Here is a 113,898-nt window from a genome sequence, read left to right as displayed (position 1 = left end):
CCCTAATAACCGTTGTGATTCTTCAGGATTGTTATGAATGTACTCAACTATGTTGCTCATAATCTCAGGGTAGGTACACGATTTTATCCTGTTATACCATAATTTGATTCTTTTTCGGATATGTCTAATAATATAAAATATGATTAGTTATGATTGGTTCAATAAGAAAAGGAAGTAAAAAAACGCGAATATGTAAAATAATAAAAATCAAAATAATACAAGCCACACTAGGAGCATGAGCAGATATGAACGCAAAAAAGAAAAATAAGTATATTGGTAAAAATACTATAAAGAGAAATACAGCAAACTCTGCTCCTCCCCTTGCTTGCGATTTTATTGTCTTTTCGCTAGGTATCTCTATTGTTAATTGTTTTGAATCTAGTAGTTTCATAATCCAAATAGTTAGAATTGTTAATTAAAAAAAATGCTGCAAAATGATTGTGGTTTATTAGCGACTTTCTATCTCTAATACCTCAAGATGATTTAATACATCAGAATAGCATATTTTAGTATAAAAATTATTACTTTCTTCTTCCTTTGCTCCTTAGATGTCTTTGCACGAAACTAAATCTTAGAAATCTAAACAAACAAATTCTCACTCTTAACTTATGAATAATAAATAAACATCCTGCAAATCCTTTAATCCTGTAAATCCTGATTCAGACAAAAAGAAAGACTTTATAAATATTACCTATTGACATCTAAAAAAGGATTACGTACAATAATACGTAATATCATTTTTAAATTAAATCAGCGTTTCTGGAAAACGCAGGTATCATGTCAATTGCAATTTTTAGCAATGCGTTCTCAGATGAGCTAATTACAGCCACTGAGTTGAATCGTCAACCCGGACGAATTCTAGATAAAGCTTATGAACATCCAATCACAATTACTCGCAATGACCAATCTTTTGCGCTGTTGCGTCGTGTAGATATGGCTTATCTTGTGAAAGGGGTAACACAAAGTAAAGCTGTTTTTGAGGCGTTATCGGTCGCATTTCGGTTATTATTAGGACAGAAAATAGGTTATGAGCATCCTTATGGATGGTTGAGCATATTTGATGCTGATGAATTGCAAGATTTCATTAAGGAGGTGAGTGAGGCCTTTCGCTTAACTGATACTTCTAATCAGGCTTGGGATTTGATTGATGCTATTATTCATGAATGGCATGAAAGTGCGATCGCAATCACCAGTCCTGATCTAGCAGAAGCCTTTAATGATGAAGCTGAGGAAATATCATTAACATCACCTATTAATAAAAGTGGTGGTTGAATTATTCTATGTCAGATCATGGTGCTGAAAATGAGTTAACAGATAATATTGAGCCGCCAGAAGTAAAACTGACGGCTTCTACATTGTCTAATGCAAATAGCAATTGGCTGGTAGTTGCTAAAAATAAAAAGGTTAATCGAGATTGGGAAGCATTAATACAACGTTATCCAGAAAATTGTATTCGTTGTTATGAAGATTTATGTAATGCACCAACAACTAGACAACCAAAGCGGGTTTTTCCTTTAAAGGGGAAAGGTTATCAAGGTGCTTGGGAGTATGAAGTTACAAGTGGTGATAGGGTATTTTATGTTCCTGATGAAGAGCAATTAAAGGTTGTTGTCTATTATGCGGGGAAACATCCTAAAAAAGCTCCTGTACCATAATTTATATCTCAGACAAAGGCGCAAAATCCATTAATTTATATTCTATCATCTGCGTCTATCTGTGTTCATCTGCGTTCAATAATTATTGATGTATCAAACATCCTGTAAATCCTTTAATCTTGGATATCCTGATTCAGGCAAATAATCTCTGATTAGCACAGATAATGATAAAAAATTAAAAATTGCAATAAAAATCAAAATATCATCTTCAAAAATCTTCTCATCCTGTCAATATCCCTTAATAAATTTGAGAATTGTAAAGAATTTGGACTTTTTGAGAAAATTACCATTTAATAAAAAACAGATAGCATACTAGCTTTTTAAGAGCCAATTGGCAGTTAATTTACCTAGCAGATGCTACCTAGATGAAAAATATCCTCTACCGGGGCATCTGTAAAATGGACACCACAGCAGTTCACCTCATGAGTCTCCTTGGACAATGACTCTACCTCTGTTGGTGTTGGCTATTCCTTCCATGTTGATCGGTTTGGTGGGTACTCCCTACGCTAATTATTTTGAGCAGTTTATCTACTCTCCTAATGAAACTTTAGCTGAAGTAATGGAAAAAGCTGCGGAATTTGACCCCCATGAGTTTTATGTGATGGCGGGTAGTTCTGTGGCTATTTCTGTGGTGGGTATTACTTTAGCCGTGCTGATGTATTTGGCTCGGAAAATTGACCCCAGTGCGATCGCATCTAAGATCAAATCTCTGTATGAGTTATCGTTGAATAAGTGGTATTTTGACGATATTTATCATCAGGTTTTTGTCCTTGGTTTGCGTCGTGTTGCTCGACAAGTGATGGAAGTTGATTTCCGCGTTGTTGATGGTGCGGTTAATTTGACTGGTTTCTTTACTTTGGTTAGTGGTGAGGGTCTGAAATACCTGGAAAGCGGTCGGGTTCAGTTCTATGCCTTAATTGTTTTTGGGGCTGTTCTGGGCTTGGTGATCGTTTTTGGTGTTACCTAATATTAATGGGGGTGGGTGTTCCTGCCCCTGTTTTTTTTTGCACGCAGAGACGCAGAGTAGCAGAGCTGATTTATGAGGCAGAATCAGAGGCTGAAAAAAATATTTCAACAAATGAAAGTGATTGACTTTACTAAATATTAAGAGTCTTTTTCAAAAATAGCAATGGTGCGTTATGCTGTCGCTAACGCACCCTACAAAATTACATCTTTCCTTTTGCCATCACTTGTTGCAGATGTTCACGAATTTCGTGCGCTTCGTCAATTTCTGTCTGACGCAATTTTTGAAATAGTTCTACACAAGGTTGAGAATTTGCTTCTTGTGCATCTTGAATGTAACGTTCGTAAGCTTGCACTGCTGCTGCTTTGTTATGCAGGACGGTGATAAAGTCGTATTCTAAATTACTAATTGGTTCTTGAGTTTTGGTCTGGGTAGCAGTCATTTTTTTGCTCCTTTATTTAACTATTTATTGAATTTATACAGATTATTTAAGTTATATTCATCTATCTCAAAGTGGACAAAATTATTACCCTTAGATAGAAGTATTCAGTTAATAATTGAACAAGGTTTTAAGTAACTTAACTTTAAAAAACGTAATACCCAGATCCCCGACTTCTTCAAGAAGTTGGGGATCTATCCACTGTTATATTTACTTTGACAGAGGTGGGTTTTCATCGTATTCATCGGAATACTGAAATACGAATTTGTTTTGTATTTCTCTATTCTCTTGATGCACGATAGGACAATATTTTGTGTTGGCACTCATGCAGTCCATGTGGGGTGTTTTCGCACATACTAATAATAGTCCCCCCAAAATGAGTAATAAGCTACAAATTGCTGCTGTTTGTGTGCCGGAAATATCTAACGCACCATGAACAACTACTTCCCGCAGTACGGAAACTATTGCCACCTCCACGGCTACACCTACGGAAATACTATGTTCTTGTAAGTAAACTATGAGTAGTCGAAATAATTCCACGAGAATTAACACAAATAGTATTTTGGATGTCAATTCTTTGTAGTCTAATGAATTAATGATGGCAATAATTATCCCCCACAATTGTATCAACATTACCGCAAATAAGGCTAAACATAATACCATCACTATGAGGTCTTGAAAGGCCTCCATGTTACGCACTATTGTATAGCGATCTAACCAGCGATCACAAAATAAAAATCTACTCTTGAAGCGTTTTTGCATGACTACTTCGCCCCTATGACTCCTGACTTCTGACTCCTGACTCCTGACTCCTGACTCCTGACTCCTTACCAATATTCCTATTTTTACGTAACATTAATGTTTTCTGCCTCAGCGTGGTTTGTTATTTAATTTTTGTATTTGTGTTAACAATTTATCGGCATTATTCACCCATTGAATATTACCTTGATTTTTATACAAATCTCTCGCATATTTGATTACTTTTATGGCTTCTGGATATTGTTTTAATTGGACAAATACTAATCCTGCACCATAATAAGCATCGGCATAATTTGCATTGGCTTGGGTGGATTTTCTAAATGCGTCTAATGCTTCTTTAAATTTACCTTGATTAAATAAAATTGAGCCTAAATTATAATGAGCTTCTGCATATTTAGGATTGATGGTAATGGCTGCGGAAAAGGCTGCTTTTGCTAGTTCAATTCTACCTTTTTGTAAATAACAAAGTCCTAAATGATAGGAAGGTTCTGGAGAATTTGGACTATGTATGATCGCTTGTTGAAAAGAGGCGATCGCCCCATCCCAATCTTTTTTAATTTCTCTTATCAATCCTAAGTTATAATGAGCAAAACCCAATTTTGGATCTAGTTGTAAAGCTCGTTGTAAATAATCATTTGCTAACTGTAAATTATTCCCTTCTAACAAAGCACTACCTAAATTGGCAAAGGCTAATGCAAACTGTGGATCGGCTTGGGTAGCTTGATAAAATGCGTCCGCTGCTGGTTGTAACTTTCCAGTTTGTCGCAGTGCTAACCCTAAATTATAATGCGCTGCTGCTAAAGTCGGATCTAATTTTGTTGCTTGACGAAAAGCGTTAATAGCCTCTTCTACTTTTCCCCCTTGAATAGCTTGTAAACCCCTATTTAACCAGTCTAAAGCAATTTGACGGGGATTTTGAGCTAATAGTTGACAGGTGACAGGTGACAGGTGACAGGTGACAGAAGGTGGGGAGACTTGCACTGAGCGACCTGTACTGAGCGAAGCCGAAGTAAGCCGAAGTGTGGGGAGGTGGGGAGAAGTGGAAAATACTGGTTTAATATTGATACTTAGTACCAGTAAAGTAAAAATCCCAATTACAGGATACTTTGTGCAGGAAATATTCATAAATTAGCCGAATAATATTGTCACTAAATATTGAGTATGAACCTATTTTTTAACAAATATTTTAGATTTGGTATATAAGTTAGCATAGCTTAATATTACTTAATCTTAATCTTACGATAAACTACAATTTTTTGAAACCGAGCTTAAAAGATGGATAATAAAAAAGTCAGGAGTCAGGAAACATAAATCAGAAGTCAGAAAGTTTGATTATTAAGTTTAAGATCAGCAAATAAAGATTTTTGGCATAACTGTTAAAAAGCTGAAAGCTGAATGCTAAAAGCTGACTGCTGAGAGCTAAAAAAAATTACTCCTGAAAAAACAGAATGCGGTTGAGGGAATCACCGTAAAGGAGGGTTTATGAGCGAAAAAGTAAAATCCGGTTCGCGTAATGTAGCAATTGTTGGACCCTATTCCAGTGGTAAAACCACATTATTAGAAAGTTTGTTATTTGTCACCGGAGCGATTTCTCGCAAAGGTAACATTAAAGATGGTAACACAGTCGGAGATAGTGCATACGAAGCACGCGATCGCCGTATGAGTGTGGAAGTTTCCCCAGCTTTTACAGAATACGAAAATACACGCTTCACCTTTATAGATTGTCCCGGTTCAGTAGAATTTGTTCAAGAAACATACAATTCTTTAATGGGAATTGATGCAGCAATTGTTGTTTGCGAACCCATCAAAGATCGAGTTTTAACTTTAGCCCCATTATTCAAATTTCTCGATGATTGGGAAATTCCCCACATCGTATTTGTGAATAAAATGGATCGGGCAAATATTCATGTTTTAGAAACATTAAACGCCCTCAAAGCCGTTTCTAGTCGTCCTTTAGTGCTGCATCAATTCCCCATTATGCAAGGGGAAGAACTCACAGGATTTATTGATATGGTAAGTGAAAAAGCTTATCAATATCATCCTGGTGCTGCTGCTGATCCTATCCCATTTCCAGAAGCATTAAAAGCCGAAGAACATCAAGCTAGAGCAGAAATGTTAGAAACTTTGGCTGATTTTGATGATCATTTACTGGAAGAATTATTAGAAGATATCGAACCACCCCAAGAAGAAATTCTCAAAGATTTAAAACTAGAATTAGGTGCTGATTTAGTAGTACCAGTTTTCTTTGGAATTGCGGAACAAGATTATGGTGTTAGACCTTTATTAGAAGCACTATTAAGGGAAGCACCAGCACCAGAAACAACAATGGAACGGCGTTTGGAAAAAATTAGTGATACTCCTTTAGCGCAAGTTCTCAAAACCTTTTATACTCCCCAAGGTGGCAAACTTTCCTTAGTGCGAGTCTGGCAAGGAACATTAACAGATGGTATTGTTTTAAATGGTATTCGTGCTGGTGGTCTTTACCGTTTAATGGGACAACAACAACAGCAAATTAACGAAGCTGTAGCCGGAGAAATTGTTGCTATTTCTAGGTTAGAAGGAATTAAAACCGGAGATACAATTTCTACTAGTTCCCAAATTAAACAATTACCAAAAGCAGCAGAATTAGAACCTGTTTTTGCTTTAGCAATTACTCCAGAAAAACGTAATGATGAAGTAAAACTTAGTGCTGCTATTACTAAGTTATTAGAAGAAGATCCCGCTTTAGCGTGGGAACAACATGGAGACACCCACGAAGTAATTTTGTGGGGACAAGGTGAGATACATTTGCAAGTTGCGTTAGATAGACTCAGACGCAAATATAACTTACCCATGTCTACCCATCTTCCCCAAATTCCTTACAAAGAAACTATCCGCAAACCTGTTTCTTCCGTTCATGGTAGATATAAACATCAAAGTGGTGGACATGGACAATTTGGAGATGTTTATTTAGACATTCAACCTTTAGCAAGAGGTGAAGGTTTCAATTTCAATGAAAAAATAGTTGGTGGTGTTGTTCCTAGACAATACATTCCTGGGGTAGAAATGGGAGTGAAAGAATTTCTTGCACATGGTCCATTAGGTTTTCCGATGGTTGATGTTGCGGTGACATTAACTAATGGTTCTTATCACACTGTTGATAGTTCAGAACAAGCTTTTAAACAAGCTGCACGTCTCGCAATGCAAACAGGAGTTCCCCAAGGACAACCTACTTTGTTAGAACCAATTTTAAAGATAGATGTGAATACTCCCAGTGAGTTTACTTCTAAAGTTTTACAACTTTTAAGTGGTAGACGGGGACAAATTTTGGGGTATGAAGGTAGACAAGATTGGCAAGGATGGGATAAAGTTTCTGCATACTTACCCCAAGCAGAAATGCACGATTTTATCGTAGAATTGCGATCGCTTACCTTGGGTGTTGGTTCTTTCCATTGGGAATATGATCACCTGCAAGAAGTACCGGATAAAATTGCCGAACGGGTTTTAATTAATAACGGTAAATAGTCAATTCTCGTTCCCAGTCTCTTGACTGGGAATGCTGTTAGGAAGGTTCTACCTTCCTTTTTTCTCACGCAGAGACGCAGAGACGCAGAGAGAGAGAAGGAAATATGGGTATTAATTACTCAGTGTAAAAGGATTTGTAAACTTCACACCCTCAATAGTTGCACCTGATGGGAAGTCCTCACTGTAAATTTCTTCAATTTGGTTGAGTCGTGCTGTTGCCCAAATTTGCGCGTCCCAAAAACTAAAGTGATGGGTTTCTACACCACGAATTGCTTCTAGAGAGATTAATTTTGTCATATCAACAACATGACAAATGGCTAAATAATTACGCATTCGTATCAGCGCCTCAGCAGGAGTTAAAAGGGATCTTCTAGTACGGGTTGTGGCCATAAAAAACTCCCCTATCACCTGGGTACTAATTACTGCTTTCCCAGAACGAATTAACCTGTCAACTACTGTTATTGCTTGTTCCTGTTTTGTGGTATCTAGTGGGTCGTAGATGTACACAAGAATATTTGTATCAATAAAAACCCTACCGTTCATAAAGGTCTTCCCGCTTCCAGTCCCTACCTCCAGCTTGAACAGGTCGAGTTTTGATGTGTTCAATAAATTCTCTTTCTGTTTCCCACAGTGAGATATCGGTTTGGGGTACAGTTATTTCACTCAGATGAAGGTCAATAGCTTGACGAATAATCTCAGCTTCACTGATACCTGTTTGTTGTGCGATCGCTTTTAGTAGATGTTCTTGACGTGGTTGGATATAAATTTGTTTGCGAATTTTAGTTGACACAATTGCAAAGTATATTTACTGTATACATCACATTATACATTATTTTTGAGAAAGTTGTGATGCCTTCTTTGCAAAACTTTCTACAAATGGAGATCGCTTACCTTAGGAGTTGGTTCTTTCCATTAGAAAGGTTCTACTTTCCATTTTTTTATCTCACGCAAAGACGCAAAGACGCAAAGGAAGAAGATAAGATCAGAAAAATCAAGTGTTTATTCTGGTAAATAATCTTGATTTAAAATTTCATCTGTAGTAAAAGGACAGTCTACAGGAAAAGTATCAAGTGATAAACCTGTTTCCAAGGATGCTTGTTTTCTCGCATCTTTATAACATTCGCTAAATACTTCAGAAAAATATTTTTTTAAACTTGGACTTTCAGTTAATTCTTCTTTCAATCTGCGTCTATGTTCAAAAATAGTAGATAACCAACTATTACTATGTGTATCTGGTTGATATTTATATTTGAGAAGGTGCATTAATAAAATTAATAAGTTGCTTTTTAATGCTCTTTTTTCACCTCTTCCCGTGCTTTCGATTTCTTCAATTAAATTCTCTAAATCAATTTCTGCAAAGTTACCATTTTTTAATTGTTTTGCTGTAGTTTCTATCCATAAATAAAAATCTTCATCATAAAGATTTGAACTAGCAAGGTTTGTAGGTTGAATTGCTTTCATCTGCTGGAAACCTCCGCAAATAAATTGTGAGATTTTTCGGTAGCTTATTCAGATTATAATACGATAATTCCTAATTTCTTTTCCATACCAGTCTCCTGACTGGGAATGCTATCAGGAAGTTTCTACCTTCCGTTTTTCGTTAATATTCATCATCATTATCAAAAGTCACACAAGGACTATCAACTTCTACTGCTGGAGTAAAAGAATTACAAAAAATGACAGTAGCACAATTAACCCCCAACTCATCAGGGTGAGTGCATTCCTCCTGGACAAAAAAAGCACAGTCTTTACAAATACTCTTACATGACATTGGTTGCGCTTCTTTGGAGTCTGACATAGTTAAAAACCCTGAATATCAGATAAAACCCACTACATTGGGTGTATTGTAGTGGGGAATAGCAGTAACAAACAATGTCATTTTCATCATCTGTTATTTTTGTCACTGGTTTAATTATTTTATGTAAAAATTACATCATTATCTTGCATTTATGGCAAAATACCACATTAAGAAAGTTTATTTTTCTCATCAGTTAAAATTTTATTTTCGTTTTTATATGTTGTAACCTTTAACTATACGTTATTTTGTTGGTGATTATGTTCGGGTGTTTTGCGTCAACCCAACCTACTTTTATTTTTTATAAGTTACGTAAATTTTATGTTGCTTTTTGTGTAGAAATTTTTAGCAATTTATAAGAAATATCGAGAAATTAAACAATTTTTTTGTTGTGGTGACATAAAAATTACAATCATTATTATAATAGTTGCAGTTATTTAACACACATCACCATGAGTTCAAAGACTAAGGGTTTACAGGTAAGTTACGCTAAAACTCGCTTGCTGCTTGCGTTGTGGGATTTGGGAGGAAGTCAGCAGAAGGTAGCTAAGGGTAAGTTAAGCAAGCGGGTAGTGTCTAAAGGTCAGAAGATGGCGGACTATCAAAGTATTTTAGAGGATTTGGCAGCACAGGGAGCGATCGCTGTCTCTAAAAAAGGTTCTGCTATTAGTTATTCTCTCACGTCACCAACTGGTTTAGAGGTGTTAGGTGCGGGTTTGCGTAGTAAAGAGTTTAAGTTTGAGGGAACTATTGTTGGTACTTGGGCTGCTAATGCACTGTTGCGGTGGATCAGTGATCTTGATGTTGCGGTAGGTGCGTCGGTTGCGTCAGGTGATGGGGTTAAGGGTGGGGTTATTGGTTCTTATGAGGAGTTTAAAACTGTAGCTTTAGATGTTTATGATAAGTTAAACTATGAGTATAATTTAGATGATTTAGTACAAATTTATCGTATGAGGAGAGAGATAGGGGAGCGAGTCAGTCGTACAGAATTTAATGATTGGTTATTAGAAATGCAGGCAGAGGATATTTTTCAATTAATGTCAGGAGAAATGCCAGATATTACTCCTGATAGAAGAAATGATTCTTTGACAATACCTGGCGGTGGTTTACGCTACTATGCTAAAAAGTTACAATAACTCAATTTTTTATGATCTTTGATCACTTTTAATTTATTGATTCATTAAATACCTACTCGAAAATTATGAAAAACACTGTATTTTCCTCCATTGAAGACCTAAAAACTGCCATTGAACATCATAATCCATTCATTAATGCAAGTATTGTTAAAGAACAAGATGTTTTTGGCAAAAAATTTCTGGATGTTCCTAGCTTGAATGCTCATGCTTCCAATGCTGTTTTTCAAGCAATAGATTTAGTTAAAAATAATCAACCAAAATTAACTACTATTCTAATTACTGCTCCAATCGGGACAGGTAAAACTCATATTGTTCACCGTATTAGTCATCAAATTCAAGAAAAAGACAACGCTATATTTATTTATGCAAATGGCAATAACTATACAGATTTAGATATTATTACTTACCAATTCCAACAAACTTTAGTAGATAGTCTTTGTCATATTGGTAAACAGAACGTTACAAAGTGGCAAGAAATAGCCACTGCCATGGCCAATCAAGCGTTAAAATCTATTAGACCTGATGCTAAAACTCTCAGTCCAAAAGTTTTAATAGAGAAATTCGACACCATATATATAAATTGGCTTTCTCAAAAGAAAAACCTAATGGATTTATTAGTTCAACAACTGAGAAAGTCTAATCCTACAACAGATCCCGATATTATTCGATCTATTTTGTGGACACTTTCAGAAAATTATGCTCCTTTTGCTACTAAGTGGTTAGCTGGAGATGATATCGCAAAATCTCATATAGATGCTATGGGATTACCAAATACTCTTAAAACAACAAAAGATAAAGAAGCTGAAGCACTGAAAAATATTCAGCAAATGTTAAGTTTAATTAGTTTATATAATACAGTAGTTATTTGTTTTGATGAAGGAGAAAATAAAGACTGTAGTGAAGATGGATTAACTACAGCACAAATTATTGCTGATTTAGTTAAACGTTTGCATGATAAACTGCAATTATCAGATTTAGGGAAAGGAATTGTCATTACTACAGTAATGTTTCCTGATACATGGAAACATGAAATAAAACTTGTAGCATTAGGAGGAGTACCAGATAGAATTTCAACATATACAAATAATAAACCAATAGAGTTAAAATTCCTTGATAGTAATACTATAGTGGATTTGGTTTCTATTCGGATGAGGGACTTTTATGAAAGTCAAAATCTCAATCCTGAAAATCCCCTTTATCCATTTAATGAAGATGAGTTAAGAAATTATGGTAAAAACAGACCTACACCACGAGAAGCATTAAGATGGTGTGCAGAGAAAATAAATGACCCAATTAAACCTCCATTGGAACGTTTTCAAATAGCTCTAGCAAATCAAAATAAGATAGAGTATGAGAATTATCTTGATGATAATGAACTCATTAGTAAGGCTTTGTGTTTTGGTTTTGAAACTTTAGTCGGGGAAATATTAGAGGGAGAAACAGGAAGCGGGGAAAAACTGAATAAGTTAAAAATTAATAGTATAGAAGTGGATATTAAACCTAAAGCCACAAATAGCAACTGGATAAAATTTAAAATTCTGGGAGAAGAACAAGGTAAATCATTTAGTATTGGAGTTGCTGTTTTACAACATACTCACATGATATCTGTGAATGGTGGTTTACAAAGATTGATAGACTATAAAACATTTGGTTTAACTAGAGGTTGTTTAGTTCGTTCTCAAAACAGAAAAATTCATAAAACTTGTCTGGCTTATAGCAAACTAAAAACTTTAGTAGAAAATCAAAATGGAGAACAGGTAGATTTAAAGGAGGAAGAAATTAAACCACTGATAGATTTATATTATGTTTATCAAGACTGCGAATTACATAAATTAACTGAACAACAAGTTAAAGAATTTGCAAAAGAGATCACAATTACAAATCCTTTATTACTGGAAATATTGAGTGATCCTTCCGGTGTAATTAATGCAGATAGCATTGAAGAAGATGCAGGAGATTTATTTGCTATGTTCAAAGATAAACCAGTTGATACTAAAATTTCATCTGTAGATGATCCCATAGTCAAAGAAATAGATATAGACGAGTTTTTCAGGATTCACAAATTGTAATTAGTAATTTCATAAATCATGATTGAGCAAATTCCTATTTATCGCGCTATGGTTTTACCTAGCTTAGATGTTGAAGCCTTAATACAAGGTAGAATGATTGTAGCTATACCGTCTATGTTTTTAAATATAGGTGAAAGTTTCAGTTTGTATTCTGTAGGAATATCTAGCAATAATACTGTAATTAAAACATGGGCTAGATGTGAGTTTTGTGAACGTATATATAAGAGGGAAGAATTAGATATTTTATCTCAATTAACCATCTGGAAACCAGAAAGATTTGATGAAATATTACAAAACCGTCCCCATTTTTTCCTAGCATATTTAAGAGTTTATCATTTAGATAAACCTTGGGAAATTCCAGCTATTCCCAACATTCAAGAAAAACTAGGAAAATTTGCACCCTTACCTAATAATATCTCTGTATCTGAAGCCAAACCCGTATTAAGTGATCATATATTTAACCAACGGAAACAACAACTAGAAAACCGCCAACCTCCCCTACATCCTGAACTAGAAGAATTACAAAGTTTATTATTACCCATAGCTAATAATAACCCAGTAGCACAACAATTAGAACAGGAAATTAGAGTATGTTTAGGATGGAGTAACGAACAAACGACAAATACCCTAAAATCTGATTTAGATTGGATTCAAATCATAGCATCTTTAGGAGATAGAAGTATAGAAAAAGATGAAGGTAAAAACAACTATCAAGCGGGTACAGACTTTGAAAATATCTCCCGTAAAAGCCTGGATTTTTTAGGTTTTAAATTAGAAAATGCTTATAAAGGAGGTGCGGGAGGTTTAGATTTATATTGTTCTCAACCTTATCCTTTAGTGTGCGAATGTAAAGCAGGTAAAAGCATTCCAGATCGTGCAGTAGAAGAATTAGATAGAATTGGTAAAAGACATCTGGAAGAAAATTATCTGCAAGCATTACGTTTAATTATTGGACCAGGTGAACCTACCAAACAACTGAAAGCATCTTTAATTAAATCTGCCAAAATCTCAAAAACCAGTGTTATTAAAGCTATGACATTACAAAAATTAGTGGAACTAAAAGCAAAATATCCAGGTGCAATAAACCTGATAGAATTAAAAGAATATTTAGAACCTGGTCAAATAGATGATAAAATTAACGAATATATAGAAAAAGTAGAACAAGAAATAAAATTGCGATCGCATATTATCCAAGTATTAAAAAACTACTTACAACTTTCCCAAAATGAAAGTGCAAAAGTAGAATCACTTCATGCAATATATGTCACTTCTAACCCACCACAAAACCTGGATGATCGGGAATTATATAATATTCTCATCGAACTATCATCACCATTAACAGGTTATTTAGGAAGAATTAAAGAAGATGATTGGAAAAAAGATAGTTTTTACTACCTACGCGACTTATCAATCAATTAAAATTAGACTAAACTTAGATATATATTGCTGCTGTGTAATAGAAATTTGAGGATAACTTCAAGAAGTTGATGAGGTAAAAAGATGAGTGTGGTGATTACAGATGATGTCTTGCAGACTATTCAAATGTCTGACAAGGAATTAATTCAGGAAATAGCTATCTTGCTGTTTACACAAGAACGGTTTACTTTAGGACAAGCGAGTAATTTTGTCGGTATGAATCAACTTGAGTTTCAGCGATTACTTGCTAGTCGCAACATTCCTCTTCATTATGATATTGCTGAACTGAGAGAGGATATCAAGAGTTTGGAAGCTAACAATTGGCTATGATTATTGTTAGTAATACATCTCCTATCAGTAACTTAGCTGCAATTGGTCAGTTAACTTTGTTGCAGCAACTATATGGTAATCTTTTTATTCCCCCAAAAGTCTATCAGGAAATTCTTGCTTGTGGTAGTACAGATCCAGGTACACTTGCACTGCAAACTGTCGATTGGATTCAAGTTATATCTGTTACCAACTTTGATTTAGTTGACACTCTACAAAAAATTTTAGATCCTGGAGAAGCAGAAGCGATCGCTCTTGCTGTAGAGTTAAATGCTGATAGACTAATTATTGATGAGCGAAAAGGCAGAAATGAGGCTATCAAGTCCCGATTGCAGGTTACTGGACTATTAGGTATTGTACTAGCTGCTAAACAAAAAGGGATTATTCCGCTAGTAAAACCGATATTAGATGATTTGACTGCTAATGGCTTCTGGATTCGTAAACAGTTGTGTGCAGAAATTTTATCAATTGCAGGAGAATAGCGATCGCACAAGCTCAGAAAATAAAGTTGAAGATGAGGTTATTGTTAATTTCATGATTTGACAAAACTTGACACAACTTGTTTATGCACACAAGATAGTTCTTCCTCATCAAGATTAGCATAACAGGGTTTTCGGTCCGTGTCAAGAAGATTTACTACCTCTATTGCGGAAAAATACCAAAAAAAATGATGATTGCAAAACGACGGATTTTTTTGCTTTGATAGAGACGTTCCAGACGCAGAGAGTGTAGAATAGAAAACGCTGCCTTTTAATAGATTAGATATTTTATGGCTAAAAAGAGCATGATTGAGCGCGAAAAGAAACGCGCTAAAATGGTGGAAAAATACGCTGCAAAACGGGAAGCCCTGTTAGAAGAGTTCAGATCAGCAGAATCTCCCCTAGATAAGTTAGAAATTCACCGCCAAATCCAACAACTACCCCGTAACAGCGCACCTAGCCGCCGTCAAAACCGTTGTTGGTTAACAGGTCGTCCCAGAGGAGTTTACCGTGATTTTGGACTATCTCGGAACGTTCTGCGGGAATGGGCGCACCAAGGTTTATTACCTGGGGTTGTCAAGTCTAGCTGGTAGTCATTAACCCAGGGAATAGGGAATAGGGAATAGGGAACAGGTGACAGGTGACAGGTGACAGCAAAGAGGCAGGGGAAGCAGGGAGCAGGGGGAGAAGAATATTTATCTTTTGCCTTTTGCGTTTTGCCTTTTGACTTTTGACTTGATCTTGCCCAATGCCCCATGCCCCATGCCCAAAGTCATTGTCCACAACAACGATCAATTCCCAGACTATCTAAGAGTAGATCGCTAACGGCGTTGGCGATCGCAAACTCTCCATAAAAGCTTTTAGAAAAATCAAAAGACTGCATCTCTGTAACAATAGCAATCACCAGAGATCCTAAATCATCTTCTCCTTCCATGCGTTGCCTGACAAAAATCTGCGCTGCACGTTGGGCAATTTTTTGATTAACCAGTTCGGGCAGAAATTCCGTATCTAGCCATAACAACAGTCGCTTTTGCAACCATTCGCCTTCTTGTTGAGGATTTTCCGTAGGTGGTAGGGTAATAGGTGGAATTGGCTGAGTCATATTTGTATATCTTAAATAGATGTTGTGTACCAAGGCATACCATTTTGGATTTTAGATTTTGGATTTTGGATTGTAAAAGTCTTGTTAAACAAGCTTTTAACACCAGCTTTTAACCTTTCCATATCTCAAAATCATGGTTCAAACTGGGATGAGAGAGAAAAACGCAGCAGCAGTCAAATCACAGCCAAATGCGTTCCTCTGGGGGTTTTGTTATGATGTTCATAAACTATGGAATATGATGTTGCTGCTATTATTCGAGGTTATGCTCAAGGATATTTTCTCATGGCTGATGAGCATGATCACCTGGGATGGTATGGAAGTAGGGAACATACTTTAATTCCCTTAGATGAAAGATTCCACTATCCCAAGTCATTACAACGAGTTCTCAACCAAGAAAAGTTTACAGTAGCGGTTAACCGTGACTTTATGGGTGTGGTTAATGGATGCGCTAACCGAGAAACAACTTGGATTTCTGAAGAATTAAAAAAAATCTATTGGTTACTATACCAAACTGGTTATGCTTATAGTTTTGAAACCTGGCAAGGTGATCAACTTGCAGGAGGAATTTTAGGTATTGTGATTGGAGGTGCTTTTATTGGTGAATCTATGTTTTACAAAATTCCTGAAGGTTCTAAAGTAGCGATGGTGAAGCTAGTAGAAAGGTTGCGGGAAAGGAAATTTTTATTGTTTGACGCACAAATGATGAACCCTCATTTAGCCAGATTTGGTGCTTATAACGCCAATAATAAAGAATATGAAACTTTGCTGAGACAAGCTTTGCAAACATCTTGTTCATTGGTTGGTAATTGGTAATTGGTAAATTTATTTCTGTCACCTGTCACCTGTCACCTGTCACCTGTCACCTGTCACCTGTCACCTGTCACCTGTCACCAATCACCAACCAAATAACGATAGAATGAAATTAATCAGACATTCATCATTAAGCTAAGACAATCATGCCCTCTGATATTGCTGTAGAGAAGAAAAAGTTAAAAAATCCACCTTTGAAGCTTCATTATTTAGGCGATCGCGCCCTGCGTCAACCTGCAAAGCGGGTAACAAAAATAGATGATGAACTTCGTCAACTGGTGCGGGATATGCTGCAAACTATGTACAGCGAAGATGGTATTGGTTTAGCTGCACCCCAAGTCGGAATTAATAAACAACTAATTGTCATCGACTGTGAACCTGATAAACCAGAAGCACCCCCTCTGGTATTAATCAACCCCGTTATTAAACAGGTTAGCAGTGAGCTTTGTATTGCTCAAGAGGGTTGTTTAAGTATTCCTAAAGTTTTTTTGGATGTCAAACGCCCGAAAGTTGTAGAAATTGCTTATAAAGATGAATATGGTCGTCCCAAAACCTTAAAAGCTGGTGATTTACTGGGAAGATGTATTTTACACGAGATGGATCACCTCAATGGTGTGGTTTTTGTGGATCGTGTAGATAATTCCTTGACTTTAGCACAGGAGCTATCTAAAAATGGCTTCTCGTATCAAGCTGTAAAACCAGTAGCATAGGGTGGTCTTGTTGTGTATTTAACTCCAAAAAGCGGTTTATTTTTAGGTGGGTCTTGTTTTACAGCGATCGCTGCTGTTGGTTCTGTTTTTGAACTGAGTTCTGGACAACCTGATTTTGGTGTCCAAACTACTGCAATTATTCTAGCTTTAAGCATTCCCCTGACTGTTTTATTTTTTATCGCCGCAGTCAAGGATGCACGGGCGAATATTAAATAAGCATTAGGCATCCAAAAAGGTAAAAGTTTATACTAGTCTTTTACCTTTTTTTGGTGATTGGTAATTGGTGATTGGTGATTGGTGATTGGTGATTGGTGATTAAAAGGTATTTAATTTAACATAAAAATATAGAAAAATCCGTAGGAGAGAGGATTGATTTTTTTCTAGGGGCGTGGTAGGCTATAGACTATCTTCAATATAATGGGATGTAAGCTTTTTTAAAAATTTGAGCAACACTCCATTATATTAGAATAGTACCGCGCCCCAGGGAAAAAGTCAACGACCCAAAGATAAAAAGTTGCGCGACTCTCATCAAAAATTAAAAATAAAAATTGATATATTAGTAATCATCAGTAATTGTTCAAAACAGAAAATGTAAAAATGGTATTAACATCAACTGATAGTAAATTATTAAGACTTTCGCAAGGACACCTCAACGTACTAGCAACCTGTCCGCGTAAATTCCAGCATAATTATTTAGAAAAACTGACAACACCCACAGATCCCAAACAAGAAAAACATCAGATTGCAGGTAGTCGTTTTCACCTATTAATGCAGCAGAGAGAAATAGGTTTACCAATTAATAGTTTTCTGGAAGCAGATGATAAATTGAAAACTTGGATGACAGATTTTAAAGAAACTGCAACAGAAATATTAACACCTGATATTAATAATCAAAATTACCGTGACAGTGAACATTATCGAACTTTGCAAATACAAAATTACCTACTGACAGTAGTTTATGATTTATTAATTGCAGATCAAGAAAAAGCACATATCTTTGATTGGAAAACATATCAAAAACCACAAAAAAGAAATGATTTAGCTAAGAATTGGCAAACCAAACTTTATCTGTATGTTTTAGCAGAAACTAGCACTTATTTTCTGGAAAATATATCTATGACTTACTGGTTTGTTCAGGCTAAATCCCGATCTAACAATATTCCTTTTCACTATGAAACAAAAAAACACAAACAGACAGAAAAACAACTCCATCAATTGTTAAATAAATTAACAAATTGGTTAGATGATTATGAAAAGGGTAAACCATTTCCGCAGGTAGAAGAATCTAAAACCTGTAATTTTTGTCAGTTTGCTAAACAGTGCGATCGCTTTGCTGATCGGAGGTATGACTCAAAAACTTTAGTAGCAACCGCAATTAATGATCTACCTAATTTTGATATTATTGAAGAAGTAGCACTATAACAGGAAACTCTTAACAGAGAACAGGAAATATAGCAAAAATTAACCAAATAAATCTAAATCAAATAAATCTAAAAATTAACAAAAATTATGAAAACCTTTGATGAAACCGATACAATTTATGTTCGGGAATTAGGAATTGATGACATAGCACCTGTTTACCACTTAGGTGAAGAACTATTTACCAGCGATTTATATCCTTATTTATACCGTACCTGGGATGAATGGGAAGTAATAGGACTTTATAATACAGATCCAGAATATTGCTTAGTTGCGGAAACAGAAAGTGAACTTGCAGGATTTATTTTAGGGACAATAATTAGTAAAGCATCATGGACCTATGGTTACATTTTGTGGTTAGGAGTAAATCCCAAATTTCAACGTCAGGGAGTTGCAGATAAATTAGTTGATAAAGTTGTTGCGCGAATGATTGAAGATGGGGCGAGGTTTATGTTAGTAGATACCGATCCTACAAATACCCCAGCCGTGAAATTTTTTAATAGAAAAGGTTTTGGTAACATTCGCCAACATATTTTCTTATCAATGAATTTGAGTAAACATCCATATTATGGCAGATTGATAGATTATGAACATCAAAAAGCAGAAAGGGCAGGTTATAGGCGCACACGAACTACAATTCGTTCTCGAAAATCCGAAGGTATTCCTGGAGAAATAGCGATGAATCCCTTAGTAAATGAATCATCAACAGATTTAATTATTAATGAGGAATAAAGAGAGGAGTCAGGAGAATTTTAGATTTTAGATTGGATTTATGAAATACAATCCAAAATCCAAAATATAATCATCAATCACCAGTCCCTTTTTAAAATTAATTCAATGCAGTGGATTTTATTAGAAACAGAACAAATTCCTGAGTGCTTCATCCAAGCAGTTAAACAGTACACACCTTTATCAAGTGGGATTTTTGCTGCACAATTATTATGGCAAAGAGGAATAAAAACAGAATTAGAATTAGCCAGTTTTGTGAATTTCCAAAGTTATAAAGCTGCAAGTCCTTTTGAATTTGGACAAGAGATGCAATTGGCGGTTAACCGTTTAAAAAAAGCGGCTATATCTGGTGAAAAAATAGCCATTTGGGGAGACTTTGACGCTGATGGTATTACCTCAACTGCGGTTTTATGGGATGGTTTAGGACAATTTTTTATTCAACATGAACAATTAACTTATTATATCCCTAATCGGTTAACAGAATCTCATGGTTTAAATTTAGCAGGAATTGATAATTTAGCCCAACAAGGTTATAAATTAATCGTTACTTGTGACACGGGAAGTACAAATATTGATGAAATTATTTATGCCCAAAAATTAGGAATTGATATTATTGTCACAGATCATCATACTTTACCTGCTGAACGTCCTCCGGTGACTGCAATTATTAATCCTCGTTATTTACCAAAAGAACATCCATTATTTCATCTTTCTGGAGTTGCAGTTGCGTATAAATTAGTGGAAGCATTATATGAAACTTTACCAGATGTACCCCAACATTCCCTAGAAGATTTATTAGATTTAGTAGCGGTAGGATTAATTGCTGATTTGGTGCAATTAAGTGGAGATTGCCGTTATTTAGCACAAGTAGGAATTGAAAGATTACAAGCTGATTATAAAAAACCTGTTGTTGAAAGAAGACGACCAGGGGTAGGTAGATTATTAGAATTATGCCAGAAAAGTGGCGATCGCCCTACAGATATTTCCTTTGGTTTAGGTCCGAGAATTAATGCAGTTAGTCGCATTCATGGTGATGCTAGTTTCTGCGTAGAATTATTAACAAGTCGAGATATTCAACGCTGTCAACAACTTGCAGAAGAAACAGAATTAGCGAATACCCGACGCAAATCATTACAGAAAGATGTACAAAATCAAGTATTAAAAAAACTCTCCCAATTAGATTTATCAACTACCAGTGTCATAGTTTTAGAAGACCCACAATGGGCTAATGGTGTTTTAGGTTTAGTTGCAGGTCAAATTGCCCAAGAAACAGGAAGACCGACGATTTTATTAAGCACAGAAAGCGGAGAGTATGAAGCGAATACACCCAAATTTGCACGGGGTTCTGCCAGATCAATTAATGGTGTGGATTTATATCAATTAGTTAACGAACAATCTCATTTATTACATCGTTTTGGTGGACATCCTTTTGCGGCTGGTTTAAGTTTACCTGTAGAAAATATCCCCTTATTTACAGATGCAATTAATCAAAAATTACGGCAATCTTTAGGGGGAATAAATCTCACACCCACAGTCCAAGCTGATGTGGTGGTGACAGTTGCAGATTTAGGGAAAGAATTATTTTTAGAACTGAAACTTTTAGAACCTTGTGGAATGGGAAACCCTGTACCAAAATTACTGATTAAAAATTGTTGGTTTGAAAATGCTTGGCATCGAAATCAACAAGATTTAAAAGGTAAGAAAATACAATATATTAAAACAGAGTTTGACATGAGAGATGATTCTACTAAAAATCCTTTTCCTGGTATTTGGTGGGGACATTATAAAGAAGAATTGCCTATAGGTAAATGTGATTGTATTGCAGAAATAGATTTTAATAGTTTTAAAAAACGTTATGAAATCAGATTAATTGCTGTGCGTCCTTGTGCAGATTTAGAAGTGCAAACTGAGAAATCAGCAATGATTTTAGATTGGCGAAATCAGGATGTTTCGGAATTTGATGTAGACAATTCAATATTAATTATTAAAGATTGTCCTACCAGTTGGGATGATGTTCGCGCTTGGTTGAGAAAGTCAATTTATCATCAACAAAAATTAGCTATAGCTTGGTCAAAACCAGACAATAAAACACCCCAGGAAATTTGGTTAACATTGGTAGGAATTGCTAAATATCTCAATCGGAAAAATAACCTAGTTACCCGTGTACAACTTTTAGAAAAACTGGGTATTAGTGATCCTAGTTTATATTTAGGATTTCAGGCTTTGAAATATTTAGGTTTTACTATTGAAAGTCAAGATCGTTATCTACAAATTACGTGGAATGAATTTATTAGTGATGACATAAACATGAATCATGCAATTAATCAATTTTTAGCCGCAGTGACAGAAGAACAATTTCAAAAAGAATATTTTGCCACAGTTCCTATATCTATAATTCAAGGAATGGCGTTTAATGTTTGACCATGATCACAGTAAGATATAATAAATTTAGCTACTCCTAATATTATTTGCAGTTATGGTTAACACTTCTGTAAAAACTGCCCATAATTATCCTGATTATATTCCGCCTTTGGAAAGTGGCGATCGCCTGACTCGTCCAGAATTTGAGCGCCGTTACAATGCTATGCCAAAGCTCAAAAAAGCTGAATTAATTGAAGGAGTAGTTTACGTGGCTTCCCCTCTGCGTTTTGAACCTCACGCCGAACCTCATGCTAATTTAATGGGTTGGTTATGGTCTTATAAAATAGTTACACCTGGTGTCAGACTAGGTGACAATGCAACGGTAAGACTAGATTTAGACAACGAACCCCAACCCGATGCTGTACTATTAATAGATACAGCCTGTGGTGGCAAATCTTATATAGGCGCAGATGGTTATATAGAAGGCGCACCAGAATTAATCGCAGAAGTAGCAGCCAGCAGTGCTACCAAAGATTTATATGATAAAAAAAGAGCCTACCGTCGCAATGGAATTGAAGAATATATAGTTTGGCAGGTTTTTGAAGGTACAGTCAGTTGGTTCAGTTTAAAGAATGGTGAATATATAGAACTTACAGCAGATGAACAAGGAATAATTAAAAGTCAAGTATTTCCTGGTTTATGGCTGAATGTTTCTGCATTAGTAACAGGAAATATGTCACAGGTAATGACTACTTTACAAACAGGTTTAAGTTCAGAAAAACATCAAAAGTTTGTGGAAAAATTAGCTGGAAATAGGCAATAGACATCTGGTGATATTAAAAATATGTAGGGGTTGCTGAGAAAGTCTTTTCGTGGAGGCAGGGAACAGGGAACAGTTTTAGCTATCTGTCATCCCCCCATTTTGGGATTTCTTGGTTTCAAAATGCACGGTTTTTCAGGTATACCCTTCAAAAGTCTTGCACTTTTTTCCTCTTTATCAACCTCAAACCTTTGATTTATAAAGGGTTGCGCTTTATTCAGCAAACCCTATGTAGTTTCCATATAAAATATCGACTGATATTTAAATTGATAAGCTGTTACACAGCTAAATTTTATAATCATAACATAGTTAACTCTTGTGGTGCGGGCAAGATGCCCGCAAAACTTAATACAAATTGAATGCACAACAGCTTATCAATTATTGCAATTTATTCCGGTTCTTCGCTAGTAACTACCTTGCCTCTAAACACAAAGTAGTTATAGATATTATAAAACAACATGACAGGAATTAAAAACCCAATGAAAGTGATCATAAACACCATTGCACTGGGGGAAGAAGCTGCTTGATAAATAGTAATTGTGGGTGGGATAATATAGGGAAAAGCAATAAATCCTAACCCGATAAAAGTCAACAAAAAAATTAACACTGTATAGACAAATGCAGCCACTTCTTGTTTACTATTTAAGCTTTGTTGCAATAACCAAATTAACAACACACCCAAAACAGGAATCATGGCAAAAATGTATACTTCTGGTTGATGAAATAATCTGGCTCTCGCATTTTCATAAACAATTGGGGTTGTAATTGTAATTAAAACTGCTCCAATTAAAGTTGTCCAAGCAGCTAATTTAGCTGTGCGAAAATGAGTTTCTTGTAATGCTCCCTCGGTTTTGAGAATTAGGTAAGTTGAACCAATCAATACATAACCTTGTACAAGTGTCAATGCTGTTAGTAATGATTGCCAACTTAACCAATCCCATATACCCCCAGTAAAATGTCCGGCTGCATCAACTTTGATTCCTGCTAATACACCACCCAAAGCAAATCCTTGAAATAAAGCAGCAATAAAACTGCCAATACCAAAGGCAAAATTCCAGAAACTTTTATTATCAGAATGTTCCCGAAATTCAAAAGCAACAGCCCGTAAAATTAACCCTACAACCATCACCATTAAAGGCAAATACAGGGCATTTAAAATTGTTCCATAAGCTAAAGGAAAAGCTCCAAATAATGCACCTGCCATCAAAACTAACCAGGTTTCGTTAGCATCCCACACATTACCCAAACTGGTCATTAATAAACTACGGCGTTTTTCATCAGAAGAAGTCAAAGAGAGGATACCAACGCCTAAATCAAAACCATCTAAAAGCACGTAAAGAAACAGAAATAATCCCAGAATTACAAACCAAACTTGTGGTAAAAAGTGCAGTAAAGCTTCCATGTAATTGTTCCTATTGCGGTGTTTCCAAAGGACGACTATCGGGAATATGACTCACAGATTCAGTAGCAATTACTGTTTTGATCTCACCTCCTGGTATGGGTAAATTCAAATCTGGTCCTTTGCGAATAATGCGGCTACCAAAAAACATAGCTGAGACGAACAACACACTGTAAAGAAGAGTAATAACTGTGAGTGAAAATAACACTTCACCTGGTTCTAAATGAGAAGCTGCATCAGTAGTACGAATTTGCCCATATACCGTCCAAGGTTGTCTTCCCACACAGCGAACAATCCAGCCTGATTCAATTGCCAAATAGCCCAAAGGTGCAGACAAAATCCAAGCTCGTAACAACCATTTTTGCTGAGTTATATTTTGATTACTTAGTTGACCTCTTAGCCATTGAATAATACTCCACAGCATTAATCCGACTAAGAAAAAGCCGATTCCTACCATTAAGCGGAAAGAATAATAAATGAGGGGAATCATTGGTGGACGGTTTTCTGGTTTCCATTCTTTGAGTCCCAAAACTGGTTCAGAAAGTTTAGGTTTGAGTTCTAAAATGTAACTTAACCCATTGGGAATAGAAATTTCCCAATCATTTTTTTCCGCTTTGCCATTAGGAGATGCCAATAAACTCCAATTCGCAGATTCTCCAGCGGGAATTGTTTCCCACTGTGCTTCCATTGCTGCTAGTTTGGTGGGTTGATAATGATAAACTTGATCGCCACTAGCATGACCAATGAACACTTGTAAAGGAGCGACAAAAATTGCGATCGCTAAAACTATTTTCAAAGATTTGCTAAAAAATTCTTGCTGGCGATTATTGAGAATATACCAAGCACTAATCCCCCCAATAACAAATAGAGAAGTCTCCAAAGTTGCCAAAAACATATGGAGAACACTATTCACCATGAAGGGATTTAAAATTGCTTGGAAATAGTCATCAACAATAAACTTCCCATTCACCATTTCTCCACCACTAGGAGTCTGAAACCATGAATTAGCAACTAAAATCCAAAACGTGGAAAGATTCGCCCCAAACGCCACGAGAATAGTTGCTAAATAGTGAATTACTGGAGGAACTCGATCCCAACCAAACATCATAATTCCTAAAAAAGAAGCTTCTAACATAAATGCCATTGAGCCTTCAAATCCCAAAATACTACCTAAGAAATCTCCCACCGCTTCTGATAGTGGAGCCCAGTTAGTCCCAAACTGAAAACCCATTGGTAAACCTGATGCAACTCCGATACCAAAGTTGAGTAAATACAGTTTTGACCAAAAACGAGCATGATAATAATAAGTAGGATTTTTGGTTTTTAACCATAGTCCTTCCACGACAATTAAGTAGATAGACATACCTGTAGTTAGCACAGGCCAAATCATGTGGAAAATCGCTGTAAATGCAAATTGCATCCGCGATAATGCTACAGTGTTAGATAAAATTTCCATACTCTTGAAACGAGTTACGCAAAAACGCTAAATATGTATTTAGGATATACAGTAATTTTGTGTTGATCTGGTATTACTTCCAAAAGTTTTAACCTTTGAAATATTTGACAAATCGTCATTTTATTTCTTTTACCTTTTTTGTAATCTGTCATCTATCCCAAGAAATTAACTGTCAAGATATAAGTATGTTGGCGTTGAAAATTGTCGTTGGGGTATTGTGAGCATTTAGCCGTCAGCTATCAGCCCTAATTAGACCCCACCCCTAACCCCTCACAAGGGTAGGTATTTTACATTGTCGTGAGGGCAAGACTTGGAGGACAAGGAAGGACAGTGGACAAGGGAGGAAATCCGTACAAATAATGTACAATTGGTAACAACAAGCAACGCTCAACAGACCATTTTTTGTATAAAATCTTCCTTGTCTACGTTCCCTCCTTGTCTTCCAGGTCCTGCCTTAACAGATAATATTAAAAACCTACCCCTGTGAGGCAGGATGCCCACCCCACAAGAGTTTTAATTTTAGACAGTATACAAGTTAAATGTCTAACAGCTGATCTAAATTCCAACTGAACTTAATTATACGGTATACCAGACAGTATTTAGTACGGTTTACCGTATTTTTTTATTATGTCAAGCCCTTGCAAAATATATTTACAAAATGTTATATTCATTTACATAAGAGAACAAAAAAAAACATGACAGTTAAAGGCTTTACCACCAGCGAATTCGGTCAAATCAACACCTTTGCAATTGAACCCAAAGTATACGTAGACGAAACCCCAAGAGTAGGTTTCACAGAATACGCAGAAAAGCTGAATGGACGTTTAGCCATGATTGGATTCGTTTCACTCATAGCTGTAGAAGCGATTACAGGAAATGGCTTGATTGCATGGTTAACAAACCTGTAAATCAGTTTTTGAATCAATAAACAAAGCATTAAATAAGGAAAACTATGAAAGTAAACCAAACCCCAAAATTAGGTTTCACAGAATACGCAGAAAAGCTGAATGGACGTTTAGCCATGATTGGCTTCGTTTCACTCATAGCTGTAGAAGCGATTACAGGAAATGGCTTGATTGGATGGTTGACAAGCCTGTAAATTATTTTTCATTCCACCAATACAAGATTAAAAGAGGAAAACTATGAGAACTGATTTTGATTTTTCCAACAAAGACTTATTTGCACCAGTTGTATTTCGTGCCGATTTTAATAACTTTGAAACAATTAATGTTAACCAAGCCTGGTCACTATTTTTCAGTGCAGGACAAGACGATAAAGGACTAGGACAAGAAACTGAACTGGGCAGATTTTTTACCAATGTTTTAATCGCAGTAGGAGTAACAGGAACTCTTTGGGCAACTTTCTTTAATAACTTGGGATAAAGAAGTTGGCGGTGAGTTATAAACTGAATAATTTTCTAAGAAGTCTCTGTTATTACAACTCAGACTTCTTTTACTTTTAATTATTTAGCACCTTATCTGAAGCCAAAAAAAACAAACATCTAGTTTGACGACCTGTCTTTTGACTATGGGAATTATTTAACTCAAAATGACCCTTGATGACAAGCAATAATCATACAAATCATCATTGGGAAAACTATTGCTAAGATAAAACTGAATATGAAACAGCAACTATTATTGACATCTACCATAACAGCAGGAATTATTCTGGTGGGTAATTTCTGGGGCGTTAACAAAACTATTGCTCAAACAACTAACACCCAAGAAGTAACCATTAATTTTCAAGCCAGAGTCGGTCAACAACCATTTGAATGTGGTAAAACCTATACTTTAGGTAAACCAGCCACAAAAGTTACTGCTGCCGATTTCCGTTTTTATGTATCCGATGTTGCCTTAATTGATAACAAAGGTAAGGCTGTACCTGTGAATTTAACACAGGATGGAAAATGGCAATACCAAAATGTCGCCCTCTTAGACTTTGAAAATAAATCCGGTGGTTGTGCTAACGGTACAATCGAAACACAAATATTAGCAATGTTGCAAAATGATGCGAAATATCGGCAGATGTTTACAGATGCTTTTAGTAATGAGCAAGATGTTATTAACCTCAGTAATTTGACTAAAGCGTTGGCCGCTTTTGAACGCACTTTGATTTCTGTCAATTCTCCCTATGATAAATATCGCTTTGGTGGTGATGCTAATGCAATTTCACCAGCAGCGAAACGGGGTGAAAAATTATTTCATAGCGAAAAGTTAGAATGTTTTCACTGTCATGGTGGGATTAATTTTACAGATTCAGTGATGCACGAAAAATTAGCTTTTCAAGAAATTGCTTTCCACAATACTGGACTGTATAATATTGATGGTAAATTTTACGTCTTTACCTCGCACAAAAAATAAACTTACACATTTGGGATGCTCCCCACTGAAAGGCTTTTCGCATTGTCACCTGCTATACTTCCTGATTAAACATCCTTAAATATCCGTTGTCGCACCCTTTCTAAAACGGCTTTTTCATCAACAGATAACCCAGAAAATAACATTTCATATATCAATGGTAAACCTAATTCTAACTCCTCTAAAAGATGATAGTGATTAAACACATCCTCTGGTGTTCCTTCTAATATCAATCTTCCTTTATCCATGACAAAAACCCAATCTGCCCAACGATAAACTAAATCTAAATCATGGGTAGCTATTAATAAAGTTGTGCCATTATTACTATGAATTTTTTTCAGTGTATTCATCAGATTACGAGTGTGTTTTATATCTAAATATGCTGTGGGTTCATCTAGTATTAAAAGTTGTGGTTCTAATACCATGACATCAGCTATAGAAACTCGTTTTTTCTGTCCTAAACTGAGATGATGTACAGGTTTTTCTGCTAAACTATTTAGCCCAAATTCAACTAATATTTTCTCGACTCTGATTTGAATTTCCGCTGAGGATAAACCCAAATTACACAACCCATAGGATATATCTTCCTCAACAGTAGATGCGACTAATTGCTGTTCTGGATCTTGAAATACTAAACCAATTTTTTGCCGTAATTTTGTCAGATAGTTTCTATGATAGCTTAACGGTTCATTCAACCATTTGATAATTCCCCGATCAGGTTTATATAAACCATTAGATAATAAAAATAGTGTTGTTTTACCACAACCATTTTGACCAATTAAGGCACACTTTTTACCAGAGGGAATTTTGATATTTAACCCATTTAAAACTGATTGTTGTGTACCTGGATAGGTATAATATACCTGTTCAAATTCGAGTAAATATTCCTGCATTTCCCCCTAATTCTAATCCTATTAAGACTACACAGCCACTAATTGCTTCAATAATATATCGTTTGGATAATTGATAGCGTTGGGGATGCCAAACTCGAAATTCTTCTGTCATTCCCCTTGCTGCTAATCCCAAAGAAAAACGATGATATTGTTGTAAAGTACGCTGTAACAATTGTCCTATTAATATTGCTAAACTTCTCATTCCTATTTTCCAGTTGCGGTAGCCACAACGAGAATTTTGTGCTATCCATAATTCATTGGCTGTGTTTAGAAGTAGGAAAATAAACCTATACATTAATAATAATAAATCGGTTAAAATTGCTGGAATTTTTAAGTATCGTAGTGTTTGTAATATTTCTGTAAATGGCACAGTTAACATGAGGAAATATAAACAAGAAATGGCAGCAAAGGCACGACAAAAAATTGCAAAAGCTTGTATACTGCCACTGTGACTAATGTAAATATAAACAGTACCAAACTTTAAACCATATATTAAATCTCTTTGTATTTGGGAAAAGTTAGCGAGGTTGACCATATTAATTGTTAATGCTGGTAAACTTGTCAACCAGAAAAAACTAGCAAAAATTAACAACCGCAAATATATTTTTAGTGGAATTTTAGCATAAACTACAGTCCAAATACCCATCCATAATGATAGTAAAATTTGTACAAATGGATGGGTTAAAAGTGCAAGTAACAGCGTAGTAAAGGCAAAGATAATTTTATGTGCTGGGGGAATTTGTCGCAGTTGATTGGTGTAAGCTAAAGTATCTAATTTTAGGCTCATTTTGTAGACTTATTCTTCATGTTTTTGTTGTTGAGAACGTCCTTTATACAAACCAATTGCATAACCAATTACTCCCGCACCTATAGCAGCTTGAGCAGAAAAGAATAAACTGGCTACTTCCCCACTAGGAGGTTCAAAGATTGATTGAAACCAAGGTTGATATTCGGGTTGAATTTCACTAATAGCGGTTTTGGCTTGATCATCCGCACCACCAAATTCAGCATTTTTGACTAATACTAGGGGGGCAAATGCTAACGCGAATACAGCTAACACTAATAACCAATTATTTATCCCTTGTTTAGACTGATTCATTACTTTGAGTTCCCAGTTTAATTAACTTTAGCAATTCTAATTCTTGAGGATTATAGGATTGTAACCAATTCCATACCAATAAGGTGAGTAGTCCTTCACTAATAGCTAAAGGAACTTGAGTAATAGCAAAGATACCAGCGAACTTGGTAAATGAAGCGATAAACCCACCAACGGGTGCAGGAAAAGCTAAAGCCAATTGAATAGAAGTGATAATGTAGGTGAGTAAATTTGCGATCGCTGCTGATAAAAATATGGCAATTCTTTGTTTACCACCAAACCGAATAATGAGATGATAGATCCAGTAAGCGGCAAACGGTCCAGCGATCGCCATTGAAAAAGCATTTGCTCCCAGAGTTGTTAAACCACCATGTGCCAATAACAAAGTTTGAAATAATAGTACCAAGCTACCCAAAACTGTCATCGTCAAAGGTCCAAACAGCACCGCACCTAACCCTGTACCTGTGGGGTGAGAACAACTACCTGTCACAGAAGGAATTTTTAACGCTGACAACACAAAAGTAAAAGCACCAGCTAACCCTAACAATAATTTTAATTCTGGGTTAGCTTGAGTAATGCGAGTCAAATTTCGCAAACTGAAAATAAAAAATGGTAATGCTACCACCCACCAAAAAACCGCCCATTGCACTGGTAAAAAACCTTCCATAATGTGCATTGCATAGGCAGGTTTAGGGAAACCAACTACTAAATAAAAACTAATAACTGCCATCAGGGTTAGACTCATCCAACCCCGTTTTTTTATAGACATAATCTGTACCTCGCAGATTGATGTAAAAGTATTCTGCTATATAAAACCTAGACAAAGCTAGACTTTACTTTCTACTTCAACGGGAGCATGGGAGCGGTTATCCCTCCGTAGACTTGCACGCTGTAGCCCAACGCGATCTTTCTGGTATGAAAGGAGACAGGAGTTGAAAGGCAGTTTTGCTGGAGGCCGATTATAGGGGATTTTCAACCCACCTCCAATCATAGACCGCCAAATCACCAGATTATGGCGGGGGACTTAAACCCAAATGGGCGAGTCTAAAAGGCTTTATTCTTAATTCAAAATTCTCCATCCTCCTGCCCCCTGCCTTTTGCCTCGCCCGAAGGGCAGTTAAGATTTTCAAAAAGACTACCACTATCATTGCTTGGTTTTCGCGTCGGCAATAGTCTTAATTCAATACTGGATATCCCAGGATTATATATCAAGATAGTTGATTTTTTAACTCAAGAGAAATTGATTTTTGTCTACATAAGTATAGCTTTGTCTAGAAAATCGCCAGCTTAGGACTAGCTCATCGGCGGGTATCCTGACTTAACCTAATAATGGCTCACAGTTGCGGGACAGCGCCGGACTTGCACCGAACTTTCCCCCTTGCGTCTAATGACTGCTGCTCATCAGAACCGATGGGAGTAACAATATCATGACTAACGCCAGTTGCTAGTAAAGTTTTGCAAATATAGCAGGAGTCAGGAGAATGGCTTCGCCACGCTTCGCGAACAAGGAGTCAGGATTTAGGATTTAGGATTTAGGAATATTTGCCCAAATTTCCCTTATTTTCACACTTAAAACCACGTTGTTGCCAAACTTGCATATCCACATCTATCAGTTTTGTTACTTGTGAGCATTGGGGCTGAATAAATTGACTGAGTATTGTCCACAACAAACTACGTATCAAATCTAATACGGTTTTTAACCAATATTCCCGATTACCAGGAACACCGATTTCCTTGGGTACTTCCGCTTCTATCCAAATTCCATGAGATCCTAAAATAATTTGTGCCATCAACTGCGATCGCCAGACATGAGAACCTGAAGTAATTAATTTGACCTTGTGTACTCCCCATCGTTGCAAAATTGGTAGACTATAATAGAAATTCTCAAAGGTAGAATTAGCACAATTTTCTAACCAAACCTTTTGTAAATCTTGTAAATCTGCTGCTTCCCTTTGACAAATCATCCTAATACATGGTTCTGGAGAACCTTGAGAAATGAGAATAGGAGTTTGCGGAAATTGTTTCCCTAGTTGACAATACCTTCGCCAAAATCAAAAATATCTTGATTTGTAGGTTGGGTTGAGGAACGAAACCCAACAAATACGTTGAGTTTACGTTGGGTTTCCACACGGTAAACCCAACCTACAGGAAAATGGCAAAGGTATTGTAGTTGAGCAACATAAATTTCCCGGATAATACTACCACCAAGCACAAACAAGGCATCTACAGGCTGTAAAGAAGCAGAAACTCAGGTTATAGTAGTAGAAATTAACCAAACCACCAGGATTAAACCCAAACCCAATGTAATATTTTGTAACAAGCGCCACAATTTTCTGAATTTAATCAGCCAAGAAATTGATGATTTAATAGTGGATTTGTGCTTCATAACATAGAAAATTAAAGCTTTATTGTTTACTATTGAAAAATCCAGCCATCAAGTCAACAACGTGCTATCTTAGGAAAAGGATGTAAACCTGAAAAAGAAAGGAGTGATGAAATTCACACCATTGCTGTGGCTGCTTTAACAGTAAAACCACTTCCATCCCAGCGATATTTATTAATAAAAAGACCGTAATTTCCACATCATTTACAAAGGCAAAAATGATGGATTAATCTTAGATTAAGCATAGCTCATAAGTAGAGTATAAAAACTTAAAAATTTCAGGAAAGCCTGATTGCTAAACTGTCAACAATACAATTATTTATTCCATCTGTATACATGAATCAATCTGCGAAACGTCACTCACCGCTCCAAGCAGCCTTGATTGGTGGAGCGATCGCTACAACTGCTACTATATCTTTATTTGGTCAAGCTTGGACAAAGTGTGTTCAAGCCGCTTTACAAGACAGTCCAAAAGCGTTAGTTGACCAAGTATGGCAACTTGTAAATAGGGAATATGTTGATGGCAAATTTAATCAACAAGATTGGCAAGCAATTAGGCAAAGCCTGTTAAGCAAAGAATATACTTCCAATGAACAAGCTTATATAGCCATCCGCCAAGCCTTGCAAAGATTGGGTGATCCTTACACGCGGTTTATGGATCCCAAGCAATTTGAAGCCCTAACCAGTCAAACATCTGGAGAGGTTACAGGAATTGGCATTCGCATGGAAATCAACGAAAAAACCCAGCGATTGACAGTAGTTGAACCTATAGAAAATTCTCCAGCCCAGAAAGCAGGTATTAAAACAGGGGATGAAATTGTAGCAATTAACGGTAAACCCACTCTCAAGATGAAAGTGGAAGAAGCATCTAATTTGATTCGTGGTCAAGCGGGTACTGCCATCACCTTACGACTGTCAAGACCAGGGAAAAATCAGTTTGATGTCAAGCTGACAAGGGCAACTATCGAAGTTCCCATAGTAAATTATACCCTCAAACAAGACGGTGGCCGTCGCATTGGCTATATTCGGTTAAGAGAGTTTAGCGGCCACGCTGCGGATCAGATGCGAAAAGCGATTCGTGACTTGAATCGTCAAAACGCTGATTCCTTTGTCTTAGACTTGCGTGGCAACCCAGGCGGTTTATTACAAGCAAGTATTGAAATAGCCCGGATGTGGCTAGATAATGGTGGCATTGTCAAGACAGTAGACCGTGTGGGAGGTAGTGAAGAAACCAAAGCCAATCGCACAGCCTTGACAAATCGACCTTTAGCTGTACTTGTAGATGGTAATTCCGCCAGTGCTAGTGAAATTCTCACCGGCGCACTCAAGGATAATAACCGGGCGGTAGTTGTAGGTAGTCAAACCTTTGGTAAAGCCTTAGTACAATCAGTCCATGAACTGCGTGACGGTTCTGGGTTAGCTGTCACCATTGCCCACTACTACACCCCCAAAGGTACGGATATTAACAAGACAGGAATTATACCAGATATTCAGCTAGATTTAACGGAAGCACAGGAGCGTCAGTTAGCTGCTAATCCCAATTTAATCGGAACTCTCAATGATCCACAATACGCTCGTGCTATTTTGGCTCTTTCTAATACAAAATTTGCCCAACCTACAACACCTTCTCAAACTTCTCAAAATACTCAACCTTTGAGTATTCGCGCTGAAGATTTGAAATTTTAATTTTCAGGAGTCAGGAGTCATCCAATTTTAGATTTTGGATTTTGGATTTTGGATTGATATCCACTAAAAAAAAGATCCCTGATTTCTCCAAGAAGTCGGGGGTCTGCTATTATTTATACTATAAGCAGAGTTATCAGACAATTAGAACATAACTTGCCTTAAATCTTCCTCATCCCCAGTACCCAATCTTAACCAACTTTCGCTAAATTAGAGCTTGTCCTAAGTTGACAATTTCATAGACAAAACTATACTTATATTGACAAAAATCAATATATTTTCCGGAAAAAATCAACTACTTGATATATAATATGGTGATATCAAGTATTGAATTGAGACTATTGCCGACGCGAAAACCAAGCAATGATGGTGGTAGTCTTTTTCAGAAACTTAATTGGAACACAATCGCGTTGGGCTACAGCGTGAAAGTCTACAGAGGGATAACCGCTCCCATGCTCCCGTTGAAGTAGAAAGTAAAGTCTAGCTTTGTCTAGGTTTTATATCGCAGAAAGGTAAATCAACAGCAAATCTAAGGGAATTTTCAATGTCAGCACAACTGTTACTGGTAGATGATGAACCAGGGTTACGGGAAGCCGTGAAAGACTATTTACAAGAAAGCGGCTTTAGTGTTCAAGTTGCCAGTAACGCCCGTGAAGGTTGGGAATTGATGCAACAAAATACACCTGATTTGGTGATTTCTGATATTATGATGCCCCAGGTGGATGGCTATCAGTTTCTCAAGCAACTGCGAGATGACCCGCGGTTTCAGGCATTACCTGTAGTATTTTTAACTGCCAAAGGCATGACAGGCGATCGCATTCAAGGATATCAAGCGGGTGTTGACGCTTATCTACCCAAACCATTTGATCCTGATGAATTAATAGCCATTGTAGAAAATTTACTCACTCGTCGCACTGCTCAAGCCCCAGCGATAGGAGAAGATAGTGAAAACATGGACATTGCCAAATTAGCCCATGAAATTTCCAAAATCAAAGATTTGTTAAGTCCCAGAACTGCCATTGCCCAGACTCCACCTCCATTTAAAATTGATTTAACCCCCAGAGAGCAAAGTGTATTGAACTTAGTAGCACAAGGGTTGATGAACAAAGAAATTGCTCGCCGCTTGGAAACCAGCGTCCGCAACGTCGAAAAATATGTCAGTCGGTTATTTAGTAAAACAGGTACTAATAGCCGCACAGAACTGGTAAGATTTGCTTTAGAACATGGACTAGCTCAGTAGCAGCAAAACGACAACATCATGTCAGCATGATCAAGAGCAGTGACAGCGACAGCTTTCTGATTCAAATTGAATGAAAAAGATTGGTAAGATTGGTAAAATGCACCTGGTTGAGTTTGCTATCAAACTCTACTAAATGGGTTCTTGTGATAGAAATGAAACCCTAAGTTTTTGTGAAATTTCCCTGAGTATAAATTTTCAACCACCCTAACCAAAAATTTAAGCAAGGGATGAGCGAATCAATAGACATCCAGGTTTTGAGGTAGTGCAACTGGCAGGGGTTAATGTAGATGCTGAATTGAACTTATAGATAATCTTCTTGGTTGTGTTGTAGAGTGACTTTATTTCTCTCTATTGTCTATTGGCTGTTATCAACAAAGTTTCTTAAGCGCATCAGTTGTCGTCTCATTTGAGGTGAGGCTTTGAACTCAGAAACCTCCTGCGCCTTTACAGACGCTTGTAGTGTTTCCAAAAAGTCATCAGATCCCTCAGTGAGTGCGTCTAGTAGCACCTGCAAAAGCTGTTCGCGATCGCCTAACAGACTCTTTTCCTCAATCAAACGGAACTTGAGATGTATTTCGCACTCATAAACACCTACTTCGAGATTATTGATTTGACGCGGTAATGCTTTGGAGTTCATAGTTTTGAGGATTCCTTTACTGGGTGTTTATACAGGTGAGAAACTAAAATATCCAGAAAAAAAATTCTTTATATTTTCTTTAAATACAAAGAACTGATTGAATGTAAGAGGCTTTTCTCATCCATCAAATTTGCGTTCAATTTCTCACTCCCCCCTATTTTTATTCCAAGTGGTTTTTTACTGTCTAGGTTTTGATATTCCCGTGGTAGTTTTGGCATATCTAATTCATACACTATTATTCAGTTTTTAAGATTCTATACAATAAAGTTTCTGTAAGAACTTGTCCAACCTTTTTAAAAGTTTTTACATCAACTTTATGGAAACGTCAATAACTGTGCAACTTTTTACGCTAATCATAGTGAGGTTACTTATGGAAATTAGTGATTATTTTCCCTTTGTTATCAGCCAGTTAACATTTTAGGCAATTTAGGTTAAATCAACAATGTGTTCTTTTTGATCTGTAAAAATTTAATGGGTAAGATAGTAAGTTTGTCAACTGTAGAAATTCGGTTGTAGATCATCACATATACACTGAACTAAATTATTTTAGCCCAGAATTTTTTCCAATTCTTACTAGTTCTAAATATTACTGGCTATGTCGAAAAAGATATTTTCAACTCAAAGCTTGTAAGTTAAAACAATTAAGCTGAGGGAGAGCAGTTAAAATAGTTGCAGTGTAATTAGCCGAAATCTTACACCTTTTTATGGATAACCCGATGCTGCTCAAGTCCACAACCCGTCATATTCGCATTTTTGCGGCGGAAATGGACAAAGATGAACTAGTTCCTAGCAATCACGTCTTGACGTTAGATGTTGACCCAGACAACGAATTTAACTGGAATGAAGACACACTACAAAAAGTTTATCGTCAGTTCGATGAACTAGTAGAAGCTTCCAGTGGTGTAGACCTAACAGATTATAACTTACGTCGGATTGGGTCAGACCTAGAGCATTTTTTGCGATCGCTCCTACAAAAAGGTGAAATTAGCTACAATCTCTCTAGTCGCGTTACTAACTACAGCATGGGACTACCCCAGGTTGCATCTAACGCCAATAAATAAGATGGAGAGTGGTTGTTGATGAGTTACAAGATTTATAACTACATTTATAACTCTATAACTCACCAACAAATTAGGTGTATGGCAAAACTACCCCCAAAGAGGTAGCTATCCTGGAGAAAGAGGAGAAAAGGCAAGGGTGCAGGGTGCAGGGTGTACGGGAAAAGTTCAAAGTTCCCAGTTAATAATTCCCAATCCCCAATCCCCAATCCCCAGTCCCAATCTCCTATTATCATTGAGTACAAAAACATCAGCGGACTAAATTACCGCTACTCATGCTGTTGAATAAATTGCCAATCGCTGATCGGTTCGACAAATATGGAAAATGACGCAGCAACGCTTTACTGCCCAAATGAATATTGTCAAGCTGCCAACCCCTTGACCCACAAGTATTGCCAGCGATGCTCCACACCCTTACCCAAGCGTTACCTGTGGGCAGTGGCAGGTAGTGTGAGCCTGGGTAGTCCTGGAGAAATTTTAGCCGATCGCTATTTGGTCATTGGTCAATCAATCATTCTTGATCTCAAACCTGGTTTACTACCCCAAATACCTGAATTAGATAATTTATACCACATAAAAGCTTATCTAAAACTCATACCTTACCGCTTGCATATACCACAAGTATACGGGATCATCTCTGTCAACGAGGGACAATCTCAACCAGAAATCTTACTTCTAGAAAAACCGCCCTTGTTAGTTGATAGTACATATACTCAAATACATCTGTGCAGCCAACTAACAACAGCTTGGGGTGATGCCTCATCAATGCGACAAATAAATTGGCTTTGGCAGATAGCGCATTTGTGGCAACCACTTTTGACCGAAGGAGTAGGTTCTAGCTTATTAGACCCCTATTTAATCAGAGTGGAAGGGGGTTTAGTGCGGTTATTAGAATTGTGTTTTGATCAGCAAACAGCACCAACATTGTCACAATTAGGGGTATTTTGGCAACAACTCCTCAAAAATGCCAAGCCAGCCATAGCTGAATTCCTCAAGCAAATTATTGATGCTTTAATTGATGGTGAAATCCACTCATCTGAACAATTAATTACGGTTTTAGATCAAGGACTGACAGGATTGGGGATCGCCTCCTGTGGACGAAACTCGCCAATCCCAAGCACTAACATTAAAATTATTACCCAAACAGATACAGGACCTTCTCGTCAACGCAATGAAGATGCTTGTTACCCACCTAGTGGCGTTCTCGTGAGTAAACCTCCCCAGCAAACCGCCTTAGCTATTGTTTGTGATGGTATCGGTGGACATGAGGGAGGCAACATAGCATCAAATTTAGCCATTGAAACTATTCAGCAAGAAGTGATGCAACTCACTTCTGTTGCTGATGAAAACATAGATCCCTTCAGAATCATCAATAATTTAGAACAAGCAGTAGCACTTGCAAACGATAAAATTAGTCAGCGTAACGACACTGAACATCGTCAAGGCCGTCAACGCATGGGAACCACCCTAGTCATGGCCTTGCCTATTGCCCATGAAATGTATATTACCCATATTGGTGATAGTCGTGCCTATTGGATTACACGCCACGGTTGTTATCAAGTTACCCTGGATGATGATGTAGCTTCCCGTGAAGTACGATTGGGCTATGCTATTTATCGCGAAGCATTACAACACAGTGGTTCTGGCTCCTTGATCCAAGCTTTAGGCATGAGCAAGAGCGCCTCATTGCATCCTACGTCTCAACGATTTATCATTGATGAAGATTCTGTTTTCTTGCTCACCTCCGATGGATTGAGTGATTTTGATCGAGTAGAAGAGTTGTGGGAAACGGAAATTTTACCAATTCTTGGCGGCAATACAAATATAGAAGATGTTGCAGCCCGACTCATAGAAATTGCCAACACTAAAAATGGACATGATAATGTCACCATCGCTTTAGTACATTACCAAGTCAAATACTGTGAACCAGATATCATTCTCCAAGCGGACATTCCGACTATTACTTCGACTTCGCTCAGTACAAGTTCAGCCAGCAAAACAGTAGATTTGACACCAAGAACCACAAATGTAACTGCTTTAGGCAATGAGTACCAGCAAACTCAAGTAATTTCAGAAACCAAGCCTGGGCGTACTGCCAAACTACCGCTACAGTTGTTGATTATTTTAGGTGTGCTGTTAGGAGCCGGTGGACTGGGATATTGGCTCAAAATCCAACGAGAACCACAATCGACAATTACCCCATCAACTCCGTCTGCAACCCCACAACCAACAACAACAGTCAAACCAACACTAGTAAAACCAACGCCACAAAACTCAGAAAACCGACAAGAGTCATTGCCATCACCCCCTGACCAAACTCCCGCGCCTTAGTGATTCTCATCACCATCATGGGATATCATAATGCTGGTGATCACTAAAATTAAAATTCACTTTCCAGACAAAACTTGTTGTCAATTATTAGTTCTTAGAGTTTAGTTTCCACAAATCCATGTCTTGCCTAAATCTGGCGATCGCTCGTCTAGTAAATACTGGAAATGATAATTTCGCCATTTGGGTCGTTAAAGCTCCCTATCCCAGTGGTTATGTTTTGCGTGACTGTGTTTTTTCTCCTGAACTGAGTCAAATTTGGCAAGAATGGCAGCAAATGTTTGCTGGTCATAGTCCCCTGGATATTGCTTTGGCTTCGACATCTCCAGGGACTAACTACATGACAATTGATTTGAATTTACCCCAGTTCGGTCAAACTACCAGTCCCTACAGTAGTCGGTTGATGCAATATTTAGGCATCAGTTTATGGCGTTGGGTATTCGATGGACAAATTCTTGGTAGTCTAGAACGTAGTCGCGGTATGGCTATGGGTCAAAATAAACGGTTGCGCTTGCGATTGGAAATTCGTGACCCTGATCTAATTGCTCTACCTTGGGAAATTATGCAGCGCGAACCTGGCCAGTCAGCAATATCTCTTTCCCAAGATATTGTATTTAGTCGGACTATTAGTGAAGTTGAACCTCTGCCAAATTTACGAATAGACCCGGCTTTAAAAGTCCTGTTGGTTTTGGGGCATGATGATAAATTAGAGTTGGAAAAAGAAGCTGCTATTCTGGAAAAAATTTTGTCAGAATGTAGTCCATCTCAGAAAAATTATGTATCAGCTTGTATAGTGAAGACACTCTTGCAACCCACTCCACAACAGTTAATTCAAGAGTTAGAAACCCAAAGCTACAACGTCTTTTTTTACGCCGGTCACGGTATGCCAGATCCTGATGGTGGTTTATTATTTTTGGGACATGATCTGACCCTCAATGGTATTGAATTAGCCCAGGTATTAACCCGTACAGGTGTAAAATTAGGGGTGTTTAATGCCTGTTGGGGAGCGCAACCAGCAGCAATTAATCAACAAGCTATACCTGCAAGTAGTTTAGCGGAAGTCCTGATTCGTCATGGTGTACCTGCGGTACTAGCAATGCGGGATGAAATTGCAGACCAAGAAAGTCACAGTTTTATTCAAGCTTTTGCCGAAGCATTGCGAGAGCGTAAACCAATTGATGAAGCAGTGGCAGCAGCTAGACAAGAACTGTTAACAGTATATAAGTTTAATCAACCTGCTTGGACATTACCAGTTCTCTACCTGCATCCAGATTTTAATGGTGATTTGATCAAAAGTGTGGATGAAGGAATTACGGAATTACCAGATACTGCTATTTCTGGTATAAATTCCCCAATATCTACGGCTTCTTTGCGATCGCTTTCACCAGAAGGTAAAACTTGGTTACTGCGTTCTGGTGTCACCCGTATTGGTCGCACTAAAGATAATGATATTGTGATCCCCGAACTCTATGTTTCTAAACGCCATGCCGAAATTCTCTGCCGGAATATTATCGCTGGTTCTCAATCAGTTCGCACTTATTACCTACAAGATTTCTCTACCTACGGTACAACTTGGTGTTTAGGTCCAAATGGTTGGCAACAAATTCTCCGTGAAGAAATACTTCTGACATCAGGTATGAAATTAAAGTTTGGCAGTGCTAAAGGCGAAACATGGGAATTTATGATTGAAGATATGAACAGTGATTGGTGATTGGTAATTGGGAAGAGTAACTAATAACTCATGACTAATGAATTATTTTTTGCGGAAATTCGAATATTCCAGTTGTAGCTGACAACAAGAATAAATTAATGCTAATTAATTGTGAGGTGAAACATGATTAATAAAATCCATGAGTTAGATACTTGTCAATTTTTACCATCGACAGTAGATTTAGAATTATTAGCAGCACTACTACAACCTGAAGATGAGACTTATCCGTGGGATCTGGCTGATCAAGAATCAGAACCTTATTTTCATCAACTAGAACAGCAATTTGAATATGATGATTTACTAGGAGAAGACCTGACTAGGCGATCGCAAGATTTTTATCAAAATTTAGACAAAATTTGGGATCAAGTTTACCATTCTAAAACTGACCGTGATGAACAACCATCTAAATGTATAAAATCAGCTTTACAAAGTGTTTTTGCTCCTGCTGTTCCTTTAAGTTGGCTAAATACCATCGCTCAAAAAGCATCAGAAATTATCAATAATGTAGAACAATCTACGAGTGAGAAATTAGTAGAATGTGTGCAAACTTTACTGCCAAATTTGCTCACAGAAGATTTATTTGTTTTAGCCCGTCGTTTTGAACCTGCTATGCGAAGTAATGACCAACAAAAATTGGCAGTTATAATCAGCAATATTGAAAATCGAGATTGGACAGGTTTATCAGAAATAGAACAGGCGAAAGTTAGTTTAGCAATTGCTGATTATGTCTTCAAAGAACTTTCTAACTTACAAGATGAATCGTAAATTTCTGCCGATACAAAAAAGCTAACTAGGGGTTGCTGAAAAAGTCTTTCCGTTAGGAGTCAGGAGTCAGGAGGAGGTTTGAAAATTTCTTTACTATCTCTAGAAATCCAAAAAAATGCACACTTTTTCAGGTATACCCTTGAAAAACCGTGCATTTTGGGGATCGCAAACCCAAAAATTTGGGGATGACAGATAGCTGAAACTGTTCCCTGTTCCCTGTCATCACGACAAGACTTTGATGCCTGACAGCACGCCACGCGAACCGCAAACCCTACTTGTGTTCGAGGAAGCGAGTAGCGAAATTTTGCGATCGCGTGGGTGATAATGCTCGTGCTTTGAGAATTGCGGCCATCAAAAATGCATAAGATAAAACACCGACAACCACCAACAGCAAAGCATTAATAGAACCAGTAGCATTCCATAAAGCATGGAGAGCGGAGGCGCTTAAATAACCAACAGTGAGAATTTGCCAACCCATCAAAGGCTTGAGGACAGCTAACCCGATAAAATAGCCTAAATAGCCGCTATAAGCCATGTGTCCAGCGACAGAACCTAAAATGCGGGGAATTAATAGTTGTAAACCCACCAGTTGACCTGCGCCTACTCCTGATTGTTGAGTGACATTTTGTGTAATCATTGGTACATATTGGCCAAGAGTTTCCAGCAAAGTAAAACCCACAGCAGAAGCAGTTCCCAGAAGAATGCCATCTAGTGGTTCCCAAACTCCGATCCGTTCTTTCCAAGGTGATGGTACTGAATCACCGATGAAATATGCAGCTAATATTGGTAATGCCTTGAGTAATTCCTCCATTAAACCTGCACCAAAGAACATTCTGATCAGTAATTCGGTGAAGGTAATAGAATCTTGAGATGAGGGTAAACTACCAGGCAAAATCACGCGAAATACAAAGATAAAAAAATCTAATAAAGGACTGACTAAAATTAGCATTGTACTCACTGCCATAGCTATGAGTACCCACCAAGGCTTTTGTTTACCACAAAGTTGGTAAACAAAGTAATAAGCAGCTGAGGCGATATAAGAGCCAACAATTACTTGATTTGCTTGGGGATGACCTACAGTACCGAACATTAACACTACAAAGATGACTGTTAATATTCCTGGTATGAGGTAAGCTTTGCGAGTTAAATCTTTACCGGTGGAAATGATGGGAAATAGCTGTGTGAAACTAACGGAGTCATGCTGTGAGTGCAGTTTTCCATTTTTGGTAGAGGCTATTGCTGTACCTTGGTTAGTTGTGATTACGGTTGGTTGGGAAACAAATTCATACTCAAATATGAATTGTGGACCATCAGCACCCAAAGAAATGCGATCGCCGTGGTGTAATTCCTGAGAACCTACCAAAAGTTGACCATTTAAAAACGTACCATTGGCACTGTTTAAATCGCAAATCACCCAGCTAAATCTGCCATCTGGTGATAGGGAGAGGGGACGAACCACTGCATGACGACGAGACACCATCCTGTACATCATGGCATCCAAGACAACTTGGCAGCTAGGATCACGTCCAATGACCATTTCTTGATTCGGAAGCAGTGAGTAGCGAGATTCTGACTGGGAAGCTACTTCATTACTAGACACTAGCCACAGAAATGCTTTCTGTCTTGCGTTTTTGCCTGTCATCGAGTTAGTGAGTGTGTCTAAACAAATTCATGGCTTATGCCATGCTACGCGATCAAATGTTTGGGTAGTAGATTTAATCTTAGCCTGAGAAACAGCAGCACCTTCGATAAATACAACTATAGCTTCACTAATCGATGCTTTGCTCCAGTTCAAAATACAAAATGTTGAATTAACAGGTGTCAGGAGTTCAAGGAGTCAGGAGTTCAAGGAGTCAGGAGTTTTTAATTTAGGATTACAAAATAGAGCGATTCTACAGAAACATAGCTAAAATATAACAATTTAAGCTGAAAAATTAACCCGCAAGGCTACATTAGCTGAAATTCTGCCATTGCTTTGGGAAAGTTATTGTTTTCATGTCCAGAACGGCTGAGTTTAATTAAAGCAAACCTTTGTAATGGAGTTAAAATTTCCCACTGTTGTAAGGTAATAGTCACACCTATTGCTTGTGCTTTTTCTTGAATACTGGGTGGTACAGTTGCAGTATCTATCCAAGGGGGATGAGGTTCAATGGGTAGTTTGCTAACTGGTGTACCTGTCCTTTCTAAAATTAATTTTTGTAGGTAATCTTGGTAAAATTGAATTTCTGTTTCTTTGGCACAAGGTAATTTTACTAAATTAGCACGTTCTAAAGTATTCATTTGATGCCAATCAGACAATTTCAATTTAATCCCACAGGTATCCAATTTGTAACGGACTTGCATCGGTATGCAACGGAGAGAGTCAACAAAATCTGCTTCAAATTCAAAAAATTCGGCTGTCATGGGATTTTAGATTTTAGATTTTGGATTGAAACCACAGATAAATCAGGGTGGTATTTTAGCCTTGAAAGCTAAATGCTGACAGCTAAATGCTGAAAGCTAATTTTGATTATTAGACCTACTAGAACGAATTATTAAATAACTAATTGAAAGAGCAAGTATAGCTATTCCTAAACCAATAATATCAATTCCTGTGACTTTTTCTAAATCTAGAATAATAATTTTTCGGGCAACAGCAATTAAAGAGGTAACAATTACTAACTCAACTTGAAAAACGTGCTTTTTGAGATAAGCTGTGATATTTTCTAAAATCTCTAAAGCAATAAGAACATTTAAAAATAAACCGAATACCTTAAATAAAACAGTATTGAATTTACCATAAGGTGCATCGAATAATTCTTTTACCAAAAAAATACTCAAATCTGCGATCGCCACAAAAATTACTATCACCATCAAAATGGAGAGAATCTTAGAAACTATTACTTCGATGTTTTCAATGACGTGCATGAAGTTATCGTCGCTAGTCCAAGCTTTAATTTGCTTAAATAATCTCTTCATTAGGTTCCCAAACTCCAATTGATACTCCAAAATAAATCTTCAAGAATCATCAAGAATAATCGTTACTATAGATTATGGACTATATTAGCCGTTCTTGAGGAATTTACTTAGAAGCTTACCATTATGAAGCTTACCATTGTGAAGACTGAAGCTGATAATTTTTCGTGGTAATTTTTACAGAAATTGGAACTAATTGCACAGCACAAGCTTTTAATTCTGGTTGTAAAGAATCAGGACATGATTCAGAATGAGTTAGTGAGTTAGCCTCTGCTTCATCTGCCCATAGTTTACCCCAGTGCATGGGAACAAAAACAGTCCCAGGAGAAATAGCTTTAGTGATTTTAGCAGGAAACTTAGCTGAACCACGACGCGATCGCACTTCTACCACCTGACCATCAATCATACCTAACTTTTCCGCATCACGGGGATGAATTTCTAAAAAAGGTTCGGGGTGCATTTGTTTAATTTTATCAATTCTTCCAGTTCGGGTTTGAGTGTGCCAATGTCCATATAATCTGCCAGAAGTTAGCACAAAAGGATAATGAGGATCAGGGGGTTCAGCTAAACCTTTAGAATAATAAGCACCAAAGTTAGCGCGACCATCTGGAGTATTAAACTGTAAATTTGTATATAAACGTTTAGTTTCTGAATTACTACCCTGGGAATAAGGCCAATGAGTTGGACCATTTATTAATAGAAACTCATGACTTAAACCAGACATATCACAAGGACGATTATAAGTTAATTGGACAAATTCTTGATAAACTTCGGCGGAATTTTGAAAATTAAACTTATCATTAAATCCTAACCTTCTGCCCACTTCTGCAAAAATTTCCCAATCTGGTTTTGCTTCTTTAGGTGGTGCTTGAAAAGCTGAACATAGAGAAACACGACGTTCAGAATTAGTCATAATTCCGGTTTTTTCACCCCATTGGGCAGCAGGTAATAAAAGATGGGCATAACTCGCTGTTTCCGTGGGGTAATAAGCATCTTGATAAATAGTAAAAGGCGAATTTAACAACGCTTTTTTAGTCCGTTCTAAATCTGGCATACTCACAGCAGGATTAGTTGCAGCTATCCATAATAATTGCACATTTCCAGATTCTAAACCTGTAATCATATCCCAAGCAGTTAAACCAGGAACAGGGGAAATTTTACCTCTTTCTAAACCCCAAAAATCTTCAACTTCTTGACGATGTTCTGCATTTTTTACTAACCGATATCCTGGTAATAAATGCGATAAACCTCCCGCTTCTCTACCTCCCATTGCATTAGGTTGACCTGTTAAAGAAAAAGGTCCAGCACCAGGTTTACCGATTTGTCCAGTCATTAAATGTAAATTAATAATAGTTCTGACTTTTGCAGTACCTTCAGAAGATTGATTCACACCCATTGACCATAAAGAAAGTACAGATTTTGCTTTTCCCCAATATTTTGCAGCCGTTTCTAAATCTTCACTAGAAATACCACATTGACGAGCAACAATATCAGGAGCATAATGACGAATTACTTCTGCATAAGCTGGAAAATTGCTAGTACAATCATCAATAAAAGCAGTATCAATATAATTCCATTTCATTAATAAATAGGCAATACCATTTAACAAATCAATATCAGTACCGGGACGAATAGCTAAATGTAAATCTGCTGCTTCTGCGGTAGGTGTGCGACGAGGATCTACAACTACCATTTTTACATGACGATTTTTTTTATGATATTTGGCTAATCTGTTAAATACAATAGGGTGACATTCTGCGGTATTTGTTCCTATTAAAAAAGCACAGTCTGTTAATTCTAAATCATCGTAACAGCAAGGAGGACCATCAGAGCCAAAACTTTGTATATACCCAGATACCGCACTAGACATACAGAGACGTGAATTAGCATCGAAGTTATTAGTTCCTAAACAACCTTTGAGTAATTTTTGGGCAATATAATAATCTTCTGTTTGAAATTGTCCAGAACCATACATACAGATTGATTCTGCACCGTGATTAACTAATGTTTTTTGAATATTTTGGGTGATAATATTCAAGGATTCGTCCCAGGTAATGCGTTGAAAATCTTGATTTAATGATTTTCTAAACATGGGATAATGTAATCTATTTTTGTGAATTGCTTCGGTAATTGTTGCACCTTTTACACATACCATTCCTTGGCTTGATGGATGGTTTTTGTCTCCTCTAACTCGCCAGGTTGGTGTTCCTTCACTGTCTCTATTTGTGGGTTTTCCATGTTGTGCTGGTGGGGTGACTTCTAAGCCACAACCAACTCCGCAATAAGGGCAAAGGGTTTTTGTAATTTCTGTCATAATTCTAGATTTTTTTATTGCACGCAGAGACGCAGAGGCGCAGAGAGAGGTTTTGTTTTTTGCGTCTTTGCGTGAGATATTTTAAGATTTTATTCTTCAATGTGGGCGCAACGACGATATAGGAAGTCGAGGGCGTAGTTTCTGAGGTGATAATATTCTGGGTTTTCCATGATGCGGCGACGGTTGCGAGGACGAGAGAAGGGAATTTCTAATATTTCGCCAATGTTTGCTGCTGGTCCGTTGGTCATCATGACTATTTTATCTGCTAGGAAAAGTGCTTCGTCTATGTCATGGGTGATCATTAAAACTGTGACTTGATGATCTGACCAAATTTGTAGTAGTTCTTCTTGTAGTTCTTCTTTGGTGATGGCATCTAATGCACCGAATGGTTCATCTAATATTAGGACTTGGGGACGAATGGCTAAAGCACGGGCTATGGCTACTCTTTGTTTCATTCCTCCTGATATTTGATTGGGTTTCTTTTGGGCTGCTTCTGTTAGTCCTACCATTGCTAAATGTTCTCTAACTATTGCCCGTTTTTCGGCTTGGTTTTTGTTAGGAAATACGGAATCAACAGCGAGATAAACGTTATCAAAAACATTCAACCAAGGTAGTAAACAATAGTTTTGAAATACCATCATCCGGTCGGGTCCTGGTTCAGTGATGGGTTGACCTTGCAACCATACGACACCGTTTGTAGGTTTATTAAAACCAGAAACCATATTTAGGAGTGTTGATTTTCCACAGCCAGAATGCCCAATTAAACAAATAAATTCACCTTCACGAACTTTGAGGTTAATGTCATCTAGGACAGTGTATGGACCTTCGGCAGTGGGGTAGATTTTGTTGACACCATCAATTACTAAAAAGTCTTCTTGTTTTTGGGTTTGTAATTGTTGAACTTTGGTTTTGTTATTGAAGTTTAATGTTGTCATGATTTTTTGGTAATGGGTAATTGATTAAAAAACTAATGACAAATGACTAATGACTAATGACTAAATAAACACTTCTTCAACGCGAAGCTGGCGTTTAATTTCCAAACTTTTTAGATATTCTATTGGTTCGGAAGGGTTAAATATTTTGCCGTCAAATAGTTGAATTGTTTCTTCTCTTCCAATATCTAAAATGCCCATTTCTCTTGCGGCTGCACCAAAGATATCTGGACGACAAACTCTATCAATGACTTCTACCCAGTTTTTAGGGAAAGCTACTAAACCCCATCGGGCTAATTGTGTTAAAATCCATAGCATTTCATTACGGTCGGGATAGTTGGCTTTATTGAAATAAAATTGATGGGAAGTTTGGGTATTGTAATGGTTATTTTTTGGGTATTTATCTATTAAATCAGAACCTAAATGTAAAGAAGTTAATGTCATAACTTCTTCTTGGTTGCGAATATCATCGCAATATTCACAGGCTGTTAATAGGGCTTTTATTAATGCTAAATGTGTTTGTGGATTTTCTTGCGCCCAGTCTTCTCGCACTCCTAATACTTTATCTGGATGTCCATTCCAAAGTTCTGATGTGATAGCAATAATAGAACCCAAATTTTGCTCAACTGCGTGAGAGTTCCAAGGTTCTCCGACACAGTAACCATCAATTTTTTTATCTTCAAGGGCAGTCACCATTTCTTCTGGTGAAATTGTCATTAAACTGACATCTATATCAGGCTGAATTCCGCTTGCCGCTAACCAATAGCGTAATAATAAGTTCTGCATTGATGCAGGATGAACCACGCCTAAAGTGTGGGTTTTGTCTAGATCAGCGTTGATGGTTTTTTGAAATTCTGCTAAATTTGTGACTCCATTATTAAATAATTCTTTGCTGAAGGTAATGGCGCTACCATTGCGAGAAAGGGTCATGGCTGTAACCATTGAAATGGGCGTTTTACCACTTGCACCTAATGTCATTGCTAGGGGCATTCCTGCTACCATTTGGGCTGCATCAAACTTACCTGTGGCTACACCTTTAGCAATTTCTTTCCAGCTATTTTCAGGTTTTAGATTGACTTCTAAACCATATTCAGCAAAGAAACCTTTTTCCTGAGCAATTATTAAAGGTGCGGCTTGGGTGAGGGGAATATAGCCAATTTCTAAATGTACTTTTTCTAAATTTTTGTTAGAAATAATTGCTGGGGCTGTGGGTTGTTTTTGGCGTTTTTTTGCTTGTTTTTGTTGGTTGAGGAAGTAGATCATTTCGTTTCGCAAGTTGTAATAACTGGGATGGTTAACTACTTCCAAACGTTGACGGGGACGGGGGATAGGGACTTCTAAAATTTGCCCAATGTGTGCTTCTGGTCCATTGGTTAACATGACAATGCGATCGCTCAATAATAAAGCTTCATCAACATCATGTGTCACCATCACAGAGGTAATTTTGTGTTCATTACAAATTTTCATTAATTGTTCTTGTAAATTACCTCTGGTTAACGCATCCAAAGCACCAAAAGGTTCATCTAACAACAACAATTTCGGACGAGTAGCTAAAGCACGGGCGATCGCCACTCTTTGTTTCATTCCTCCAGATAATTCACTAGGACGTTTGTTAGTTGCACGTCGTAAACCTACCAGATCAATATGTTCTTCTATTATTCCTCGACGTTCTCCTTGAGGTAAATTTTGATGTACTTCATCCACAGCTAAAGCGATATTTTCCCGCACGGTTAACCAAGGAAGTAAGGAATAATTTTGAAAAACCACCATCCTATCCGGTCCAGGTTCTCTAACTTCTCTACCTTCCAAAGTCACCCCACCAATACTAGCTCTATCTAAGCCAGCAATAATATTAAGTAGAGTGGACTTACCACAACCAGAATGACCAATTAAAGAAATAAATTCACCATGGTTAATTTTCAGCTCAATATTTTTTAAAGCGATATATTTACCACCATTAGGGAGGTTAAATATTCTGTCTACGTGGTCAATTTCTAAAAAACTCTTCATGTGTTTGGTAATAGGTAATGGGTAATGCAATTTAAGAATTATTTATGTTCTGTTTTCACAACTTTATCCGCGATAAAAGCCACCATTCTATCTAACATTAAACCCACCAAACCAACATAAACTAACGCGATAATAATCTCACTCAAATTAGTTTCTGTAGTCGTATTGTAAGCATCCCAAATAAACGAACCAATACCCACACCACCAACTAACATTTCTGCGGCAACAATTGCCAACCAAGATAAACCGATACCAATTCTCAAACCTGTGAAAATATAAGGAACAGTTGCCGGAAACACAATTTTCAAGAAATATTTGTCCTTACGTAAACGTAAAACACGAGCCACATTTACATAATCTTGGGGAATATTTTGTACACCCACAGTTGTATTAATTAAAATCGGCCAAATTGAAGTAATAAAAATTACGAAAATTGCTGAAGGGTTGGCTTGTTGAAAAGCAGCTAGAGAAATAGGCAACCAAGCCAAAGGAGGAATAGTTCTTAATACTTGAAAAATTGGATCTACAGCATTATATAAAAACTTATTCACCCCAATAAATATTCCTAAAACCACACCAACAACTGCTGCTAAAGAAAAACCTAAAGCCACCCTTCCTAAACTGGTCAATATTTGCCAACCTAAACCCTTATCACTGCCACCATTATCAAAAAAAGGCTGAATAATAAAAGGGTCCCAAGTTTCAGAAAATGTTTCAATCGGACCAGGCAATTGAAACCCAGGAATTAAACAAAGCAACTGCCACAACACCAGGAAAATAAATAATCCAAATACTGGTGGTATTACTTTATTCACTAAAAACTTATTAATTACCTTCTGCTGTTTACTACTAACTCTACGACTTCCAACACTAATAGCCATTTCTTACTCCTTAATTTTCTTTTCTCTGCGCCTCTGCGTGAACCTTAAAAATTGAATAAATATACCAAAGGTAATGGGTAGGGGTAATTCAGGAATTACCCCTACTACTTAAACCTTCTTAATTTGCAAACTCTTTAAATATTCCTCTGGTTTTTCTGGGTCGAATTTCACCCCATCGAAAAATGTTTCCACACCACGAGAAGAACTCGTAGGAATTTCCGCAGCAGATACACCCAAAGCTTTAGCTGCTTGTTTCCATAAATCTTCTCTATTTACCTGATCAACCATTTCTTTGATTTTCGTATCTTTAGGTAAATAACCCCAACGAATTTCTTCAGTTAAGAACCAAGCATCATGACTCTTATAGGGATAGGAAGCATTATCAGCCCAGAATTTCATCCGATAGGCAAAGTTTTCTTCCTTGCGTCCATCACCATAATCAATATTACCTTTAGAACGTTCTAAAATGTCAGCCACAGCCACATTAAAGTATTTTCTGTCAGCACAAATTTTACACATTTCCTCTTTATTTTCTAGCTTTTCACACCATTGTTGTGCTTCCATAACTGCCATTAATAATGCTTGTGCTGCGTTAGGATTTTTGTCAACCCAATCTTTCCGCATAGCAAAGGCTTTTTCAGGATGATCATTCCATAATTCACCAGTAGTTAAAGCTGTATAACCTAATTTTTGGCTCACTAATTGAGCGTTCCAAGGTTCTCCTACACAAAAAGTATCAACAGTACCAACTTTCATATTTGCTACCATTTGTGGTGGTGGAACTGCTTCCAAAATTACATCTTTATCAGGATCAATACCACCAGCAGCTAACCAATAACGAATCCATAAATCATGAGTACCACCGGGAAAAGTCATGGCAACTTTGATGGATTTTTTATCAGCTTTGGCTTTATTTACTGCGTCTTTGAGTGATTTACTTTGTAAACCAACTTGTAAATTTTTGAATTTTTCTGCCACAGATATAGCTTGACCGTTGGTATTTAATCTGGCCAATAGATACATTGGGACTTTATCATTAATGGTCATTAAATAAGGCATGGGGGTAAGAATATGTGCGCCATCAATACCACCACCAGATGAGCCTATTTTGAGGTTATCACGGGTAACAGGCCAGGATTTTTGTTTGCTGACTTCTACATCAGTCATGCCATATTTGGCAAAGAAACCTTTTTCTTTGGCAATAATTAAAGGTGCAGAATCAGTTAAAGCAATAAATCCTAATTTGGCTTTGGTTGTTTCTACTTTTGCAGCATTACTAACTGTAGAATTGTTAGCAAGTTGGGCAGTGGAAGAAGCTGCACTATCTGTTGTTGCTGACTGAGAGTTATTAGATGAACAACCGTGCGCTATGATGGAAGTTGCTGCTGCTAAACTGGAGGTAATTATAAATTTTCTGCGGGAAATATTGCTCATTTTCAACTCTTAATCAGTTTTAATTTGGGTTGGCAGTTATGTTTGAAGATTTTTAATTAACGAACCACAGAGGCACAGAGGACACAGAGAAAATCTGTAGTTTTCGCAGTTGATTTAGTGGGAAATTAAGGCTTCTTCCCTAAGTGTTGCGCCGAAGTTTTGCATGAGTATTTCTTTTAATATGGGTTGTACATCTTCACAAGGAACGCTTTTTTGTACACAAGTTCCTAGTTTAGCATCTTTACCAACTTTCCCACCCATATAAATGTCAACGCCTTCTACTGTTTGCCCGTTTTTACGGACTTTTGTACCCATTAAACCAATGTCTGCTACTTGGGGTTGTCCGCAAGAATTTGGGCATCCTGTCCAATGAATACGGACGGGTTTTGATAATATTAATTCCCGTTCTAATGCTTTACTCATGGCAACGGCACGATTTTTTGTTTCTATTAATGCGAAGTTACAAAATTGTGCGCCTGTACAAGATACCACTGCTCGCGTTAATAAACCAGGATTAACACCAAATTTATTTAATAACGGTTCAGTTAAAAATGTGTTTAAAGCTGAATCGGGAATATTAGGAATTATGGCGTTTTGTTCGACTGTAAACCTAATTTCGCCACTGCCATAAACTTCTGCTATCCGGGCAATTTCAAACATATCATCAGCAGATAATCTACCAACAGGAATGTTTAAACCGACATAATTTAATCCTGGTTGTTTTTGGGGATAAATCCCAATATGATCCCGTTTTTCCCAATCAATTTCATCTTTTGGTGCTGCTGTTTTAAAGGTTTTTCCCCAACGTTTTTCTACTTCATTGCGGAATTTTTCTAACCCCCATTCATCAATTAACCACATTAACCGGGCTTTTTGACGGTTAAGACGTAAACCATGATCCCGGAAAATTTCGACAATTGCTTTACATAAACTAACTACTTCTTCGGGTTTCACCCACACATTTAAAGGAATAGCTGCTTCACAACGTTTACCGGAGAAAAAACCACCGACTAAAACATTAAAACCAAATCCTTCTTTAAATGCTGGTACAAATGCTAAATCATTGATTTCTGCGTGAACTGAATTATCTTTTCCTCCAGTTACAGCAATGTTAAATTTACGAGGAAGATTGGTAAATTCTGGGTTTCCTTTACCATTATTAGTGAGCATATCTTGAATTTGCTGTACTAATTCTCTGGTATCATACAACTCGTTAGCATCTAAACCAGCTACAGGATCACCTGTAATATTACGGATGTTATCCATACCGGATTGAATGCTTGTTAACCCAACGGTGTTAAATTTATTAAAGATGTCAGGAATATCTGAAAAATTGATCCCGCGCAGTTGTATATTTTGTCTAGTGGTGATATCTGCGCTGCCGTCGTCACCGTAACGCTGTATCACTTCTGCTAAAATATACACTTGACTGCTAGTGAGAATACCGTTAGGTATCCGCATCCGCATCATGAATTTTCCGGGTGTCACTGGGCGAAAAAATACACCTAACCATTTTAGGCGATGGTTGAGGTCGTTTTCGTCCATTGCTTCCCAACCAATTTTCACAAATTCGCTGATTTCGTCTTTAACTGCAAGTCCGTCTTTTTCAGCTTTGAATTTCTCGAATTTATTCAGTTTTTCGATGGTAGTTGCTGTTTCTGTCATGGGTTGTTTTTTGGGAACAGGACTTAATTAATTGTGTATCCGTGTTCTTATCGGTGCTGTACTTTCCACTTTTAAGAAAACAACTGATGGTAGTTTCCTGGTTGGTGGTTGTAACAATTTCGATATTGCTAAGTTAAGGTGAATTTTTATAACAATTCGTATAGTGTGTTACGAAATTTCTATAATTATGCAGAAAACGGATATTGGGATTGCGTTTTTTGTATATCTTATTAGTATTTCTCAGTTTTGGAAAGGGTAAATATTGCCATTCCCAGTAATTATTTAACGCAGATGAACGCAGATGAACGCAGATATTTTTGGCATCTGATATAATAGGAATCAATGATGATTTCAAGAGAAATAATTTTAGGTGAGGTTAAACAATGAAAGCTTTTGAAGTAACGGGTAAAATTGATGAAAAAGGTCAATTATTATTAGATGAACCTTTACATATTGACACATCTAGTCAAGTGAGAGTAATTATTCTTGTGTCAGATGACAATAAAGAACACAATAAGGACAAGGAAAAAGAAGCTATGAAAAATAGAATTGAGAAAGTTGTGAATATTTTAATGGAAGAACGTCCTTTATTTAAGGAAGAACTTAATCCAGAGGAAATGATTCAACATTTATGTAAGATATTTGATAAAAATGTATCTATTGGAGAGTTTTATATGATGGAAGAAGAAGACTTAAAAAATAGATGTAGTGGTATCTTGTCTGTACAAATGTTGTCAGGGTTGTTAGATGATTTAACTCCTGAACAAGTAGCTATTTTTGATGAAGTTGTAAAAAGGAAGTAGAAAAAATAAGTTATTTATTAGATACAAACATTGTTTCTTTTGCCATGAGAAATAACCTGATAATTAAAGAAAAATTAGATCAATTACGATCTCGCTTTGAACAAGAAGCAAAATGGGCTATAATTATAATCAAATTAATATCAAATCAATTAACGGTAAAATCATGAAACTAAAAATCATTGTACATCAAGCAGAAGAAGGCGGATATTGGGCGGAAGTTCCTTCTCTTCCAGGTTGTGCTACTCAAGGAGATTCTTTTGAGGAACTTTTACAAAATTTATATGAAGCTATTGAAGGCTATTTATCAGTAGATATCAATGATATTCAACTACAAGATAATGCTAAGATTTTAGAAATAGCTATATGAAATCAATGACGGGTAAGGAATTAGCTAAAATCTTGGAAAAACATAATTGGGTATTAATTAGAATCTAAGGAAGTCATCATATTTATGGTAAACCGGGTATGAATGTAAAAATATCTGTGCCTATTCATGGCAATAAAGATATTAAAATAGGATTGCTAAGACACTTATTAAAACAAGCGGAATTATTTGATTATCTTGATTAAATTCACGACAAAAATCAATTTATGAGTAATAATAAACAATAGTCAAAAATCAAACCATAAATCACAGCATCTATGAAACGTCGTGAATTTTTCAACTGGGTGGGTTTAGGTTTATTAGCAAGTTCCTTACCTGTAGCTATAGCAGCTTGTACCACAGACACAACCACAACTGCATCTTCCCCTTCTCAGGGTGCTGCTAAAGACTGGCAAAAAATCGGTACTGTAGCAGAATTAAACAAAACAGGGCAATTATTAGTACAAAATTCCCCCGTCGGTGCAGTGTTGGTAGTTGGTACATCTAAAGCTGCAAAAAATTTAATTGCTGTTAACCCTACCTGCACTCATCAAGGTTGTACCGTTGCATGGAAAACAGATAAAAATCAATTTGTCTGTCCCTGTCATGATGCAAAATTTGCCCGTGATGGTAAAGTGCAAGCAGCACCAGCCGAAAAACCGCTAAGAACCTACCTAGCTAAGATTGAAAATGATTCTGTGTTTGTTAAACCAGCTTAGTAAAGATTTCTATTACTCAATCAAGCATCAAGATGATTTTATTCTGTACGGGTTTAGCAATGCTAAACTCCTACTGAATTTTGACTGCAATATCAGAAATTTTTACCAAATTTTGTATCATAATCTACTAAAATAATGTAATCAACTTGTTAACTTTGTTAAGTTTATTAAAATTGGGAATGTAATTCCTGCTACCTATGCGTTTAGAGCAGTTACAAGCTTTTTTGGCGATCGCCCAAACTGGCAGTTTTCAACAAGCTGCTAAAAAATGTGGTGTCACCCAATCTACAATTAGCAGACAAATTCAAGGTTTAGAAGCAGATTTAGGTGTAGAACTTTTTCACAGAACCACCCACGCTAAACTCACATTGGGAGGTGAACGTTTACTTCCCCGTGTGCGGAAAATTTGCCAAGAATGGGATACAGCAATTTCAGAATTAACTGATTTAATGGCAGGAAAACAGCCAGAATTATGTATTGCTGCAATTCATTCTATTTGTGCTTCTTACCTACCGCCAATTTTACAACAGTTTTGTCATGATTATCCAGAAGTGCAATTAAGAGTAACATCATTAGGAAGCGATCGCTCTCTCAAAGTCCTCAAAGATGGACTTGTAGATTTAGCAATAGTCATGCACAATCGCTTTTTGATCACTGGTAAAGAAATGGTCGTACAAACATTATATGATGAACCCATAGAAGTATTAATAGCAGCAAATCATCCCCTGGCGAAATTTGCATCTATACCCTGGAATGAATTAATTAAATATCCCCAGGTAGTATTTAAAGATGGTTATGGAATGCAGCGCTTAATTCAAGATAGATTTGATAAACTAGGAATCAAATTACCCGCAGCTTTAGAAGTAAATACTTTAGATGCTTTTCGCGGAGTAGTTCGTCAAGGAGAACTAATAGCTTTATTACCTTATTCAGCATTAATAGAAGCAAAGTTTGATCCTAGTCTTGCCGTCCGTCCCCTAGCCAATAATACTAATTTAGGTGATAATTCTAGTTTGACTCGTCGCGTAGTCATGGTAACAACTCAAGACCGTTTACAAATTCCTCCTATTCAACATTTTTGGCAATTAGTAAGTGATAAAATTCCCCCAAAATTAGAACAACAGCGCACAGCATCTTAATATTTTAGATTTTAGATTTTAGATTGGAAATAACTGAAGAAAATCCAAAATCTAAAATATAATCCCTATTCCCTATTCCCTATTCCCTAACTAATGACTAATACTTTTAAAGAATTTATCCAAAAAGTCGGTAGTGGTAGTCATACTTCAGAAAATTTAACTCGTACTGAAGCTTATACCGCCATGAAAATGATGTTATTAGCTGAAGCTACACCTGCACAAATTGGAGCTTTTTTAATTGCTCACCGTATGAAACGTCCCACAGGTGAAGAATTAGCAGGAATGTTAGATGCTTATTATGAACTAGGATCAAAATTACAACCAATTAATAATAATAAAATTCCCATTGTACTAGGTATACCTTATGATGGCAGAACTCGCACTGCACCAATTAATATTATTACAGCTTTATTATTAGCATCTGCGGGACAACCTGTAATTATGCACGGAGGAATTCGCTATCCCACAAAATACGGTTTACCTTTAATAGAAATTTGGCAAAAGTTAGGCGTTAATTGGAATAATTTATCTTTAGAAAAAAGCCAGGAAATATTTAATAAAACTCATCTTGGTTTTATTTACACACCGCATCATTTTCCCCTCACTAACACTCTTTGGGAATATCGAGAACAATTAGGAAAACGGCCACCATTAGCAACAATGGAATTAATTTGGTGTCCTTATGCTGGTGATGCTCATATTATTGCCGGTTTTGTCCATCCACCCACTGAAGCTATGTTTCAAACTGCTTTAGAATTTCAAGGAGTGAAAAAATATACCTTTGTTAAAGGTTTAGAAGGTAGTTGTGACTTACCACGCGATCGCACAGCCATTATTGGCGTTTCATCTTCCACAACACAAGAAATAGAAAGGTTACACCTTGCACCCCGTGAATATGGTTTTACCCCCAAAAACGTCCCCCTGGGTACAACAGAACAACTCATCAAAGATATGCATTCTGTTCTAGCTGTAAATGACAGCGAACTGATGCAAACAGCTTTATGGAATGGCGGTTTTTACCTATGGCACTGTGGCATTTCTCCAGATATTGCGACTGGTATAGACAAAGCCAGAGAATTATTTACCAGTGGTTTAGTAGCTGCCAAACTACAGGAGCTAATTGGTAATTGGTAATTGGTAATTGGTAAATTTATTACTGTCACCTGTCACCTGTCACCTGTCACCTGTCACCTACATACAACATCATACCTTCAGAAGCTAATACAACATTAAGAAAAATAGACTTAACTTCATCGTGAATTTTGTCTAGAAAATCATCATCATCATCTGGGTGATGGTGAGATATCACCAATTTTTTCACCTTAGCAGTTTGAGCCAATTCTACTGGAGTTTTCCAGAGTAATTCCGCATATTCATGATTTTGATCAGTGGGTGGTGTATAAGTAGCATTAGCAACTAATAAATCAACATCTTGAATAATGGGTAAAATCTGGTTTTGTTCTTGTATATCAAGACTCTTATGTAAATCTGTTGTATAAGCAATACTATGGGTTCCCCAACTCACCTTGTAGCCTATGGATCTCTGATATTTATTAATTAAGGCTGTTGTCACTTTTACCTCACTTAATTCTATGACGTTGCCAGGAGTCAGGTTATAAAAAAGCAACTCTGACTCCATTACCTGTAAAGGGTAAGGAAAGTGAGGTTGGAGCATCTGATCGCACAGACATTGTTTAATTGATGCACCATTGGAAGCAGCCGTACCGTAAATATGAAAACAATTGTCCGTCACAAATGCCGGGGCGAAAAAGGGAAATCCTTGGATACGATTTGATTGGGAGTTGGTAAAAAATAAATGGGCTTCCAGAGCTTCTTCTTGTTGTTGCCAAGTTTTCCCTAAAATGCGTAAGCCAGTACCTCCATCAAAAATCAAGCGTTTTCCTGCTACATATATTTCTACACAAGCAGTATTACTACCATAGCGGCAGGTGTGACTGTTTGGGGTAGGAATTAAACCTCGTACACCCCAAAATTTAACCCAAAACTCCCCAGCAAGGTGATTAAGCGGAGGAGTTAATTGATCATTGACGTAGCTTTGGGAATCAGAACGCTCAAAATTTGACATTTTCCTTGAACTTAGAGCTTACTGAGCAGATCATCGTAATTTCTTACTTCTAAAATTCGGTTTTGTTCGTCCACAATGACGACCGTGGGAGAGTAATGTTTTAACTCCTCTAGTGTAAACTGCCCGTAAGTCATTATAATCAAGCGATCGCCTGTAATGCCTAGTCTTGCAGCCGCCCCATTTAACTCAATGATTCCTGAGTTAGCTGGAGCCGGAATTGCATAAGTAATAAAACGCTGACCATTAGCATTATTCACTACTTGTACTTGTTCATAAGGTAAAATACCAGATTTATCTAAAAGAACTTGATCGATACTGATACTACCCACATAGTTAATATTTGCCCCTGTGAGGGTACAGTTATGAATTTTAGCCAAAAGGAGAGTGCGCTGCATTTCGTTTTGGGTTGTTCAGCAACAACCAGGAGTAGTTTTAGTCTATTTAACAGGGTTGTGGTTGGAGGCAGGAGGCAGGAGTTATTTATTTTGGATTTTGGATTTTGGATTTTGGATTGTTTTTGTGATCTCCAATCTAAAATCTAAAATCTAAAATCTAAAATTTTCCTCCCCAGTCCCCAGTCCCCAGTCACCCGTTACCCATTAACTAACCATCATTTATTATTTTTTAGCAGCAGCGACGCACTTTTCGACTAAGGGTGCAACCCTGTCTACATCCTGCCAACCGAGAATTTCTGTTACCTTTTTCTCCAAATTTTTGTAAGAACGGAAAAATTCAGCAATTTCTTCTAAACGGTGGGGATGGATGTCTTTGAGGGAGTTTACATTGGCATAACGTGGATCTTTGGCAGGAACACAAAGAATTTTTTCATCGCGATCGCCACCATCAATCATTTCCAAAAAACCAATTGGTCTTGCAGGAATTATACAACCTGGAAAAGTTGGTTCATCCATTATGACCATCCCATCCAGAGGATCACCATCATCAGCTAAGGTGTTGGGTATAAAGCCATAGTCATAAGGGTATTTTACCGAAGAATAAAGCACCCGGTCTAGGGCAAAAGCGTTTAAATCCTTGTCAAATTCGTATTTATTTTTACTCCCACCTGCTATTTCAATCAAAACATTAATCACACCCGGTTTAGGTTGGGCAGGAATAAGAGATAAATCCACAACAAAACTCCTTCGCTTATAGTGAGAATCTAGGTAGCACGCAGTTTGGCTCCCCGTGTTAGATTTTAGGACAATTGTGCATTTGTTCCCAAGGCTTTGGGCAAAAAATACAGATCCCCGACTTCTGGGAGAAATCAGGGATCTGCTAATGTATGGTTAAATTAAAATTGCTACAGCACAACTAAACTGGATGTAGAAACAGTTATTTATTGCTTCTGGCTAAATCGTATGTCAGGGTTGACGGATGATGATTGGGAACAATAGGTGAAGAATAGTGGGAAATGATAAATACAGGTAGGGTCAGGGTCACGAGTGCGATCGCCGTTCCCACAATGTCTGCCACACGTTGGGAATATGTGTCGGGAGGTTTGGCAGACTGGCTATTTGAATTCATACAAAAAATTTTTTTGTTCCTATCACTTGTAGTTGTACTCTCTTTCAGAGAGTTTCATTTCTATTTTAGCTATTTTTCTCAAGTCAAGCTGCTAACTTTAAAGAAACTTATCCTGTTGCAAAAATGGCATAGGCGCTTTTTATACATGGCATTTTTGTTACAAATGAAATATCAAATATCTGCTTCTTCATGGAGTAATTAATATTTTCCGGAAATTAGTTTCACTACATCAAAATCACCCGATTTAGTGATCGTAGTCACAGAATTATTAATGTTCTTGTGCATTTACAGCAATTTTAGATTTTAGATTTTAGATTTTCTCGTTCCCAGTCTCAGACTGGGAATGGAATATATAGACTATGCCTCTGATTTTACCAAAGTCAGAGCCTTTGAAAATTCATTCCCAGAGTATGGGAACGATAAAATTTAGGATATGTTTGAGTTTTTATCCTTTAGCGTAAGCACCCATTGGTTCTTTAATAAACCGGATATAAAGATGCCTAAAAGTAGATTTAATCACACGCGGCATAGCAAAATCAATTGGCATTAAATTATCAGGTAAACGCCAATCTTCTATTTGTAATAAATCAGTAGATAAATTGGGGAATTCAATTTCACTTAATTCTGGACAAATACCCAATATTTGAGAAGCTGCAACTGTGGGAACTTTTAGAGGATCAACCTTGAGAATTTCCAACACTGCCCGATCTAAAGCAAACACATTATCTGAGGCTGCTAAAACACCTAAAGCGCGAGGTTCACCACCACTAGGACCATTACCTTCATGACCAATAATACCATCTAAAATGGTTAAATTGGGGTTAATTGCCCTGGCAGTTTCTACCAACATTTCCCCAAATCTTGCGGCATCTTTTCCTGCTTCCATGTGCCACCAAGCTTTCATTTTACCAGGCACACAACCAAAGAGATTTTTCACACCCAAAGTTACAGTTAATTGCAGATGAGATTTAACTTTAGGCAGATTAATAATTACATCTGCTTCCATAGCTTCTTTTGATAATAGCAGATGATTGAAATTATCATTCACTGTTTGGTAACGTTTACCGTGAAATTCCACAATAGGAATATTCAAATCTTCCAAAATTGGTAATAAACCATTAGCTGTAGCGACACCTTTAGCACTACCAAAAGCGGGACTATCTCCCAAAAATGGTTTACCTCCCACTTCCATCACCATTTCAGCCACAGCGCGGACTAATTCTGGGCGTGTGGTACATTCTTTAGTAGGACGAGAACCGGTGAGTAAATTAGGTTTTAAAAGTACGCGATCGCCCCTTTTCACAAAAGCTGCTATTCCCCCCAAAGGTGCTAACAGCGTCGTCAAGGATTCTCTTAAAGCCTCTTGTTCGTAAGATTTAGCGCGAATTAAACTAACGGCTGGTTTTGGTGTCTGCATAATTCATTAATAATTGCGTTATTATATCACAATATAGACTATTTTTAGCTAAAATTCAGGTAAGAGGGAAACAATATATAACACTATGTCAACTACAATTACTGATATTGGTGCTTTGAGAGATTCCTCCTTTACCGTCAGTAATGATGGTATTGCTATCGTTACAGTTCGAGCTTTGTCAATCAATGCTCTCCAAATGTTCAGCGTAAATGAATCAGATAAGTTAACTATCGTTGACAATAATTAAACCGGAGTCGTATACCAAGATGTTTACAGGGAAAAGCTGGCAGAAGTTGAAAATATTTGCAGGTGCATTTTGTGTTATTGCTGTAACACCGTTTTGTGAAGTTAACACCTCTGCAATGGCCGCAGATACAGTAATTATCCGCTATGGTCCTCTAAAAGACTCTGTATCCTTAGCAGAGTTGAAAAAAGCTGTGGAAACTGGCAAATTACCAGATAGTTTAGAACTTTACACCAAAAGAATGACCGAGGAGCAACGCCAGTTTTTACTGGGAGGATTGAAAAACACAATCCCCATCAATGTTGTAACTTTAGATAGATTAATCAATACACAAATTGGTACGACTATTCTCAGTGATATCTCTACGGCTATTAATCGTAAGGATCAAGCCGGGGTAAAGGCCATAAAGGCGGGATTAATTTTAGGGGCTAATTCCCCACAAGGCTTATCCGTCCTCAGTTTTATTGAGGCGTATCCTAGTAAGCACTTACAAATTAATTTGCCCCAGGCGATTAATGTACTGCGGAATTTGAATAGTGCCTTTTTCCGCACCCAGCGGTTTATGTTGGCGATCGCTCCTTTGCTTAACCCCACAGAAGTGAAATTTAATTCTGCCTTGGACCCTGCGGAAGCAGGAAAAGCAGAAGTACAAACACTTAGCTTAAGTTACAACGACCAAAAGCGACAACGACAAATTCCCGTAGACATTTACTTTTCAACTACTGCAACGGTCAATAAACCCCTAATTGTTTTTTCTCATGGTTTGGGTTCAGTGGGTACTGACTTGCGTTATTTAGCAAAACATTTGGCTTCCCATGGATATGTAGTTGCAGCCCCAGAACATCCTGGAAGTAATGAAGCTAGTAGCAATGCAGCTTACCAAGGTAAAAAACGACTGGTTGAACCCCAAGAATTTTTAGACCGCCCCCGTGATATTAGTTTTATCCTGGATGAATTGGAAAAGCTCAATCAATCACCTAATAATCCCTTACAAGGTAAGCTGGCAACTAATAATGTCATGGTTGTGGGTCATTCCTTTGGAGGTGGTACTGCTTTGGCATTAGCAGGAGGTGAGTTACAAATTGATCACCTGAAACAAAAGTGTCAGCGGAACTTGGTCAAAGGGAGTTTAGGTGAGGTGGTGCAATGTGTAGCCCAAGAATTACCAGAAAAAACCTATCAATTGCGAGATGGGAGGGTGAAACAGGCGATCGCTCTTAATCCCATATCATCTCTGATGTTTGGTGATAGTGGTTTAGCCAAAATACAAATCCCCACATTAGTTTTTGCCAGTTCCGCAGATAAAACCACCCCCGCCTTAACAGAACAAGTCCTGAGTTTTGCTAAAATTCGTTCCCCAAAATGGTTAGTAGGTGTAATTGGGGCTAGTCATTTAAGTGTCAAAGACCCTGATTTTACCGTAGATCAAAGTCACATTCCCGATACTCCCATCTTGAGCCGAGAAATCACTGGCGAACAAGCTAAAGATGTGCGTAAATTTCTCTGTGCTATTACCCTCGCTATGGCTGCACAATTAACCCCTGAAGCTAGTCAATATGCGCCTTTTCTCACGTCTGAATATGCTCAAATCGCCTCAACTCGTCTTTTCCCATTTCGCATAGTCCGAGAACTTCCTCCTCAAGTTCTGGAAATGATGGCGGGTCAGTAGGTAGCTGAGTATATCAAATGATTTCTACAAATGATGATAAACTTCAACTGGTATGGGGGTTTAGCATTGCTAAACCCTTACCCAATACTTTTCGGTTAAGCCCAAAACAACGACATAACGTAGGTTAGGTTGTTCGCGTTAGCGTTGCGAAGCAATGGAACGAAACCCAACATTTACAAGGGTTGGTTGGGTTTTTACACGGTAAACCCAACTTACAAAAATCCTTAACCGAACAGTATTGAACCCATACCTGGTTATAAAGGTATAATCGCACTCATTTGTTCTAAATCTAAAACAGAAGCTAATTCTTCCTCAGTCATTAAACCCTTTTCCAGAACAATTTGCCGCAGAGATTTTCCTGTTTCCAAAGACTCCTTAGCGACAGCAGCAGCATTAAGATAACCAATGTGAGTATTTAAAGCAGTAACTAAAGCCAAACTACCCTCAGCATAACCCAAACATCTTTCTTTGTTCGCGGTAATTCCTTGAATACAACTGTTAGTTAATGCCCCAATTGTATTACCTAAAATTTCAATGCTGTGAATTAAATTATAGGCAATTAAAGGCATCATCACATTTAATTCTAATTGTCCTGCTTGTGCTGCAAGAGCGATCGCGCTATCATATCCCATCACCTGAAAACATACCATTGATGTCATCTCTGCCATTACCGGGTTATACTTACCTGGCATAATAGAAGATCCCGGTTGCACTGGAGGTAGTTGAATTTCCTTAAACCCGGTTTTGGGTCCAGAGTCCATTAAACGCAGGTCATGGGAGATTTTAACTAGATCCTGTGCTAAATTTCGCACCGCACCGGAAACATTCACAAACGCACCCATACTTTGCATCGCGGCCATGAGATGGGGTGCAGGTTCTAAGGGTATTTCTAATAGTTGGGAAAGCGTCTCTATTACCCGTTTACGATATTCTGGGTGGGTATTCATTCCTGTACCGGCTGCACTTCCCCCCAAACCCAGAACCATTAAATCACCGGAAGCGGTGTATAATCGGTTTTGATGTTCGCTGAGAATATGCGCCCAAGCGCGGAAGTTTTCACCCAAACGCACGGGTACAGCATCCTGTAAATGAGTTCTTCCTGATTTAACGATATCGTGAAATTCCACCGCTTTAGCTTCTAGAGTAGAAATTGCAGTTTCTAAAGCAGGGTGTAGAGTTTGGGAAAGTGCTAATAAACCACCGATACGGATAGCGGTAGGGATGACATCATTGGTAGACTGTCCGTAGTTGACATGATCATTAGGACTAACTCGTTTATAGTTACCCTTTTCATCTCCCAAAATTTCTAAAGCACGGTTTGCGAGAACTTCATTAATGTTCATGTGGTGAGATGTACCTGCACCTGCTTGGTAAACATCAACAACAAACTGATCACGGAGTTTACCTGCTAAAATTTCATCAACTGCTTGAATAATAGCTTTGCTAATATCTGCGGGAATACAATTTAATTCACCGTTGACGATAGCGGTAGCTTTTTTGATATATAAACCTGCGTTAACGTAGGTGGGTAAAGGTTGTAAACCACTGATAGGGAAATTTTCAACAGCGCGTTGAGTTTGAATACCATAATAGACGTGATTGGGAATTTGGCGATCGCCCATCGAGTCCCGTTCAATGCGAAAATCTGTATTAGTCATAATTTTGGATGAGATGATCTGAAAATACAAATCATCCCATGTGAGGATGCTAAACGTCCAATTTAGCAATGTTTTATGCAAAAATTCAGGAGTCAGGAGTCAGGAGTCAGGAGTCAGAATGTTTGATAGTTGATAGCTGAATGCTTACTATTTTATTTTGGATTGATTGAGAATAGGTAATAATTTTAATTGAACGTTTATTTTAACGCAGATGGACGCAGATAAACGCGGATGTGGGAATATCTGTTTTTTATTCTTGTCAAATTCAGTATTTTTTATATAGTAATTTCATCACTAGAGTATACTAAAAAATAAATCCTGGGAGGTAAAAATATTATGGTAACAACACCCACCTGTAAATTAACTTTAGCAGAATTTTTACAACTACCAGAAACCAAACCTGCAAGCGAATATATTAACGGAGAAATAATTCAAAAACCAATGCCACAAGGTAAACATAGCAGATTACAAGGGAAAACAGTTAATGCGATTAACAATGTAGTTGAAGATGCTAAAATTGCTTTAGCATTTCCAGAGTTAAGATGTACATTTGGGGGACGTTCCATAGTTCCTGACATAGCGGTATTTGCATGGGATCGAATACCCGTAGATGAAAAAGGTAACATTGAAAATGCTTTTAATACCCATCCAGACTGGACAATTGAAATTCTTTCTCCAGAACAAAGTATAGCCAAACCTACCAAAAATATTTTACATTGTTTAAATCATGGTACTAGCTTAGGTTGGTTAATTATTCCCGAAGAATATAATATCATAATTTATCCCCAAAACCAACAACCAATTTATTTAGAAAATGAAACAGACATATTACCAGTTCCCGAAATAATGAAAGAATTACATTTAACATTAGGAGAATTATTTGAATGCTTAAAATTAAAATAGATCAAAAATATTACCGACTTCTTATAAAACCTCTTTGTGTTCTTTGCGTACTTTGCGGTATGCCTAACGGCACGCTACGCGAACGTTAATAAAAAACCTGTAATAAAACGAAAAACCCGAAAAATAACAAACTTTAAAAATCATGAACATACCAAACACAATCACCTTTTCCCGACTAATAGGAATACCATTTTTATTATATGGCTTATATATTCCCACACCCCAAGCCAAATGGATATGCTTAACCATATTTTTAATAGCAGCATTAACAGACTGGTTAGATGGATATTTAGCCAGAAAACTTAACCAAATTACAGACTTAGGAAAATTTCTAGATCCATTAGTAGATAAACTCTTGGTACTAGCACCATTATTAGTATTAGTAGAATTAGGAAAAATCCCAGGATGGGGAGTATTTATAATTTTAGCACGAGAATTAGCCATAGCGGGATGGCGAGTTAATCAAACAAGCATTAGCGGGGCAAATATTTGGGGTAAACTGAAAACAGTAAGTCAAATAATCGCCATAGCATTACTCATAGCACCATTATCAGAAATTTGGCAAATTCCGGCTTTAATTACCTTTTGGTTATCTGTCATCTTAACAGTAATTTCGGGAATAATTTATTTATTACCAGCCAAACAAGAACACTAAACAAGAACAAATAAAGGATAAATGATTATGTACCAAACAGAACCACCTATTCCTGCTCAAGAAACCCTCCCTACCATGTATGATCTTCCTAGTGAATACGTGGAGGATGCAGGGTTGCCAGACGAATTTCATCTTTTACAACCGAGACTTTTAACAGATACCTTTTCACCTCCTAATTATCCCCCAGATCAGGTATTTGTTGCCAGTGACTTAAATCTTTATTATGATACTCGTAATCCATTATGGTATAAACGTCCAGATTGGTTTGCGGTGGTTGGTGTTTCTCGTTTATTTGATCAGCGAGAATTACGTTTAAGTTATGTAATGTGGCAAGAAATAATTGCCCCTTTAGTGATGGTAGAATTATTGTCACCCAAAACAGAAAAGGAAGATTTAGGTAGAACTTTGAGAGAAGTGAACCAACCGCCTACGAAATGGGAAGTATATGAAAAAATTGTCAGAGTGCCTTACTATATTATTTTTGATCGGTACACTGATAAATTACAAGCATTTCAATTAGTGGCGGATCGCTATGAAGAAATAGATGTGAGTTCTGGTAAAATTTGGATGCCAGGAATAGAGTTAGGTGTGGGACTTTGGCAAGGTAGTTTTGAAGGGATTGAACGTTTATGGTTACGCTGGTATGATAGTGCAGGAAATTGGGTTCTTACCCCTGTGGAAAAGGAAAGACAACGGGCTGATAAATTAGCGGCGAAGTTGCGAGAATTGGGAATTAATCCTGATGATTTGTAATTAAAGGTGATTGGTAATTGGTAATTGGTAAAAATGAAATTGATTACCCATTACCCATTACACATTACCTAATTAAACAGCTTTTAGAATTTCATCATCGACAGAAAAATCAACTTCTGTTTTATCTTGTCCAGTGGCTAAATAATCATTGTTTAAAGAATCTTTTAAACCAGAAATTAAATCATATTCTGGTTGCCAATTTAATTCAGTGATGGCTTTATTTACTGATGCGAAAAAGTGTTGTACTCGCATGGGGAAAGCTTTACGTTTGCCAAAATCAAACTTTTTGGGATCGTAATGTACTATTTTAAGATCAGCGGCAGACTTACCAGCAGCGATCGCACAAGCACGGGCTAAACCATCGAAAGTGACAAAGCGATCGCCTGACACATTATAAATCTCACCAATGGCTTTTTCATTACCAATCACCTGTAACATTGCCTGAGCTAAATCTTTAACATGACCTAATTGAGTAATGTGCATCCCATTTCCCGGAATAGGAATAGGGCGATCGCGGACAATTCTATCAAAAAACCAACTTTCCAAAGGATTATAATTTTGTGGTCCGTAAATATAAGTTGGACGAATGGAAGTAAAAGGAATGCCTAACTGTTGTAAAAACGCTTCCGTTTCGTGCTTACCCTTGTGACGACTTTTCGGATCAACAGCATCACCTTCAATATGGGGCATTTGATCAGACTTTAAATATACCCCCGCCGAACTCATATAAACAAAATGTTTGACCCGTCCGTTGAAAATTTCCGCCAAAGGTTGAGTATCAGCAAGTTCCCGACCATTATTGTCAAAAATGACATCAAAACTTTCCTGTGATAACTTATCCTTTAACTGAGTTGGGTCAGTGCGATCGCCTATAATCTGTCCTACACCATCAGGTGCGGGATGATTACCACGATTAAACAAAACCACCTCATGGCCAGCTTTTACCAGCAGTTGAGTCAAGTAGACACCGATAAACCGAGTCCCACCAATAACCAGAATACGCATAAAATCCCAAATCCTTATAAACACAGGTGACAAAACACCCCTATTGTTGAGATTATCAGGTTATAGGTGATAGGTGACAGGTGACAGTAAAAAGGCAAGAGGCAATAGGCAAGAGGCAAAAGTTTATTCTTACCAATTACCAATTACCAATTACCAATTACCAATTACCAATTACCCATTTTTAATTTTTAATTTTTAATTTTTAATTGAACTCATGTCTTCAAAATATGCTTTAGTTCATGAGTGGCTAACACCCAAAGCCACAGGCGGTTCAGAACTCGTAGTCAAGGAAATATTAAATCATGTAGATGCTGATTTATATGCCTTAATAGATTTTGAATCTACCAACCCAGAAAGTTATCTCTACCAGCGTCAGATAGGTAAAACCTTTTTGCAACATTTACCCCTAGCCCGTCAAGGGGTACAAAAATATTTACCCTTGTTACCATTGGCCATCGAGCAATTAGATTTGCGTCAATATGAGGTAATTTTATCTTCATCCCATGCAGTAGCCAAAGGAGTCCTCACCACTCCAGATCAACTGCACATTTGTTATTGCCATAGTCCAATGCGTTATGCTTGGGACTTGACCTTTGATTATCTCAACCAAAGCAAACTAGGAAAAGGTGGAATTGGATGGATCACAAAATACTTATTGCATAGCTTACGTCAATGGGATGTATTGAGTGCCAACCGGGTTGACTACTTCATCGCCAACTCCCAGCATACAGCCCGCAGGATTTGGCGTTGCTATCGCCGAGAAGCAAAAGTCATTTACCCACCAGTAAACATCGAAAACTTGCCCTTCTGCGCTGAAAAAGAGGATTTTTATCTGATCGTTTCCCGATTAGTCAGCTACAAACAAGTATCCTTGATTGTTCAGGCTTTTAATCAACTCAAACGACCATTGGTGGTGATTGGTACAGGACCGCAAATGAAACATCTGCAAGCGATCGCCAGTCCTCATATCCAAATACTCGGATGGCAACCTGAGGATATGGTAAAAACCTATATGGCTCGTGCTAAAGCGTTTGTTTATGCAGCTTGTGAAGATTTTGGCATTGCCTTAGTAGAAGCACAAGCTTGTGGTACTCCTGTTATTGCTTATGGTGCAGGTGGTGCTTTAGAAACCGTGCGAGATATTCGCACTTGTATGGACACCGGAACAGGTATATTCTTTAAAGAACAAACAGTAGCAGCTTTGGTGGAGGCCGTAGAAAAGTTTGAAGTCTATCAGGATTTTTTAAAATCTGAGTATATAAAATTACACGCTAGTCAGTTTTCGAGACAGGTTTTTGCAGATCGTTATCTAGATTTCCTGAATCAGTGTCAAGAAAAAAGACCTTCCCTGAAATAATATTCAGGATTTTTGTATTTATTTTCTAGGCTTTTGGGAATTTCCCCCCAGAATCACTGCCTTTTAGCTTTAAGATTGGGACTATGTGTGGTGTGGATTATTAAGGAGTATGATGACTGCCCAGAGTTCACTTCTCTCCGGCAAGCGATACCCACGTAAAGATGCTAATGCCTCGACGCATACTTTAGTCAAACGTGGTCAAAAATCAAAACCGCCCAAGATCAAACCCAGAGGTTTATCTGATCAGGGTTTAAACGGAGAGTTAGCCAAACGACTGTTCGATATTGCATTTTCTTTGTCGGTTTTGATTTTGTTTTTCCCGATATACATAATCTTGGCCTTACTGATTGCTGTAAGCTCACAAGGTCCGATTTTTTATATCCAAGAACGAGTTGGTAAAAACTATCGTCCCTTTAAATGTATCAAATTCCGCACAATGGTAACAAATGCGGATGAAATACTCGCCCAAATGATGGAAACTTCCCCAGAGTTACGTCAAGAATTTACCAGCACTTTTAAACTGAAAAAAGACCCCCGGATTACCAAAATTGGTCACTTACTGCGAATTACCAGCTTAGATGAATTTCCCCAATTTTGGAACGTTTTAAAAGGGGATATGAGTGTAGTCGGACCCCGCCCCCTAGTAGCGGAAGAATTGTCCAAATATGGCTCTCACATTAATGAAGTTTTAACCATTCGTCCAGGCATTACTGGATTATGGCAAGTATCTGGACGTAATGATATACCTTACCCCCGGCGAGTCCAAATAGACCTACACTATGTTAAATTCAGAAATTTTTGGCTAGATTTATGGATCATCTTGAAAACCATTAATGTGGTAATCATGCCTAAAAATAACGGGGCTTATTAACGCCCTATGGCTAACGCCACACTCCCCTATCAGGAGTATGGCTAATGCCAAGCCCCGCACCTTAGCAGTTCAGCAGCCAAAACCACTGGCTTAATCAAAAAATGCTACAACTTTTATTGTTAACTTGATTAATTCTTCATATAAATCTATAGTTTATTTGGTTTTTGCAAATCTCAGAAAAATTATTAGAAAAAAGCCTGAAACCCCTTGAGGTCAAGTTTTGGATCTTGGCAGACAAACTTAACCGCTTTGTTTTTATAGATAATGGAAACCTAACTTGTTAAAATGGTTTTTGTTTAGTACAGTAGTTGACATTTGATCTTTAATAGCAACTAAGACTTGTATGTTTAAAATCAGGCAATTTTAGCAATGAGTTGCTAATTTATCTAGTATTGCCTGTAAATTTTACAACTTCAACAACAAGAGATAATTGGGCATGACAGAAAAAAAACGGGCGTTGATTACTGGTATCACAGGTCAAGATGGTTCTTACTTAAGCGAATTTTTACTAGAACAAGGTTATGAAGTTCACGGAATTATCCGCCGCACCTCCACCTTTAACACAGATCGCATTGATCACATTTACGAAGATCCACATAAAGAAGGTGTAAGATTATTTCTACACTACGGCGATTTAACTGATGGTACTACCCTGCGCCGCATTTTAGAAGAAGTTAAACCCACAGAAATTTATAATTTAGGCGCTCAATCTCACGTTAGAGTTAGTTTTGATTCTCCTGAATATACAGTAGATGCTGTAGGGATGGGAACTCTTCGTTTATTAGAAGCCATCCGCGACTACCAACACCGCACAGGGATTCAAGTACGATTCTATCAAGCCGGTTCTTCAGAAATGTATGGTTTGGTGCAAGCAGTCCCCCAAAGTGAAACAACACCTTTTTATCCCCGCAGTCCCTACGCTTGTGCAAAAGTTTATGCTCACTGGCAAACTGTAAATTATCGAGAATCTTATAACTTGTTTGCTTGCAACGGTATTCTTTTTAACCATGAATCACCTCGCCGGGGTGAAACATTTGTTACCAGAAAAATCACTAGAGCCGTTGCCCGTATTGTCGCTGATAAGCAAAAAGTCTTATATATGGGTAATTTAGATGCTAAACGTGATTGGGGTTATGCCAAAGATTACGTTAGAGCAATGTGGCTGATGTTGCAACAAGATCATCCCGATGATTACGTTATTGCTACAGGGGAAACTCACTCAGTACGGGAATTTTTGGAATTAGCATTTGGTTATGTTAATCTCAACTGGCAAGATTATGTTGAATTTGATCAACGCTATCTCAGACCAGCAGAAGTAGATTTATTAATTGGTGATCCTACCAAAGCACAACAAAAGTTAGGTTGGAAACCTTCTGTAACCTTCAAAGAACTTGTTTCTTTAATGGTAGAAGCTGACTTACAAGCCCTTGGTCATACTTCTCCTAATAGCAATGGTTCACAACAACACCAAGATATTGCTACTATCCGTCAAGAATTAGGATCTCTGCATTTTTAATTAGGTGACAGGTGACAGGTGACAGGTGACAGGTGACAGGTGACTGGGGAATATTTTTTCTGAAATCCTGAACTTCTGAACTCCTGAGTCCTAAACCCCTGTTTATTCCAAAATCTAAAATCCAAAATCGAATGACTGCTTTAAATTTAACAAATAAACGCATTCTTGTTACTGGTGGTGCAGGTTTTCTTGGCCGTCAAGTAATTGATCAATTGTGTCAAGCTGGGGCTGACCGTGAGAAAATTACAGTAACGCGATCGCGTGATTGTGATTTACGAGTTTGGGAAAATTGCCAACGTGCAGTGAATCAACAGGATATTATTATTCACTTAGCTGCTCATGTCGGTGGAATTGGCCTCAACCGCGAAAAACCAGGTGAGTTATTTTACGATAACTTGATCATGGGTACTCAGCTAATTCATGCGGCCTATCAAGCAGGTTTAGAAAAGTTCGTTTGTGTGGGTACTATCTGCGCTTATCCTAAATTTACCCCAGTTCCTTTTAAAGAAGAAGACCTGTGGAATGGTTATCCAGAAGAAACCAACGCCCCCTATGGAGTAGCTAAGAAGGCGCTTTTAGTCCAACTGCAATCTTACCGTCAGCAGTATGGGTTTAATGGTATTTACCTACTCCCGGTGAACTTATATGGTCCTGAAGATAATTTTGATCCTAGAAGTTCTCATGTTATTCCAGCTTTGATCCGCAAAGTTCACGAAGCGCAAACCAAGGGAGAAAAACAACTTCCTGTTTGGGGTGATGGTTCTCCTACCCGTGAGTTTTTGTATTCTACAGATGCAGCGCGGGGTATTGTCATGGGTACTCAGTTCTACAATGAGTCTGATCCTGTTAACTTGGGTACAGGTTATGAAATCTCTATTAAAGATTTGATTAATCTGATTTGTGAGTTAATGGAGTATGAAGGGGAGATTGTTTGGGAAACTGACAAACCCAACGGACAACCAAGACGTTGTTTAGATACGGAAAAAGCTAAGGAAGCGTTTGGTTTCACTGCTCAAGTCAGCTTTGAAGAAGGGCTAAAAAATACCATTGAGTGGTATCGTCAAAACGCTGCATAGGTAAAAACCTAGCATTTTATCTCGTTCCCAGTCTCTGACTGGGAATGCCATCAAAGAGCTTGTCCTAAGTTGACAATTTCATAGACAAAACTATACTTATATTGACAAAAATCAATATATTTTCAGGAAAAAATCAACTACTTGATATATAATACGGTGATATCAAGTATTAAATTGAGACTATTGCCGACGCGAAAACCAAGTAATGATGGTGGTAGTCTTTTTCAGAAACTTAATTGGAACACAATCGCGTTGGGCTACAGCGTGAAAGTCTACAGAGGGATAACCGCTCCCATGCTCCCGTTGAAGTAGAAAGTAAAGTCTAGCTTTGTCTAGGTTTTATATAGCAGCAATTGACAATTGACAATTAACAATGGACAATTACCCTTGAATGAAACAATTAGGGCTTGCTGAATAAATGTAAAACCCAGATATATCAAGGGTTACAGGTTGATAAAGAGGAAAAAAGTGCAAGGGTTTTGAAGGGTATACCTGAAAAACCGTGCATTTTGGGGATCGCAAACCCAAAAATTTGGGGATGACAGATAGCTGAAACTGTTCCCTGTTCCCTGTTCCCTGTCTTCACGGAAAGACTTTCTCAGCAACCCCCAATTATCAATTATCAATTATCAATTATCAATTCACCTGTTCGCACATTGCTAAACATTGATTCACAGCTAAACAAAACAGAAATTCGACGTAGTTTGCTAAGAAAACGTCAATCTATGACTGTTCAAGACTGGCAAAAAAAGAGCGATCGCATTTCTTCACAACTGCAAAATTCGCCTTTATTTAGCCAAGCAACTACTATCCTGGCCTATTTCAGCTTTCGTCAAGAACCTGATTTAAGTCCACTGTTTACCGACTCGCAGCGTCGTTGGGGTTTTCCCCGTTGTGTTGGTAAGTCTCTATCCTGGCATTTGTGGCAACCAGATGATATACTGCAAATCGGTAATTATGGCATTACTGAACCACACCCAGAAGCACCAACTATAGATCCTACAGAAGTCGATTTAATTCTTGTTCCTAGTGTAGCTTGCGATCGCCAAGGATACCGTTTAGGTTATGGTGGTGGATATTATGACCGTTTGTTGAGTTCTCCTGTTTGGTCTAAAATACCCACCATAGGCGTAGTTTTTGATTTTGCTTATTTCCATCAACTCCCTTTTGATAATTGGGATAAATGTTTACAAGGTATTATTACTGAATCACAAATTTGTATCCGATGAAATCGGAGCGGCGGGATTCGAACCCACGACCTCCACTACCCCAAAGTGGCGCGCTACCAAGCTGCGCTACGCCCCGTTAACTTAACTTTTAGATTCTTGATTTTAGATTTTGGATTAGGGATTTTTCCAAATTTGTAAATCTAGATTGTGAATCTAACTTTTATTAAGTCACTTTTCTAAATATATCAAAAGTCGAAGGAAAAAGCAAGGGTTTTTTCAAAAAACTTTCAGCATTGCCGCTGCTGCCACCAAACCAGGTACAGCATGAGCATCCCATTGTCCTTCTGCACATCGCCCGGTGTTGAGGATAAAGCGCAAACTATAGGAGTGGGGATAACCTTCTACCTCCATCCATAATAAATCACTTTCGGATTCACAGGCAATTTTTTCTTCATCCATTAATTCTGTCGCTAAATGCTTCATCGTATCTGCAAGCTTATTTAATAAGCGACAAAAATCATCTAATTCAACTTCGGTTAATTCAACCGCCCAATTATCTGTACCAACCAAGCCTTTAAATTCTTGTCCGCCTGGATTCCAACCTATACGCCAACCAGTTCCGCTTTTAATTACTTTTTCCATTAGTTATTAGTCATTAGGCATTGGGCATTGGTAACAACCTTCTCCCCCTGCTCCCTGCTCCCTGCTTTCTTCACTGTCACCTGTCAACTGTCACCTGTCACCTGATGATGGAGTATTAAAAATATTAACCAGGACTTGTACTAGCTTATTACGTTGGTTGCGGGTGAGTTTAGCTATAGCAGTGCGATCGCCCTCTAATGGATTTTGCTTTAAGGAATCATTACCCGGATAGGAAGCTTCATATATAACTTCATTTGCATTCAAATAGTCAGCTAAAGTTAGTTTCCAATCGAAACGATATATAGGCACTCTACCTTTTACATAAATGTGATAACGAATCAACCGACTAGCTAAGGTGTTATTTTCAGCCACCTTGCCAGTTTCTTTACTGATATATTGATTTTCTTTTGACAGGTCGGGTAATTGGTGATACACTAACTGCCAAATATCACTAGGGCTGATTCTCTGGGCTACAGCAGGTGAGATGCTCAGAAAATCGAAGTTTCCTGAACCGAAAATCAATAAACTCAGAGTTATTACTGTAATTATCAGTCCTGATTGAAACCGCAAAAATAAAAGTTTTTTCTTTTTCATTGATTGATTTTACGATAAAAAAACTGGGAATAGGGAACTAATGACCTATTCCCAGCATCATGTAAATTACAAATCGCCGATAATTTCCGGCTGAGTTAGTTCATCAGACATCTCAATAATGGCTCTAAGTACAGGTTTCATCATGCTATCTTCATTATTTTCAAAATCTTCGTAACGCCGACGCTTGGCACGATTAGCTACTTGCACAGTAATCCGATAGCGATTTGAAGCGGCGCTAATCAGATCCTCGGCACGGTGCATAATTTGAGATTGGGTTGTCTCGAACTTGGAACGCTTGAGCATAATTTGTGTTTGTTAGGATTCTCAACCAGTTTAGCAGTACCAAAAGAAACTGAGAAATTGGAATTGTATATATTATAAATAACACATAAATAACACATAAATAACACAAAATTTTTGATCTGTACTTATGTCTAAAAAGAATTTTATCACTTCCCAAAAATCTCTGTTACTCATACTCAGCGCGAGTCTGACTACTTTTTTGAGTTTATCCATCCGACCCTCACAAGCGGGAAATATACCGCGCCCTTCCGATGCACCACTAGAACTAAATTTATTGACTACTCCCCAAGGTTCTGTCATCACAGCTAACACTATTAACTCCAAAAGTTTAACCATCCCTAGTTTGTGGTGGGCTAAGGAAATCTCTGAAAATAAACTTTTAGATAACTGGATAGCATATCCAGCGTCTGAAAATGAATCAGCCCGTGTAGACTTGATCGTAAATCAGCAAATTTGGAGTTTATTAGATTATCTAGAACGCTACCGATTTGTGCATAGTCTGGGTAATTATACTCGTAACTTGGGTTATAACATCCGCGTTTTCAATTATCAAAAAGAAATGTTAGCAACTTACACCTGTAAACTGGATTTAAATCCAGACCTATGTAATATCCAAATGACCAATCAAAGTAAGTTTGGTTTACCAATTGAGAATTAAGAATTGATAATTATTGATAATTAAGTGTTGCTGAATAAATCTGAAAGTTTTATATGTAAAGGGTTTTAGCTATTTTGATTTTCAAAAAGTGCAAGCTTTTATGAGGTGGCAAATGAAAAACCTTGCACTTAATTCCTACTTAAAGAAAAAATCGTTTCTATCCAACTCTTGAAACTGTCACCTGTCTCCTGTCACCTGTCTCCTGTCACTGGTCGTTCACAGATAACTTTTTCAGCAAACCCTAAGTATTGAGCTTGTCCTAAGTTGACAATTTCATAGACAAAACTATACTTATATTGACAAAAATCAATATATTTTCCGGAAAAAATCAACTACTTGATATATAATACGGTGATATCAAGTATTGAATTGAGACTATTGCCGACGCGAAAACCAAGCAATGATGGTGGTAGTCTTTTTCAGAAACTTAATTGGAACACAATCGCGTTGGGCTATAGCGTGAAGGTCTACAGAGGGATAACCGCTCCCATGCTCCCGTTGAAGTAGAAAGTAAAGTCTAGCTTTGTCTAGGTTTTATATAGCAGAATAAACTCCTGCCAGTTTTCATCAACTCGGTGCTTATCCTTATCAACCCGCTCAGTTTGCGTCAGACCAACTAAGCCTTCCTGTTCGCATTGATTTACCCAGTTTTACTGCTGCTTCTTTGAGTCTTTGAGCATAGGTAGTGCGATCGCCTGCTTCTAATAAACTTTGAATAACCTCCATTTTTAGTTTCGCTGTTACAGCAGGGTTTCAATAGTTTTGATTTTTTGTGACAATATTCTGTTAAATTGTCAAATCATTTGTCCGCGTTGCCAAACTAACTAGACCACAGCGACAAAAGTTGCATCAATTCAGATGGGGTGATGGGGAGGAAAAGATTTTTCCCAGTCACCAGTCCCCAATCACCCATTTCCTAAAAACTGTTACAGTCTATAACGCGATCGCAACATAAGGTGGGTTACGGTGTTAGTATGCCCTAAAAACGTTGAGAGAAAACCTTAACCTTATGGCAACTCTAACTGGACAAACTCCCCTCTTCGGCGGTAGCACTGGCGGTCTACTCAAAAAAGCAGAAGTAGAAGAAAAGTACGCTATCACCTGGACTGCTAAAGAGGAAAAAGTGTTTGAAATGCCCACTGGTGGCGCGGCTACAATGCGTAAAGGCGAAAACTTGCTGTATTTGGCTCGCAAGGAGTATGGCATCGCTTTAGGCGCTCAACTTCGCAAATTCAAAATCACTGACTACAAAATTTACCGGATTTTACCAAGCGGTGAAACCACTTTCATTCACCCTGCTGATGGTGTCTTCCCTGAAAAGGTAAATGCTGGTCGTCAAATGGTGCGCCACGTACCCCGCAGAATTGGTGAAAACCCCAGTCCTGCACAACTCAAGTTCAGTGGTAAAGCTACCCACGACGCATAAGGTCTAGGTACTAGGTAAACGGTAATGGGTAATTGGTAATGGGAAAAACCTTTGCTAATTACCCATTATTCACGTCTATAATTCCTGTATTCTATAGCAGGAGTCAGGAGTCAAACCCTATTGGGGTGAGAGTTTCATGATTCATTGATATCCTAACTACTCTGTCTACGGTTATAAATCTGCTATATAAAACCTAGACAAAGCTAGACTTTACTTTCTACTTCAACGGGAGCATGGGAGCGGTTATCCCTCAGTAGACTTGCACGCTGTAGCCCAACGCGACTTTCTCAGGTTAAGATTTGGAAACAGACTATCACTATCAATGCTTGGTTTTCGCGTCGGTAATAGTCTGATTCAATACTTGATATCTGAGGATTATATATCAAGTTGGCATTTTTCTGAGCTAACTTATGTCCATTTTTGTCAACATAAGTATATTATTGTCTATAAAATGGTCAACTTAGGACAAGCTCTATATTCTTAATTTCTATATTCTGATAACATAACTTGGCGATCGCCATACTCATAAACTCCTATTTTCTTATTACTGTCACCTGTCACCTGTCACCTCTGCATTTATGATTTTCCCCGACTTCCAACAATTTACAAAGCTCGCTCAACAAGGTAATTTTGTCCCTGTTTATCAAGAATGGGTTGCTGATCTAGATACTCCGGTTTCCGCTTGGTACAAGGTTTGTGCAGATCAACCTTACAGCTTTTTGCTAGAGTCGGTGGAAGGTGGTGAAAAAGTAGGCAGATATAGTTTATTAGGTTGTGATCCGCTTTGGACTTTGGAAGCCAGAGGAGATCAAACTACTCAAACTTATAGAGATGGTTCACAACAAGTTTTTACAGGTGATCCGTTTAATGTGTTAGCGGAATGTTTAGCACCTTATCACCCCGTAAAATTACCACAGCTACCTTCAGGAATTGGCGGTTTATTTGGATTTTGGGGCTATGAGTTAATCAATTGGATTGAACCCCGTGTACCAATTCATGCCCAGGATGAGCGTAATCTCCCTGATGGGTTATGGATGCAAGTAGATCATTTATTGATATTTGATCAGGTAAAACGCAAAATTTGGGCGATCGCCTACGCTGATTTAAGGAATCATGAAAATTTAGAATCTGCATATCAAAAAGCGTGCGATCGCATTCAAGAAATGGTAGGTAAATTATCCTTACCCATATCACCAGAAAATACTAAATTACCTTGGACATCACCCCAAAATAAACCCAAAGCAGGAATAGAAGAATACACCAGCAATTTCACTAAAAAAGAATTTTGCGCCAGTGTAGAAAAAGCCAAGGAATATATTAAAGCCGGCGATATTTTTCAAGTTGTGATTTCTCAAAGATTATCCACAGAATATCAAGGCAATCCTTTTGCTTTATATCGTTCCCTACGCCAAATTAACCCCTCACCTTACATGGCGTTTTTCAACTTCCAAAACTGGCAAATTATCGGTTCTAGTCCTGAAGTAATGGTGAAAGCAGAACGAGACGAAGAAGGGGGAATAATTGCCACAGTTCGACCCATTGCCGGCACAAGACCGAGAGGAAAAACCACAAAAGAAGATGAAACTTTAGCAGCAGATTTATTACAAGATCCTAAAGAAGTTGCTGAACATATCATGTTAGTAGATTTAGGAAGAAATGATTTAGGAAGAGTCTGTGAAAATGGTACAGTTAAAGTAGATCAATTAATGGTAATTGAACTTTACTCTCATGTCATGCACATAGTGAGTAATGTAGTTGGTAAATTATCAGAAAATAAGACAGCATGGGATTTATTAAAAGCGTGTTTTCCTGCGGGAACAGTAAGCGGTGCGCCGAAAATTCGCGCAATGGAAATAATTAACGAACTAGAACCAACCCGCAGAGGAGTATATTCTGGGGTGTATGGATATTATGACTTTGAAGGACAATTAAATAGTGCGATCGCCATTAGAACAATGGTATTAAATAATCAAATTGTTACTGTTCAAGCTGGTGCAGGTTTAGTAGCAGACTCCGAACCAGAAAAAGAATATGAGGAAACATTAAATAAAGCGAGAGGTTTATTAGAAGCAATTAGATGTTTAAGATAAATTTTGTTGGTTCAAAACTAGGCACTCATAACAACAAACAATGCACACAGATACAATCTTCTACCAAATATTTCTCACCTTTCACACCTTATTATTTGAAATACTGGGAGAACCAACAGAAAACGCCCAAGATTATCAATTCACCTCTGTAGAAGTGAAAGAAAAAGCATTTAGATTTGATGGGATTTTCATGACAGAGAATGTAGAAAAACCCATCTATTTTGTGGAAGTGCAATTTCACCCGAAACCTGATTTTTACTGGGAATTAATAGCAGAAATAAACATTTATCTCAATCAATTTAAACCTGTACAAGATTGGCAAGCAATAGCGTTATTTGCAAAACGCAGTTTAGACGTAGGAGAACTAACAACTTATCAACAAGAATTAATTAACAGTGGGAGAATTAAAAGAATTTATTTAGATGAATTACCACCAGGTTCAATTGGAATGGGGTTAATAGAGTTAATTGTGAGTAAAGAAGCACAAGCACCAGAATTAGTGAAAAACCTCATGGAAAGAACCAAAACAGAAATTGAGGATGACAACGAAAAACAAGGTATAATAGAATTATTAGAGACTGTTTTATTGTCAAAGTTTTCACAATTAAGCCGTCAGGAGATAGAAGCAATGTTTTTAGTCAGTGATATTAAGCAAACAAGGGTATATCAAGAAGCAAAGCAAGAAGGTAAACAGGAAGGTAGACAAGAAGGTAGACAGGAAGGTAGAAAAGATGAAGCAATTAACTTACTATTAAAAATAGTATCGAAGCGGTTTGGAAAATTGAGTGCTAATGATGTTCAAAATATCAATAGTTTGAACATAGAACAATTAGAAAAACTAGGAGAAGCATTCTTAGATTTTACAGATATTCATGATTTGGAAATATGGTTACAGTCTGAGATAGATCAGTAATAAATTGTCAGCTAATATTCTATACCGTTCAAGTTGTTGCAGGTTTAGTACCAGACTCCGAACCAGAAAAAGAATATGAGGAGACATTACATAAAAGTCAAAATTGGAGCTAAACTGATGATACAAGCTATTAGTAGACCTTCAACATTGCTGGGTAAAATTAAAGTTGAAAAAGTAGATCAATTCAACTTATTTAAATTTAGTGATGAACTCCAGAACCGAATGGAAGAACTTTTAGACAGGAAAAAAGCTGACTTGTTGACTTCAGAAGAAGTTATAGAACTAGAAGCTATGGTCGAGTTAGACCGAATTTTTACTAACATTAATGCGATGTTAGTAGCTCAAGTATGACTATTGATGATAGTACCAGGGAATTAGTGCGTAAACGAGCAAAATATTTGTGTGAGTTGTTAGGGGATGCTTGAATCCCCCTAAATCCCTACTTTTTATAAGCATTCATCCAATGCAGTAACAAACCTAAACCCCAACCCAAAAGCGGGAAAATAGCCCAAAAATAACCAGAACCAGTGAACAAATTTAACAAAATCAAAAACCCGTTAACAATCAAAAAAACCATGAAATGTGATTTAAACTCTTGCTGTTTTTGATGATTAGACATTTCTTCTTTTTTCACTTCCACTTGTTTTTTTAACCATTCATTTTCCGCAGCAATGAGAGATTCCGAAGAAACCCCTAACTCTGAAGCGATTTCTATTATTTGTTCTCGCGTAAATTCTCCCTGTTGCTTACGTTTAAAAGCAACTTCTAAAATTTGCTGCATTTCCTCTGAATTGTAAGTCATTACCAATACCTAAAAGGGTAAAAAATACTTTTGAGATTTATTTGACATTTACATCTGAAGTGGTAGAAATACAACCTTAAAAAATATTTGACGTTGTTTTTAAAAACAATTTCGTTACATATTCTATCTTTTACATATTAGTTAATACAGTATTTTTAAAGACAGTTTTCTTAATATTGGGAAGGTTTTCTGATAACGAACCGCAGAGGACGCAGAGTTTTTTTAATTTTTAATTTTTAATTCTTCATTCTCACCCATCCTAAACGGTGAGAAATATCTGTAACATTAATGACGGAAGCAACTAATTTATAACAGTATTGTAACTCACTAGGATAATAAGGTTGAAACGGTTCACTTAAACTAATGGTTAATCTAAATTTATCCGGTTCAAAATTTACTAAATCCAATTTTTTAATCACATCCTCACAGGAATATATTCCCTCTTCTAAAACATTCAGTTTCTCTATCCACACCGGATCGGTAATAGGTAAATCATAGAAGTTTTCACATAAAGAAAACAAACATCTAAAAACTTTCTTATTTTGATGATTATATCTAATTTCCCATTCTAACACCTCTGGATTAATCATAGCTAAGGAAGATTTGAGAGGTGTATTTTGTAAATCTTCATAACCTATTTGTTTATCAAAATTACCTAATAATTTCGGTTCTGAAGAACTACGTTTAATTTCTGGTTTAATTAAATTTTTAACTTGTTCTAAACTCGCTTTCCCTAAAATCTGCCATTTATAACTATAATGAATTAGATAATTTTCAGGATGATGATATTGCGGTTCATGTCTAATAAACGGAATTCTAATAATATCAAATAATTCCGGTTCTTGACCATCTCTAGTTGTGTAATGTTCTGGATATAAAGTACCATTTCTGCGATTAGAAATAGGCCGCAACCATCCAGAACCATCGGTTTTTATCCCCGCAATACATATCCCACCATGTTTAGTAGATTTTGCTAAACAGATAATATCAAATGTCAACATCTTATATTCTCACTTGCACCTTACTTGTTGCAGTAATAGTAAAATGAGAAGATTTGAAAAATGAACAGTAAAACTACTTAACGCTTAAACAAAACCTAAATATATCCATGTCTGGGAATATACTCAAAGATGATGAATTTTGATACTTTTATCTAACTTACTATCTAACTTACCTTGCAAATATTCAGCTACTAACCGCCGATGACAGTTATGGGGTTTAAGTTCACTACACAACAAACAACTTTTATCTATCATATCTATAGATAATTTCTTTTCAATTTGTCTCTGTGAAATCAAAAGATTGAATTTTTCCTCATAGACATCCCAAGTTATTTGCTTTTTTTTATAAGCATCTAAAATATCTTGAGTAGGTGCTAAATCAAGAATATGCACATATTCAATATCTGCAATTTTACGCAGAAAATATTCTAAATCTTGCTTTTTTGCAAATCCCGCAAGTTGAGAAACATTATTTAATCTGGTATCAATCACTCGTTTAACACCAGATTTTATCAAAGTCTCAAAAAATTGTTCCGCTTTTTTTTGAGTAAAACCAATGGTAAATAAATTAACTTCTTGATTTTCCTTATTCATGGTCATCCTTATTTTCAGTATATGCGACTTTTTCACCTTGTAATTGATATGCTTTTTCTACTAACTCCGCACGGGTAAAAGTTTTTTCTATAGTTTGGGTAGACTGCATATCAAATAAAGAAAGTTGTTTTGCAGAACTTTGATTTTCTGGAAGCAACTTATATAAATCGTGTAGTTTTAAAACTCGATTTTCTAAATCTTCATTAGCTTCTAAATCTCCATTTTTATGAATATGGTAAATATCCAAACCTGCATTTTTTAAATGAGGAGAAATCAAAATTGCCCGATGACAAACAATAGGATCTTGTTCTGCACACATTAAACTAATTTGAAACTTCTGTGAACCTTGAATTAAACGATTTAACCCAATTTTAAACGCTTCCGTTGCAGCAATTAAATCATATCTGGCCATCCCATCAACATAACAACTTCTATCACTAGGACGCGCACCCAAATTATCACCCAAAGGAACATAAGCGATATTTACAGTTTTCAATGCTGCTTTTAAATTTGATTGATTAAACTGAGGAAATCTGCGACTATAGGGACTAGAACGGACATCAGCTAAAGCGGTAACATCGTGTTTTTGTAACAGTTCAATAAAAGATTCTATGGTGTGGTTGGAATGTCCAATAGTAAAAGTTTTCATAAAGGTTTTATTAAAATCTTGATCAATTATTATATCATAATATTTGTCAAATATAGTAAAAAATATCTGCGTCTATCTGCGTTCATCTGCGTTAAATTACCATTAGTAGAATTTGTCTGAATCAGGATATCCAGGATTTGAGGATTTACAGGATATACTCCATCTATATACACACTATAAGGCCATACTACTTCTGCGCCATCAAGTTGAAATGCACGTAATACTAAATATTCTAGTGCTTTACCTGCATCCCAAAAGTTTGAGGTCTTTTTTTATTTAATTTCTGACCATAATTTGATTAAATTATCCCAGTTATAGCTGGTAATTTCTGCTTGATATTCTGCTTCTGTGGTCATGATTTCATTTTAGGTTTTTAGATTTTTATATATTACTATTATGTATTGTTTGTGATTGTTGTTGGGTTTGCTTGCGTCAACCCAACCTACTACTACTAAATTACAAAAACCTAATTACCCAGTAATTCTTGTCTACGTCGCTCCTGTTCCTGCTGCTGAACTCTTGCGCGTGTTTCCCGATATTGTTTTACTGCTGCTTTAGATTCCTCATTTATTAATGCTCTTAATTGATGAGATTTATTATCATCTCCTAAAAGAGAAATTACTTCTCTTCTTTGTGATTTATCAAGTTTCATAAACCATTCCATAAAAGCTTTTAAAATTAATTCTCCTGAACCTGATACTTCGTCATGAGCTACAACACAAGTAGGACAAATATATACCAAGTAATCTAGTTTAGAATAATAATGTCCTCCTTTAAACACATCTCTCACTTTTCCATTTCCAATCCAATCTCTAACTTTACTACATTCTTTACTAGAAGCATTCTGACTAACAAGACAGTCTAATAATTGAGGATTACCAACATAATGATAATTATTTATATTATACTGTTCTACCAGACGAGCAACAACTATAGAACTACGATATCCAGGAAGTATTTCTCCCTGGGAATTAAGCCAAGGAAATCGAGATAATACAAATAAATGATGATAGCTGAATGCAATACATTTTTCTACATCCTTAATAGTGGGATTATCATAATTTAATAAAATTTGTTGATAGTATGTTTCAGAACCAACACTATTACGACAGTTTTCTGCTAATCTAGTTAATATTTTTATATTAACCTGTGCATCACTTCTCATGCACGTTAATAACAGAGCCGAGCTAGTTACAAATAAAGCAATTAAACTTTTAGCTGTAAATTTCATCATCTATTGGCTTCCAAAGTGAGAACAAGAACTTATAATATCACACAAATTGTAAACATAGCTACGATTATTTATGAGGAAGTCTCTTAAACTAAATCCTACTTCATCTGTTATAGGTAATAAATGGATAGTATCATCTTCTTCTATTGCTAAACGCCTAATAACAGGTTGAATATTTTGCTCTATTGTTACTTCAAATAGAGAATATCCAAGTCCGTGTTTTTTCATTAGTATACCTTCCATTTGATAGAATGCTTCTTCTCTTAATTGAAACAAAAGTTGCTGATTACCAAAAACTCTAGAAGGTTTTTCATTATTAAAAACTGAACTAATAGTGGGAAAAGTTCTTCCATCCCATTCTAAAAATCCTAATAACATAAGATTTTTATTTGTATTTCCTGGAATTTTTGCAATAATCTCAAGAGATGGTAAGTAACGAATACCCCTACCAAAATAGTTATATAGTCCATACAATATATCAGATCCGGAATAAACTTTTAAAGTTATAGTAGATTCTATGCTTATAGATTCTACTTTTTGTAAAAAGTATTTAGTCCCTATTTGCCACAAAATTTTACCATATAGAAAATCATGTAATTTTCTAAAATTCGATTCCCATATAGGTTTAATTCTTGGGGTTATAACTGATATAAAATTCATATAATTGCTAACATTGAAACCCAGAATTTTTTCGAGTATTTCCTGATCGCTTATTAACGAATTGACATATTTATTATTTGTCCTGATTTCACTAATGTGCCAACCATTAGAGATCATATTTTGGAGTTTTACAGATGTACTTAATTCTGTATCATCGATCCAACTTCTTAACCTATTAGTAATTTCAAATAATGCTTCTTCTTCTAGTTCAGGTTGTGGATCGGTATCATCAAAATGATCAATACCATCACAACGGATATTCATATTTTTTTGAATTTTCTTTTTTTCTGATGTTGTAAATACATCAAACACTAAGTATATCACATGAGGGTATATTACTCCTTGGTAATTTCCTTTATAATTAACTATCAAAATATAATAATTTATTATTTCTAGTTCCATTAAAATATCTACTAGCTTTTGTATTACTATATCTCTCTTACTAACTGTTCTAAACCAAAAAATCTTGTGTAGTGGGAAGATCAATTTCTCCTCTCCCTCTAAAGTTAAATTTACATCTTTTTTACCTATAGGTATCCCTTGTTCATCAAGGATAAGTTGATAACCATCTATTTGATAATCAACTATTCTGGAAAATTCTGAAAATGGCACAAGTAATTCATGCCATTCAGTTGAAAGTAAAATACATCTACACTTATTAGCAGCCAGACCATATTCGTGTTTAAATAAAGCTATGTACTTTTGAAGTTCATGTAGAGCTTCCCTAGCGATTTTGTCACTTTTTTTAATTTCAATAATGACAAACATTCCAAATTGATCTTTTGCCAAAATGTCTATACGACCACCAGCACCAAGGTTATTTTTAAGACTAAATTCCTTCTCAATAAATTTTAGATCAGGCTCGATCATATCTAAATTATTGATCAAAAAGTCACGAATACCTGCTTCATTTACCATGATTATCTACTCACTTTTGATTTAATTAAGTACCATGTTTACTAAAAAATCATAACTGAGAATTTTCTCAATCCTGTAAATCCTAAAATCATGGACATCCTGATTCAGACAAAATGTTAAATTGTTGGCTTTCCCTGCGTCAACCCAACCTACATCTAACAGTTATAATCAAAAAAGTAAATTGATAGCTTCTTAAATCATTATGGAAAACATTACCATTCAAGTTGACCCAGAAATTGCCAAAGCGTACCGGGAAGCAGAAGCAGAAAAACAGCAAAAAATCCAAATGTTTTTGAAAACCATGCTGCAAAAAGCAGTCAGTGAAAAACCACTCTTAGACATCATGGAAGCAGCAAGTCAACAAGCAATTGCTAATGGAATCACCCCAGAAATTTTAGAGTCAATTCTCAATGATGAAAACTAACCGATTCGTAATAGATACGAATGTAATTATCAGTGCATTAATTCAAATCTTGCAAATCCTGATTCAAACAAGTTGATAAAATCAATAATCAACTTTACAAAATTACAGGAATACGCTCATCACCTTTTTCCAAAACCAGACGAAAACCACAAGATTGAACTATTTGTAAAAACTTACTAAAGTTAATATCATTTTGCTTTCCAGAACAAATATCTTGAATAACAGCAGGAGAAAGATTAACTTCCTTAGCTAATTGTTCAACAGAAATATAATCATTTTCCATGATAGAAATTAACAATTCTGATAACAAAAACTCCTGATATCCTGATGCAAACTTAGCTTGAAAATCATTATCTTGCATCATTCTATCAAAAGTTGATAACTGTTCATTCTTCTTCATAATATCTTCCTTCCTCATGACGTTGAATAAAATCATTCATATATTTGATAGCTTTTTCTTTCTGATTATTTGGTAATTTTTGTGTTTTTTTCTGAAAAGCATTAGTGACAATAATTTTTTTACCTGTAAAAAAGAAACATAAAAATCTATCTGGTTGTGGTTTAAAAGCGTAAATTTTATCTCCTTCATTGCGAAATTGTTCTTTATTACTTATTTTCCCAAAATCACCAATTCGTTTGACTAAAAATAAAAATTTTAATTGTTGTTGTTCGGATATTTGATTAAAATACTCCAGAGCTTCACTTTCACCATTTTCATCAAAATACCACTCTAATTGAAAAACTAAACCAACATAAATTATATATTCTTTACTCATGATAATAGCATATTTATTTACAAATTAATCAAAGTAACTTAAATAGCATTTGATCAAACCAAACATCCTGTTCGCGCAGCGTGGCGTTAGCCATAAATCCTTAAATCCTGGACATCCTGATTCTTACAAATTGATAAAATCAATAATCAGATAACGTGCGATCGCCCCTCAATCAATATTCATAAACCAGCATCTTTTTTACTGAGCATCATTATAAATAACCTGAGTAAAATTATACTAAACCTAACCTATCTAAACAAGTATTTGTTAAGTGTATTTACATTGAACAGGATAATTTTGATAACATATTTTTCCCACCCGCTCAAATCACAACTTTCTTAAATCCTGTAAATCCTTAAATCCTGGAAATCCTGATTCAGACAATCTGCGTTTATCTGCGTTTATCTGCGTTCTTATCCTGTAAATCCTGATTCAGACAATAATTTTGATTTGTAATAATTAGTGACATACTCCACACACTCCCCTTCGGATGAGTGTGGGCTTCTCAGCGACTCTTCTATGAAGACATTGACTGAGCTTTAAGACCGTGTGTCCCACGGTTCTTGATATTTATAGCGGCATTTAGATCCCTGCACAAACTCGCATGACAGACAGGGCAATTGTGCATTCTTTGGGATAATGGCTTTTTAACTTTGTGGCCACAACTAGAGCATTCTTGGCTTGTACCGTTTGGATTTACAGGTACTACTTTCAAGCCAGCATTTTCGGCTTTGTTTGAAAGTATGGTGATGAACTGTCCCCAACCAGCATCGTTAATACTTTTTGCCAGCCATGTTCTAGCGAGTCCTTTTATATTCAACTTTTCAACAGCAACTACATCGTACTTTTTGAGTAGATTATTTGCTGTTTTAAAGTGAAAATCTTTGCGGGTATCTGATACTTTCTTGTGTTGAATACCCAGTTTTTTAATCGCTTTTTTACGACGATTAGACCCTTTTTTTCTACGAGAAACACGACGTTGTGCTGATTTTAATTTACGTTCCGCTTTTCGTAAATATTTAGGTGCTGCAATTCTTTGATTATCAGAGGTGACAATAAAATCAATTAACCCTACATCAATACCAACAATATTATTAGCATTAAAATTAGGTTTAATGGTTGGAACTGTTTTGTCGTCAAGGCTTAGAGTTACATAATACCCGTCTGCTTTTTTAGTGACAGACACAGTTTTAATATCAAAACCATCGGGTATTGGACGATGAACAATTACTTGAATATCACCTATTTTTGATAGCGTAATCTTGTTGCCATTAAAATGATGTCGCTGGAATTGAGGAAACGTAAATGTTTTGTATTGACCTTTGCCTTTAAATCTAGGTTTACCAGATTTTTTACCATTAACATCACCTTTTAACCATCGGTCAAAAGCTAGTTCAACCTTTTTTGGCACTTCCTGTAGCACTTGAGAATGAATATCTTTGTACCAAGGACGGTCTTTTTTAAGTTGGGTTAATGATGCTTTTTGGCTGTAATAATTCGGTTTATCCTTGAGTTCTGGTAAATGGCAAACAAAGATAGAGCATCTATCAATAGGAGAACGGTTTTGTTCATACCAATTAAACCGTTGAGCCAGCAAATAATTGTATTGATATCGCAACATTTCTAGCGTTTCATCAATCTTTTCTGCTTGTTCTTTTGTAGGTTTAATTTTGTATTGATAGGATATCCGCACCTGATTATTGCCTTTTTCTGACTTTGGTGTCACTATTTTAGTATACACCAATTATGAGAGATATGGCAAGAGGCTTATGAAAAATGATTTTGTATCGAAGGGAAGGTCGGTCAGTGATTTAAAAGTACATCTAGTTTTAACGACAAAATATAGACGTAAAGCCTTTACTGGAGAGATGTTACAGCGACTGCACGTCATATTAGAAGAACTATTAGTTAAATGGGATTGCAAACTTGTGGAGTTTAACGGAGAAGAAGATTATATCCATTGCTTGTTCCAATACCACCCGGACTTAGAATTAAGCAAATTGATAAATAATCTTAAATCAGTTTCTTCTAGGAAATTACGCCAAGAATTTTCAGAACATTTAGCCAAAATTTACTGGAAAGATATTTTTTGGAACGGGTCTTATTTTGTTGCTAGTTGTGGCGGGGTAACTATCTCAACCTTACGAAAATATATTGAAAATCAAAATTCACCGGAAGAATAAGAGAGTGTTCGTTTCCTCCATGTTCCCTTCTCTCGTGCTACGCACATTAGTCAGGGAACTGTCGTCAACTCACGCGCCATTCATCCCACGCTCCTAAGAGTGAGACGTGGGGCTTCTGTCGGGAAAGCTAAAATATTACTTTACATGGCCGCTAAATCTCAGCAATCAGACAAAAAAAGCGGGCTAACCGCTAATGCTTGGTTAACCCGTTCAGCTTTGGGAACGCGCAGAGAAATTCTTATTGCAACACCAACTTAACGTTAGCGTTTTGCAGGCCGCGCTGTTTTACTTCAGCCAAAGTTTTGTTAACGGCGTATTTTTGGTTAATGGAGTTGATCAACTCGGTTTGGTTGTGCTTCTTAGCAACGCCCCACAAATCAGCGATTAAATCAAAAGAACCATCGCTATTGCGAGACCAACCTAAATCGTACTCGCCTTCCAAAACAGCAACGATGTCGGAACGAACACGCTGACCGTTATAACCACGAACATCAGCTTCAGTCTTTACGCTAATACCTAAGTCGCGCAAAGAAGCTTTGAGGATTTCGGCATCGGTGATCTTGGTACGCAGAGTGCTAAAGTGAGACATTTGGGTTTCCTCCAATGAGAAGATTGATGAGAAAAACGACAACGGTTTCTTTATTCAGCGAAGCCGCATTAATTTGGGATTAATTGGGACGCGGCTTTTTTTCGTAACCTGTTAGCTTTGTGGGCTAACCTTTCCCCTCTGGCATACAGAGGAAAGCTTTTAGAACTCCATCCGCTGATATTCAGCGACAGAGGAAGCTGCTGGTCTAGCTCGCTGTCTGGCCCAGTCTCTTAAAGCTGTGACCTGTTCTTGCATCGTTCTTGACAGCGGCAAAGTTGCCTTGAGCGCAGCAATAATATCTAATTGGGTGAACTCCCGATCTTGGGCAAAAGCTTCATACATCGCCGCAATGATCGCCTGTTCTATTTCTGCCCCTGAAAAACCATCGGACATTTTTGCTAGTTGTTCTAAATCAAATCTAGCAATATCTTCCCGTCTTTTAGTCAGGTGAATGTTGAAGATATCCTGACGTTCTTCTGGTGTGGGCAGATCCACAAAGAAAATTTCATCAAAGCGACCTTTTCTTAAAAACTCACCTGGTAAACGTTCTACCCGGTTCGCAGTCGCCATTACAAATACTGGAGATTTCTTTTCCTGCATCCAGGTGAGGAAAGAACCAAAAATCCTGCTTGATGTCCCCCCATCAGAATCACCAGAACCAGCACTACCCGCAAAAGATTTATCCAACTCGTCGATAAAAAGAATCGTTGGGGAAATTGATTCTGCTGTTTTCAGGGCATTTCGTAGATTTGCTTCACTCCGACCCACCATTGAGCCATCGTAAACTCGCCCCATATCTAAACGCAAGATTGGTAAACCCCACAAACGGGAGGTAGTCTTGGCTATCAGTGACTTTCCACAACCAGGAACACCTAAAATTAACATCCCTTTCGGTTGCGGCAAACCATACTCTCTAGCTCTTTCTGTGAAAGCGTTGGAGCGTTGTTTGAGCCACTTTTTCAACTCCTCTAAACCGCCTACAGCTTCAATAGTTTCATCTTCTTCGATGTACTCTAAAATACCGTTACGGCGTATGAGTTGTTTCTTTTCTGATAAAACTATATCAACTTCATCTTCCGTCAACCGCCCCGTTGTTACCTGAGCCTTACGATATACTTTCTCAGTTTCATCTTTAGTTAGACCTAAAGCTGCTCTCAGAAGTTTTTCTCTAGCCTCGGTAGTCAACCGTCGTCCACGATGCTGCTCTTGATGTTGAGTTAAAACTTTATTCAACTCAGACATATCCGGCAGTTGGAAGTCAATAACAACAACTTCTTTTTCTAGTTCTATTGGTACTTGTTGCACTGGAGACATCAAAATGATGTTCTTTTGCATTCCTTTAAAACTAGCGATCGCATCCCGAAGCGATCTAGTTGTTGCCGGAGCATCAATAAAAGGATGTAAATCTTTAAGAATAAATATACCGGGTTCTTTCTGTCTAATGATCCACTCAATCGCCGCCTCTGGAGAAACGGTATTGTGTTGAGTTGTACTCCGGGGTTGACCGTATTCCACAATGCCGTGAGTTACTGTCCAAACATAAACTCGACGTTGAGGCTTTAACAATTGAGAAATTGTGTAGATTGCTTGCTCTGCCCGTTCTTCCTCGGAGGTCACAAGGTAGATTAAAGGGTATTGAGCTTGAATGAGTATGTTTAGCTCTTCTTTCATATCTATCGACCTACTTGAGACCTTATAGAGACAGTACAATCATCGCCGTTGGTCAGAACAACCAAATCTATTATTAATTCATCCATTCATAATTCCTAACTAGCAAGGGACTAATTCTTCCTCACCCTTGGGATGGGTTTCATCTTCTTCCATTTCCTCAATGGATATATGTTCTTGACCAATTAGTCCTGGCTGATTACCCAAAGCTACTAATTCCCCGTTACGTAAAACAAGTGAACTTTCACAAGCGGGACAGGAATAAACCCTGTGAGTTCTGCCGTAAGAAGACTCTTCCAATTCTTCAACCAATTCTGAGTTAGTCAGGTAGAAACTGAGCGCTCGTTCTGCAAGGTCAGACATGGGTTCTGAGTCTACTGCGGAACGAATTTTTAATCTTCTGTGCAATTCCGGCGATAAATATAACGTAACCTTCTGCTTAGTTTGCATACGACTTTCTAGTGGTCTTACCCGGGTATGTATCTTACGTTATCGGTTCTTTTATTTCTTGTCAACCCATTCAGACGTTTTGATGGCATTTTTGTAATATTTCTTAACATTAGGGTGACTGGTGACTGGGGAAGATTAATAACCCAATGCCCAATGCCCAATAATTAATAACTAATGACTAATGCCCAATGACTAATAAATAGTAATTTATGTCACAATAAACCTAAGAAATAAAACGGTGTAAAAATAGAGTCGATTTAGCCGAATGTATGAGAATAAAGGCTAATCAGACTTGAGCTAAAGTCAATAGGGGTAAAGGGTGTGATTATGTCTACTGCTGCCGTCGAAACTTGTAATTTGAGGCGAGTCATCGGTTTACTAGTCTCCAGTGTTAGCACGGCTATACTTTGTGGGAGTTGCAGTGCTAATGGCTTTTGGACATCTGAACAGAAGTGGGAAACATACCAAAATCTCCGTTATGGGTTTGAATTTCCCTATCCGAGTAACTGGACTGCCATTACATCAGACAACAACGATGGAGTAATATTTGTTTCATCACAAAGCCAAGATACAAAAATTCGCGCTTGGGCGAGTAATGATTTACCAAAGTTACAAAACCCAGAAACATCAAAACAGATAGACCAAAACTTTAAAACGGATCAGGGTATATCTGGGGTACTAGTGGTAGAAGTTGGTCAACAAGTCAGTTCAATGAAACTAATTATCAATCAAGAACAAGTCAACTATCACTGGCAAGGACAAACGAGTAGTAAAGAGTTTAAAGATTACTACCGCTTGTTTTACTACATTGCCAAACAGTACAGAATTAAGTAATTGCTGATTGGTGATTGGTGATTGGGAAAAATAAAATTGATTACCCAGTCCCCAGTCCCCAGTCCCCTTAATCAAGAATTAATGAACTAGAGGGGACAGAAACCTGGTAGATTTAGCTATCAGCGAGTAAAAACTGGTAAAGATGAAAGTCCTGGTTATTGGTGGCGATGGGTATTGCGGTTGGGCAACCGCACTTTACCTTTCTAATCGAGGTTATGAAGTTGGAATTCTAGACAGTTTGGTGCGACGACACTGGGATAATGAACTCGGTGTTGAGACTCTAACCCCAATTGCACCAATTCAGCAGCGTCTTCAACGATGGAAAGATTTGACTGGTAAATCTATCGACCTATTTATCGGCGATATTACCAATTACAGTTTTCTGCACAAAGCTTTGCATCAATTTCAACCAGAAGCCATAGTGCATTTTGGTGAACAGCGTTCAGCGCCATTTTCGATGATCGACCGTGAACACGCGGTACTCACTCAGGTGAATAACGTGGTGGGTACCCTGAACCTGCTGTACATCATGAGAGAAGATTTCCCAGATTGTCATTTGGTGAAATTGGGAACAATGGGTGAATATGGGACACCCAATATTGATATTGAAGAAGGCTATATCACCATTGAACACAACGGACGTAAGGATACATTGCCCTATCCTAAACAGCCCGGTTCAATGTATCATTTGAGCAAAGTTCACGATAGCCATAATATCCACTTTGCTTGTCGGATATGGGGTTTACGAGCCACAGACCTGAATCAAGGCATTGTTTATGGCGTTCTGACCGAAGAAACTGGTATGGACGAACTTTTGATCAACCGCCTTGATTATGATGGTGTGTTTGGTACGGCGTTAAACCGTTTCTGTATTCAAGCTGCAATAGGTCATCCTTTGACTGTTTACGGTAAAGGTGGACAAACTCGCGGTTTCTTGGATATTCGGGATACAGTGCGCTGTATTGAACTGGCGATCGCCAACCCAGCCCAACCCGGAGAATTTCGCGTATTTAACCAATTCACTGAATTATTCAGCGTCGGTGATTTGGCCATGATGGTGAAAAAAGCCGGTAACGCAATGGGGCTAAATGTGGATATCAACAACATTGACAACCCCAGAATTGAAAAAGAAGAACATTACTTCAACGCTAAAAACACCAAATTGCTGGATTTAGGCTTGCAACCTCATTATCTCTCTGATTCTTTACTTGATTCACTGTTAAACTTTGCGGTCAAGTATCAGAAACGAGTTGATAATAATCAAATTCTGCCTAAAGTCACTTGGCACAGATAATTAGGTGACAGGTGACAGGTGATAGAGAGCAGGGGAAGCAGGGGAAGCAGGGGAAGCAGGGGAAGCAGGGGGAGAAAATTAAAAGGCAAAAGTTACAATTTTCATTTCTCCTGCCTCCTGCACCCTGCCTTCTGCCTCCTGCCTTCTGCCTCCTGACTCCTTGTTCGCGAAGCGTGGCGAAGCCATTCTGCTGACTCCTTGATCTCCTGACTCCTTGATCTCCTTTCTTATGAAAATTGCCCTATTCACAGAAACTTTTTTACCCAAGGTTGATGGTATTGTCACCCGTCTTCGTCACACCGTTGATCATCTGCAACGGGACGGAAATCAAGTTATGGTATTTTGCCCAGAAGGTGGCATCACAGAACACAAAGGAGCGAAAGTTTACGGTGTGACGGGGTTTCCACTGCCTTTGTATCCAGAGTTAAAATTAGCACTGCCTCGTCCTGCTATCGGTCACGCTTTAGAACAGTTTCAGCCAGATATTATTCATGTTGTTAATCCCGCAGTTCTGGGATTATCAGGTATTTTTTATAGTAAAGTTCTGAAAATTCCCCTGTTGGCTTCTTACCATACCCATTTACCTCAATACCTGGAACATTACGGATTAGGAATGTTAGAAGGTTTACTCTGGGAATTACTTAAAGGCGCTCATAATCAAGCTGCATTAAATTTGTGTACATCTACTGCAATGATCGAGGAACTGGCAGCACATGGCATAGAAAGATTAGATTTGTGGCAACGAGGAGTAGATACAGAATTATTTCATCCTGATTTAGCAAGTGTGGAAATGCGATCGCACTTATCCCAAGGTCATCCAGAAAGCCCTTTATTGTTGTATGTAGGTCGTCTTTCGGCAGAAAAAGAAATTGAACGCATTAAACCCATTTTAGCAGCCATCCCTGATGCCAGATTAGCTTTAGTTGGAGATGGTCCAAATCGGCAAAATTTAGAGAAACACTTTGCAGGTACAAATACCCATTTTGTCGGTTATTTAATGGGTAAAGAATTAGGTTCAGCCTTTGCTAGTGCAGATGTATTTATTTTTCCCTCTCGGACAGAGACACTAGGATTGGTATTATTAGAAGCAATGGCCGCTGGATGTCCAGTAGTCGCAGCCCGTTCTGGTGGTATTCCTGATATTGTTACAGATGGTGTAAATGGTTATCTTTTTGACCCCAAAGCCGATATTCAACAGGCTATTGATGTTACTATAAAGTTGTTAAAACAAAGACAAGAAATAGCTATGATCCGTCAAAATGCCCGCAATGAAGCTGAAAAATGGGGTTGGACTGCTGCTACACGACAATTACAAGATTATTACAGAAAGGTGATTGGTGATGCAATTTTGGATTTTGGATTTTAGATTTTAGATGAAAAAATTTGCTACAAGCCTCGTCCTTCAGGACGGAAACAATCGTAGTTCCTATCCAACTCTTGAAACTGTCACCTATCACCTGTCACCTGTCACTGGTCCTTCACAGATAACTTTTTCAGCAACCCCTATCTATCCACCTGGAACGTGCCTACAATTACCAAAAAACACCACCTCCAAATTCTTGGGATGGTGTTTGGACAATGGTTACAAAGTAGGGAATGGTGACTGGTGACTGGGAAGATGGGGAGAAAATTCTTTACCTGTTCACTGTTCCCTTCTTTCCCTATCAACTATCATCAGAATCGTTATTTTGAAAGGGTTCTTCACCTATCCTAAGTTGTTTTTTTGATCGTTTTAATTGTTTCCACAAAGCTTTGATTTGTTCGTAAGCTTCCTCTGGTGGAAGTTTACCACCTGTTTCTAAGTTACAAATATAACTAACTCGCTGGGCAAATTCCTGTAAATTTGCGTTGAAAACTAAGTTTTCAGGCTGGACATGACCGTAGTAGCGACCACGAGGATAGAGAAAATCATCTTTGCTCACTATATTTTTCTCCATGTATTGAATTCTCCTCCTGATTTTCTTGTTTATAGTAAAACCACTAGTACAACACGGCGTAAATAAAGCTACTATTTAAAATAGGCAAAAAACCTACCCCATCAGCTTTTTGACTTTTGAATGCGTGATTTCCGCAAAGCGGTAATAGGCACTCTTATTTATAATTTATTAAGTCAGGAGAACGCTTAAGATTAAACCGTGATTATGGGAAAGTGTTGCAGCGATTGGTCAATTTCAACTTTGACAAAATAATCAAGTTGTAAGTTATTAAGCATCAGGCTGTCAAAAAAAGTTTACGTCAAAGTGACCAAAGCCAGTCACGAGCGAACACCCGTTCTATATCTCTATATATCTTTTGTAAAGATTAATTGCAATCTCTTGGATGAATGTTTTACTACTTCTCCTATTTTTCTCAATTATTTCATCTTATTCCTAATTTGCAAAAAATGGGTTTTAATTAAATTCAACAAACTAAATTAGCTGATAAAGAATTAATATATATTTTTTTATAATCTTTAAAGAATTTATTCACAAAAAATTACAAAAAGTTAAAAAAAAACATAAAACTTTTATGCAGAGTTGACCAGTTTCACATCTAAATTAGGGGAATAGGGGGGTAGGGTCATTTTATAAGTTATAGGTTATGGGTTACCAGTTACATCACGTTGCGAGTGAATGAAGTACACATATTCATGTTATAAATCTTGCGGTATGGACAGGAAAGCCAGCCCTTGTGTAGCGTTCGGCTGATAAAATGGTTAAGCTGGAAACCATTGCCCTGCAACTGTATCTACCACCATGTCTGTTAATACCAAACTATACGAAGGCAAAGCCAAAGTTCTCTACACCACAGACGATCCTGAAGTCTTGTTGGCTGATTTTAAAGATGATGCGACTGCGTTTAATGCCCAAAAGCGGGGTAGCATCCAGGGAAAAGGTAGCATAAACTGTACCATTTCCAGCAAGTTGTTTGAACAATTGGCAGCGCATGGCATCAAGACACATTATATTGATTGTCCAGCGCCCAATCAAATGCGGGTGAAAGCAGTTAAGATTGTGCCATTGGAAGTTGTGGTCAGAAATATAGCTGCTGGTAGTCTTTGTCAACAAACAGGATTGCCACTAGGTACAATTCTGGAACAGCCTTTGGTAGATTTTTATTACAAAGACGATCAATTAGGAGATCCTCTACTCACACGCGATCGCTTACTGCTCCTGCAACTAGCAACTGAGGAACAAGTTGACAGTATTGCCCATCTGGCATTACAAATCAATGACTTTCTCAAAAGCTTTTGGCAAAAGTGCGGCATTACCTTGGTAGACTTTAAACTCGAATTTGGTCTGGACTCACAACAGCAGTTGTTGTTGGCCGATGAAATAAGTCCTGACACCTGTCGTTTATGGGATATGACAGAAAATGATCCTAACCGTCGAGTAATGGATAAAGATCGGTTTCGTAGGGATTTGGGAAATGTAGAAAATGCCTACCAGGAGGTTTTACAAAGGGTTTTGCAAGTAGTAAACAGCAAAAATTAACTGCGTGTGCGTGTATCTAGTCATTTTTCTGATATGACTAATGACTAATGACCAGTGACTCATGACGAATGAAGAATGACTTAATTGTGTGTGGTAGTGAAGAGGAATATGAGTAAAAAGCATTTATCTCCGGTATTTCTGGCAGTTGTGGCGATCGCTGTCCCTGTTGACAACTCACTCAGTGCGACTGCACAAACTCCTGATAAAACCCAGCAAGTAACAGAGGTTGCCACGGTAGAAACCAACCAGCCACTACCACAGGAAACTGGTCAAAATGATGTTAGTGAAAATCAAAAAACTCCCGTCTTGGCAAAGGTAGTAGTTATAAAACCAGAATCTGACTCATCGACACCTGCTGTCAAAGTCTCACCAACAGCTAACTCAGTATCAATAGCGACACCAGAAGTAATCATACCAACGGCAACAACACCCTCAAAAACGGCTCAAATTCTCAAAGCTGCATTATCTCGCAACTCAGAACAGAAAGCAAAATCAGCAGTAATTATATCAACGGCAACAACACCAGCAAAAACTGCACAAGCACCAGAACAAGAAGTAAATCGTGATACTAATCCTCCCCGGGAAAATGCCGAGCCACCCACAGCACAACCGACTTTCCCTAGTAATTCAGAAACAGCAGAACCCCGTGTCCTGGTGTCAGAAGTAGCAGTAACATCACCAACTGGCACAATCTCACCAGAACTAGAAAACCAAGTTTACCAAGCGATTCGTACCCAACCAGGACAAACAACCACCCGTTCCCAATTACAAGAAGATATTAATGCTATATTTGCTACAGGTTTCTTCTCCAACGTGCGAGCCGTGCCAGAAGATACACCTGTGGGTGTAAGGGTGAGTTTCGTGGTTGATCCTAATCCTGTCCTGAGTAAAGTAGAAGTCGAAGCTAACCCTGGAACTGATGTTCCTTCTGTACTCCCAACTAACACAGTAGATAAAATCTTCAGTGAACAGTATGGTAAAATACTCAACTTGCGTGACCTACAAGAAGGTATTAAACAGTTAACCAAAGAATATCAAGATAGAGGTTATGTACTAGCCAACGTGATTGGAGCGCCGAGAGTTTCAGAAAATGGAGTTGTCACCCTACAAGTAGCAGAAGGGGTAGTAGAAGATGTCAAAGTTCGCTTCCGTAATAAAGAAGGACAGGAAGTAGACGAAAAAGGAGAACCCATTCGGGGACGCACAAAAGAATATGTAATTAAACGGGAATTAGAATTAAAGTCCGGTCAAGTATTTAACCGTAATACAGTCCAAAAAGACTTACAAAGAGTATTTGGGTTAGGTTTGTTTGAAGATGTGAATGTGTCCCTTGACCCTGGTACAGACCCTAGTAAAGTTGATGTAGTGGTGAATGTTGCTGAACGCAGCAGTGGTTCAATAGCTGCTGGTGCTGGTATTAGTTCTGCCAGTGGATTATTTGGTACAGTCAGCTATCAACAGCAAAACCTGGGAGGTAGAAACCAGAAACTTGGTGCTGAGGTACAGCTAGGCGAAAGAGAACTGCTGTTTGACCTGCGGTTTACAGATCCTTGGATTGCTGGTGATCCTTATCGGACTTCCTATACAGCTAATATTTTCCGTCGTCGTTCAATCTCTCTGATTTTTGAAGGTAAGGATGACAACATTGAAACCTATAACCCCAATAATCCCACTAATACAAATGATCAAGATCGTCCGCGGATTACCCGTTTAGGTGGTGGTGTTTCCTTCACTCGTCCCCTTTCTCCTAATCCTTATGAAAAGTCAGAGTGGGTGGCTTCAGCCGGTTTGCAATATCAACGAGTTTCTAGCCGTGATGCTGATGGTAATGTGAGAAAAGAAGGGGCAAGATTTAATGATAATGGTCAGCAAATTAGCGATAGGATTCCCCTCACCCAATCGGAAAAAGGTGAAGACGATTTATTATTATTACAACTAGGCGCACAACGCGATCGCCGTAATAATCCCTTACAACCTACCAACGGTTCTTATCTCCGTGTCGGAGTTGATCAATCTGTACCCATAGGCTCAGGTAATATTTTCCTGACCAGAGTTAGGGGTAACTACAGCCAATATTTGCCTGTGAACTTTTTGAGTTTTGGTAAAGGTCCACAAACTCTGGCGTTTAACCTTCAAGGTGGTACAATTCTCGGAGACTTACCTCCCTATGAAGCTTTTACCCTTGGCGGTAGTAATTCTGTGCGGGGTTACGATGAAGGTAGATTAGCTACTGGACGCAGTTATGTACAAGCATCTGTTGAATATCGTTTTCCTGTGTTCTCTGTAGTCAGTGGCGCACTATTTTTTGATTATGGTAGTGATTTGGGAAGTAGTACCAGAGCAGCAGAAATTCTTAACAAAAATGGTAGTGGCTACGGTTATGGTTTAGGTGTGCGTGTACAGTCTCCACTTGGACCTATTCGCATAGACTATGGTTTAAGTGATGATGGTGATAGCCGCATTAACTTTGGGATTGGGGAAAGGTTTTAAGAGGTGACAGGGAACAGGTGACAGGTGACAGTAAGAAGGGGACTGGTGAGGAAAATTTTAGATTTTAGATTTTAGATTTTAGATTGGAGTTAACAAAATCCAAAATCCAAAATCCAAAATCCAAAATAAAAAAACTCCTGCCTCCTGACTTATACTTTCAGGGTGTTTACTACATACAGAACAAATGAGTAACAAAAAGCAAAATCATATATTGGTTTTTAGGCTATGCACCAACACACATTAGCTGGGGAAATTATCCACAAAGGTATGGGACTGCATAGCGGTGTGAATACCAGTGTGCGGATACTACCAGCAGAACCGGGAAGCGATCGCTATTTTGTGCGGGTGGATTTGCCTAATTCGCCGATAATTCCTGCTAAAATTGCGACAGTTAATCAAACTGTTCTATCAACTCAGTTGGGTATAGATGAAGTTTATGTCCGCACGGTAGAGCATTTGTTAGCAGCTTTGTCAGCTATGGGTGTGGATAATGCGCGGATTGAAATTGATGGACCAGAAGTACCGCTGTTAGATGGTTCGGCTCAGGTGTGGACTGATAGTATTGCTGCTGTGGGTTTGATGTCACAGTCTTTTGGTGATGAATCAGCGCCTATAGTGATTAAAGAACCTATTTCGGTTTATCAAGGTGATGCTTTTGTCTGCGCCCTACCATCCCCAGAAACCCGTTTTAGCTATGGGATTGATTTTGATGTACCTGCAATTGGTAATCAATGGTACAGTTTCTCATTATCTCTGAATCCAGAAGATACCAAAAACTCCTTTGTGACAGAAATTGCACCGGCTCGTACTTTTGGGTTATTACATCAAATTGAATATCTGCAAAAATCAGGATTGATCAAAGGTGGCAGCTTGGATAATGCTCTTGTTTGTGGTGCTGATGGTTGGCTAAATCCACCGTTAAGATTTGCAAATGAGCCAGTACGTCATAAAATATTAGATTTAGTGGGAGATATTAGCTTATTAGGTAAATTTCCTGTTGCTCACTTCTTGGCTTACAAAGCTAGTCACAATCTCCATATTCAATTGGCGGAGAAGATTTTAGAATTTTGCTGAGGAATTTGGCTAAAAATTCACTAAAATTTAAGATTGTACGCTATTTTCTAGCCTACTTAATTTCCAGATTCTTATAAAATATAGTACCAATGTCAACTCTCACCCAAGCTAATTCTACTCAAGTGACTACATCTGAAGGAGAACATCAGGAAACCAATACACCGGCAATTAAAACAACTTTCACGGTGGAAGAGATTCAGCAACTGCTACCGCACCGTTATCCTTTTTTGCTGGTCGATAAAATTATTGACTATGTTCCTGGAAAATTGGCTGTGGGTGTAAAAAACGTCACTTTTAATGAACCTCAGTTCCAAGGTCATTTCCCCGGACGCTCATTGATGCCTGGTGTACTCATTGTAGAAGCAATGGCGCAGGTTGGAGGGGTGGTTATGACCCAAATGCCTGATATACCAAAAGGACTGTTTGTTTTTGTGGGTATTGATAAAGTCCGTTTCCGTCGCCAAGTTGTACCAGGTGATCAGTTAATTATGACAGTGGAACTGTTATCAATTAAGCAGCGTCGTTTTGGTAAAATGCAGGGACGAGCCGAAGTTGATGGACAACTGGCTGCTGAAGGGGAGCTAATGTTTTCTTTGGTTAGCTAAGTTTAGCTAAGTTTAGCTACAACTGGGCTGAATTTGGCTTTTTAGATTTGGGGCATAGCCGTGAACTGCCCTAAGTCAATTATAAGTAAGAATAACTGTAAACACGAAAAATCACAAGCGTATTTACTGTTGGCTGGACTTTGATCAGACAATTTTGGATTTAAGGTTTAAGATTTGTTTCAATAATAAATTTAGGTACTTGTACCCCTTTGTTATTTTTAGATAGCTATCTTCAATCCAAAACCTAAAATCCAAAATCCAAAATTCGTTATCCTCACACATAACACACATAACTTATTTTGCCCGACACTTTTTTTTCAATGAACTCAGTTCTGGAGAGTCACCCTTGAAGACACTTATTCATCCAACTGCTGTAATACATCCTGATGCGGAACTCCACTCAACGGTGCAAGTCGGTGCTTATGCTGTGATTGGAGCGAATGTTAAAGTCGGACCGGAAACTGTAATTGGCGCTCATGCAATTTTAGATGGTCTTTGTGAAATTGGGGCGGGAAATCATATTTTTCCTGGTGCTGTTATTGGTATGGAACCCCAGGATCTCAAGTATGTGGGAGAACCTACTTGGGTAAAAATTGGTGATAATAATGCTATTCGTGAGTATGTAACTATTAACCGCGCTACTGGCCGGGGTGAAGCGACGATCATCGGTAACGGGAATTTACTGATGGCTTATGTTCATGTTGGACATAATTGCGTGATTGAGGACTCAGTGGTTATTGCTAATTCTGTGGCTTTAGCTGGTCATGTGTATATTGAGTCTAGAGCGAGGTTAAGCGGGGTTTTAGGTGTTCATCAGTTTGTACATATCGGTGGTATGTCTATGATTGGTGGGATGACTCGCATTGATCGAGATGTTCCTCCTTATATGTTGGTTGAGGGCAATCCATCACGGGTGCGATCGCTCAATTTGGTGGGGCTAAAACGCTCAGGAATGCCCGCTAAGGAGTTTCAACTTCTGAAAAAAGCTTTTCGCATTCTCTACCGTTCTGATTTGCTGTTTAAAGAGGCTTTGGCTGAGTTGGAATTGTTGGGAGATACCGCACAGTTGGAACATCTACGCCGTTTTCTGCTATTGGCGCAAATGCCTGGAAGACGCGGTTTAATTCCCGGAAAGGGTAAAATTTCTGCAAGTGATGCGTCGTGATTTATGAGTGATGAATGATGAATCACGCCTATATTCATCATTCATTTTTAGGAGAGGGAACAGGGAACAGGGAACAGGGAACAGGGAACAGGGAACAGGTAAGAGAAAAAAGATATTACAAGCAATTAGCCGGTCATGATCTAAAATCTAAAATCTAAAATCTAAAATCTAAAATCTAAAATCTAAAATTCAAATGCGGATATTTATCAGCACTGGGGAAGTTTCGGGAGATTTGCAGGGGGCGTTGTTAATTAAGACGCTGCAAAATCAAGCTCAGACTTTGGGGTTAAAATTAGAAATTGTGGCTTTGGGTGGTGAGAAAATGGCCGCCGCAGGGGCAACAATTTTAGGGGATACTAGCGGTATTGGTTCGATGGGTATAATTGAAGCTTTGCCGTATTTTATTCCTACTATTCAGGTACAAAAAAGGGCGATCGCCTATCTACAAAAAAATCCACCTGATATCATAGTTTTGATTGATTATATGACTCCTAATATCGGGATTGGGAGTTATATGAATGAACATTTTCCCGATGTTCCTGTGGTGTATTACATCGCGCCTCAAGAATGGGTGTGGTCGATGAGTTTGGAGAGAACTAAAAAAATTGTTAGTTTTACGGATAAGCTATTAGCAATTTTCCCAGAAGAAGCTCGTTATTATCAAGAAAAAGGGGCTAAAGTTAATTGGGTGGGTCATCCTTTAGTTGATAAAATGGCTAATGCACCAAGTCGGGAAACTGCACGAGAAATGTTAGGAATTAAAGAGGAAGAAATAGCGATCGCTCTTTTACCTGCTTCCCGTAGTCAAGAATTAAAATATCTCTTACCTGTCATTTTTCAAGGTGCTCAAAATATTCAATCTAAGTTACCAACGGCGCGGTTTTTTATTCCTTTATCTTTGGAAAAATTTAGAGATAAAATTGCCAAAGCTATTCAAAATTATGGGTTAAAAGCAACAATATTATCTGGTAAACAACAGGAAATTTTTGCTGCTGTGGATTTTGCAATTACTAAATCTGGAACAGCCAATTTAGAGTTAGCTTTAGCTAATGTTCCCCAGGTAGTAGTTTACAGTCTTAGTCCTTTTACTGCTTGGGTTGCGCGGAATATTCTTAAAGGTTCGATTCCCTTTGCTTCACCTGTAAATTTAGTTTTGATGCGAGAAATTGTTCCAGAATTTTTACAGGAAAAAGCAACAGCAGAGAATATTACTCAAGCTGCAATGGAATTTTTATTAAATAGTGAAAAGCGGGAAAAAACGTTATTAGATTATCAAGAAATGCGGCAATGTTTGGGAGATTTGGGAGTGTGCGATCGCGCTGCTAAGGAAATTTTAGAAATGCGGTAATTGGTAATTGGTAATTGGTAATTGGTGATAATATATATTTTATTGTTACCTATTCCCTATTGCCTATTCCCTGCATCCACAGAAAATTTATAATATAAATCACATCGGAACACTATAACTAATAAATAATGAAAAAAAGACCCATAGCAGTTGATTTATTTGCAGGTGCAGGAGGAATGACCCTTGGTTTTGAACAAGCTGGTTTTGATGTCCTTGCTGCTGTAGAATTAGATCCTATACATTGTGCAATTCATAAATTTAATTTTCCTTTTTGGAAAGTGTTATGTAAAAGTGTAGAAGATACCACAGGGTTAGAAATTAGAAATAGTAGCGAAATTGAAAATCAAGAAATTGATGTTGTTTTTGGTGGTCCACCCTGTCAAGGGTTTTCATTAATTGGTAAACGGTCTTTTGATGACCCCAGAAATTCTTTAGTTTTTCATTTTATTAGGTTGGTGTTAGAATTACAACCGAAATATTTTGTGATGGAAAATGTTAAAGGAATGACTGTAGGTAAACACAAAGAATTTATTGCCGAAATTATTGATAAGTTTGAAAATAACGGTTACAAAGTTAATCATAATTATCAAGTTTTAAATGCTGCTAATTACGGAGTACCGCAAAATCGAGAAAGATTGTTTTTATTAGGTTGTCGTCGAGATTTAGAATTACCCAATTATCCTGATAAAATCACCCATCCAGCTAAATTAAATACTAAATCAAATACTAAATCAAAAAAAGCTGCGGAACTACCAGCAACACCTACCGTTTGGGAAGCATTGCAAGATTTACCAACAATTGAAAATTACCCAGAATTATTACAAAGAGATTGGGTTTTAGCTGAATTTGGTAAACCCAGTAAATACGGTAAGAAAATGCGTAATCTGTGCATTGCTAACAATAATTATTCCTATTCCCGTAAATTTGATCATCACATTTTAACATCGAGTTTGAGAACAAAACATAGTCCTGAATCTATTGAAAGATTTGCGTCAACTCCTCATGGTAAAAATGAACCAATTAGCCGTTTTTATAAACTAGATCCTGACGGTTTATGTAATACATTAAGAGCAGGAACAGCGAGTAATAAAGGTGCTTTTACTTCTCCTCGTCCTATACATTCATTTGTACCAAGATGTATTACTGTCAGGGAAGCTGCGCGTTTACATTCTTTTCCTGACTGGTTTAGATTTCATCCTACCAAATGGCATGGTTTTAGACAAATTGGTAATTCTGTTCCTCCACTTTTAGCGCAAGCGGTTGCAGAGGAAATTATTAAGGTTTTAAATGTGGAAGTTTCTCAAAATACAAAGATAAAAAGTTTGGAAGATGAGAAGTTATTAATTTTGAATATGTCGCAAGCTGCAAAATATTTTAATGTGAATTCAAATATTATTGAACCAAGGGTAAGGAAAAAGCAGGAGAAATTAACAACAAGTTGCTAATATCATTTTACTTTGAAGATGCACATAATACGAAAACTCCCAAATCTTGATATATCTTGATTTGAAGTTTTGCGATTCTGTGCAAGCTCAATGAAAATTGATATAAACTATAATTAGCAGTTATTGGGAACAAAAATCATGACTGTCACCAAATCTTTATCACTAACACTAGAACAGTTTCTCAAACTACCAGAAACTAAACCACCAAGTGAATATATAAACGGCGAAATCATCCAAAAACCAATGCCAAAAACTCGCCATTCTCGACTTCAAGGTAAAATTATTAATACCGTAAATAAAGTCACAGAAGCAAATAAAATTGCTTATGCTTTCCCAGAGTTAAGGTGTACATTTGCTGGTAGATCAATTATTCCAGATATAGCCATTATTCGCTGGGAAAATATCGCCTTTGATGATAATGGTGAAGTTGTAGATGATGTTGTAATTGCACCAGATTGGACTATAGAAATTTTGTCTCCAGAACAAAGTTCTAATAGAGTGACTGGCAATATTTTACATTGTATTAAATATGGTTGTCAATTGGGATGGTTAATTGACCCAGATGATCGATCAATTTTGATTTTTCAACCTCAAAAAGAACCAGAATTAAAATACGGAAAAGATGATTTAATTATCTTGCCGGGAATAGAATTAAATTTAACAGTAGAAGAAGTATTTGGTTGGTTAAAAATGAGTTAGTCATAAAATAACCAGATCCCCGACTTCTTCAAGAAATCGGGGATCTTAATAAAAACTAATTCCTCTTCTGTCCAGTTGCTAAATCATTAGGATTAATATTAATCAAAGGAACAGCACCATTACCACCCATCACCATCGGGAAACGACCATCCCATTTTTCTATTGCTTGCTTTTGCAATAATTCCGGTGTTAAAGTCAATCTTTGTAATCTTTGAGCTTCCGCTTGACCTTTAGCACGGTTAACTTCTGCTTGTGCTTCTTGGGTCGCTTTCTGGGCAATAAAACTTGCTTGTTTTGCCTCTTGTTCGGCTATTTGTTTCGCTTCAATCGCTCTACTAAACTCTGGAGAAAAGGAAAAATTCACTAAAGATACATCATCTACAATTACACCATAAGGTTCTAAACGACTTTTTAAATTTGCGTCGATTTCTTGTTTTAATTCTGTGCGTTTTGTGATGATTTCTTCAGCCGTCTTTTTAGCTGTAGCTGCTTTCAAAACTTCGGAAACTGCGGGTGTCATAATCCCATTAACAATTAATTCTTCATCTCCAACTTGTTGAAAAACTCGGTTCACTTTCAACGGATCAATGTGCCAGTTGACTGCTAATTCTGTGGTAATTTTTTGCAAATCTTTAGAAGCGGCACCAGCATTAAAACTATTTTGTTGCACGCGAACATTGAGCTTTTTAACTGTTGTGACAATGGGAATGATTGGGTGTAATCCTTCATCTAAAACTGTATCTTGCACCTTTCCAAACTGCATCACAACACCCCTTTCACCAGCATTGACAATAGCAAAAGGACGCAGCATCATCGCTAAAAACAAGAATAATAATCCTCCTCCTAAATAAAATACAATTTGCGAATTGTGACGGACATTGATGTTATTATTTCTCATGGCTGTATGTTCCTTAACTCAACTGTATCTGAGAGTAGCTATCAGATAAAAAAATCAAGATTTATACAAAAAACTTAGCAAAAATTTACATGGGGTTGAATGTTTAGTCTATATATAGATAAGATACAAAATTAAAAGTAGGCATTTCGGAAAATCAAGATTTTGATCACAATTGAAATAGACAAACAATATGCAAATTCAACAAATTCATCCTTGGCCATCTAGCATTGAAGAAGCAATCGAAATTCAAGAAACTTTACGAAATCAAGTTATTACCACCGATCAACTCAACACACCTATTCAATACGTTGCCGGTGTGGATATGGGTTTTGTGGAAGATGGTACAATGTGCCGTGCAGCGGTAGCAGTGTTAAGTTTTCCTGACTTGAAAGTTGTGGAAACAAGCCTGGCATACCGTCCTACAACGTTTCCTTATATACCTGGATTTTTATCATTCAGGGAAATTCCCGCTATTCTCGATGCCTTAGAAAAAATTAAAAATATACCTAATATAATATTGTGTGATGGTCAAGGAATTGCTCATCCTCGCAGATTTGGAATAGCTTGCCATTTAGGTGTTTTAGTGGATATACCAACTATAAGTGTAGCAAAATCCCTACTTGTTGGTAAGTATGAAGAACTACCAGCAGCTAAAGGGAGTTGGCAGCCATTAATACATAAAAATGAAACAGTAGGCGCAGTTTTACGGACTCGTACTGGAGTTAAACCTTTGTATATCTCCAGTGGCCATCGTATCAGCCTACCTACAGCAATTGACTATGTATTACGGTGTACATCTAAATATCGTTTGCCAGAAACTACACGCATTGCTGATAAACTAGCATCAAACAGATAAAGTATAAAAAGTATAAATGGTGAAGATAATCATTCTTTAATTTTGATTTTCAAGACTTGCTAAATTGCTACCAATCATGTTAGGAATCCCACAGCATAAAGTTGAATCCATTAAATGTATTAAAGTTATCTAAAAATCATGAATGTACTAACTTTACAGTGGCAAGAAGCAGGTCAAAATAAAACTCAACAAATTTATGAAAAACATAACAGTAAAAACGCTGGTACTTGTCGCATTGGACGTGATCCAGCAAAGTGTGATATTGTTTTAACTCATCCGACAGTATCCGGTTTACACATTGAGATATTTTTTAATTCTCAGCAACAACGTTTTTATATTAGAAATTTACGTGAACCAAACCCCCCACAAATAGATGGTAAATCTTTAGTTAAAGGAGAAATAGCTTTAAATGAAAAAAGCATTATTTATTTAGGACAACAACAACTACAAGTTACGGCAATTTCTGTTAGTAGTATTCCTTCTACGATCATAGTCCAACCACCAAAACAACCCGTACATCACCACCATAAACCATCTATTCCAACACAACCAAATTCGGTGTATGGTTTAGACTGTCCTAAATGTCATAAAGTTTCCCCACCAGAAAATTTACAAATAGGTTGTCCTTGGTGTGGTACATCTTTAGCTGCTGCTGTTAGTGTAATTATTGGGTGATTGGTGATTGGTGACAGGTGACAGGTGACAGGTGACAGAAAAGAGGGAGCATCCCAAATATGTAAATTAATTTTGATCTAACGGAAAAAATGATCTAAGGTCTTGATATGATTGAACCGCAAAGGACGCAAAGGACACAAAGGTAAGAGAGTTTCAGAGATTTTTTGGTGTTGCTGCGGTTATTGTTTCAAAATTGGGATGCTCTCCAGAAAAGATGGAATAGGAAAATCAGGAAAATAACTAATAACTAATAACTAATAACTAATAACTAATGACTAATAACTAATGACTAATTTACAAATTCAGTTAAGTTGGGAAGATCCAACAACGGGAGAAAGACGAGAACCAAAATTAACTCTACCGATTGCTTTTGGTCGAGAATTTGCGAAATTACCTACAGAAATTAGGGGTCAGCGTGTTTCGCGGATGTTGTTAAATAGCGATGAAGTTTCTCGTTATCATGCTTTAATTGATTGGCAACAAGACGGTCAGCAAAATCATTTGATGGTTATTGATCAAAATAGTGCTAATGGTATTTATATTAATGGTCAAAAACAAACACGCTGTCAATTAAGTAATGGGGATACTTTACAAATCGGATCTTATGTTATTACTGTTAAATTTCTTTTAAATGCTACTCCCGTAACAGTTAATAATTCTGGTAATATTCAATTTAATCCTCATACTAATATACCAGATCCTAGTATATCTCCAGTTCGTCTATTTACGCCTTTAGGTAGTAATTTTCCACCTTCAGAATTTCAGAATCACAAAGTTGATTTACAAGCTATTCATGCTACTGGTTTACCTGTTGATGAATGTGATTATTTAGCGGTTGGTGCTGGTTTGGGTAGTTTTATTTTGGTTGATTTATTAAGAATTAGTGGTGTTAAATCTGAAAAAATTATTGCTGTAGGATTAGAAAAAGAACCCTATGCACGTTATAAGAGATTATGTTTAAATTCTCAAATTCCTTTACATGAAAGATTGCGTTCTAATTCTGATTCTTGTCCTGATAATATTTGGGGATGGCCTAGTTATGCTTTGCGAGAATCTTGGCATGATTTAACAAAAGGTCAGATAAATTCAGCTTTTAAATATTTATGGCAAGTTTTTAATGAACCAACTTTTGCAGAAACTTATACTCCCCGTGCAGGTAATGTTTTTGATTCTATAGATCGGGAAGCTAAACGTATTGGTTGGGATAAAACTTATCGTTATGGTAGAGTGAGAGCTATTAGAAAAACGGAAGATGGTAGATATTGTGTTGCTTATTCTCGTGGTCCGGGAAATTATGCTTTTTTAGTTTGTCGTTATTTACATTTAGCTACGGGATATCCGGCTATTAAATTTTTACCAGATTTACAAGCTTATCGGGAAAAATATCAGGATTTTAAGTCTGTAGTTAATGCCTATGAAGACCATAATCATGTCTATGAACAGTTAGAAAAACAAGGTGGTACTGTTTTAATTAGAGGACGGGGTATTGTAGCTTCACGAATTTTACAACGTATTTATGAGGTGAGAAAACAAAATCGCAATATTACAGTTTTACATTTAATGCGATCGCCTAAACCCCAAGGGAATAAATTTGAAAAAGCCCAACGTCCTGTTAAAAATCACTATGAGTTTCAACCTTTTAACTGGCCAAAAGCTTGTTGGGGTGGTGAACTACGAGTCATGTTAGAAAAAGCCACCCCAGAAGAACGTCAAAGGTTATTATCTGACTGGGGAGGAACTACTACCGCAGATCGTGGAGACTGGCAAAGAATCACAGAAGCAGGTATTAAAGAAGGTTGGTATCAAATTACTTTTGGTCAAGTTGTGAGTGTGGAAAGAGATGCCCAAAACCACACTATTACCCATATTCAAGAAAAAGGTTTTGGGGAAATGAAATTAACTGCTGATTTTATTATTGATGCTACCGGACTTGATGCCAAAGTTAAAACTAATCCCTTATTAGAAGATTTAGTTGAACATTACAAATTACCTTTAAATCATTTAGAAAGATTGGTAGTAGCCAACAATTTTGAATTAGTAGAAATGCGAAATACTAAAGGTCAAATGTATGTAGCAGGGGCAATAACTTTAGGTGGACACTATGCAGCAGTTGATAGTTTTTTAGGTTTGCAATATGCGGCGTTAGTTGCTGTAGATGGGATGTATATTGCCCGTGCGCCTGGTATTAAAAAGTTAAATACTTTTAGCTCTTTAAATCAGTGGATCAAATGGGTTTTTAATCAAGCACCATGATAGGTGACAGGTGACAGGTGACAGGTGACAGTTAAGAGTTTTTACCAATTACCCATTACCCATTACCCATTACCCATTACCCATTACCCATTACCCATTACCCATTACCAATCTATTCAGATGCTAATCGCCAAGCAGGATAGGGGAAAAGATTTTTAAATCCTGCAAGACGTTCTTGGAATGTTTCTTGAGAATGATTCCAAAGAGTTTCATAATAAAAGAAAACTACTCCTAATTCTTGTCTTTGGGCAGTTCGCACCTGATTTGTAATTTGTTGCATTGATACTGGGCTAGTTCTTAAACCTGCCATAATTCCTACTCCAGTCGGAATTAGTTGTTGTACTTCTTGCATTTCTGGACGGACAATTTTAGCAGCGAAACTGTTTAAATCAGAACGATAAACTTGTACAATTAGTTCATCTACGATGTTTAATCTCACCCAATTTAACCAATCTTGCAGTTGCAGTTTGTAAGCAAAATCGTAGTAATTCGGTGAAACTGAAAAAATTACTTTTGGTTTAATTTCTTTAATTCTTTGGTTGAGTCTCACCATGAAATCTGTAATTTTATCTGCCCTCCATTTTACCCATTCTGGGTCTTGAGAATCTGCTGGGGGATCTTTTTCCATTTCTTGGCGATATAAATCAACTGTATATTGATCGTAACCAAATTCATGGGGTAAACTTGTATGATCGTCAAACTGGATACCATCAATATCATAATTTGATGTTAGTTCTACCAAAAGATCAGTAATAAATTGTTGTACTTCTGGATGAAAGGGATTTAACCATGCAACTTCACCGGCTGCACTAACAGAAGTTTCGCTACCATCCCGCTTTTTTGTTAACCATTCTGGTTTATTTAATGCTAGTTCTGAAGTTTGGGGAGTCATAAAACCAAATTCAAACCAGGGAACTACAAGTAAATTTTGACGATGGGCTTGATTAATTACATCGGCAAGAATATCATGGCCATCTGAACCACGAAATACAAAAGGTTGAATTTCTAAATCTTTGGCTATCTTGCTGGGGTACATCACATAACCAGAATTCCACACTACGGGATAAATAGTATTGAAGTTGAGGCGACGTAGTTTTGTCACAGCATCGTTAACTTTGGCACGATCCTTAAATATATCCAAATCATTGTTAGTGATCCATACACCGCGAATTTCTTGACGTGGTATTTGGGCGTTAACTGGTGTAAAGGTATTTGTTAATAAGACTGTGACAAAAGAAATTAAAAACAAAAAGGGAAACAACCTTTTAAAAAATTTGTGATGCCAATTTATTGTTTTTAAATTCATTGTTTTTATATGTTGACAATCTGAAGAAAAAAAATTGAATTTCACTCTTGGGGCAGAGGTTTGAATTAACCATTTATGCAGCAGTCTAAAATTGTGAAGTAATTTATGATTCATATTTTCTGAGGGTGTGCAAAATGTAAGTATTCAGCTATCAGCAATCAGGAAACAGCTAATAGACAGGATTCAGAGGTTTTAAGTTCAGGTTAATTTCAGTAATGTTATTTATCTGCATTTGTGTCTTTTCATTCTTTATATTTCATATTTCAGGTACTGACGGAAGCCGACGGTTGATT

Annotated in this window: 117 protein-coding genes, 1 tRNA gene, 2 pseudogenes and 1 riboswitch; of the genes and pseudogenes, 66 read left to right on the top strand and 54 right to left on the bottom strand. The window is 37.3% G+C overall.

All coding sequences use genetic code 11. From position 1 onward, the window contains the following. Positions 1-124: 124 nt before the first annotated feature. Complete coding sequence (locus tag IQ237_RS02310; RefSeq protein WP_194051837.1) at positions 125-391, bottom strand: hypothetical protein; 267 nt, start codon at positions 389-391, stop codon at positions 125-127. Positions 392-777: 386 nt separating this feature from the next. Here IQ237_RS02310 and IQ237_RS02305 point away from each other — a divergent pair, with 386 nt between their 5' ends. From IQ237_RS02305 to IQ237_RS02295, 3 genes and pseudogenes are all read left to right on the top strand, one after another. Beyond that, positions 778-1,272: a hypothetical protein gene (locus tag IQ237_RS02305; RefSeq protein ID WP_194051835.1), complete on the top strand. Its 495-nt coding sequence runs from the start codon at positions 778-780 to the stop codon at positions 1,270-1,272. 8 nt (positions 1,273-1,280) lie between these two features. After that, positions 1,281-1,655 (top strand): hypothetical protein, encoded by a 375-nt coding sequence (locus IQ237_RS02300; RefSeq protein WP_194051833.1) that lies wholly within the window; start codon positions 1,281-1,283, stop codon positions 1,653-1,655. Between the two features lie 397 nt (positions 1,656-2,052). Beyond that, a pseudogene (locus IQ237_RS02295) lies at positions 2,053-2,622 on the top strand (NAD(P)H-quinone oxidoreductase subunit F); the annotation flags it as partial. 199 nt (positions 2,623-2,821) lie between these two features. Here the strand turns inward: IQ237_RS02295 and IQ237_RS02290 are convergent. From IQ237_RS02290 to IQ237_RS02280, 3 genes are all read right to left on the bottom strand, one after another. After that, entirely contained in the window at positions 2,822-3,061 is a 240-nt protein-coding gene (locus IQ237_RS02290) for a hypothetical protein (RefSeq protein ID WP_194051830.1), read from the bottom strand. 207 nt (positions 3,062-3,268) lie between these two features. Beyond that, the gene (locus tag IQ237_RS02285; RefSeq protein ID WP_194051828.1) at positions 3,269-3,820 is read right to left on the bottom strand and encodes a phosphate-starvation-inducible PsiE family protein; all 552 of its coding nucleotides are present in this window, start codon (positions 3,818-3,820) and stop codon (positions 3,269-3,271) included. 108 nt (positions 3,821-3,928) lie between these two features. Then, positions 3,929-4,942, bottom strand: coding sequence for a lipopolysaccharide assembly protein LapB (locus tag IQ237_RS02280; protein ID WP_194051826.1), 1,014 nt, complete (start codon positions 4,940-4,942; stop codon positions 3,929-3,931). A gap of 357 nt (positions 4,943-5,299) precedes the next feature. Here IQ237_RS02280 and IQ237_RS02275 point away from each other — a divergent pair, with 357 nt between their 5' ends. Then, the gene (locus IQ237_RS02275; protein WP_194051824.1) at positions 5,300-7,321 is read left to right on the top strand and encodes an elongation factor G; all 2,022 of its coding nucleotides are present in this window, start codon (positions 5,300-5,302) and stop codon (positions 7,319-7,321) included. A gap of 111 nt (positions 7,322-7,432) precedes the next feature. On the opposite strand, the gene IQ237_RS02270 is transcribed toward IQ237_RS02275, so the two are convergent. The 4 genes from IQ237_RS02270 to IQ237_RS02255 all read right to left on the bottom strand — a co-directional run bounded on the left by IQ237_RS02270 (position 7,433) and on the right by IQ237_RS02255 (position 9,119). Next, positions 7,433-7,864 (bottom strand): PIN domain-containing protein, encoded by a 432-nt coding sequence (locus tag IQ237_RS02270; protein ID WP_194051822.1) that lies wholly within the window; start codon positions 7,862-7,864, stop codon positions 7,433-7,435. Continuing rightward, a complete protein-coding gene (locus IQ237_RS02265; RefSeq protein ID WP_194051820.1) occupies positions 7,854-8,111 on the bottom strand; it encodes a ribbon-helix-helix domain-containing protein in 258 nt (85 codons plus the stop codon). Before IQ237_RS02265 ends, IQ237_RS02270 begins: the two co-directional genes overlap by 11 nt. A gap of 209 nt (positions 8,112-8,320) precedes the next feature. Next, a complete protein-coding gene (locus IQ237_RS02260) occupies positions 8,321-8,782 on the bottom strand; it encodes a DUF29 domain-containing protein (RefSeq protein ID WP_194051818.1) in 462 nt (153 codons plus the stop codon). Between the two features lie 139 nt (positions 8,783-8,921). Next, the gene (locus IQ237_RS02255) at positions 8,922-9,119 is read right to left on the bottom strand and encodes a hypothetical protein (RefSeq protein ID WP_194051816.1); all 198 of its coding nucleotides are present in this window, start codon (positions 9,117-9,119) and stop codon (positions 8,922-8,924) included. A gap of 449 nt (positions 9,120-9,568) precedes the next feature. Between IQ237_RS02255 and IQ237_RS02250 the strand changes: the two genes are divergently transcribed. From IQ237_RS02250 to rpsN, 6 genes are all read left to right on the top strand, one after another. Next, a complete protein-coding gene (locus tag IQ237_RS02250; protein ID WP_194051814.1) occupies positions 9,569-10,252 on the top strand; it encodes a hypothetical protein in 684 nt (227 codons plus the stop codon). 65 nt (positions 10,253-10,317) lie between these two features. Next, positions 10,318-12,321 (top strand): ATP-binding protein, encoded by a 2,004-nt coding sequence (locus tag IQ237_RS02245; RefSeq protein ID WP_194051812.1) that lies wholly within the window; start codon positions 10,318-10,320, stop codon positions 12,319-12,321. 18 nt (positions 12,322-12,339) lie between these two features. After that, a complete protein-coding gene (locus IQ237_RS02240; protein ID WP_194051810.1) occupies positions 12,340-13,740 on the top strand; it encodes a DUF1802 family protein in 1,401 nt (466 codons plus the stop codon). Between the two features lie 81 nt (positions 13,741-13,821). After that, the gene (locus IQ237_RS02235; protein ID WP_194051808.1) at positions 13,822-14,067 is read left to right on the top strand and encodes a UPF0175 family protein; all 246 of its coding nucleotides are present in this window, start codon (positions 13,822-13,824) and stop codon (positions 14,065-14,067) included. Beyond that, complete coding sequence (locus IQ237_RS02230) at positions 14,064-14,546, top strand: DUF3368 domain-containing protein (RefSeq protein ID WP_194051806.1); 483 nt, start codon at positions 14,064-14,066, stop codon at positions 14,544-14,546. The genes IQ237_RS02235 and IQ237_RS02230 overlap by 4 nt, the downstream gene beginning before the upstream one ends. Before the next feature lie 287 nt (positions 14,547-14,833). Further along, on the top strand, positions 14,834-15,136 hold the full coding sequence (gene rpsN, locus IQ237_RS02225) for a 30S ribosomal protein S14 (RefSeq protein ID WP_096570571.1): 303 nt from the start codon (positions 14,834-14,836) through the stop codon (positions 15,134-15,136). A gap of 179 nt (positions 15,137-15,315) precedes the next feature. On the opposite strand, the gene IQ237_RS02220 is transcribed toward rpsN, so the two are convergent. Beyond that, positions 15,316-15,645 (bottom strand): hypothetical protein, encoded by a 330-nt coding sequence (locus tag IQ237_RS02220; RefSeq protein ID WP_096570569.1) that lies wholly within the window; start codon positions 15,643-15,645, stop codon positions 15,316-15,318. Positions 15,646-15,873: 228 nt separating this feature from the next. Here IQ237_RS02220 and aat point away from each other — a divergent pair, with 228 nt between their 5' ends. The 7 genes from aat (at position 15,874) to IQ237_RS02185 (ending at position 22,497) form a co-directional block, all read left to right on the top strand. Next, complete coding sequence (gene aat, locus IQ237_RS02215) at positions 15,874-16,458, top strand: leucyl/phenylalanyl-tRNA--protein transferase (RefSeq protein WP_194051803.1); 585 nt, start codon at positions 15,874-15,876, stop codon at positions 16,456-16,458. A 143-nt stretch (positions 16,459-16,601) separates the two neighbouring features. After that, positions 16,602-17,165 carry a peptide deformylase gene (gene def / locus IQ237_RS02210; protein ID WP_194051801.1) on the top strand — a complete coding sequence of 188 codons (564 nt, stop codon included), beginning with the start codon at positions 16,602-16,604 and terminating at the stop codon, positions 17,163-17,165. A 12-nt stretch (positions 17,166-17,177) separates the two neighbouring features. Beyond that, positions 17,178-17,381, top strand: a complete 204-nt coding sequence (locus IQ237_RS02205) for a hypothetical protein (protein WP_194051799.1) — start codon at positions 17,178-17,180, stop codon at positions 17,379-17,381. A gap of 381 nt (positions 17,382-17,762) precedes the next feature. Then, positions 17,763-18,587, top strand: coding sequence for a PD-(D/E)XK nuclease family protein (locus IQ237_RS02200; RefSeq protein ID WP_194051797.1), 825 nt, complete (start codon positions 17,763-17,765; stop codon positions 18,585-18,587). An 87-nt stretch (positions 18,588-18,674) separates the two neighbouring features. Continuing rightward, positions 18,675-19,316 (top strand): GNAT family N-acetyltransferase, encoded by a 642-nt coding sequence (locus IQ237_RS02195; protein WP_194051795.1) that lies wholly within the window; start codon positions 18,675-18,677, stop codon positions 19,314-19,316. A gap of 105 nt (positions 19,317-19,421) precedes the next feature. Further along, positions 19,422-21,734, top strand: a complete 2,313-nt coding sequence (gene recJ / locus IQ237_RS02190) for a single-stranded-DNA-specific exonuclease RecJ (RefSeq protein ID WP_194051793.1) — start codon at positions 19,422-19,424, stop codon at positions 21,732-21,734. Between the two features lie 55 nt (positions 21,735-21,789). After that, positions 21,790-22,497, top strand: coding sequence for a Uma2 family endonuclease (locus IQ237_RS02185; RefSeq protein ID WP_194051791.1), 708 nt, complete (start codon positions 21,790-21,792; stop codon positions 22,495-22,497). 385 nt (positions 22,498-22,882) lie between these two features. Here the strand turns inward: IQ237_RS02185 and cydB are convergent, their stop codons facing one another. Together cydB and IQ237_RS02175 are read right to left on the bottom strand one after the other, a co-directional pair. After that, positions 22,883-23,896, bottom strand: a complete 1,014-nt coding sequence (gene cydB, locus IQ237_RS02180; RefSeq protein WP_194051789.1) for a cytochrome d ubiquinol oxidase subunit II — start codon at positions 23,894-23,896, stop codon at positions 22,883-22,885. Between the two features lie 10 nt (positions 23,897-23,906). Continuing rightward, positions 23,907-25,349 (bottom strand): cytochrome ubiquinol oxidase subunit I, encoded by a 1,443-nt coding sequence (locus tag IQ237_RS02175; RefSeq protein WP_194051787.1) that lies wholly within the window; start codon positions 25,347-25,349, stop codon positions 23,907-23,909. Positions 25,350-26,044: 695 nt separating this feature from the next. Here IQ237_RS02175 and IQ237_RS02170 point away from each other — a divergent pair. From IQ237_RS02170 to IQ237_RS26040, 4 genes are all read left to right on the top strand, one after another. Beyond that, positions 26,045-26,257, top strand: a complete 213-nt coding sequence (locus IQ237_RS02170; protein WP_194051785.1) for a chlorophyll a/b-binding protein — start codon at positions 26,045-26,047, stop codon at positions 26,255-26,257. A gap of 44 nt (positions 26,258-26,301) precedes the next feature. Then, positions 26,302-26,448 carry a chlorophyll a/b-binding protein gene (locus IQ237_RS02165; protein ID WP_228019527.1) on the top strand — a complete coding sequence of 49 codons (147 nt, stop codon included), beginning with the start codon at positions 26,302-26,304 and terminating at the stop codon, positions 26,446-26,448. Positions 26,449-26,491: 43 nt separating this feature from the next. Continuing rightward, a complete protein-coding gene (locus IQ237_RS02160) occupies positions 26,492-26,731 on the top strand; it encodes a hypothetical protein (RefSeq protein ID WP_194051783.1) in 240 nt (79 codons plus the stop codon). Between the two features lie 237 nt (positions 26,732-26,968). After that, positions 26,969-27,709 (top strand): MbnP family protein, encoded by a 741-nt coding sequence (locus tag IQ237_RS26040; protein WP_228019524.1) that lies wholly within the window; start codon positions 26,969-26,971, stop codon positions 27,707-27,709. Positions 27,710-27,774: 65 nt separating this feature from the next. Here the strand turns inward: IQ237_RS26040 and IQ237_RS02150 are convergent, their stop codons facing one another. From IQ237_RS02150 to IQ237_RS26970, 6 genes and pseudogenes are all read right to left on the bottom strand, one after another. Then, the gene (locus tag IQ237_RS02150) at positions 27,775-28,599 is read right to left on the bottom strand and encodes an energy-coupling factor ABC transporter ATP-binding protein (RefSeq protein ID WP_194051781.1); all 825 of its coding nucleotides are present in this window, start codon (positions 28,597-28,599) and stop codon (positions 27,775-27,777) included. Beyond that, on the bottom strand, positions 28,574-29,386 hold the full coding sequence (gene cbiQ / locus IQ237_RS02145; RefSeq protein WP_194051779.1) for a cobalt ECF transporter T component CbiQ: 813 nt from the start codon (positions 29,384-29,386) through the stop codon (positions 28,574-28,576). Before cbiQ ends, IQ237_RS02150 begins: the two co-directional genes overlap by 26 nt. A gap of 9 nt (positions 29,387-29,395) precedes the next feature. Further along, on the bottom strand, positions 29,396-29,698 hold the full coding sequence (locus IQ237_RS02140; protein WP_194051777.1) for an energy-coupling factor ABC transporter substrate-binding protein: 303 nt from the start codon (positions 29,696-29,698) through the stop codon (positions 29,396-29,398). Next, on the bottom strand, positions 29,685-30,464 hold the full coding sequence (locus IQ237_RS02135; protein WP_194051775.1) for an energy-coupling factor ABC transporter permease: 780 nt from the start codon (positions 30,462-30,464) through the stop codon (positions 29,685-29,687). The genes IQ237_RS02140 and IQ237_RS02135 overlap by 14 nt, the downstream gene beginning before the upstream one ends. 516 nt (positions 30,465-30,980) lie before the next feature. Continuing rightward, positions 30,981-31,122, bottom strand: a riboswitch (cobalamin riboswitch). A gap of 105 nt (positions 31,123-31,227) precedes the next feature. Then, positions 31,228-31,728: pseudogene (locus tag IQ237_RS02130) on the bottom strand (YdcF family protein); the annotation flags it as partial. After that, a complete protein-coding gene (locus tag IQ237_RS26970) occupies positions 31,722-31,907 on the bottom strand; it encodes a hypothetical protein (RefSeq protein WP_194051771.1) in 186 nt (61 codons plus the stop codon). The gene IQ237_RS26970 and the pseudogene IQ237_RS02130, both read right to left, overlap by 7 nt. Before the next feature lie 507 nt (positions 31,908-32,414). On the opposite strand from IQ237_RS26970, the gene ctpB reads away from it, so the two are divergent. Both ctpB and IQ237_RS02115 read left to right on the top strand, forming a co-directional pair. Further along, a complete protein-coding gene (gene ctpB / locus IQ237_RS02120) occupies positions 32,415-33,764 on the top strand; it encodes a carboxyl-terminal processing protease CtpB (protein WP_194051769.1) in 1,350 nt (449 codons plus the stop codon). 541 nt (positions 33,765-34,305) lie between these two features. Then, complete coding sequence (locus IQ237_RS02115) at positions 34,306-35,001, top strand: response regulator transcription factor (protein ID WP_194051767.1); 696 nt, start codon at positions 34,306-34,308, stop codon at positions 34,999-35,001. Between the two features lie 355 nt (positions 35,002-35,356). Here the strand turns inward: IQ237_RS02115 and IQ237_RS02110 are convergent, their stop codons facing one another. Next, positions 35,357-35,638 carry an Npun_R1517 family heterocyst differentiation transcriptional regulator gene (locus tag IQ237_RS02110; RefSeq protein WP_096570543.1) on the bottom strand — a complete coding sequence of 94 codons (282 nt, stop codon included), beginning with the start codon at positions 35,636-35,638 and terminating at the stop codon, positions 35,357-35,359. 704 nt (positions 35,639-36,342) lie between these two features. Here IQ237_RS02110 and IQ237_RS02105 point away from each other — a divergent pair. From IQ237_RS02105 to IQ237_RS02090, 4 genes are all read left to right on the top strand, one after another. Next, positions 36,343-36,699 carry an NAD(P)H-quinone oxidoreductase subunit M gene (locus IQ237_RS02105; protein WP_304944938.1) on the top strand — a complete coding sequence of 119 codons (357 nt, stop codon included), beginning with the start codon at positions 36,343-36,345 and terminating at the stop codon, positions 36,697-36,699. A 315-nt stretch (positions 36,700-37,014) separates the two neighbouring features. After that, on the top strand, positions 37,015-39,027 hold the full coding sequence (locus IQ237_RS02100; protein WP_194051765.1) for a protein phosphatase 2C domain-containing protein: 2,013 nt from the start codon (positions 37,015-37,017) through the stop codon (positions 39,025-39,027). Positions 39,028-39,145: 118 nt separating this feature from the next. Then, a complete protein-coding gene (locus IQ237_RS02095; protein ID WP_194051763.1) occupies positions 39,146-40,735 on the top strand; it encodes a CHAT domain-containing protein in 1,590 nt (529 codons plus the stop codon). Positions 40,736-40,858: 123 nt separating this feature from the next. Continuing rightward, on the top strand, positions 40,859-41,500 hold the full coding sequence (locus IQ237_RS02090; protein ID WP_194051761.1) for a hypothetical protein: 642 nt from the start codon (positions 40,859-40,861) through the stop codon (positions 41,498-41,500). Between the two features lie 271 nt (positions 41,501-41,771). Here the strand turns inward: IQ237_RS02090 and IQ237_RS02085 are convergent, their stop codons facing one another. The 10 genes from IQ237_RS02085 to IQ237_RS02045 form a co-directional block, all read right to left on the bottom strand. Further along, the gene (locus IQ237_RS02085) at positions 41,772-43,142 is read right to left on the bottom strand and encodes a PrsW family glutamic-type intramembrane protease (protein WP_194051759.1); all 1,371 of its coding nucleotides are present in this window, start codon (positions 43,140-43,142) and stop codon (positions 41,772-41,774) included. A gap of 27 nt (positions 43,143-43,169) precedes the next feature. Then, positions 43,170-43,295: a hypothetical protein gene (locus IQ237_RS26605; protein WP_255512614.1), complete on the bottom strand. Its 126-nt coding sequence runs from the start codon at positions 43,293-43,295 to the stop codon at positions 43,170-43,172. Between the two features lie 152 nt (positions 43,296-43,447). Beyond that, positions 43,448-43,903, bottom strand: coding sequence for a nitrate reductase associated protein (locus tag IQ237_RS02080; protein ID WP_194051757.1), 456 nt, complete (start codon positions 43,901-43,903; stop codon positions 43,448-43,450). Between the two features lie 96 nt (positions 43,904-43,999). Further along, the gene (locus IQ237_RS02075; RefSeq protein ID WP_194051755.1) at positions 44,000-44,458 is read right to left on the bottom strand and encodes a phosphate-starvation-inducible PsiE family protein; all 459 of its coding nucleotides are present in this window, start codon (positions 44,456-44,458) and stop codon (positions 44,000-44,002) included. 130 nt (positions 44,459-44,588) lie between these two features. Continuing rightward, positions 44,589-46,769 (bottom strand): molybdopterin oxidoreductase family protein, encoded by a 2,181-nt coding sequence (locus IQ237_RS02070; protein ID WP_194051753.1) that lies wholly within the window; start codon positions 46,767-46,769, stop codon positions 44,589-44,591. Between the two features lie 89 nt (positions 46,770-46,858). Continuing rightward, on the bottom strand, positions 46,859-47,704 hold the full coding sequence (locus tag IQ237_RS02065) for a nitrate ABC transporter ATP-binding protein (protein WP_194051751.1): 846 nt from the start codon (positions 47,702-47,704) through the stop codon (positions 46,859-46,861). 60 nt (positions 47,705-47,764) lie between these two features. Beyond that, complete coding sequence (locus tag IQ237_RS02060) at positions 47,765-49,711, bottom strand: nitrate ABC transporter ATP-binding protein (protein ID WP_194051743.1); 1,947 nt, start codon at positions 49,709-49,711, stop codon at positions 47,765-47,767. Positions 49,712-49,749: 38 nt separating this feature from the next. Continuing rightward, positions 49,750-50,592 carry a nitrate ABC transporter permease gene (gene ntrB, locus IQ237_RS02055; protein ID WP_194051741.1) on the bottom strand — a complete coding sequence of 281 codons (843 nt, stop codon included), beginning with the start codon at positions 50,590-50,592 and terminating at the stop codon, positions 49,750-49,752. Positions 50,593-50,700: 108 nt separating this feature from the next. Beyond that, on the bottom strand, positions 50,701-52,026 hold the full coding sequence (locus IQ237_RS02050; protein ID WP_194051739.1) for a CmpA/NrtA family ABC transporter substrate-binding protein: 1,326 nt from the start codon (positions 52,024-52,026) through the stop codon (positions 50,701-50,703). Positions 52,027-52,140: 114 nt separating this feature from the next. Further along, positions 52,141-53,691, bottom strand: coding sequence for a ferredoxin--nitrite reductase (locus IQ237_RS02045; protein ID WP_194051737.1), 1,551 nt, complete (start codon positions 53,689-53,691; stop codon positions 52,141-52,143). 383 nt (positions 53,692-54,074) lie between these two features. On the opposite strand from IQ237_RS02045, the gene IQ237_RS26030 reads away from it, so the two are divergent. The 6 genes from IQ237_RS26030 (at position 54,075) to IQ237_RS02015 (ending at position 57,850) form a co-directional block, all read left to right on the top strand. After that, positions 54,075-54,494 carry a hypothetical protein gene (locus IQ237_RS26030; RefSeq protein ID WP_228019521.1) on the top strand — a complete coding sequence of 140 codons (420 nt, stop codon included), beginning with the start codon at positions 54,075-54,077 and terminating at the stop codon, positions 54,492-54,494. 163 nt (positions 54,495-54,657) lie between these two features. Beyond that, a complete protein-coding gene (locus tag IQ237_RS02035; protein ID WP_194051735.1) occupies positions 54,658-54,861 on the top strand; it encodes a type II toxin-antitoxin system HicB family antitoxin in 204 nt (67 codons plus the stop codon). Between the two features lie 80 nt (positions 54,862-54,941). Then, positions 54,942-55,064: a type II toxin-antitoxin system HicA family toxin gene (locus IQ237_RS26025; RefSeq protein ID WP_309225600.1), complete on the top strand. Its 123-nt coding sequence runs from the start codon at positions 54,942-54,944 to the stop codon at positions 55,062-55,064. Positions 55,065-55,136: 72 nt separating this feature from the next. Continuing rightward, entirely contained in the window at positions 55,137-55,577 is a 441-nt protein-coding gene (locus IQ237_RS02025; RefSeq protein WP_194051733.1) for a ubiquinol-cytochrome c reductase iron-sulfur subunit, read from the top strand. Positions 55,578-55,774: 197 nt separating this feature from the next. Then, a complete protein-coding gene (locus IQ237_RS02020) occupies positions 55,775-56,716 on the top strand; it encodes a LysR family transcriptional regulator (RefSeq protein ID WP_194051732.1) in 942 nt (313 codons plus the stop codon). A 93-nt stretch (positions 56,717-56,809) separates the two neighbouring features. Then, entirely contained in the window at positions 56,810-57,850 is a 1,041-nt protein-coding gene (locus IQ237_RS02015; protein WP_194051730.1) for an anthranilate phosphoribosyltransferase family protein, read from the top strand. Between the two features lie 46 nt (positions 57,851-57,896). On the opposite strand, the gene IQ237_RS02010 is transcribed toward IQ237_RS02015, so the two are convergent. The 4 genes from IQ237_RS02010 to IQ237_RS01995 all read right to left on the bottom strand — a co-directional run bounded on the left by IQ237_RS02010 (position 57,897) and on the right by IQ237_RS01995 (position 61,743). Further along, entirely contained in the window at positions 57,897-58,802 is a 906-nt protein-coding gene (locus tag IQ237_RS02010; protein WP_194051728.1) for an MBL fold metallo-hydrolase, read from the bottom strand. An 11-nt stretch (positions 58,803-58,813) separates the two neighbouring features. Next, complete coding sequence (gene panD / locus IQ237_RS02005; protein ID WP_194051726.1) at positions 58,814-59,197, bottom strand: aspartate 1-decarboxylase; 384 nt, start codon at positions 59,195-59,197, stop codon at positions 58,814-58,816. A 222-nt stretch (positions 59,198-59,419) separates the two neighbouring features. Continuing rightward, positions 59,420-59,932 carry an inorganic diphosphatase gene (locus IQ237_RS02000; protein WP_194051724.1) on the bottom strand — a complete coding sequence of 171 codons (513 nt, stop codon included), beginning with the start codon at positions 59,930-59,932 and terminating at the stop codon, positions 59,420-59,422. An 839-nt stretch (positions 59,933-60,771) separates the two neighbouring features. Continuing rightward, positions 60,772-61,743, bottom strand: coding sequence for a DUF362 domain-containing protein (locus IQ237_RS01995; protein ID WP_194051722.1), 972 nt, complete (start codon positions 61,741-61,743; stop codon positions 60,772-60,774). Positions 61,744-61,828: 85 nt separating this feature from the next. Here IQ237_RS01995 and IQ237_RS01990 point away from each other — a divergent pair, with 85 nt between their 5' ends. Together IQ237_RS01990 and IQ237_RS01985 are read left to right on the top strand one after the other, a co-directional pair. Beyond that, positions 61,829-61,990, top strand: a complete 162-nt coding sequence (locus IQ237_RS01990; RefSeq protein WP_194051873.1) for a hypothetical protein — start codon at positions 61,829-61,831, stop codon at positions 61,988-61,990. Between the two features lie 19 nt (positions 61,991-62,009). Further along, on the top strand, positions 62,010-63,656 hold the full coding sequence (locus IQ237_RS01985; RefSeq protein ID WP_194051720.1) for an alpha/beta hydrolase: 1,647 nt from the start codon (positions 62,010-62,012) through the stop codon (positions 63,654-63,656). A gap of 254 nt (positions 63,657-63,910) precedes the next feature. On the opposite strand, the gene IQ237_RS01980 is transcribed toward IQ237_RS01985, so the two are convergent. Beyond that, on the bottom strand, positions 63,911-65,317 hold the full coding sequence (locus IQ237_RS01980; protein ID WP_194051865.1) for an aspartate ammonia-lyase: 1,407 nt from the start codon (positions 65,315-65,317) through the stop codon (positions 63,911-63,913). A gap of 333 nt (positions 65,318-65,650) precedes the next feature. Here IQ237_RS01980 and IQ237_RS01975 point away from each other — a divergent pair, with 333 nt between their 5' ends. The 3 genes from IQ237_RS01975 to IQ237_RS01965 all read left to right on the top strand — a co-directional run bounded on the left by IQ237_RS01975 (position 65,651) and on the right by IQ237_RS01965 (position 67,625). Next, a complete protein-coding gene (locus IQ237_RS01975) occupies positions 65,651-66,217 on the top strand; it encodes a Uma2 family endonuclease (RefSeq protein WP_194051718.1) in 567 nt (188 codons plus the stop codon). A 142-nt stretch (positions 66,218-66,359) separates the two neighbouring features. Further along, positions 66,360-66,872: a CDP-diacylglycerol--glycerol-3-phosphate 3-phosphatidyltransferase gene (gene pgsA / locus IQ237_RS01970; RefSeq protein WP_194051715.1), complete on the top strand. Its 513-nt coding sequence runs from the start codon at positions 66,360-66,362 to the stop codon at positions 66,870-66,872. A gap of 27 nt (positions 66,873-66,899) precedes the next feature. Continuing rightward, positions 66,900-67,625 (top strand): Uma2 family endonuclease, encoded by a 726-nt coding sequence (locus tag IQ237_RS01965; RefSeq protein WP_194051714.1) that lies wholly within the window; start codon positions 66,900-66,902, stop codon positions 67,623-67,625. A gap of 72 nt (positions 67,626-67,697) precedes the next feature. On the opposite strand, the gene IQ237_RS01960 is transcribed toward IQ237_RS01965, so the two are convergent. After that, entirely contained in the window at positions 67,698-68,630 is a 933-nt protein-coding gene (locus tag IQ237_RS01960; protein ID WP_194051712.1) for an NAD-dependent epimerase/dehydratase family protein, read from the bottom strand. A 214-nt stretch (positions 68,631-68,844) separates the two neighbouring features. Between IQ237_RS01960 and IQ237_RS01955 the strand changes: the two genes are divergently transcribed. The 5 genes from IQ237_RS01955 (at position 68,845) to IQ237_RS01935 (ending at position 74,679) form a co-directional block, all read left to right on the top strand. Further along, the gene (locus IQ237_RS01955; RefSeq protein ID WP_194051710.1) at positions 68,845-69,987 is read left to right on the top strand and encodes a glycosyltransferase; all 1,143 of its coding nucleotides are present in this window, start codon (positions 68,845-68,847) and stop codon (positions 69,985-69,987) included. A 112-nt stretch (positions 69,988-70,099) separates the two neighbouring features. Further along, on the top strand, positions 70,100-70,858 hold the full coding sequence (locus IQ237_RS01950) for a sugar transferase (protein WP_137666546.1): 759 nt from the start codon (positions 70,100-70,102) through the stop codon (positions 70,856-70,858). 436 nt (positions 70,859-71,294) lie between these two features. Further along, positions 71,295-72,374 carry a GDP-mannose 4,6-dehydratase gene (gmd, locus tag IQ237_RS01945; protein WP_194051708.1) on the top strand — a complete coding sequence of 360 codons (1,080 nt, stop codon included), beginning with the start codon at positions 71,295-71,297 and terminating at the stop codon, positions 72,372-72,374. 131 nt (positions 72,375-72,505) lie between these two features. After that, a complete protein-coding gene (locus IQ237_RS01940; RefSeq protein ID WP_194051706.1) occupies positions 72,506-73,450 on the top strand; it encodes a GDP-L-fucose synthase in 945 nt (314 codons plus the stop codon). A 656-nt stretch (positions 73,451-74,106) separates the two neighbouring features. After that, entirely contained in the window at positions 74,107-74,679 is a 573-nt protein-coding gene (locus IQ237_RS01935; RefSeq protein ID WP_194051704.1) for a 5-formyltetrahydrofolate cyclo-ligase, read from the top strand. A gap of 2 nt (positions 74,680-74,681) precedes the next feature. Here IQ237_RS01935 and IQ237_RS01930 read toward each other — a convergent pair. The 4 genes from IQ237_RS01930 to IQ237_RS01915 form a co-directional block, all read right to left on the bottom strand. Continuing rightward, positions 74,682-74,755: transfer RNA gene (locus IQ237_RS01930), tRNA-Pro, on the bottom strand. A gap of 140 nt (positions 74,756-74,895) precedes the next feature. After that, complete coding sequence (locus IQ237_RS01925; RefSeq protein WP_194051702.1) at positions 74,896-75,261, bottom strand: DUF1818 family protein; 366 nt, start codon at positions 75,259-75,261, stop codon at positions 74,896-74,898. A gap of 90 nt (positions 75,262-75,351) precedes the next feature. Further along, entirely contained in the window at positions 75,352-75,855 is a 504-nt protein-coding gene (locus IQ237_RS01920) for a hypothetical protein (RefSeq protein ID WP_194051700.1), read from the bottom strand. Positions 75,856-75,921: 66 nt separating this feature from the next. Then, positions 75,922-76,158 carry a DNA-directed RNA polymerase subunit omega gene (locus IQ237_RS01915; RefSeq protein WP_096570468.1) on the bottom strand — a complete coding sequence of 79 codons (237 nt, stop codon included), beginning with the start codon at positions 76,156-76,158 and terminating at the stop codon, positions 75,922-75,924. Between the two features lie 127 nt (positions 76,159-76,285). Here IQ237_RS01915 and IQ237_RS01910 point away from each other — a divergent pair, with 127 nt between their 5' ends. Beyond that, the gene (locus IQ237_RS01910) at positions 76,286-76,816 is read left to right on the top strand and encodes a hypothetical protein (protein WP_194051698.1); all 531 of its coding nucleotides are present in this window, start codon (positions 76,286-76,288) and stop codon (positions 76,814-76,816) included. Positions 76,817-77,413: 597 nt separating this feature from the next. Here IQ237_RS01910 and IQ237_RS26600 read toward each other — a convergent pair. Next, complete coding sequence (locus IQ237_RS26600; protein ID WP_255512612.1) at positions 77,414-77,542, bottom strand: hypothetical protein; 129 nt, start codon at positions 77,540-77,542, stop codon at positions 77,414-77,416. Between the two features lie 283 nt (positions 77,543-77,825). Here IQ237_RS26600 and IQ237_RS01905 point away from each other — a divergent pair, with 283 nt between their 5' ends. The 4 genes from IQ237_RS01905 (at position 77,826) to IQ237_RS01885 (ending at position 81,596) form a co-directional block, all read left to right on the top strand. Then, on the top strand, positions 77,826-78,242 hold the full coding sequence (locus tag IQ237_RS01905) for a photosystem I reaction center subunit II PsaD (RefSeq protein WP_194051696.1): 417 nt from the start codon (positions 77,826-77,828) through the stop codon (positions 78,240-78,242). A gap of 578 nt (positions 78,243-78,820) precedes the next feature. After that, positions 78,821-80,332 (top strand): anthranilate synthase component I, encoded by a 1,512-nt coding sequence (gene trpE / locus IQ237_RS01900; protein WP_194051694.1) that lies wholly within the window; start codon positions 78,821-78,823, stop codon positions 80,330-80,332. A 40-nt stretch (positions 80,333-80,372) separates the two neighbouring features. After that, a complete protein-coding gene (locus tag IQ237_RS01895) occupies positions 80,373-81,245 on the top strand; it encodes an Rpn family recombination-promoting nuclease/putative transposase (RefSeq protein WP_194051693.1) in 873 nt (290 codons plus the stop codon). 117 nt (positions 81,246-81,362) lie between these two features. Beyond that, positions 81,363-81,596, top strand: a complete 234-nt coding sequence (locus tag IQ237_RS01885) for a hypothetical protein (RefSeq protein ID WP_194051691.1) — start codon at positions 81,363-81,365, stop codon at positions 81,594-81,596. An 88-nt stretch (positions 81,597-81,684) separates the two neighbouring features. Here IQ237_RS01885 and IQ237_RS01880 read toward each other — a convergent pair whose 3' ends face one another. From IQ237_RS01880 to IQ237_RS01855, 6 genes are all read right to left on the bottom strand, one after another. Next, positions 81,685-82,047: a 2TM domain-containing protein gene (locus IQ237_RS01880; RefSeq protein ID WP_194051689.1), complete on the bottom strand. Its 363-nt coding sequence runs from the start codon at positions 82,045-82,047 to the stop codon at positions 81,685-81,687. 236 nt (positions 82,048-82,283) lie between these two features. Beyond that, positions 82,284-83,048: a hypothetical protein gene (locus IQ237_RS01875; RefSeq protein ID WP_194051687.1), complete on the bottom strand. Its 765-nt coding sequence runs from the start codon at positions 83,046-83,048 to the stop codon at positions 82,284-82,286. 123 nt (positions 83,049-83,171) lie between these two features. After that, positions 83,172-83,642 (bottom strand): DUF488 family protein, encoded by a 471-nt coding sequence (locus tag IQ237_RS01870; protein ID WP_194051685.1) that lies wholly within the window; start codon positions 83,640-83,642, stop codon positions 83,172-83,174. Beyond that, positions 83,635-84,291, bottom strand: a complete 657-nt coding sequence (locus IQ237_RS01865; protein WP_194051683.1) for a DUF488 family protein — start codon at positions 84,289-84,291, stop codon at positions 83,635-83,637. The genes IQ237_RS01870 and IQ237_RS01865 overlap by 8 nt, the downstream gene beginning before the upstream one ends. 466 nt (positions 84,292-84,757) lie before the next feature. Further along, positions 84,758-85,525 (bottom strand): hypothetical protein, encoded by a 768-nt coding sequence (locus IQ237_RS01860; RefSeq protein ID WP_194051681.1) that lies wholly within the window; start codon positions 85,523-85,525, stop codon positions 84,758-84,760. Further along, positions 85,526-87,100, bottom strand: coding sequence for an endonuclease NucS domain-containing protein (locus IQ237_RS01855; RefSeq protein ID WP_194051679.1), 1,575 nt, complete (start codon positions 87,098-87,100; stop codon positions 85,526-85,528). A 202-nt stretch (positions 87,101-87,302) separates the two neighbouring features. Here IQ237_RS01855 and IQ237_RS01850 point away from each other — a divergent pair, with 202 nt between their 5' ends. Then, positions 87,303-87,524 (top strand): hypothetical protein, encoded by a 222-nt coding sequence (locus IQ237_RS01850; protein WP_194051677.1) that lies wholly within the window; start codon positions 87,303-87,305, stop codon positions 87,522-87,524. Positions 87,525-87,618: 94 nt separating this feature from the next. Here the strand turns inward: IQ237_RS01850 and IQ237_RS01845 are convergent, their stop codons facing one another. The 3 genes from IQ237_RS01845 to IQ237_RS01835 all read right to left on the bottom strand — a co-directional run bounded on the left by IQ237_RS01845 (position 87,619) and on the right by IQ237_RS01835 (position 89,993). Continuing rightward, the gene (locus tag IQ237_RS01845; RefSeq protein WP_194051675.1) at positions 87,619-87,924 is read right to left on the bottom strand and encodes a helix-turn-helix domain-containing protein; all 306 of its coding nucleotides are present in this window, start codon (positions 87,922-87,924) and stop codon (positions 87,619-87,621) included. Beyond that, entirely contained in the window at positions 87,911-88,300 is a 390-nt protein-coding gene (locus IQ237_RS01840) for a type II toxin-antitoxin system RelE/ParE family toxin (RefSeq protein WP_194051673.1), read from the bottom strand. The genes IQ237_RS01845 and IQ237_RS01840 overlap by 14 nt, the downstream gene beginning before the upstream one ends. Positions 88,301-88,817: 517 nt before the next feature. Continuing rightward, entirely contained in the window at positions 88,818-89,993 is a 1,176-nt protein-coding gene (locus IQ237_RS01835; RefSeq protein WP_194051861.1) for an RNA-guided endonuclease TnpB family protein, read from the bottom strand. A 76-nt stretch (positions 89,994-90,069) separates the two neighbouring features. Here IQ237_RS01835 and tnpA point away from each other — a divergent pair, with 76 nt between their 5' ends. Both tnpA and IQ237_RS01825 read left to right on the top strand, forming a co-directional pair. Beyond that, positions 90,070-90,483: an IS200/IS605 family transposase gene (gene tnpA, locus IQ237_RS01830; RefSeq protein ID WP_194051671.1), complete on the top strand. Its 414-nt coding sequence runs from the start codon at positions 90,070-90,072 to the stop codon at positions 90,481-90,483. A gap of 99 nt (positions 90,484-90,582) precedes the next feature. Continuing rightward, positions 90,583-90,741, top strand: coding sequence for a hypothetical protein (locus IQ237_RS01825; RefSeq protein WP_194051669.1), 159 nt, complete (start codon positions 90,583-90,585; stop codon positions 90,739-90,741). On the opposite strand, the gene IQ237_RS01820 is transcribed toward IQ237_RS01825, so the two are convergent. From IQ237_RS01820 to IQ237_RS01810, 3 genes are all read right to left on the bottom strand, one after another. Then, a complete protein-coding gene (locus IQ237_RS01820; RefSeq protein WP_015136553.1) occupies positions 90,722-91,072 on the bottom strand; it encodes a DUF1257 domain-containing protein in 351 nt (116 codons plus the stop codon). The two genes, IQ237_RS01825 and IQ237_RS01820, sit on opposite strands and share 20 nt — an antisense overlap. Positions 91,073-91,231: 159 nt before the next feature. Further along, entirely contained in the window at positions 91,232-92,743 is a 1,512-nt protein-coding gene (locus IQ237_RS01815; protein WP_194051667.1) for an AAA family ATPase, read from the bottom strand. Positions 92,744-92,842: 99 nt separating this feature from the next. Then, positions 92,843-93,190: a hypothetical protein gene (locus IQ237_RS01810; RefSeq protein WP_194051665.1), complete on the bottom strand. Its 348-nt coding sequence runs from the start codon at positions 93,188-93,190 to the stop codon at positions 92,843-92,845. Positions 93,191-93,517: 327 nt separating this feature from the next. On the opposite strand from IQ237_RS01810, the gene IQ237_RS01805 reads away from it, so the two are divergent. From IQ237_RS01805 to IQ237_RS01795, 3 genes are all read left to right on the top strand, one after another. After that, a complete protein-coding gene (locus IQ237_RS01805; protein WP_194051663.1) occupies positions 93,518-94,024 on the top strand; it encodes a hypothetical protein in 507 nt (168 codons plus the stop codon). A 142-nt stretch (positions 94,025-94,166) separates the two neighbouring features. Next, positions 94,167-95,318, top strand: a complete 1,152-nt coding sequence (locus IQ237_RS01800; RefSeq protein ID WP_194051661.1) for an NAD-dependent epimerase/dehydratase family protein — start codon at positions 94,167-94,169, stop codon at positions 95,316-95,318. A gap of 229 nt (positions 95,319-95,547) precedes the next feature. After that, complete coding sequence (locus tag IQ237_RS01795) at positions 95,548-96,684, top strand: glycosyltransferase family 1 protein (RefSeq protein WP_194051659.1); 1,137 nt, start codon at positions 95,548-95,550, stop codon at positions 96,682-96,684. 298 nt (positions 96,685-96,982) lie between these two features. On the opposite strand, the gene IQ237_RS01790 is transcribed toward IQ237_RS01795, so the two are convergent. Continuing rightward, positions 96,983-97,255 (bottom strand): hypothetical protein, encoded by a 273-nt coding sequence (locus IQ237_RS01790; RefSeq protein ID WP_194051657.1) that lies wholly within the window; start codon positions 97,253-97,255, stop codon positions 96,983-96,985. Between the two features lie 798 nt (positions 97,256-98,053). On the opposite strand from IQ237_RS01790, the gene purC reads away from it, so the two are divergent. From purC to IQ237_RS01745, 9 genes are all read left to right on the top strand, one after another. Beyond that, a complete protein-coding gene (gene purC / locus IQ237_RS01785; protein WP_194051655.1) occupies positions 98,054-98,791 on the top strand; it encodes a phosphoribosylaminoimidazolesuccinocarboxamide synthase in 738 nt (245 codons plus the stop codon). Between the two features lie 108 nt (positions 98,792-98,899). Continuing rightward, the gene (locus IQ237_RS01780; RefSeq protein WP_194051653.1) at positions 98,900-101,281 is read left to right on the top strand and encodes a BamA/TamA family outer membrane protein; all 2,382 of its coding nucleotides are present in this window, start codon (positions 98,900-98,902) and stop codon (positions 101,279-101,281) included. A gap of 225 nt (positions 101,282-101,506) precedes the next feature. Beyond that, positions 101,507-102,355 carry a UDP-3-O-acyl-N-acetylglucosamine deacetylase gene (lpxC, locus tag IQ237_RS01775; protein WP_194051651.1) on the top strand — a complete coding sequence of 283 codons (849 nt, stop codon included), beginning with the start codon at positions 101,507-101,509 and terminating at the stop codon, positions 102,353-102,355. 89 nt (positions 102,356-102,444) lie between these two features. Then, the gene (gene fabZ / locus IQ237_RS01770; protein WP_193942139.1) at positions 102,445-102,960 is read left to right on the top strand and encodes a 3-hydroxyacyl-ACP dehydratase FabZ; all 516 of its coding nucleotides are present in this window, start codon (positions 102,445-102,447) and stop codon (positions 102,958-102,960) included. Between the two features lie 346 nt (positions 102,961-103,306). Next, positions 103,307-104,125 (top strand): acyl-ACP--UDP-N-acetylglucosamine O-acyltransferase, encoded by an 819-nt coding sequence (gene lpxA / locus IQ237_RS01765; protein WP_194051648.1) that lies wholly within the window; start codon positions 103,307-103,309, stop codon positions 104,123-104,125. Positions 104,126-104,142: 17 nt separating this feature from the next. Next, positions 104,143-104,283, top strand: a complete 141-nt coding sequence (locus IQ237_RS01760) for a hypothetical protein (protein WP_194051646.1) — start codon at positions 104,143-104,145, stop codon at positions 104,281-104,283. A 35-nt stretch (positions 104,284-104,318) separates the two neighbouring features. After that, positions 104,319-105,473, top strand: coding sequence for a lipid-A-disaccharide synthase (gene lpxB, locus IQ237_RS01755; protein ID WP_194051644.1), 1,155 nt, complete (start codon positions 104,319-104,321; stop codon positions 105,471-105,473). Between the two features lie 125 nt (positions 105,474-105,598). Continuing rightward, the gene (locus IQ237_RS01750; protein ID WP_194051859.1) at positions 105,599-106,918 is read left to right on the top strand and encodes a DNA cytosine methyltransferase; all 1,320 of its coding nucleotides are present in this window, start codon (positions 105,599-105,601) and stop codon (positions 106,916-106,918) included. A 138-nt stretch (positions 106,919-107,056) separates the two neighbouring features. Then, a complete protein-coding gene (locus IQ237_RS01745) occupies positions 107,057-107,617 on the top strand; it encodes a Uma2 family endonuclease (RefSeq protein WP_194051642.1) in 561 nt (186 codons plus the stop codon). A gap of 55 nt (positions 107,618-107,672) precedes the next feature. Here the strand turns inward: IQ237_RS01745 and IQ237_RS01740 are convergent, their stop codons facing one another. After that, the gene (locus IQ237_RS01740) at positions 107,673-108,515 is read right to left on the bottom strand and encodes a prohibitin family protein (RefSeq protein ID WP_194051640.1); all 843 of its coding nucleotides are present in this window, start codon (positions 108,513-108,515) and stop codon (positions 107,673-107,675) included. 190 nt (positions 108,516-108,705) lie between these two features. Between IQ237_RS01740 and nfi the strand changes: the two genes are divergently transcribed. The 3 genes from nfi to IQ237_RS01725 all read left to right on the top strand — a co-directional run bounded on the left by nfi (position 108,706) and on the right by IQ237_RS01725 (position 112,299). Beyond that, the gene (nfi, locus tag IQ237_RS01735; protein ID WP_194051638.1) at positions 108,706-109,371 is read left to right on the top strand and encodes a deoxyribonuclease V; all 666 of its coding nucleotides are present in this window, start codon (positions 108,706-108,708) and stop codon (positions 109,369-109,371) included. Between the two features lie 138 nt (positions 109,372-109,509). Beyond that, positions 109,510-110,046 carry an FHA domain-containing protein gene (locus tag IQ237_RS01730; protein ID WP_194051636.1) on the top strand — a complete coding sequence of 179 codons (537 nt, stop codon included), beginning with the start codon at positions 109,510-109,512 and terminating at the stop codon, positions 110,044-110,046. A 285-nt stretch (positions 110,047-110,331) separates the two neighbouring features. Further along, positions 110,332-112,299: an FHA domain-containing protein gene (locus IQ237_RS01725; RefSeq protein WP_194051634.1), complete on the top strand. Its 1,968-nt coding sequence runs from the start codon at positions 110,332-110,334 to the stop codon at positions 112,297-112,299. Positions 112,300-112,411: 112 nt separating this feature from the next. Here the strand turns inward: IQ237_RS01725 and IQ237_RS01720 are convergent, their stop codons facing one another. Continuing rightward, complete coding sequence (locus IQ237_RS01720; protein ID WP_194051632.1) at positions 112,412-113,605, bottom strand: glycoside hydrolase family 10 protein; 1,194 nt, start codon at positions 113,603-113,605, stop codon at positions 112,412-112,414. Positions 113,606-113,898 lie beyond the last annotated feature (293 nt).

The sequence above is a fragment of the Sphaerospermopsis sp. LEGE 08334 genome, from assembly GCF_015207205.1.
GTDB lineage: Bacteria > Cyanobacteriota > Cyanobacteriia > Cyanobacteriales > Nostocaceae > Sphaerospermopsis.
The sequence above is the reverse complement of the archived record's forward strand: the minus strand, read 5'-3'. Positions and strand labels throughout refer to the sequence as shown.

Excerpts from the sequence above, each read along its gene's own strand:
- IQ237_RS02310 (WP_194051837.1), bottom strand. The coding sequence starts at position 391 with ATGAAACTACTAGATTCAAAACAATTAACAATAGAGATACCTAGCGAA.
- IQ237_RS02305 (WP_194051835.1), top strand. The coding sequence starts at position 778 with ATGTCAATTGCAATTTTTAGCAATGCGTTCTCAGATGAGCTAATTACA.
- IQ237_RS02300 (WP_194051833.1), top strand. The coding sequence starts at position 1,281 with ATGTCAGATCATGGTGCTGAAAATGAGTTAACAGATAATATTGAGCCG.
- IQ237_RS02290 (WP_194051830.1), bottom strand. The coding sequence starts at position 3,061 with ATGACTGCTACCCAGACCAAAACTCAAGAACCAATTAGTAATTTAGAA.
- IQ237_RS02285 (WP_194051828.1), bottom strand. The coding sequence starts at position 3,820 with ATGCAAAAACGCTTCAAGAGTAGATTTTTATTTTGTGATCGCTGGTTA.
- IQ237_RS02280 (WP_194051826.1), bottom strand. The coding sequence starts at position 4,942 with ATGAATATTTCCTGCACAAAGTATCCTGTAATTGGGATTTTTACTTTA.
- IQ237_RS02275 (WP_194051824.1), top strand. The coding sequence starts at position 5,300 with ATGAGCGAAAAAGTAAAATCCGGTTCGCGTAATGTAGCAATTGTTGGA.
- IQ237_RS02270 (WP_194051822.1), bottom strand. The coding sequence starts at position 7,864 with ATGAACGGTAGGGTTTTTATTGATACAAATATTCTTGTGTACATCTAC.
- IQ237_RS02260 (WP_194051818.1), bottom strand. The coding sequence starts at position 8,782 with ATGAAAGCAATTCAACCTACAAACCTTGCTAGTTCAAATCTTTATGAT.
- IQ237_RS02255 (WP_194051816.1), bottom strand. The coding sequence starts at position 9,119 with ATGTCAGACTCCAAAGAAGCGCAACCAATGTCATGTAAGAGTATTTGT.
- IQ237_RS02250 (WP_194051814.1), top strand. The coding sequence starts at position 9,569 with ATGAGTTCAAAGACTAAGGGTTTACAGGTAAGTTACGCTAAAACTCGC.
- IQ237_RS02245 (WP_194051812.1), top strand. The coding sequence starts at position 10,318 with ATGAAAAACACTGTATTTTCCTCCATTGAAGACCTAAAAACTGCCATT.
- IQ237_RS02240 (WP_194051810.1), top strand. The coding sequence starts at position 12,340 with ATGATTGAGCAAATTCCTATTTATCGCGCTATGGTTTTACCTAGCTTA.
- IQ237_RS02235 (WP_194051808.1), top strand. The coding sequence starts at position 13,822 with ATGAGTGTGGTGATTACAGATGATGTCTTGCAGACTATTCAAATGTCT.
- IQ237_RS02230 (WP_194051806.1), top strand. The coding sequence starts at position 14,064 with ATGATTATTGTTAGTAATACATCTCCTATCAGTAACTTAGCTGCAATT.
- rpsN (WP_096570571.1), top strand. The coding sequence starts at position 14,834 with ATGGCTAAAAAGAGCATGATTGAGCGCGAAAAGAAACGCGCTAAAATG.
- IQ237_RS02220 (WP_096570569.1), bottom strand. The coding sequence starts at position 15,645 with ATGACTCAGCCAATTCCACCTATTACCCTACCACCTACGGAAAATCCT.
- aat (WP_194051803.1), top strand. The coding sequence starts at position 15,874 with ATGGAATATGATGTTGCTGCTATTATTCGAGGTTATGCTCAAGGATAT.
- def (WP_194051801.1), top strand. The coding sequence starts at position 16,602 with ATGCCCTCTGATATTGCTGTAGAGAAGAAAAAGTTAAAAAATCCACCT.
- IQ237_RS02200 (WP_194051797.1), top strand. The coding sequence starts at position 17,763 with ATGGTATTAACATCAACTGATAGTAAATTATTAAGACTTTCGCAAGGA.
- IQ237_RS02195 (WP_194051795.1), top strand. The coding sequence starts at position 18,675 with ATGAAAACCTTTGATGAAACCGATACAATTTATGTTCGGGAATTAGGA.
- recJ (WP_194051793.1), top strand. The coding sequence starts at position 19,422 with ATGCAGTGGATTTTATTAGAAACAGAACAAATTCCTGAGTGCTTCATC.
- IQ237_RS02185 (WP_194051791.1), top strand. The coding sequence starts at position 21,790 with ATGGTTAACACTTCTGTAAAAACTGCCCATAATTATCCTGATTATATT.
- cydB (WP_194051789.1), bottom strand. The coding sequence starts at position 23,896 with ATGGAAGCTTTACTGCACTTTTTACCACAAGTTTGGTTTGTAATTCTG.
- IQ237_RS02175 (WP_194051787.1), bottom strand. The coding sequence starts at position 25,349 with ATGGAAATTTTATCTAACACTGTAGCATTATCGCGGATGCAATTTGCA.
- IQ237_RS02170 (WP_194051785.1), top strand. The coding sequence starts at position 26,045 with ATGACAGTTAAAGGCTTTACCACCAGCGAATTCGGTCAAATCAACACC.
- IQ237_RS02165 (WP_228019527.1), top strand. The coding sequence starts at position 26,302 with ATGAAAGTAAACCAAACCCCAAAATTAGGTTTCACAGAATACGCAGAA.
- IQ237_RS02160 (WP_194051783.1), top strand. The coding sequence starts at position 26,492 with ATGAGAACTGATTTTGATTTTTCCAACAAAGACTTATTTGCACCAGTT.
- IQ237_RS26040 (WP_228019524.1), top strand. The coding sequence starts at position 26,969 with ATGAAACAGCAACTATTATTGACATCTACCATAACAGCAGGAATTATT.
- IQ237_RS02150 (WP_194051781.1), bottom strand. The coding sequence starts at position 28,599 with ATGCAGGAATATTTACTCGAATTTGAACAGGTATATTATACCTATCCA.
- cbiQ (WP_194051779.1), bottom strand. The coding sequence starts at position 29,386 with ATGAGCCTAAAATTAGATACTTTAGCTTACACCAATCAACTGCGACAA.
- IQ237_RS02140 (WP_194051777.1), bottom strand. The coding sequence starts at position 29,698 with ATGAATCAGTCTAAACAAGGGATAAATAATTGGTTATTAGTGTTAGCT.
- IQ237_RS02135 (WP_194051775.1), bottom strand. The coding sequence starts at position 30,464 with ATGTCTATAAAAAAACGGGGTTGGATGAGTCTAACCCTGATGGCAGTT.
- ctpB (WP_194051769.1), top strand. The coding sequence starts at position 32,415 with ATGAATCAATCTGCGAAACGTCACTCACCGCTCCAAGCAGCCTTGATT.
- IQ237_RS02115 (WP_194051767.1), top strand. The coding sequence starts at position 34,306 with ATGTCAGCACAACTGTTACTGGTAGATGATGAACCAGGGTTACGGGAA.
- IQ237_RS02110 (WP_096570543.1), bottom strand. The coding sequence starts at position 35,638 with ATGAACTCCAAAGCATTACCGCGTCAAATCAATAATCTCGAAGTAGGT.
- IQ237_RS02105 (WP_304944938.1), top strand. The coding sequence starts at position 36,343 with ATGGATAACCCGATGCTGCTCAAGTCCACAACCCGTCATATTCGCATT.
- IQ237_RS02100 (WP_194051765.1), top strand. The coding sequence starts at position 37,015 with ATGGAAAATGACGCAGCAACGCTTTACTGCCCAAATGAATATTGTCAA.
- IQ237_RS02095 (WP_194051763.1), top strand. The coding sequence starts at position 39,146 with ATGTCTTGCCTAAATCTGGCGATCGCTCGTCTAGTAAATACTGGAAAT.
- IQ237_RS02090 (WP_194051761.1), top strand. The coding sequence starts at position 40,859 with ATGATTAATAAAATCCATGAGTTAGATACTTGTCAATTTTTACCATCG.
- IQ237_RS02085 (WP_194051759.1), bottom strand. The coding sequence starts at position 43,142 with ATGACAGGCAAAAACGCAAGACAGAAAGCATTTCTGTGGCTAGTGTCT.
- IQ237_RS02080 (WP_194051757.1), bottom strand. The coding sequence starts at position 43,903 with ATGACAGCCGAATTTTTTGAATTTGAAGCAGATTTTGTTGACTCTCTC.
- IQ237_RS02075 (WP_194051755.1), bottom strand. The coding sequence starts at position 44,458 with ATGAAGAGATTATTTAAGCAAATTAAAGCTTGGACTAGCGACGATAAC.
- IQ237_RS02070 (WP_194051753.1), bottom strand. The coding sequence starts at position 46,769 with ATGACAGAAATTACAAAAACCCTTTGCCCTTATTGCGGAGTTGGTTGT.
- IQ237_RS02065 (WP_194051751.1), bottom strand. The coding sequence starts at position 47,704 with ATGACAACATTAAACTTCAATAACAAAACCAAAGTTCAACAATTACAA.
- IQ237_RS02060 (WP_194051743.1), bottom strand. The coding sequence starts at position 49,711 with ATGAAGAGTTTTTTAGAAATTGACCACGTAGACAGAATATTTAACCTC.
- ntrB (WP_194051741.1), bottom strand. The coding sequence starts at position 50,592 with ATGGCTATTAGTGTTGGAAGTCGTAGAGTTAGTAGTAAACAGCAGAAG.
- IQ237_RS02050 (WP_194051739.1), bottom strand. The coding sequence starts at position 52,026 with ATGAGCAATATTTCCCGCAGAAAATTTATAATTACCTCCAGTTTAGCA.
- IQ237_RS02045 (WP_194051737.1), bottom strand. The coding sequence starts at position 53,691 with ATGACAGAAACAGCAACTACCATCGAAAAACTGAATAAATTCGAGAAA.
- IQ237_RS26030 (WP_228019521.1), top strand. The coding sequence starts at position 54,075 with ATGAAAGCTTTTGAAGTAACGGGTAAAATTGATGAAAAAGGTCAATTA.
- IQ237_RS02035 (WP_194051735.1), top strand. The coding sequence starts at position 54,658 with ATGAAACTAAAAATCATTGTACATCAAGCAGAAGAAGGCGGATATTGG.
- IQ237_RS02025 (WP_194051733.1), top strand. The coding sequence starts at position 55,137 with ATGAAACGTCGTGAATTTTTCAACTGGGTGGGTTTAGGTTTATTAGCA.
- IQ237_RS02020 (WP_194051732.1), top strand. The coding sequence starts at position 55,775 with ATGCGTTTAGAGCAGTTACAAGCTTTTTTGGCGATCGCCCAAACTGGC.
- IQ237_RS02015 (WP_194051730.1), top strand. The coding sequence starts at position 56,810 with ATGACTAATACTTTTAAAGAATTTATCCAAAAAGTCGGTAGTGGTAGT.
- IQ237_RS02010 (WP_194051728.1), bottom strand. The coding sequence starts at position 58,802 with ATGTCAAATTTTGAGCGTTCTGATTCCCAAAGCTACGTCAATGATCAA.
- panD (WP_194051726.1), bottom strand. The coding sequence starts at position 59,197 with ATGCAGCGCACTCTCCTTTTGGCTAAAATTCATAACTGTACCCTCACA.
- IQ237_RS01995 (WP_194051722.1), bottom strand. The coding sequence starts at position 61,743 with ATGCAGACACCAAAACCAGCCGTTAGTTTAATTCGCGCTAAATCTTAC.
- IQ237_RS01990 (WP_194051873.1), top strand. The coding sequence starts at position 61,829 with ATGTCAACTACAATTACTGATATTGGTGCTTTGAGAGATTCCTCCTTT.
- IQ237_RS01985 (WP_194051720.1), top strand. The coding sequence starts at position 62,010 with ATGTTTACAGGGAAAAGCTGGCAGAAGTTGAAAATATTTGCAGGTGCA.
- IQ237_RS01975 (WP_194051718.1), top strand. The coding sequence starts at position 65,651 with ATGGTAACAACACCCACCTGTAAATTAACTTTAGCAGAATTTTTACAA.
- pgsA (WP_194051715.1), top strand. The coding sequence starts at position 66,360 with ATGAACATACCAAACACAATCACCTTTTCCCGACTAATAGGAATACCA.
- IQ237_RS01965 (WP_194051714.1), top strand. The coding sequence starts at position 66,900 with ATGTACCAAACAGAACCACCTATTCCTGCTCAAGAAACCCTCCCTACC.
- IQ237_RS01960 (WP_194051712.1), bottom strand. The coding sequence starts at position 68,630 with ATGCGTATTCTGGTTATTGGTGGGACTCGGTTTATCGGTGTCTACTTG.
- IQ237_RS01955 (WP_194051710.1), top strand. The coding sequence starts at position 68,845 with ATGTCTTCAAAATATGCTTTAGTTCATGAGTGGCTAACACCCAAAGCC.
- IQ237_RS01950 (WP_137666546.1), top strand. The coding sequence starts at position 70,100 with ATGACTGCCCAGAGTTCACTTCTCTCCGGCAAGCGATACCCACGTAAA.
- gmd (WP_194051708.1), top strand. The coding sequence starts at position 71,295 with ATGACAGAAAAAAAACGGGCGTTGATTACTGGTATCACAGGTCAAGAT.
- IQ237_RS01940 (WP_194051706.1), top strand. The coding sequence starts at position 72,506 with ATGACTGCTTTAAATTTAACAAATAAACGCATTCTTGTTACTGGTGGT.
- IQ237_RS01925 (WP_194051702.1), bottom strand. The coding sequence starts at position 75,261 with ATGGAAAAAGTAATTAAAAGCGGAACTGGTTGGCGTATAGGTTGGAAT.
- IQ237_RS01920 (WP_194051700.1), bottom strand. The coding sequence starts at position 75,855 with ATGAAAAAGAAAAAACTTTTATTTTTGCGGTTTCAATCAGGACTGATA.
- IQ237_RS01915 (WP_096570468.1), bottom strand. The coding sequence starts at position 76,158 with ATGCTCAAGCGTTCCAAGTTCGAGACAACCCAATCTCAAATTATGCAC.
- IQ237_RS01910 (WP_194051698.1), top strand. The coding sequence starts at position 76,286 with ATGTCTAAAAAGAATTTTATCACTTCCCAAAAATCTCTGTTACTCATA.
- IQ237_RS26600 (WP_255512612.1), bottom strand. The coding sequence starts at position 77,542 with ATGGAGGTTATTCAAAGTTTATTAGAAGCAGGCGATCGCACTACCTAT.
- IQ237_RS01905 (WP_194051696.1), top strand. The coding sequence starts at position 77,826 with ATGGCAACTCTAACTGGACAAACTCCCCTCTTCGGCGGTAGCACTGGC.
- trpE (WP_194051694.1), top strand. The coding sequence starts at position 78,821 with ATGATTTTCCCCGACTTCCAACAATTTACAAAGCTCGCTCAACAAGGT.
- IQ237_RS01895 (WP_194051693.1), top strand. The coding sequence starts at position 80,373 with ATGCACACAGATACAATCTTCTACCAAATATTTCTCACCTTTCACACC.
- IQ237_RS01885 (WP_194051691.1), top strand. The coding sequence starts at position 81,363 with ATGATACAAGCTATTAGTAGACCTTCAACATTGCTGGGTAAAATTAAA.
- IQ237_RS01880 (WP_194051689.1), bottom strand. The coding sequence starts at position 82,047 with ATGACTTACAATTCAGAGGAAATGCAGCAAATTTTAGAAGTTGCTTTT.
- IQ237_RS01875 (WP_194051687.1), bottom strand. The coding sequence starts at position 83,048 with ATGTTGACATTTGATATTATCTGTTTAGCAAAATCTACTAAACATGGT.
- IQ237_RS01870 (WP_194051685.1), bottom strand. The coding sequence starts at position 83,642 with ATGAATAAGGAAAATCAAGAAGTTAATTTATTTACCATTGGTTTTACT.
- IQ237_RS01865 (WP_194051683.1), bottom strand. The coding sequence starts at position 84,291 with ATGAAAACTTTTACTATTGGACATTCCAACCACACCATAGAATCTTTT.
- IQ237_RS01860 (WP_194051681.1), bottom strand. The coding sequence starts at position 85,525 with ATGATGAAATTTACAGCTAAAAGTTTAATTGCTTTATTTGTAACTAGC.
- IQ237_RS01855 (WP_194051679.1), bottom strand. The coding sequence starts at position 87,100 with ATGGTAAATGAAGCAGGTATTCGTGACTTTTTGATCAATAATTTAGAT.
- IQ237_RS01850 (WP_194051677.1), top strand. The coding sequence starts at position 87,303 with ATGGAAAACATTACCATTCAAGTTGACCCAGAAATTGCCAAAGCGTAC.
- IQ237_RS01845 (WP_194051675.1), bottom strand. The coding sequence starts at position 87,924 with ATGAAGAAGAATGAACAGTTATCAACTTTTGATAGAATGATGCAAGAT.
- IQ237_RS01840 (WP_194051673.1), bottom strand. The coding sequence starts at position 88,300 with ATGAGTAAAGAATATATAATTTATGTTGGTTTAGTTTTTCAATTAGAG.
- tnpA (WP_194051671.1), top strand. The coding sequence starts at position 90,070 with ATGAAAAATGATTTTGTATCGAAGGGAAGGTCGGTCAGTGATTTAAAA.
- IQ237_RS01820 (WP_015136553.1), bottom strand. The coding sequence starts at position 91,072 with ATGTCTCACTTTAGCACTCTGCGTACCAAGATCACCGATGCCGAAATC.
- IQ237_RS01815 (WP_194051667.1), bottom strand. The coding sequence starts at position 92,743 with ATGAAAGAAGAGCTAAACATACTCATTCAAGCTCAATACCCTTTAATC.
- IQ237_RS01810 (WP_194051665.1), bottom strand. The coding sequence starts at position 93,190 with ATGCAAACTAAGCAGAAGGTTACGTTATATTTATCGCCGGAATTGCAC.
- IQ237_RS01805 (WP_194051663.1), top strand. The coding sequence starts at position 93,518 with ATGTCTACTGCTGCCGTCGAAACTTGTAATTTGAGGCGAGTCATCGGT.
- IQ237_RS01800 (WP_194051661.1), top strand. The coding sequence starts at position 94,167 with ATGAAAGTCCTGGTTATTGGTGGCGATGGGTATTGCGGTTGGGCAACC.
- IQ237_RS01795 (WP_194051659.1), top strand. The coding sequence starts at position 95,548 with ATGAAAATTGCCCTATTCACAGAAACTTTTTTACCCAAGGTTGATGGT.
- IQ237_RS01790 (WP_194051657.1), bottom strand. The coding sequence starts at position 97,255 with ATGGAGAAAAATATAGTGAGCAAAGATGATTTTCTCTATCCTCGTGGT.
- purC (WP_194051655.1), top strand. The coding sequence starts at position 98,054 with ATGTCTGTTAATACCAAACTATACGAAGGCAAAGCCAAAGTTCTCTAC.
- IQ237_RS01780 (WP_194051653.1), top strand. The coding sequence starts at position 98,900 with ATGAGTAAAAAGCATTTATCTCCGGTATTTCTGGCAGTTGTGGCGATC.
- lpxC (WP_194051651.1), top strand. The coding sequence starts at position 101,507 with ATGCACCAACACACATTAGCTGGGGAAATTATCCACAAAGGTATGGGA.
- fabZ (WP_193942139.1), top strand. The coding sequence starts at position 102,445 with ATGTCAACTCTCACCCAAGCTAATTCTACTCAAGTGACTACATCTGAA.
- IQ237_RS01760 (WP_194051646.1), top strand. The coding sequence starts at position 104,143 with ATGAATCACGCCTATATTCATCATTCATTTTTAGGAGAGGGAACAGGG.
- lpxB (WP_194051644.1), top strand. The coding sequence starts at position 104,319 with ATGCGGATATTTATCAGCACTGGGGAAGTTTCGGGAGATTTGCAGGGG.
- IQ237_RS01745 (WP_194051642.1), top strand. The coding sequence starts at position 107,057 with ATGACTGTCACCAAATCTTTATCACTAACACTAGAACAGTTTCTCAAA.
- IQ237_RS01740 (WP_194051640.1), bottom strand. The coding sequence starts at position 108,515 with ATGAGAAATAATAACATCAATGTCCGTCACAATTCGCAAATTGTATTT.
- nfi (WP_194051638.1), top strand. The coding sequence starts at position 108,706 with ATGCAAATTCAACAAATTCATCCTTGGCCATCTAGCATTGAAGAAGCA.
- IQ237_RS01730 (WP_194051636.1), top strand. The coding sequence starts at position 109,510 with ATGAATGTACTAACTTTACAGTGGCAAGAAGCAGGTCAAAATAAAACT.
- IQ237_RS01725 (WP_194051634.1), top strand. The coding sequence starts at position 110,332 with ATGACTAATTTACAAATTCAGTTAAGTTGGGAAGATCCAACAACGGGA.
- IQ237_RS01720 (WP_194051632.1), bottom strand. The coding sequence starts at position 113,605 with ATGAATTTAAAAACAATAAATTGGCATCACAAATTTTTTAAAAGGTTG.